The sequence below is a fragment of the Pseudoxanthomonas helianthi genome (assembly GCF_017939625.1).
GTDB classification, from domain to species: Bacteria; Pseudomonadota; Gammaproteobacteria; order Xanthomonadales; family Xanthomonadaceae; genus Pseudoxanthomonas_A; species Pseudoxanthomonas_A helianthi.
The window spans coordinates 1,595,431-1,684,171 of the sequence record NZ_JAGKTC010000001.1 but is presented as its reverse complement, the minus strand read 5'-3'; the positions used below and the strand labels follow the sequence as shown (position 1 = coordinate 1,684,171).

Genomic DNA, 88,741 nt, shown 5'->3' with positions numbered 1-88,741 from the left:
GCCGCATGCTACACGGCCAAAAGCGCCGGGTCATACCAGACGTCCACGTGCCCAGGAGCCAAAAGCACTCGCCAGCCCGGCGCTAGAGCTAGGTAGGGAACGATCGACGGGGCTTGCTCTACAAGGTGATGGACGTGAAGTGGCTGAAAGAAGTCCGGGTGGTCAGATAGCTCTCCACCCCAGACATACCAGCCGCACGTGCCGTTCTCTGCGGGATGTCGCAAGGCATTGAGGGGAACCTGCGAGAGAGTAGAAAGGGCGATGCCCAATTGCTCGTCCTCACCGGGAGGATCAAAGAGCGAGCCGAATTGTTCGCATATTTCCGCCTGAGACGGGATCTGGTTCATGCGGCCTAACTACGATTAGACCCCAAAGTGGGGCGTAGCGCGGATTCTGGGCATGCCCCTGCGAAACCGTCAATCAGACTTTTCCTACAAAAATCCGGAGCTTGGACTGATCCTGACAGGCCTGGATCAATGAAACATTGAGGGCGTTATACGGTATGGAGACCGTCTAATGCCGGAAGTCCGGAATCCTGCAGCCATAAACAAATCGACGGCGGCCGCCCCCAAGCCCAAACTGTTCGACGAAGTTCGCCGCAGATTGCGGCTGAAGCACTACAGCTTGCGGACGGAGCAGGCCTATCTCTACTGGATTCGCCGGTATATCCATTTCAATGATAGGCGGCACCCCAGGGAGTTAGACGGCAAGCACGTCGAGCATTTCCTCAGTGAGTTGGCGCGCCGATACCGGGTGGCGCCCAGTACCCAGAACCAGGCCCTGGCAGCCCTGTTGTTCCTCTACCGGGACGTCCTGGCCATCGACTTGCCCTGGATGGGGAACGTGGTGCGGGCCAAACGGGCACCACGCCTGCCGGTGGTACTTTCGCGCGCCGAGACCTCTGCCCTGTTGAATGCCCTGTCCGGGCGGGAAGCCCTGATGGCCGGATTGCTGTACGGGAGCGGATTGCGGCTGATGGAATGCCTGCGCCTGCGGGTCAAAGACGTGGACCTCGCACGTCACGAAATCACCGTACGCGAGGGCAAGGGGGGCAAGGATCGCAAAACGGTGCTGCCCGGACGCTTGCGGCTCGCGCTGCTGACACAGATAGATTCGGTCAGGGTACTGCATGCGCGTGATCTGGAGGCCGGCTTCGGGGCGACCTCCCTGCCCTATGCGCTGGCGCGCAAGTACTGCAACGCCGAGCGCGATCTGGGTTGGCAGTACGTGTTCCCCGCCGCGCGCCGTGCAGTCGATCCGGCCGATGGCCGGGAGAAGCGCCACCACCTCGACGAAAGCGTGCTGCAGCGCGCCGTCAGGAATGCGGCGCGGGCAGTGGGCATCGTCAAGCCCGTCAGCCCGCACACGTTGCGGCATTGCTTCGCAACTCACCTGCTGGAAAGCGGCTCGGACATTCGCACGGTGCAGGAGTTGCTCGGCCACAAGGACATAACGACCACACAGGTCTACACACACGTCTTGAACCGAGGTGCCGGTGGCGTACTCAGCCCGCTGGATCGCTGAATGATCGCCCATGGCCGAAAGCGAATCCTGCGATAGCTGTCCGTCGGCGCATGCGTGGCGCCTACCCGTCTACATGACCTCCCTCGCACCGCGCAGCGCGACGGCGGTTTCCATAGTGCATAAAAAATGCCCGGCATGACCGGGCAGTCCTGGCGATGGCTGGCCGCTGGCGTACAGCCTCCATCCCGGGGCCAGAGAGAGGGGTTGGCCCGGACCCGGCCACTGTGCGCCGATGCGCATGCGTCTGCTGTGCGCATTCCATTGTTTACGTATGCGCGAAGCCGCGACACGCGTCGCCTCGACGCGTGGAATCGCGCCGACGCGTTCGCGTCGGAAAACGTCATTCGAACGCGTCGTTCGCGCACAACGTCGTTGTAAACGAAACGTTAGCTTCCGGTTTCAGGCGCCAAACCGCTTAGCACGGGCCGATGCCCGCGCGGCGTCCGCTTGCTGCCGTCTGAATCCCGAACCACATCGAGAACGACCATGACCCTTGCAAGGAAATCGAACCCTGTTCGCAAAGCAACGCGGCGCACCCTGCTGAGCCTCGCCCTCGGCGCGTGCTTCGCCGGCGGCGTGCACGCGCAGTCCAATACCTCCGGCTCCATCGTCGGCCATGCCGCGGCCGGCGAGACGATAACCGTCACCAACCCGGCGACCGGCTTCAGCCGCAGCGTCACCGTGGGCAGCGACGGCAGCTACCGCTTCCCCGCGCTGCCGACCGGCCAGTACCAGGTCGCGCGCGACGGCAGCCAGCCGCGCTCGGTCAACGTCAGCGTCGGCACGGCCTCGAACGTGGATTTCACCGCCGCCAGCGGCGGCGCGACCACGCTGGATGCCGTGACCGTGGTCGGCAGCAGCGCGGTCAACCCGATCGACGTTTCCTCGGTGGAATCGACCACGATCCTGACCGAACAGCAGATCGACATGCTGCCGGTAGCGCGCGACGCGACCAACGTCGCCCTCCTCGCGCCAGGCACGGTGCGCGGCGATGGCCGCTTCGGCAACCTCGCTTCGTTCGGCGGCGCCTCGGTCGCCGAGAACGTCTATTACGTCAACGGCTTCAACGTCACCAACATCGTCAAGGGCCTGGCCTTCAGCGAGATCCCGTTCGAAGCGCTGCAGGAACAGCAGGTGAAGACCGGCGGCTACGGTGCCGAGTTCGGCCGCTCGCTGGGCGGCGTAGTCAACATGATCACCAAGCGCGGCACCAACGAATGGAAGTTCGGCGCCAACGCGTTCTGGAGCCCGGATTCGCTCAACACCGGCACGCGCTTCGCCTACGACCCGCAACGCGACGGCAGCTACACCGTCGAGAAGGGCGCGAAGACCGACACCCTGCGCTACAACCTGTACGCCAGCGGCCCGCTGATCAAGGACCGACTGTTCCTCTTCGCCCTGTACCAGGGCGAGAAGGTCGAGACGCGGACGCCGTTCGAAGGCGGCAGCGCCTTCAGCAAGCAGGACACCCCGCAGGGCCTGGTCAAGCTGGACTGGAGCATCACCGACAACCACTCGCTGGAACTGACCGCGTTCAAGGACACCAGCGAAACGCACACGGTGAACTACCAGCGCACGCCCGGCGACCTGGGCATCGGCGGCGGCGAGCAGATCGGCACCGCCGAGACCGAGACCGGCGGCGAGAACTACATCCTCAAGTGGACCGGCTACATCACCGACAACCTCACCTTGTCGGCGCTGTATGGCCGCGGCGAGTACTCGCGCGGTTCGTCCGACACCAACTCGGCCGACTGCCCCATCGTGGTCGACACGCGCGCGACCGCGGTGGTCGGCCCGCTCGGCGTGCAGGGTTGCTGGATCGGCACCGGCCTGGTCGGCGATCCGAATGCCGGCGACGTGCGCAAGGCCTGGCGCTTCGACGGCGAGTGGTCGCTGGGCGACCACCTGATCCGCTTCGGCGTGGACCGCGAGGAATTCTCCACGCTGGACGGCTCGGTCTATTCCGGCACCGCGTACGAACCGGAAACGCCCGGCGGCATCTTCTGGCGCTATTCCAACGCGACCGCGGGCGCGACGCTGCCCAACGGCGCGGTCGTGCCCGACGGCGTGACCGAGGTGGTGCGCCTGCGCTACTTCGAGAACGGCGGCAACTTCCTGACCAAGAACAGCGCCTGGTACATCGAGGACAACTGGAACGTCACCGATACCTTCCTGGCCTACCTCGGCGTGCGCAACGAGTCGTTCCAGAACCTCAACTCGCTGGGCGGCGCCTTCATCGACGTCAAGGACACCTGGGCGCCGCGGTTGGGCTTCTCCTGGGACGTCAACGGCGATTCGACGTTCAAGGTGTTCGGCAACGCCGGCCGCTACTACATCCCGGTGTACGCCAACACCAACGTGCGCCTGGCGGGGTCCGAGCTGGATTACATCGAGTACTACCGCTTCACCGGCATCGATCCGGTGACCGGCGCGCCGACCCTGGGTGCGCAGATCGGCCAACGTTTCTACAACAGCGAAGGCGGCGTGCCCGACCCGCGCGGCGTGGTCGACAACGAAATCAAGCCGATGTACCAGGACGAATACATCGTCGGCGCGCAGATGGCGCTGGGGGACAAATGGTCGCTGGGCATCCGCGCGATCAAGCGCGAGCTGAAGGCCGGCATGGACGATGTCTGCGACGGTTCCGGCGCCGAGGCCTGGGCGCTGCAGAACGGTTACGACGAAGACCAGGCGGCGAACATCCGCGCGGCCATCGACCACTGCTTCCTGACCAATCCCGGCGGCGCGCTGTCGATCAACGCCGACCTCAACGGCGACGGCACCCTGACCCGGGTCGACGTGCCGGCCAGCGCGATGGGATATCCGAAGGCCAGCCGCAAGTACAGCGCGGTCGAGTTCTTCGTCGAACGCGCGTGGGACGACAAGTGGTTCCTGCAGGCCTCGTACACCTACGCCAAGAGCCTCGGCAACACTGAAGGCTACGTGCGTTCGGACAACGGCCAGGACGACGCCGGCATCACCACCTCGTTCGACCTGCCCGGCCTCGTGGAAGGCGGCAACGGCTACCTGCCCAACGACCGCCGCCACAGCCTGAAGGTGTTCGGCGCGTACAAGCTGGCCGACGAATGGACCGTCGGCGCCAACCTGCTGTTGCAGAGCGGCCGCCCGATCAACTGCTTCGGCGTGTACCCGGAAACCGGCACCAATCCTGCAGCCGGCAGCTATGGTGCGGAATCGTTCTACTGCGGCTACTACTACGACGATACCGGTGCCGCCGATACCGGCAACGGCTACCCGTCGTACCTGCACCGCCGCGGCACTTCCGGCCGCGTGCCGTGGGTGCACAACCTCGACCTGCGCCTGTCGTACGAGCCGCGCTGGGCCAAGGGCCTGAAGATGAGCATGGCCGTGCAGAACGTGCTGGACAGCGAGGACTACTACCGCGTGCAGGACGTCGCCGACGACGATACCGGCGCCCCGCTGTCCAACTACCGCCATCCGCTCAGCTTCGCCAGTCCGCGCAGCGTGCAGTTCTCGGTGCAGTACGAGTTCTGATCCGGAATCGCAATCCGACGGAAGCCAGGAACCGCCGCGAACCGGCGGTTCCTCTTTTCTTGGCCCAGTCGCCGGACGAAGCGCGGACGTGCCGTTCGCCACCGCCCGCATGCATTTCATCCCCGCCCGGTTGCCGCATCCCGGGCGCGAAACCAGCATCGGCGCAGGATCAACGGACCGTCCGCGCCCATGCTGGAAACCGTACTCAGCCTTCCGTCCTTCCGCGAAACCTTCGAACCTGCGCCGCCATCCTCGCCGCCGCCACGCGGACCTGTTGCGGTCGCGATACTCGGCCACGGCGAGCTGCGTCGGCCATGCGCGACGCAGGGCATGGCGTTGCAGCTGTTCCGGGGCGAGTCGGGCGCGATGCTGGAAATCCCGAATGGCTGGCTGTCGATCAGCCTGCCCCTTTCGGGCCGGGTGCGGGTCCGTTCGGAGCAGAGCGAATGGCCGCTGGAACCCGGCCGCTGCCTGGTCTGGGACAGATCGCTTTTCCTCGATGCCGCGAGCGGCGGTGCCTGGCTTTGCCTGTGCGGCCCCGAGGAGGCATGGCATCGCGCCTGCCGGAATGCGCGCGCCGCGGCCGAACTGTTTCCGGTCGAGGACGCCTGTCCGCCGGGCGTTGCGGAGCGCCTCGCGCAACTCGCGCGCGAAGCCCGGGGCGGCACGGAAAACGCCGAGCACGCCTCGCACCTGCTGCAGATGGTCTGCCTCGACCTGCACGCTGCGCAGCACGCGCTGAGGCAGCTGCTGCCGCGCTGCCCCGGGCGGACACGGCGGCGCAAGCGATGGGCGATGCTGCGCCTGCTGCGGGTTCGCCACGCGATCGCGTCCGGCCGCGGCGCGCGCCTGCGCATGAACGCGCTCGCCGGCCGCATCAGTTGCTCCAGCGGCCACCTGTCGCGGGTCTACTTGCATGTGTTCGGGGAAACCCCGGCCGACTTCGCCTTCCGCCTGCGCCTGGAACACGCGATGGCGTTGGCGACCCGTACCGACATGGCGTTCTGCGATGTCGCCGAATCGGCGGGCTTCGACAACCAGAGTTCGTTCTGCCGCGCCTTCAAGAAGCGCTACGGCATGACGCCCGGCGCAGCCCGGGCGCTGCGTGCGGCGACTCGTGGGGAAAGCACGGTCGCCACCCTCGCCTCGTAACGCGGTGGGTTACGCAGTAGCCTTGCGAAACAGGCCGGCGCAAACCAACCACACCACGACGAAGAACACGGACAGGCCGACGCCCTCGACCGAACCCTGGATCAACGCGACCACGCCTGCCAGTGCCTGGGCGATCGCGGTGGCCACCAGCGCGCGGGTCATGCCCTGCGGCCTGAAGCGCGCGATGCAGGCACCGATGGCGCCGACCAGCAGCACGCCGAAGAACACCAGGTTGGCGAGATTGTTTTCGCTGCCGATGATGCCCACAGCCAGGTTGATCCAGGTCATCAGGAAACCGGCGACGACCGCGATGCCGAAAGCCGCGAGGTAGGCGCGGTCGCGCGACAGCCATGCGCCCAGTTCGAACGTGCCGCAGGCCAGCAACAGCATTGCGCCGAACACGACGAAGTCGGAGCCGGTCCAATTCACCCCGTTGTTGCCGATCCGCATCGCCACCGCGGGCAACAGCAGCAACGCCGTCGCACCACCCCACATCGCCCAGCGCCAGCGACCGCCGCGCCGTTCGCCCTCGTTCCGCATGTTCGCCGCCATCGCTGCTCTCCCGTTCGCAAGGTTGCCTGGGACACCAGCCTGGGCCGGGCCGGTGAAGACGTTAGGAACCTTGTGTGAAGCGGGCAAGAAGTCCGCGCCGGGCCGTTTTTTGATCGTCACGCCCGCATAACCGCCGCAGGCCTAGTAAGGAACCGTCTCCCGCACGCATGGGGGCGATATGAAGATCCGGCACGTGTTCTGCGCACCCGACCTGGCCACCGCCCAGGCCGCCATCCGGGCCGCACGCCGCGCAGGCGTGGAAAACCGCGACCTGTTGCTGGTCGCCCGCTCGGACATCGAACTGCATTCGATCCGCAATGGGCGCAAGGAAGCCGATACCGACATGTTGCCCGCGGCGATGCGCGGCATCGCCTACGGCGCCGCCACCGGCCTGCTGGTCGGAGGGGTGGCCATGCTCGTGCCGACCCTGGGCATCGGCTGGACCGGTGTCGCCGCCGCGACCATCGCCGGCGCGATCATCGGCGGCTGGGCGTCTGCACTGGTCGGTGCGGCTCTGCCCGACCCGATTCGGCGCAAGTTCAACGCCGAGATCGAAGCCGGCAACATCCTGGTGCTGGTCGATGCCGACCGCGAGCTCCTCGACACGGCAGGCTTCGCCATCGTCCGCGAAGGCGCGCAGCTGTTGCCGTTCGAATCGCACAAGGCGATGGCCTGAGATGTCGGGAGCGCATTGGCGCGGCGCGCCTTACCCGCCCTTGGCGCAAACCGTGGTGCGCAGGACTTCGCTGCCGACGCGGGCGACGAAGTCGTCGGTATCCACCGCGTCGGTATTGGCCAGCACGATCACGGTGAGGTCGCAATCCAGGAAACGGTACAACTGGGTGTTCGCGCCCATGATCCGGCCGGGACGCTTGGCCACGCGATGCGCACGGCCATCGCTCCAGGCTTCGTAGACCCACAGGCCCAGGCCATAGTCGTCGAGCCCGGGGGCGAGCAGCTGCGCCAGCGAGTCCTTGCCCAGTATTTTTCCGCCGAACAGCGCGTTGGCGAATGCGAGCAGGTCGCGCGGCGTGGCGTACATCGCGCCCGACGCGTACCAGTTCTCCGGATACGACGGCAGATCCGGGGTCAGCGGGCCTTTATCGGACCGATGGAAATAGGTTCCGGCCAATCGGGGCACGATCGTGTCCTGCCGCAACATGCCGCTGTCCTGCAGCCTCAGGGGGTGCAACAGGTATTGTCGAAGCGCTTGGTCGAAAGTCTCGCCGCGCAGGCGTTCGACGATCTTGCCCAGCACGATGTAGTCGGCATTGTTGTACTCGAACTTCGTACCCGGCGCGGACACCAGCTTGCCGCCGGCGTAGCGCGCCAGCAGTGAATCGCTATCGTGCGGAAGCTGGTACACCGGCATGCCTTCGCGCATGGCCGACGCGGCATCCGTTATCCCGTCGTAGCTGGGCAGCCCCGACGTATGGTTCAGCAGCTGGCGCACGGTGACCTTGTCGGCGGCCTCGCCCGGATAATCGGGCAGGTAGGTCCGCACGCTCCGGTCCAGGTCGAGCCGGCCCTCATCGCGCAGCTGCAGGATCAGCGCGCTGGTGAACAGCTTGGTGATCGATGCGATCGGATAGCGCGTCCGCGCATCGTTGGGAATCTCGAACGCGATGTCGGCAAGGCCGAAACTGCCCGCGTACCTGATCTTCCCGCCCGCCTGGACCAGCACGCTGCCGCTGAAGGCATGGTCGCGCGCATACGCTTCGATGAAGGCATCGGGCGACGCAGCCCTGGCCGGCGGAGCGGCGGCCAGGCACAGCACGGCGGCGAGCATGAAGGTTTTCATCGGGCGATCCGCTACGCGGGACGGCGCCCCGCTGTCCCCACCGGGATACAGCGAAGGCGAACGCGGTTGCAGGGCCCTTCCCGCTTACGGACTTTTGCAGGCGCCGTGCGATCAGTCGAGCTTGCGCCACACCGAAACGGGGATGCTCCCGTCCGCGCGGGGCGGCACCCGATAGGTCAACGTGCCGCCATCGAGCGCGTACTGGCGCTTTTGCACCGTGCCTTCCCAGTTCGGGAAGGACGAACCTTCGATCGAGAAAACCAGCAGGCCATTCGCATCGTCGACCGTGACGCTGCCGTAATGGGTGCTGCTGCCCATGGCCGCGGACTTGAACTCGTCGGCGCTCCCGTCCGCCTTGCTATCCGTGGCGAAGCGCAAGCGCTCCGACTTGAATATCTGCAGGGAGTAGCGGCCTGCCGCATCCACGATCAACCTGCCTTTCGGCTTCTCGCCGTAATCGCGCACCCTTTCCCCGCCGGACAGGATCTTGTCCGCCGCGACCAGGACCCACGTGCCGCGCAGCGGCGATTCCGCGGCGGGCGCTTCGCGCGCGGCGAGGCCTGCCAGCATCGCGAAGGTCATGCCGATCAACCGATTCATGGGCGTTCCTGTTGGCTACCTGGTGCGGAAACCATAGCCATCTTGATAGATGATGAAAACCAATCTATACAGATATCTGTCATTTACAGAACGAATCTATCCGGCATGCCCGACCAGACCTTGGACATCGCCGCGGTGAAGGCCTTCGTGCTGGCCGCGGACCTGCAGAGCTTCACCCGGGCCGGCGATGCGCTGGGCATCACCCAGTCCGCGGTCAGCCTCAAGCTGCGCCGGCTGGAAGAGCGACTCGGCCGCCGCCTGCTGGAACGGACGCCTCGCCAGGTGCGCCTTTCGGTCGAAGGGGAAGCGTTTCTGGGCGCGGCGCGCGAGCTGATCTCGGCCCACGACGCCGCGACGGCGGCGTTCGAAAAGGAGCAGCGACGACTGGTCGTCGGCATCAACCATCTGCTGGTCGGCGGCGAACTGCCGTCGCTGCTGCGGCGCGTTCGCGACCTCGATCCGGGGCTGCGGGTCGAAATGCGCATCGGCGGCACCCGCGAACTGATGCTGGCGCACGCGCGGGGCGAGATCGACGCCGCCCTGGTGTTGCGGCCGGACGACAGGCGCAAGCAGGGCAAGGCCGTGTTCGTGGAGAATTTCTCCTGGTTCGCCGCGACGGACTGGAAGGCCCAGGCCGGCAAGCCCCTGCCGCTGGCCACGCAGGGAGAGCCCTGCCGGATCCGCGCGGCCGCGATCCGTGCGCTGGACCGGGCCGGGGTTGCGTGGGACGAGGTGTTCATCGGCAAGGGCGCGGCCATCCTCGGTGCCGCCGCTTCAGGCGGGATCGCCGTGGCGGTGCTGGCGAACCGGGCTGCGCCGGCGGGCACGCTGGATGTCGGCGACCTGCTGTCGCTACCGAGGATTCCACCGCAGGACGTCATGCTTTACAGCGCATTGAACGACCGCCGCTCGCGCGAGGCGCTGCGCGTGCTGACGCTGGCGTTCCGCTGAACCGACCCGCCGCGTTCGGCCATCGCGCGACTTGCCGCGTCTACGTGCCTGCCGACAACGCCAGTTCGCGCTCCAGTCCGCCGGCAGAATGGCGACGCAGTGCAGTGCCGAATGCGGCAGCGTCTTCCTGCAGCTTCCGCGCGAGGTCGCGCGCAGCTGCACGCAGTTCGGGCACCGCCGTGATCTCCCACAGATGGCCGCGCAGCAGCGGACCCAGGCAATGCAGTCCGGCAATGGGTTGGCCGTGCCGTCCCAGCACTTGCAGCGACTCGTCGACGCGTACGCCGAGGCCATGCGGATCGGCATCGATCAGGCCCGTTTCGTACAGGTACGACGCCAGCGGATGGCTGGTCCTGACGATATCGGTGTCCAATCCGGTCGCGCGGATGACGTAGTCGTAGTGCTCGAGGCGGGCCTGCTCTTGGCCGCGGTCGCGCAACAACACCTCGGCCGAGCCTTCGCGCAGGCTGGCGCGCAGCAGCCGGGCGGCGCGTACCGTCAGCTGGCCCGAGGCCTGCAATGCTTCCAACTGGTCGGCGACCTTCGGCGCGATGCGATGGCGTGCGACTTCCCAGTGGGAACGGTAGTGGCGCAGGAAGCGTTCGCGCTGCCCTTCGTCCAGTTCCTGCCAGAACCGCTGCGTATGCGGGCGCAGTGCATCGACGGCCGCGCGCCAGTCCGGCACCACGTGCGCCAGCGAGCGCATCGCCTTCAGCAATGCCCGCACGTCGTGGGCGCGCAATGCCTGCTGCACGCTGGGCGGAAGTTCGATCGGCGCCAGCGGCGACGGCGGATGCCGTTGCGGCACCAGGCCGTGGCGGGAGATCGCCACCAGCGGCCCGGAATGCCCTTGCGCCAGCAAGCTGGCGCCGACGTCGGCCATGGTCAGTCCCGTGCCGACGATCAGTACGCGCGCCGTCGGTTCGATCCGCGCCAGCGCGTCGTCCTGCCAGGGCCAGGCGATGTAACGATCGCTGTGGGCCAGGCGGGGTCCGATCCCGGCCAATCGCTGCGGTGGCAACGCGCCCAGCGCCAGTACCACGCGATCGCTGGCGAAATACCGGCCATCGTCCAGATGTATGCGGAAGCCTTCGCCGACGGCATTGATCGCCACCACTTCCTGTTCGACCAGCGACAGGTTCTTCGAGCGTCGCCGTGCTTCGCGAAGACGTTCGGCCAGGTATTCGCCATACGCACGGCGCGGCAGGAACGCATCGCGTTCGTGCTGCTCCAGTTTCAACCAGTCGGCGAAGCCGCCCGGAGCATCCGGGTCGGCGCCGAGCTGCCCCGCGCGCACGTTGAGCAGGTGTTCGGGGCGCGCTTCGCCATAGGCCACGCCTCGCGCGAACGTGTCTCCGATTCCGGCCAGGCAGACCTGCGGCGCGTCGTCCTGCGACGACGCCAGCAAGGTGGCGAGCGTGCTGCCGCTGAATCCTGCTCCCACGATCGTGATGCGCATGACGGTTCTCTCGCTGGCCGGAATTCGCGGTGTTCTAGCAGCAGCGCGCGCGCACCGTGTAAGGAAAGAGTTAGCGACCGCAATACGCGGGAGTGCGATGGTGCCGCGAATGCCGCAAATGCGCTGCGCCCTGGCGTTTCGGCGCAGCGATTCCGTGCTCATTGCTTTGTGGCATGAGCCCGTCATCAGTGCCTGGTCGAGGCGCCGTGCGCAAATGCAGCCGATTCCGCAATGCTGCGGCGCCCCGAAAAGCAAACGTCTCCTCGCAGCCGTGGCCGCGGAGATCAGTGGCGATGCTGCCGCTTCCAATTCCACACATGCGCGCTTGCCAGCATCAGGCTGCCAGCCACGGTGATGGGCGTTTCCCACGCTTCGCCAGGCCACTGCAGCGCACCTGCGAGCAGTCCCGCCAGTCCCGATGCGGCCAGCACACGCAGGGCCACTGGCAGGGACCGCCGCCGATGCGCACGCCATAGCGCGAAACCGGTCAACGGCAACGCGATGGCGACGAAGAGCACATGGACCCACTCTTCTTCCGCCCAGACGCCGAGCAGCGGCAGCGCAGCGGCCAATAGCGGCAACGCCAGGCAATGGATCAGGCATAGCGTGGACAAGAGGATGGCGGAAGCATCGAAAATGGCGTTGTGAGGACGTGACATGGCGATCTCCATGAAGCGGTTCGTGTGCATCGCCTTTTGGCGAAATCAGGAATGCGGCTGCGCATCGAGTTCGTCCCGTGCTCGCTGAAACCACGCGACCACGCGCTGTCGGTGCGACTCTCCCCATCGGCGCACCAACTGCTGGGTGTTGTGGTCGCCGGGATCCTCGAGCGCCGCGATGCGCTGACGCACGTAATCGGCGTCCAGACGCAGCCCGCATTCGACCTCGATGCAATGCCGCCAGGCTTCGTAGTTGTCCGGAACGATGCTGTCTTCCATGACGATGGCCTCGGATCAACGGATCGACGCGGGCACTCGAACCGAGTGCTTGTGGAACATGGCGATTATGATACGTTATAACATATCATATCATCCCACGGTCGCTCCCCGCTCATGCGCAAGGGTCGTGATCGCCCACAAGGATCCGCCGATGCTTTCCTCGCCGCCGCCTGTCTCCCGCCGCAAACGTCTGCCTGTCACGGTCCTGTCCGGCTTCCTCGGCGCCGGCAAGACCACCGTGCTCAACCATGTCTTGCGCAACCGCGAGGGCCGCAAGGTTGCGGTAATCGTCAACGACATGAGCGAGGTCAACATCGATGCCGCATTGGTCCGCGACGGGGGTGCTGCGTTGAGCCGGACCGAAGAAGCGCTGGTCGAGTTCAGCAACGGATGCATCTGCTGCACGCTGCGCGACGACCTGATGCAGGAGGTCCGTCGCCTGGCCGACGCGGGCCGCTTCGATTACCTGCTGATCGAGTCGACCGGTATTTCCGAGCCGATGCCGGTGGCGGCGACGTTCGCCGTACGCGACGAGCGCGGCTTCAGCCTGTCCGACGTGGCGCGGCTGGATACGATGGTGACCGTGGTCGACGGCACGCGGTTCCTGGACGATTTTTCGTCCAGTGAACGCCTCGCCGACCGCGGGCAGCATGTCGGTCCGAACGACGATCGCGGCATCGTCAATCTGCTGGCCGACCAGATCGAGTTCGCCGATGTCATCGTGCTCGGCAAGTGCGACATCGCCGATCCGGACAAGCTGGCCCTGACCCGGGCGATGCTGCGCGGATTGAACCGCGATGCGCGGATCGTCGAATCGCGCAACGGCGAATTGCCGCTGGCGGAAATCCTCGACACGGGCCGCTTCGATTTCGTGCGCGCACAACTGGCACCGGGCTGGATGAAGGAACTGCGCGGCGAACATACGCCCGAAACCGAGCAATACGGCATCTCCAGCTTCGTGTTCCGCGCGCGCCGCCCTTTCCATCCGCTGCGATTCGGCCGCCTGCTCGACCGCGGTATCGACGGCGTGATCCGCGCCAAAGGCTTCTTCTGGCTGGCCAGCCGCATGGACTGGGTCGGAGAGCTGGCCGTGGTCGGCGGATCGACCCGGACGAACGCCGCCGGGTTCTGGTACGCGGCGCGCCATCGGGTCGATGCCGATCAGGTCGGCGTGCCTCCTTCGCCGCTCGAACGCACATGGGCGCCACTGACCGAACAAGGCTGGGCCCGTGCACGGATGGCGCGCTGGTCGGCGCCGTTGCCTCCGCCCCACGCGATGTCCGATCCGCGCGAACACCACGCCCTGCAACGCCTGTGGCATCCGCTCTGGGGCGACCGACGCCAGGAGCTGGCCATCATCGGGATCGGATTGGACGAAGCGCGTGTGCGCGCGGAACTCGACGCCTGCCTGCTGACCGACGAAGAGATGGCTGTGGGACCGGATGGCTGGCTGGACGCGCCCGATCCGTTTCCGGCGTGGCGCCGCTGACGCGACGCCGATCGAGCCCGCTCTATTCGCTGCGCGCCGCGCAAGCCATCCCGGATCCCGACGCATGGAATTCGACCAGCAATCCAAGATCCGCTTGCGTCGGCGCGAGGAAGGCATCGCCCTGCAGGCCGCGGTAGCGCGACATCGTGGCGTCGTAACCGCGTTCGACCCGTCGTTGCGCACGGTCGATGTCCTGCACCTCGATGCTGACGCCCAGCAGTTGCGGGCCGCCCTGGCGCAGGGCTTCCGCGGCGACGCCCGCACCATCCGGCTGCAGTGCGAGCAGGCGCTTTTCGCCGACCGGGATGCAGTAACCCCGTGCGGCGATTTGCGGAAACCGGATCGGCGTGGCGCCGCTGAAGCCCATGCGTTCGAACCGCTTGCGATCGGCATCGGTGTCCGCCGACAGCAACCAGATGCCGCTCAATGCGCGTGCGCCATTGGGATGCTCGTATGCGACACGCGTGTCCACGACGCGCGCCGGCGTCGCTTCCAGTGTTGAATAGTCGATGTAGAACAGATGGCTGGACAGGACCGGCCGTTCGAAGGCGAACAAACGCCAACGCGGCGGCTGGGTGGGCCCGTCGCCATCCGGATCGTCCGGCGAAGCGGTGAAGACCGGCGTCGGCGCGAAGCCCTGCGCCTGCAGCCATGCGTGTGCCTGTTCCAGGATCGACGAGCGCAAGCCGAAGGTACGCGCGCCAGGACCGCCGTGCAGCGAAGCCTGGTCGGCCTGCATGCCCGGATCCATCTTGGCGTCCGCGCGTTCGATGCCGAACAGCTCCAGGTAGCTGCGGTCCTCGAAGCGCACATAGCGATTGGCCACGCCGTCCGGATTGCGTCCCGGCCTGACCTGGAACCCGAGCTTCATCGCCATCACCGAGCTGACCTGGTCGATGCTGCGCCCCCACAGCAGGGCGTGGTCGATCTCGCTGGTCCGTCCGACCCCACCTGCAGCTCGCGACGTATCGGCGGCGCTCGCCGCTGTTGCGGTGGCGCACAGGATCAAGGCACTGCACAGGGTTCGCAGGCGAATGCGTGTCTTGCTTCGTTGCGGTTTCATTGCGGATCTCCGGGGCTTATGTGACTGGCACGCATCCTGTCCGGGGAGCCGGGTCCCCGCGCGCACAAAAGGCCGATACCGCGCTGGAAGGGATGATTTCCGGCACATGCCGCGGTCGGAACGCCGGAGAACAATGCCCGCATGCCCCATCGACCGGCCTGCTATCCGGAGCCTTCGCCCGCAGCCATGGCAGGCGACGCGCACTCCCGCCTGCCGTCGCTGGATACGCTGGTTTCGCCAGTGCCGGAGGGCGTATTCCCCTCGCCGGTCGACGACCGGCACGTGCTGTGCCTGCACCTGGGCGAACCGGTGCCGGTGTCGTATCGCTGGGACAACCACGAACGCCAAGGCGTGCGCCTGCATGGCCAGTTCTGCGTGGTGCCGGCGGGCGCCAGCACGCGCTGGATCGTGTCGCGCCCGGCCACGTCGCTGCTGCTGCGCCTGGCGCCGGCGATGCTGCGCGACGCCGCCGAGGCGATGGGCATGAACGCGCGCGGCGACGTGCTGGCTCCAGCGATCCACATCCGCGACGCGCAGGTCGAACGCATCGGCTGGATGATGCGGGCGGAAGCGCGCGACGGCCATCCTGGCGGACGCCTGTTCGCCGACAGTCTGGCTTCCGCGCTGGCTGCGCGCCTGCTGGCCCTCGAATCGCGCCGGCCCGCACCGACCACGGATTCGCGCAACGCATTGCCGGCGTGGCGCTTGCGCCAGGTGCTGGATTACATCGAAGCGCACCTCGGCGAAAACCTGACGCTGGCGGAACTCGCCGCCACCGCGGGGTTCAGCGTGTCGCACTTCAAGTCGCTGTTCAAACGGACGGTGGGCATGCCCGCGCACCAGTTCGTGCTTCGCCGCCGCGTCGCGCGCGCGCAGGCCCATCTGCGCGAAGGCAGGATGAGCCGCACGCAGATCGCCCTGGAAACCGGCTTCGCCCATCCCAGTCACATGGTCCGTTGCCTGCGGCGATTCGCCGGAGAAGCGATAGGCGACGACCTGGAAACCTCGGGCAACGCGTAAGCGGACGATCCCGTTCGGGGCGGGACGACGCGCAACTGCCGCTGCAACCAATCGGAAACCGATTGCCGGCCAGACTGGAAAACCCGGCCGATGCGGTCCGTCGCGAAACGCACTTGTTTATGGAAGGATGATCACATCCGGAGGCGGCAGCGATGACGGAGGCCGTAATCGGTGCTACAAGAGCCCGAGACTTCGGCCAACACTTACGTTGGCCTGCTGGGGAACAGGGATGGGGGTATCTCGGTAGGCCAATCGGTCTTCGACGCAAAGGTATTCCCGTGAAAAAACGCGATGTCGCCATCACCGGCCTGGGAGTGATCTCCCCGGTCGGGCAATCCGTTCCCGAAGCCATCGAATCCCTGCGCGGAGGGGTTTCCGGCATCCGCCTGCACCATGCCAGCCCGATCGCGCGCGGCCTGCCGGCGGGCATCGTCGAAGGCACGTTCGACCATCTCTTCCCCGAAAAGAACGAGCTCTATTACCTGGACCGCTGCCAGCAGATGGCGATCCTCGCGGCCCGCCAGGCGATCCACCAGGCGGGGTTCGACGATTTTTCCGAATACGGCCAGCGCGCCGGGCTGTACTACGGCAACGTCAACGGCGGCACCGCCAGCGGCCAGGACTGGTTCACCCGCCTGCTGGTCGAACGCCACGACGTGGCCCGGGCGCCGACCGCCCTGAGAATCATGGGCAACGCCGGCGCCGCCCAGATTTCGATCCGCCACAAGATCGGCGGGCCGGTGATTTCCAACCATTCGGCCTGCGCTTCCTCCGGGGTGAGCATCGGTGAGGCGGCGCGCGCCATCGCCGACGGCTACCTCGACGTGGCCGTCGCCGGCGGGGCCGAGGCGCCGCTGACCGCGGTGGTGATGGGCAGTTTCCTCGGGCTGCGCGCCCTGGCGCCCGTGGACCCGGTGGACCCGACCACCAGCTGCCGGCCGTTCTCCAAGTCGCGCTCGGGCCTGGTGATGGGGGAAGGATCGGCATTCCTGATGCTCGAGGAGGGCGAAAGCGCCCGGCGCCGCGGCGCCCGGATTTTCGGCTACCTTACCGGCTACGGCATTTCCTCCGATGCCCACAGCATCGGCATGCCGGCTTCACCTGGCCAGATCGCCGCCCTGCGCGCGGCGCTGGCCGATGCGGGACTGGTCCCCGACCAGATCGGCTATATCAACGCCCACGCGACCGCCACGCGTGGCGGCGACGAAATCGAGGCGGATTCGATCAAGGCGGTCTTCGGCGAGCAAACGCCGCCCGTCAGTTCCACCAAGTCGGTCCACGGCCATCTCCTCGGTGCCACCAGTGCTTTGGAATGTCTGCTGACCGTCCTGGCCCTCAACGAACGCCTGCTGCCCGCGAGCGCACACCTGGGAGAACCTGACGAGGACTGCAGGCTCAACCACGTCGGCGAACGTCCGCGGCAAGTCGACGATCTCCAGCACGTCCTCAGCTTTTCCTGCGGGTTCGGCGGCACCAACGCCGCACTCGTGATCTCGACCCAACCCAAGCACTGACCCAAATCGACCGTCCAGGAGAACCACCATGAACATGCTCGCCCCCCTGTCCGCCGTCCCCTCGGCCTCCCGCGCCCCCAGCCGCGTCAGCGCGCATGTCCGGCAACTCGCCGAGAAGACCCTGTGGGTGATGATGAACCCGAACCCCGAAACCTCGGTGCAGAACTTCACGCCCGACATCGTCGAGGAATTCAGCGCACTGATCGAAACCCTGAAGCATTCGCCGGAAACCTTCGGCGGACTGCCCCCGTCCGCGCCCGCCTACGCCGTCATCCAGTCCAGCCATCCGGCCTACTTCAGCCAGGGCGGCGACCTGTCGTTCTTCTTGGATTGCATCCGCCGGCGCGATGCCAAGCAGCTGTACGACTACTCGATCGGCTGCCTCGACGTGCTGCACGGCTGGTCGACCAAGTTCAAGGACAGCATGACCACGATCGCCCTGGTCGAGGGCCGTGCGCTCGGCGGCGGCTTCGAACTGGCGCTGAGCGCCGACTACCTGGTCGCGACCGAAGGTTCGAGCTTCGGCTTCCCCGAGATCATGTTCGGCCTGTTCCCCTGCACCGGCGCCATGGGCCTGCTGACCCAGCGCGTGTCGCCGCGCGTGGCCGAGCGGATGATGACCAACAAGCGCATCTACACGGCGCGCGAACTGTTCGACATGGGCATCGTCGACGAAATCTGCCAGGACGGCGAAGGCGCGCTGGCGGTCGAACGCTTCGTCGAGAACCACGCCAAGCGCCGCAAGTCCCGCCTCAAGGTCCAGCAGGCCCGCCAGCGTTTCGCCGGCCTCGACTACGAGGAAGGCGTGCAGGTGGTGGAAGATTGGGTCGAAGTCGCGATGCAGCTCAGCCCGGACGAAATCCGCTCGATGGAGATGCTGATCATGATGCAGCAGAGCGAACTGCAGGCCGCCCGCGAGGACCGGCTGGCCGCGTAAGCGCGGCCTCAGTGGTTGGCGACGCGGGCCTGGGCGAATCCGTTGCGGATCTCGTCCAGCGCCGCGAGGCTCCGCGTCGTGGTGTCGGACAGGTCCGCCTTCCAGCGTGAGGGATCGGCGCCGAGTTGATCCTCGGTGATCGACATCAGCCGGTCGGCCAGGGTCGCCAGCCGGATCGCGCCCACGCTGACGGCCACGCCTTTCATCGCGTGGGCCTGGCGGTGGATGGCCGGCGTGTCGACCTTGGCGATCAGTTCCAGCAGCTGGCGGTTGAGGGTGACCAGGTCGCCCATGCCGTCGGTGATCATCGAGTACAGGAACTCGGGGTTGTCCTTGATTTCGCGCAGCGCCTCGATCGCCGCGCCGTCGATGTATTCGACCGGCACCGGGCTCAGGTGCGGTCCGCGCGCCGCCGGCCGGGCCGGTGCCGTGTTGCCATGGACCACGTGGCCGGCGAACAGCCCGGCCAGCGCGCCACGCAGCTTGTCCAGGGTCACCGGCTTGTACAGCACGCCGCTGGAACCCAGGTCTTCGAGCAGCCGGCGCGTGATCGAGGTGGTGTCGGCGGTCAGGAAAAACGTCGGCGCGGTCTTGACCCGTCCGAAGGTGTAGGTCTGGTACACCGTGGCGCCGTCCATGTCGCCCATGTTGTAGTCGAGGAACACCACGTCGAAGTTCTCCGCAGCCAGCTTGCGGATCGCGTCTTCGCCGCGGATCGCGGTGCTGACCACGTGGCCGTCCTTCTCCAGCATCTCCCGGATCAGGTTCAGGTTCAGCGTATTGTCGTCGGCGACCAGGATCTTCTTCGGGCTGACCGTCGGCGCCGCGACCTCGGGGGCGACGACGACCGGCGTCGACGAGGCCTGGTCGATGGTCATCGCCAGCTCGAAGGAGAACACGCTGCCCAGGCCTTCGATGCTTTCCACGGTAATGTCGCCGCCCATCTTGCGGACCAGTTCGCGCGCGATCGCGGCGCCCAGGCCGGTGCCGCCGAACTTGCGCTGGGCCCCGGATTCCACCTGATAGAACGGCTCGAAGATCCTTTCCTGGTGCTCCGGCGCGATGCCGATGCCGGTGTCCGAAATGCCGAAACGGATGCGGTAGGTGGACGGCGTTTCGTCGATCAGCTCCACGCGCAGGCCGATGGTGCCCTCGGCGGTGAACTTGACCGCGTTGCCGGCCAGGTTGATCAGCACGCCGGTCAGTTCCTGGAAATGGCCCTGCACCGGGAACCGGATGCGCTCATCGAAGTCCAGTTGCACGGCCAGCTGCTTGCTGGCGGCGATCGGCTCGATGGCCTTGATCACGTAGTCGGCGGCGTAGTCGACGTTGAATGCCGTCTCCGGCGACAGGTCCTTGCCGGCATCCAGCTTGGACAGGTCCAGAAGCTGGCGGATTTCCGCGTCCAGGGCCTGGGCCAGGTGCAGGATCGAACCGGCCCGGTTGATCGCCGGCGCTTCGCGGGATTCCAGTTCGATCAACTGCGCCGCGGACACGATGCCGGTCAACGGCGTGCGCAGCTCATGGCTGACCTTGGCCAGCAGCTGGGACTTGGCCTTGCTTTCGAACTCGGCCAGCGACTTGGCCGTCTGGATCTTGCGGATCAGGGTCGCGCCGTACAGCGGGACCGCGATCAGCAGGATGACGTGGCTCAAGGCGTACAGCGCGTGTTCGCGCCATTCGGGGGAGCTGACCAGGACCACGCCGAAGCCGACCAGGGACATGACCTGGCACAGGTGCATGGCCACCGCGCCGATCCGCAGCCCGAAGCCGAGGATGGTGAACAGGTAGAAGCCGACGAACAGGACCGAGGTATGCCCCGAGACGAACATCCACGACGACAGCAGCAGCGGGTCGAGCACCGCGGTGATCAGCACCAGGTCCCACGGGCTGAACGGCGCCGAACGCCGGGAGAAGTAGCGGGTCAGGAAGGCGTAGGCGAAATACAGGCCCAGCATGGAGACCACGGCCAGGTTGTGGCCGACCGCCTCGGTGGGGCCGAACAGGTAGACGCCGATGCACACCAGCGCGAGAGGCAGGCCGAATCGCACGCGCAGGTCCGCCTGCGCGATGACGGCGCTCTTCAATTCGTCTGGATGGGTGCTGCGATCCAAGTCGAATACCCTTAACCTATGCGTTCGGGGTTGCAAGAACCTTGCCAAATCATACAGACGGGGCGAAATATGAACGAAAAGGACCGCATTCTCGACCGTCTCAGGACGATGCTGCAAGAACGTTTCGACGCGGATCCGAACCAGGTCACGGAAGAGACCAAGCTGTCCCAGCTGGGGGTGGACTCGATCCTGATGGCCGACATGATGATCGATATCGAGTCGGACCTGGACTTCACCTTCAAGACCCTGGACCTGCCCAAGAACCCTTCGGTGGGCGACGTGGTGCGGTTGATCCAGGAATCCATGCAGCCGGCGGGCTGACGGGATTCGGCTCGGTTCTTTTTTGCCGCTCGACTGAAGCAGTCGGGTTTCGGCTCAAGCCAGTCGTTCGGGGCCGATGACGGTGCGCCCGGGCGGCGCGCGCAACGCGGCTTCGACCAGTGCGTCGGCGATGCGTTCGGCGCGGCTGGGGCGCCATTTCGTTGGCAGCGGGCGCAATGCGTGCGCCAGGGTCAGAGACCCGATTACATCAGCACCAGAGATGAACAAAATGGGGACGGAGGGACCTAAGCACTTAATTCCCTCCGTCCCCTTTAGGTCGCGCGCGCAGATGAGCAAAGGTGGCCTGCACGCCTACGCGTTTGAAATCGTCAGAAACCCTACCGAAGCGTTTTCGACACTGTTGGCATTCGATCCGGATGGCGCGTCTCTTTCTAACGACACGCTGGATGACATCCTTATGGCGATTCACCGAAAGGAAGGTCTGCCAGAGGACAGCACCATAGAAGAGAAATTCGGCATTCGCGTCCGGCGGGTCCGTCATCCCTCTAGCGCACAGCGGGATCAACAGACGCTGCGCAGTGCGATCAGGCAATTCTTCGAGGACTTAACGGCTAGATCGGCGGCCGGATTACCATGATCCTTGGACGCAAAGCCAAGTACTTCTCTCGCACTGACCTGCTACCTCAAAGCTCGAATCAGATGTAAGTCAAGAACTACCACTCCGCCCACCAATCCTCCCCTGTACAATCGTCCGCATAGGCGCTCTTGCTGAAAATCCGATATGCGGGCTCTAGATTCAAATCACTATCTTATGGAAGTCCGCCTAAAGCGAGAAATGATTCCTGCTTCGGACCAGTTTCCATTTTCCCTGCCTCTCGTAAATCGCTTGGACGGGCTGGTATTGCACCCAAAGATCACTTATCTCGTCGGCGAGAACGGTAGCGGGAAGTCAACCCTGCTAGAAGCAATCGCAGTTGCATGGGGATTCAACCCTGAGGGAGGCACAAGAAACTTCGCTTTCCGTACCCATGAATCTCATTCCGTACTACATGAGTACCTGAGATTGCAGAGGGGAATTCGAAAAGCCAAGTCTGGGTTCTTCCTGCGTGCCGAGAGTTTTTACAACCTAGCTACAGAAATCGAGCGGCTGGATGCAGGGCCTGGGGGGCCTCCGATCATAGACTCATATGGAGGAAAATCTCTGCACAAGCAATCGCACGGAGAATCCTTCCTCGCCGTAATGATGCATCGATTTAGCGGTAATGGGCTCTATATCTTAGATGAGCCCGAAGCGGCCCTGTCCCCCAGCCGACAGTTGGCGATGCTCGCAAGAATGCATCAGTTGGTCCAAGCTAATGCGCAATTTATTGTTGCGACGCATTCACCAATCTTGATGGCCTACCCAGACTCGTACATTTATCAAATCGATGACGACGGCTTACATAGAACCGAGTATGAGAAGACCGAACATTACATAGTGACCAAGTCTTTTTTAGGCAACTACAAGCATCAGCTTGTCCATATATTGGAATGAAGAACCAACCCTACGAATGACTCAATCCCTCTGGCTGTAGCTCTGGATGTTTCCTGTAAATAGGATTGGCGATCAAGAGAATAAGTTCGCCTAATACCCGACCTACTGCCATACGAAACTCTTCCATTTCGTCAACAGATCCCTCTTCAGCCACTAGCACAACCGCCTCATTTAAGAGACGGTTGACCTCAAGCACACGTACGCTGATCTTCTCCGCAAGAACCTTGTCAGAAATCATCACTTACCCTCGCATCCGTTTTCGGCCATGCACTTGTTCAAACAATTCCAAAACTTGAATCCATCATTTCTTGAAGGAAGTGAAGACTCAGAGCATCGCGCAATACAGTCGTTTTTTACTTGCTTACAATCAATTCCGTCTTCGCACACTCCATTTAACTGACTACTTATTGCCTGTTCCAATCTATCGATCACCCCAAGTGGGGACATCATATAGATGGATTCCAGCACCTCATCTGCCGTAACTTCAGGCAACTTGGGCAGCTCAACTCGCGGCCAGCCATCATCGTAGTACCTCGGCGGCAAATCGGGGTTTCCTGCGTTCTGGTTCTGTGATCGGTAGGGGTTATAGGCACCCGCGGCACCTGTGGACGTCGTCGACCCTGGGCCTACGACCGTAGAGGATTGCAGCCCAAGAGGGTCGATCATCATCGTTGGGCGGCCAATGCCATAGGCGTAGGTGCTGATTCCCCCACGAATGCCGATTCTGTCGGACTGCGCGTATCGCCCGGATGCTGGGTCGTAATCTCTGAAGATGTTGTAGTTCAGTTTGCTTGTCGTGTCATTCCGCTGACCCGGAAATCTCAGATCAAATGCAAATTGACTACCATCTCCGTCCGGATCCGGATTAGCTGGACTCGCGCCAAAAGCCTCCCCCTTAAATTCCCACGTCCACACCGACACGTTTCGCACTGGGTCGATCACCACACGCGGTGTACCTAAATGATCTGGCTCGACGTAGTGCAACTGGTTGCTGGCGAGCACTCCCACCGGCATATCATCCATCCAGATGACTTGCTGGACTGCTGAACCATCGTCGGCATATTCGCCGAGCCAATGCCCGGCTTCGTCATACAGCGCGTACTTGCTGATCGCGCCGCTCTGGCGCCGCACCTGTTCTCCTTTACCGTTGTAGCCATATTGCTGGGCCAACACTCCTGCGTTCGACACGCTAGACATGCGATTTGCCGCGTTGTACTCGAACCCCTGCGCTCCGATTGCCGTCGTGTTTCCGACCGCATCATAGGTTCTCGCTACAGAGCCAATATGGTTGAGCCGATGGCTGGCGCTCGGATATGTGTATGCTTGCGTTCCAGCGCTATTGATAAAGCTAGTGCGATTACCAGTTTTATCGTAGGTGTAGCTCTCAATCACGACATTGGTAGGCTGATCCCTGAAGGCGGTTAACCGATTCAACCCATCGTAGTCGAAGGTCGCGACCGGAATCGCCGGATTCGCCGCGGGGGTTAGCTGGGTCAAGTTGCCCACGGCATCGAAACCGAAACCCAGATCTAGCCCACCTGCAGCTATGTCCTGGATAGCAACAGGCTGGTAGTTCTGGTTGTATCCGCGGTTCAGTCTGCGGCCGTTGCCATAGGTCCAGCCAGTAACGGGCCCAAACGGCGCATAGCTGACTTGGCTAAGCAGCACCTCGCGCGAGCCGGGGACGCGGGTGACGCCCACATCAGTCACCCGACCTTGTGCGTCGCGTCCGTAGTCGACAACGGTGCCATCTGGATATGTCAAGCCACTGAGCTGACCGGCGGCGCTGTATGTGTAGCGTAGAGTGAAGGTTTGTCCATTCGTGGTCTGAACCTTGCGCACCAAGTAGCCGAAGCGGCTATAGCAATACTGGGTGGTGCCGCTGCCGTCGCTCATCTGCGACAGCTGGCCGATCGCAAAAGTTTCACCCACACCACAGACTGCGGCCGTCGCATCGTATTGGTAGGTCACGTTCAGTGAAGGATCGGCAGCATAAGTGACGCCAGCCAGACGGTTCAGTGCGTCATAGGCGTACTCCGCCGTGACGCCACGAGCATCCGTCTGGGTCTTGCGATTGCCCGCACTGTCATAGGTATACGTTGTATTCCCCGTGTCGGGACTACTTAGCTGCGTAAGATCGCCAAAGCCGTTATAAACGTAGGCGGTATCCAACCCTTTCGGATCGGTAACTTTGGTCAAGTTGTCCAATGCATCGTATTCGAACTTTGTCTCGGCCTCGATGCCACCCACATCCTGCAACGTTCTGATTAACCGATTGAGAGGATCTTGATCATTGTTGGTCACTCGCCCCAAGGCATCGGTAACCGTATCGCTGTTGCCATTGGCGTCGTAGACAAAATCCGTGGGATTGCCTTGAGCATCGGCTAGAGTTTTCAGCCGACCCAACTGGTTGAATACCCGCGACAAGGTGCGCTTCAGGTTGCCCTGAGGATCTTTAGTGTCCTCCCGGATCTGTTTGCCCGCATTGTTCAGGGTGTAATGAATCGTATTGCCGGCGTTATCGGCAATGTCGGTTAGCTGGTCTGCAGTGTTGTAGGCATAGGTGATGTAGGACCCGCCCGGCTGCGTCACCTTCTTCACCAAGCCGTTAGGCCAGTACTCCAGACTTGTAATGGCGTCGTCCGTCTCGACGGCATCATTGGACCCTCGTACCTTGCGCGCAGCCAACCAGCCGCGCGGGTGATACTCGAAATCCGTTACCACGCCGTTTTCGTCTTTTACAGAAAGGACGTGACCTGCCGAGTCATACTTCAGCGTCTCGACAGTTTGGCCCAATGCGTTGGTGACCTTCCATAGATCTCCTTTCCGGTGCGGGCAGGTAGCTGGCGCCGTAGCGCAGCTCGCATCGTTACTGGGGTAATAGGTATAGCTCGTGATGTCCGCCACATCCGTGCGTGGCCCATCAACTTTGATCACCAGGCCCACGCGAGGACAGGTCCCGGCGGTGACCCCCGCCGATTCGCAATAGGTAGTCGTTGTTGTGCGGGAAGTGCTGACCACAGGATCAATCTGTGTCGCGGTCAACTCCTGTCCGCGAGCGTTGTAAGTCCAGGTCTCCTTGGCAGCCAGGGCCCCGGACGCATCAAAAACACGACGCTCCTTAACTTTCCCGAATTTCGTATCGCGGTCAGTCTCGATGCGCCGCTGCTGCGGCGACCCCACGGCTACCGTTCGGCTATTTTCGTACAGCGCGGCATACCCGTAGTTTGTTATCGACCCTCTTGCGTCTGCACGCTTCACGAGCCGGCTATTGGCGTCGTATTCGCCTCCGATCGCTCCGGAACTGTCGACAATGGATAGCGGGTTCCGATTTACGCCACCGGAGAATTCGTAAGTGCGTGTATCCCCGGAAGCCGTCTGTACGACCGTGTGCGTCTCGTCAGGATACTGATACTGAGTGACGTCTATTTCGGATCCCGGATTGCCCGACGACCTGTAGGTGAGCCTTCCCGGCTCGTCATATCCAAAACTTCTGACACGCTGCCCACTTTCGGAAAGAATTCCCGTCAATAGGTTTGAGTCAGCTGCTGCCGCGAGCCCTGGCTCGCCATACAGGAATTTGCGCTGGTAACCAGCACTCCCATTGATTTCAGAGATATTCCCCGAAGCGTCGTATGAGATGGTAGTACTTTGTCCGCTCCCGGAGACGGATATCAGCTGCGACAACGCGTAATTTAGATTGACTACACGCCCACTCGGTGTCTTTAGAGAGACGATCCTTCCATCATCATCTCGGGTTATCTTGGTCAGTACAGATCCGATGGGACCGAATGAGGCGACCAGTCCGTCATAATCAAATCGATATTCGTAGCCGTTGGTCCGGTAGGAGTACGTATCGTCTGCGTTGATCCAGACCAGCTCACCGGGACGCCCATTCACAGCGTATGTCGTGCTGCTCACGCTCGTGAGCGAGACAAATTTCCCAGGAAAGAATTCCAGAACCGGACCGTCAACCGTTTCGTGAATCTTTCTCTCTATGCTCAACGCCCACGAGCGCAATGTAGAAATATAGGTTAGGTCTACGTGGACGCCTTCAACGGAGATCAGGCTCTCACGAACAGACTGAGATCCATCTGCAGAACTGGCGCCTTCACTTTCACATGCGTCGCACGCGTAATTGATTCTTTTATAGATGACATAGTTACCAGGGTCTTCACAAATATTTGGCCAGCCTTCACTCTGAAGATTTAGGCCGTTTACATAATCCATGTTGGCCTTGGTTATTCGTCCGGGCGGGCAACGGTATACATCGTGCTTGTAGAAATGGTCTTCCTCGACATAAATATTCTGGCCATTGTTGTAGTTGGCCGTGTATTTTGCGGTTTTACCCGCCCAAGTGAGCACTCCGTATCTTTCTGTAAGCCCGTCAAGTCCTATCAGAAAGTAGCCCCCGTATTCGATTGCCACATCCCAACTTCCAACAACTTCAATTGGCGCATACGTGGTATCCGGATAGTGATAGTCGTTGGAGTCCATCCAAGGCCCAAAAGCCTGCAGAAATTCCGATTCCGAGCTGCATTTTGACTTCTCGAAAGGATCGCCATACGACGTGCATGGCGTGTTCATTTCCTGGCTTGATTGGCTCTCGAACGCAACATGCCCATATGCCGATGGGAAGAACTCTTCAGGGGGCGTCAGATCCGCAGATTCGTACCAATAGCGAAGCACTGGAACATCGCCTACTCCCGATACGTACTTTGTATCGAAGTCACTTTCCGTCAGAGTTAGCTTGTGGCCATGGGCGGCCAATGTCGCTGCATCAAAAGCTTCCTTGAAGGATGCGAAGCACTGATCCCCAGCATCGCCCTCGTAACAGTACATGTAGGAGCTGGTCGCAGTCGCCGACGTTGATCCCGTCGCCTTCGCGCTGGTGACACCACCGAAGCCAAGATAAAAAGCTGTGATCAACAGCCCAGTCAAAAGGTAGTTCTTGGACTCAAATCCCATGACCCTGCACTCCCTTGCGCAATCGTTTGTTTGTTACCAGGCGGACGGGGCTTGATGCTGCTCCACGTGGCGCCTACCCAAATCCTCTGCTTCATGGATCCGCGCACGAGGAAAGCAGCCGAATGCCCCCTCGCTGCGGCATATGGACCTGTAACTTGATACTGATGGCTGTGCGCTTGCGAAAAGCATCCTGCTTTCATACGCTCCCCGAGTCCATTCAAAGCTCAACGCCCCACTCCGGGCGGAGTCCTTAGCAGATCCTATCGACCTTATAGATCAACGTCATGTGAAATTTATGACCGCTTGACACAAGTGGTAAAAGAGCGCGCTCTCGAGTCCGGAAGCCTCAGCGCGTATCCTCCTGGCTAAGCGTTCCAGCACCTAGGGACTCCAAGGTAGCTGCCCCGCCAATTCCGACAGGTACTAGAATTCTTTTGGAAGAAAGCGGCTCCGCTTGGTCCTCCCGACTAGTGCCTCATGGAAGGTCACATTCTGAGTCAGGCCACAGTCGCTGCACTGACGTTCTGGCTTACGCAAGAATCTTAGACGGTCATTTGATGAGAGTCCCAACGCTCCGTGAGAGGATTCGTGATGCAACCAAAAAGAGGGACGGAGGGAATTAAGCAATTTGATCCCCTCCGTCTCCCTTTTGGCTCACCGATCAGGCCAACCGTTCAGGACCGATGACGGTGCGACCCGGTGGCGCGTGCAATGCGGCTTCGACCAGTGCGTCGGCGATGCGTTCGGCGCGGCTGGGGCGCCATTTCGTTGGCAGCAGCGGGCGCAAGGCGCGCGATAGGGTCAAGGCGAAGGCTTCGCCGGGCCGGTGTTCTTCGCGGTGGCCGTCGATGAGACCCGGTTGCGCCAGCACCAGCGATGGGTAATCGAGCGCGGTGAGCGCTGCTTCCAGTTCGCCTTTGACCTGGCTGTAGAAGATGGATGAGCCTGCGTTTGCGCCGACGGAGGAGTTCAGCGCGTAAATGCGTGCGCCACGGGCGCGGGCGAGTCGGGCGACGTGCAGCGGGTAGTCGTGATCAACGCGGCGGAAGGCGTCTTTGGAACCGGCCTGCTTGATCGTGGTGCCCAGCGTGCAGACCACGGCGTCCACCGACCACCATTCGGCGTCCTCAGGCAACGCGTCGAAGTCCACCACCGGGTTGAGCAGGCGCGGATGGGCGAAACCCAGCACGCGCCGCGTCGGCGCAATGACCTGCGTAACCAGCGGTTGCGCCAGCAGTCGCTGCAGCACCAGTTTGCCGACCAGACCGGTAGAACCGACATGGAGGATTTTCATGCGGCCAGATTACACGCATGCGCCAACCGTCGAGGCGGGTTTCAACCCGCCTTGCACGGATTTCGCTCAGGGCTTGCCGGCATCCTTCCCTGCCCGCAGTTTCCGCGCGGCTTCCACGTACTTGGCGGTCTTCGGATTGTTGGCATTCCAGCGTGGGGCGTTCGGGTCGTTGGCGATGGTCAGCAGAGCCAGCGCCACGGTGCGGTCGATCGCCGCCATGTTGGCGTAGTCGATCTTGTCCCAGGTATCGGCGGCGCCGTGGTAGTCCGGGAACTCGTAGGCGACGCTGATCGTGTGCGCGGGCACACCGAGGTCGGCGAGGGCCTGGTTGTCGCTGAAGGCGAAATAGCGGTCGCTGTTCACGGGATGCTTGGTGATCTTGGTGCCGGTCAGTTCGCCGGCCTCGCGCAGGACGTCGCCCACTTCGGAATAATCGGCGCCGGTGACGGCGGCGGCGCGCACCTGCGGGCCTTCGCTGTCGTCGGTGCGGCCGATCTGTTCGAGGTTGATGTCGGCCACGGTGTCGGCCACCGGCACCAGCGGGTGCGCGCCGTAGTAGCGCGAGCCCACCAGGCCGTGTTCTTCGCCGAACACGGTCATGAACACGATGCTGCGCTTCGGCCGCACTTTCTGAGCGGCGAAGGCGCGCGCCAGTTCGATCACCGACACGGTGCCGCTGCCGTCGTCGTTGGCACCGTTGAAGATCGGGTCGTCGCCCTTGCCTTCGCGGATGCCGATGTGGTCGTAGTGGGCGGTGACCAGCACGTAGGTCTTGCTCAGTTGCGGATCGGAGCCGCGCAGCAGGCCGACCACGTTGCGCACGATGAGGGGTGCCGGCGCGTTGGCGTACTGGGCGCGTTCGCGTTGCGGAGCGATCTGGCGCCAGTCGGCGGTCTGGAAGTAGCCGTCGTCGCCCAGCGGCTCCAGTCCCGCGACGCGGAATTGCGATGCGATGTATTCGGCGGCGACGTCGAGCCCACGCGACGGCGTGCCGCGTCCTTCCAGCGCGTCCGAGGCGAGGAAGGACAGGTGCCCGCGCAGGGAGTCGGCGGAAATGGCGGACAGCAGCTGCGCCTGTTCGGGCGGCAAATCGGGCTCCGCGCCTCGCACGGAGGAGAACACGAACACGCCCGCCACGAATGCAGCGCTCAAAGTCTTGAATCCCGGCATTGCCATTTCCCCTGGGTGGAATTTGCGTCGCAGTCTAGCGTGCCGGCGCGCGATGGCGTGGCGGTAATTCCCTCGCCCGACAATTCCCGTCCATCGCAGGCGGGTCATGACCGCCCTACCCCACTGGCGTCGTCAATGCTCGAGCAGATGCATCGATAGTTGGACATGCCGCCATCGTGGGCGGCGGCGCGGTATCGCGGCGTCGGCGCGCGTCGCGATGGCATATAGAAATTCCCTCGCCCGACGATCCCCGCCCATTGCAGGCGGGTCATGACCCGCCTTACCCGGTAGGGCGGGTTTTAACCCGCCTTACGCGAGTTGCCGGGTAGAGCAGGCTTTAATCCACCTCGCGGGTAATACGAAACGTCGCATCAGTCAATGCATCCCGCCATCGAGTTGAGCTGACAAAAACTAGAGTTTTCCAACATATCAATCCGACCAAGCGTCGCTTCCCTTATTCCCTTCCTTGCCCGTGCAACCCGAGAGACCATTGGCGGAATGATTGAATTCGCAAAAGTAGCAAACTCAATAACGTCTGCAACACAACTTGGTATTCGATAGCCCTTTGAGCAGCTTGAGATAATTACATCTGCATCTCTGAGCTTCGCTACCACAATTGACCTAAATCTATGATCGCTTACAGTCTCTCCAAGTTGAGCTGCGATCTCTCGCTTTAGAGTATAGGTCGATAAAAATTCACCCGGATCGCTCACCGAATGATGGGCCAGCAATGCATCCAGAAATACCACTCTTGCCACTTCATCTTTGTCATGGATGTTTCCTGCCACACGATCTATGTACTCTTCGGCTCGCATTACGCAATAACGTCGAACACTCTCATCATCTTCATTTGAGAACTCGCTTACCGGCAAGTTCCCGTCACTTCTCCCGCTTGGCCACAAGGTCACCGAAATACGTTTTCCCAAAACCGACTTCAATTCTCCGCTTCGAGGAGACGCTTTCTTTTCATCATAAATTCTCGCAAGGCTGCCAGCGTATATGTCGGCAACCTGAAGAAGAACGTGATCTTTGCTGTCCCCGAAATCGAATCTCGTGTCAGAAAAAAAGTCCCCTTTGAACTTACTGCCTAGATAAGACTTGAGCTCATTTCGGAAGGACTCACTCCCGTGCTCATCAATAAGAACATGTATATCCGCCGCACATCTATCAATTCTCTTATACAACGCGGATGCAAAGAACTTAATGAAACTCTTCTTAAACATTAGGCCAGAATTTTTATCCACATCTTCTTTTCGTGCACAGAAACCAAATACGAACGTGTCAAGTTTCGATATGTCTCGAAGCAATTTAAGACGTCGCTCGTCGTTCGATCCGATCAAGCTTGACTTCATTTCTCCAGATTGGAAGTGTTTTTTCCGTATATCTTCTGCAGACGCTTTCGCACTATCTAAAACTCGCTCTCGAACACAAACCGCGGCAACTATATAAGTCGAGGAGACACCATTTTTCGCGACATCCAAATTGGCATCGCCGAACTCGTCAATAAACACATGTAGTCGCTCCATGGCCACCCTCCCTATAAGCAAAAAGGCCGGATCACAAATGCTGTGATACGGCCTTCCGAAGCATCAACATCACTTCTTTCTAAAGAACAATCTACCCGCACTTGCTGTAACCGCAATTCAAGCAAGTCGCACACCCATCCATCAACACCAGCGCCTTGGTATTGCACTTGCTGCACATGCTCGCGCTAGGCGGGAAGCTGGCGCCGTCGCCGGTGACGGAGATGCTTTCGGCGTCGCTGGTGACCGGGCCGGTGACGACCACCGGCTCCGGGATCACGTCAGAGTTTTTTTTTGAACGCTCTTCGTACTGCTTGCGCTTCTCGGCCAGGATCGCGCGCTGGTGCGCGCTCATTTCCGGGTCGTGGATCAGGCCGATCGACTTCATGTGCTCCTCGACGATCGCGCCGAGTTCCGCCACCAGCGACGGCATGTACACGCCGCCGGCCTTGAAGTAACCGCCGCGCGGATCGAACACCGCCTTCATCTCCTCGACCAGGAAGGTCACGTCGCCGCCCTTGCGGAAGACCGCGGACATGATCCGGGTCAGCGCGACGATCCACTGGAAGTGGTCCATCGACTTGGAGTTGATGAAGATCTCGAACGGACGGCGCAGCTCGTGCTCGGTGCCGGCGTTGAGCACGATGTCGTTGATGGTCACGTACATCGCGTGCTCCACCAGCGGCGACTTGATCTTGTAGGTGCTGCCGATCAGCACTTCCGGGCGCTCGATGCGCTCGTGCATCTGGATGATGTCGGCCACCGGCAGTTCCGCCTCGGCCTTGGCCCGGCTGATCGACTCGCCCTGCACGACCGGCGCCGCTTCGCGCGCCTTGTCTTCCGGGGTGAGGACGCTGTAACCCTTGATTTTCTTGTCGATCTTGACGGCCATTGGCTTGAATCTCTGCGTTGCTGTGTTGTTGTTTTGGTTTGGTTTGTCGCGGGAGAGAGGCGGCCCTCACCCCAACCCTCTCCCGCAAGCGGGAGAGGGGGAATGCCGGATCACTTGTCCGACTTGGTCTTCTTCTTGCGCAGGTCGGCGGCGTGGGCGCGCTTGTAGGTCTGGATGTCCTTGAACGTGCCGTCGGCCGCGCGCACCGCGTACAGCTTGGTGCCGCTGCTGGAACGCATCGTGGTGCGCTTGCCGGCCTTCTTCACCGCTTTCTTGGCGGCCTTCTTCGCCGGCGCCTTCTTCGCAACCTTCTTCACCGCCTTCCTGGCTGCCTTCTTTGCTGGCGCCTTCTTCGCGACAGCCTTCTTGGCGACCTTCTTGGTGGCTTTCTTCGCCGCCTTCCGGGCCGGAGCCTTCTTGCCGGCGACCTTCTTCTTCAGCACGGCCACTTCCTTCTTCGCGCTGGCGCTGGCCGCCGCGAGCTTCTTCTTGGCCTTGGCCACCGCCTTCTTCACCGCCTTCTTGGCCGGCGCGGTCTTCTTGGCCACGACCTTCTTCGCCTTGCTCGCCGCCTTGCCGGCCGCCTTCTTCGCCTTCGCCACGGTGGCGCTGGCGGTATTGGCCACTGCGCCGCCGATCTCCGCCGCCTTTTCCTTCACGCTTCCGGCGACATCGGACAGGGTCGCCGTCACACCATTGCCGTTGCTCATATGCCCTCCTGGGGGCGCGGTTTGCGGGGTTGTTGCGGCTTGGATGCTATACCTGTTTCGGGCGGACTGGCAGCAAGGAAAACAAGCGAAAAGCCGGCCCTCACCCCCTCAGCCGCCTGAAGCGGCTTCGAGCTCTCCCGCACGCGGGAGAGGGGGCGCGGCGCGGCTCAGAACTTGCCGTAATAGCCTTCCTTCAGCGCGTCGAACAGGTTGGCGGCGGTGTGCAGTTCGCCGTCGTACTCGATCTGCTCGTTGCCCTTGACCTCGATGGTGCTGCCGTCTTCCAGCTCGAAGCGGTAGGTGGTGTTCTCCAGGTCGGCTTCCTTGACCAGCACGCCCTGGAAGGCGGCCGGGTTGAAGCGGAACGTGGTGCACCCCTTCAGGCCCTGCTGGTGCGCGTAGCGGTAGATGTCCTTGAACTGCTCGTACGGGTAGTCGGTGGGGACGTTGGCGGTCTTGGAGATCGACGAGTCGACCCACTTCTGCGCCGCGGCCTGCACGTCGACGTGCTCCTTCGGGCTGATGTCGTCGGCGCTGATGAAGTAGTCGGGCAGCTTGGCGTCGGGGTCCTCGCTGAACGGCATCGCCTTCGGGTTGACCAGTTCGCGGTAGGCGAGCAGCTCGTAGCTGTACACGTCGACCTTTTCCTTGGTCTTCTTGCCTTCGCGGATCACGTTGCGGCTGTAGTGGTGGGCGAACGACGGCTCGATGCCGTTGGAGGCGTTGTTGGCCAGCGACAGGCTGATGGTGCCGGTCGGGGCGATCGAGCTGTGGTGGGTGAAGCGGCTGCCGATCTCGGCCAGCTCGTCGACCAGGTCGGGGGCCACCGCCGACACCCGCTGCATGTAGCGGCTGTACTTGGCGTGCAGCACCTTGCCCGGGATCTCCTGGCCGACCTTCCAGCCGTCGGCGGCCATCTCCGGACGCTTGCGCAGCATCTCGGCGGTGACGGTGAACAGCTCGGACATGATCGGCGCCGGGCCCTTCTCCTTGGCCAGGTCCAGGCCCATTTCCCAACCGGCCACGGCCATGTCGCGGGCGATGCGCTCGGTGAACTCGCAGGACTCGGCGCTGCCGTACTTCATCTTCAGCATGGTCAGGGTCGAACCCAGGCCGAGGAAGCCCATGCCGTGGCGGCGCTTGCGCATGATCTCGTCGCGCTGCTGCTGCAGCGGCAGGCCGTTCACTTCGACCACGTTGTCGAGCATGCGGGTGAACACGCGCACGACTTCCTTGTATTCCTCCCAGTCGAAGCGGGCCTGTTCGGTGAACGGGTCGCGCACGAAGGTGGTCAGGTTGACCGAGCCCAGCAGGCAGGCGCCGTACGGCGGCAGCGGCTGCTCGCCGCAGGGATTGGTGGCGCGGATCGATTCGCACCACCAGTTGTTGTTCATCTCGTTGACGCGGTCGATCAGGATGAAGCCCGGCTCGGCGTAGTCGTACGTCGAGACCATGATCATGTCCCACAGGTGGCGGGCGCGGATGTGGCCGTAGATCTTGCACGCCACCAGGCCGTCGTCGCGGCTGATGTAGTTCTTGTGGGTCGGCCAGTCGCGCCAGACCACCTTTTCGGCGTCTTCGAGGTCGATGTCGCCCTGTTCCTTGGCGTTGACCGGGAACACCAGCGGCCAGTCGGCGTCGTTCTCCACCGCCTGCATGAAGCCGTCGGTGATCAGCAGCGACAGGTTGAACTGGCGCAGGCGGCCGTCCTCGCGCTTGGCGCGGATGAAATCCTTCACGTCCGGATGCGACACGTCGAAGGTGCCCATCTGCGCGCCGCGGCGGCCGCCGGCCGAGGACACGGTGAAGCACATCTTGTCGTAGATATCCATGAAGGACATCGGGCCGGAGGTGTACGCGCCGGCACCGGCGACGAAGGCGCCCTTCGGCCGCAGCGTGCTGAATTCGTAGCCGATGCCGCAACCGGCCTTCAGGGTCAGGCCGGCCTCGTGGACCTTGTCGAGGATGCCGTCCATCGAATCCTCGATGGTGCCGGACACGGTGCAGTTGATCGTGCTGGTGGCGGGCTTGTGTTCCTGCGCGCCGGCGTTGGAGGTGATGCGGCCGGCGGGGATGGCGCCGCGGCGCAGCGCCCACAGGAAGCGCTCGTACCAGTAGGCGCGCTTGTCTGGAGTGGCCTCGGCCTCGGCTAAGGCACGGGCGACGCGCTGGTAGGTGCCGTCGATGTCGGCATCGATGGCGACGCCGGCCTTGGTCTTGAGCCGGTACTTCTTGTCCCAGATGTCCTGCGAAGCCGGCTGCATGGGGATTTCCCGCGTCGCGATGGTTTTCACTGCCTCCAGGCGCACCGTGCTCATTTCGTGTTGCTCTCCCTGATGTTGCTTGTCGTTATTGGTTTTTTTGGTCGCGGTGCGGCGCCGCCCGTCCTTGCCTGGTCCTGCCCCGGACGTCGCGCCGACGCCGCCCGGTCGCGGGGGTCGGGCCCCCGCCAAAACTGGATGTTCCACATTGTCCGCACGGGCCGCTAAGCCTGTGTATTCCTGCTTCCCCGTTACTTTTCCCCATCTGGCGGCTTGAATGGAAACCCCCATTGCTTGGGTTTGTTTCACGCCAGAAACGCTATATGTAGTGGTCGAAGCCAGGCCCGAACGCTACGCCCGCCGATCCGGGCTGTCAACGGGATTTTGCTTCTGGCCTCATTCCGCGGGCTTCTGCCGACGAACGGGCCGGGCCGCCCTTCGACCCGGCCGGGGACGGCGCGCCGGGCCCAGAACTTCATCGCGGGTTTAGCGGTCGATACGCACACTCGCCGCCCTCCGCCGGGCGCCGAAAACCGCCCGTGGCCCGTATCCTGACCTCATGAACGATCCGACCCGCCGAACCATGCGCCCCCTGCCCACCCTGCTTGCCCTGACCGCCGCCGCCGCGTTCGGTGGCTTCGCCGCCACCGGCCTGCGCGAGACCTTCGACCACCCGGCCCAGGCCGCCCCCGCGCCGGTCGCCGCGGCCGCGCTGCCGGCCGCCGCCGGTTCGCTGCCGGCCGCGGTCAATGGCCAGGCGCTGCCTTCGCTGGCGCCGATGCTGCGCAAGGTCACCCCGGCCGTGGTCAGCGTGTACAGCCGCCAGACCGTGCGCGTGGCCAGCCCGCTGGGGCCGTTCGCCAACGACCCGATCTTCCGCCGCCTGTTCGGCATCCCGGCGATGCCGCGCGAACGGGTCGAACGCGCCCTGGGCTCGGGCGTGATCATCGATGCCCAGCGCGGCCTGGTCCTGACCAACCACCACGTGGTCGAGAACGCCGACGGCGTCTCGGTGACCCTCAGCGACGGGCGCAGCGTCGAGGCCGAATTCCTCGGCTCCGACCCCGACACCGACATCGCGGTGATCCGCATCCCCGCCAACAACCTGACCGCGATCCCGCTGGCCGACAGCGACCAGCTGGCGGTCGGCGATTTTGTCGTCGCGGTCGGCAATCCGTACGGGCTGGGGCAAACGGTGACCTCGGGCATCGTCTCGGCGGTCGGCCGCAGCGGCATTCCGGTGGCCGGCTTCCAGAACTTCATCCAGACCGACGCCAGCATCAACCCGGGCAATTCCGGCGGCCCACTGGTCAACCTGCAGGGCCAGCTGGTCGGCATCAACACCGCCAGCTTCAACCCGCAGGGCAGCATGGCCGGCAACATCGGCCTGGGCTTCGCCATTCCGATCAACCTGGCCCGCAGCATCAAGGACCAGCTGATCGCCAACAACGGCGTGGTCAAGCGCGGCACCCTGGGCCTGGAGAGCCAGGATGTCGATGCGCGCCTGGCCAAGGGCCTGGGCCTGGATGCGCCCAGTGGCGCGGTGGTGACCCGGGTGTTCCCGGGCTCGGCCGCGGCGGCGGCAGGCGTGCAGGCCGGCGATGTGGTGCTCGCGGCCAACGGCCAGCGCATCGGCGACAGCCGCGCGCTGCACAACTTCGAAGGCCTGCAGGGCGTCGGCAGCCGCGTGGTCCTGGACCTGCGCCGCAACGGCAAGCCGCTGCAGCTGACCGCGACGCTGAAGGAACAGGCGCGCAACGCGGTCGGCGCCAGCCTCGACCCGCGCCTGGCCGGGGCCACCTTCAACGAACTGGACGAAGGCACGCGCCAGCAGCTGCGCGGCATGGGCGCCGCCGGCGGCGTGCAGATCGGCACGGTCGAGCGCGGCAGCCGCGCCTGGAACAACGGCCTGCGCCAGGGCGACATCATCTTCGCCAGCAGCAGCGGAGACTTCGGCGACCTGCCCGCGTTCCGCGCCAGCTTCGAGCGGAAACCGGCGCAGCTGGTGCTGGGCGTGCTGCGCGGGGGCGATCGCGGCCAGTTGCTGATGCAGTAGCCAAGATCCTGTGGGAGCGGCCTTGGCCGCGAATGCTTTTCGCCGGATTGGTGGAAAAGCATGAAAAGCATTCGCGGCCAAGGCCGCTCCCACAACAGCCGTTTCCGCAGCGGATTCTCATAACAGGTTGTTCATGGCCTTGCGCTAGATTGGCGGAACCCCGCAGAAGGAGTTCCGCCATGACCGCCAATTCCGCCACCGACGACGTCAAGGCCAGCCTGGGCGAAGCCGGATCGCACCTGAAATCCGCCGCGGCCGCCGCAGGCGAAGCGCTGAAGGGCGCCGCCGGCGCCGCCAGCGACGAACTGCGACTGGGCAAGGCCAACGTGAAGTCCGAACTGGCCGACAGCGCGCTGGCCGGCATCAGCGCCGCCGAATCCGGCGGTGCCGCCGCCAAGGAACAGATGGACGCGTTGATGGACAAGGGCCGCGACCTGATCGACAGCGCCGCCGACCTGATCCGCGAACGCCCGCTGGCTTCGTTCGGCGTGGCCTTCGCCGCCGGCTGGATCATCGCCAAGCTGGCCCGCAGCGGCAGCAAGGACTGAGCCGCGAAGGCGTGAGTCCCTCCGACGATCCGACGTCCGCTGGCGACGACGGCGAGCGCCCCGCGCCGGCTTCGCTGGAAGAAAGCCTGCGCCGGGTCGCCGGCGCCGGACGCGAAAGCCTGTCCGCCGCCTTCGACAGCGGCCGCGCCTGGCGCGGGCTGGTCGCCGCCGATCTCGCCTTGGCCCGCAGCGCGCTGGGCCGCGCACTGGCCTGGGTCGGCGTGGCCATCGCCTTCGGCGCGTCGTCGTGGCTGCTGCTGATGGCGGCGCTGGTGTCGTTGCTGCAACGCTTCGGCATGTCGTGGCTGGCCGCGCTGAGCATCGCCGCGCTGCTGAGCTTGGGCGTGACCGCCTTCGCCGGCTGGCGCGCGATGGCCTATTTCGAACACACCAAGCTCGACGCCACCCGCCGGCAACTGGCGCGGCTCGGCCTGGGCGGCCACGACGGCGACGACGAGGACGCATGAACTTCGAAACCCTGCAGCGCCGCGTGCAACGCCGCGAACGCATGGTCGAAGGCCGCGCGCAGCAACTGGGCGAACGCTGGGCCGCGTTGAAGACCGGCTGGCGCGAAGGCTGGACGCCGTGGCGCATCGTTTCCGCGGGACTGATCGCCGGCTTCCTGACCGGACGGGCCGAACCGCTGCGCGCGCTGACCGGCCCACGCGTGCTGCAGATGATCGGCGCGGTGTCGTCGCTGTTCGCCAGCGTGCAGGCCGCGGCCGCCGGCGAAGCCGCCGAGCAGGCGGCCGAAAGCGTGGCCGAGGCGCCGTTGCCGGAAGAGCCGCTGGTCGACGAAGCCTTCGACGCCGCACCGGCGCCGACCGCACCGCGTCCGGCCGAGGCGGCGACCGAAGTTTCCGAACGCTGAAACGCCGCCGGGCGCCACCGCACCCCGCACGCCCGCGCGCATAATCCGCCTCCCTGCCGACGGATTCCCACCCGTGACCGACGACACCCGCGCCGACGCGATCGCCACCGCAGGCCAGGTTTCCGCCGGCGAGAATCCGCCCATGCGGCGCCGTCCGCGCGCGCCCGCTTCGATGGTGGTGCTGGCGACGCTGGCGGTCGGCTACACGCTGTGGCTGGCCCAGGCGCTGGTGTTGCCGGTGCTGCTGGCCCTGTTCCTGTCGCTGATCGGCGCGCCGATGCTGCGCGTGCTGGACAAGCTGCGCCTGCCGCGCGCGCTGGGCGCGCTGATCCTGCTGCTGGGCGGACTGGCCGGCGGCGTGGCGCTGGTCTCGCAGCTGTGGGAACCGGCGGCCTCGTGGTTCCATGACGCGCCGCGCGAACTGCGCCAGCTGGCGCCGAAGTTGCGCGAGCTGACCAAGCCGATGCAGGACGCCAACCGTGCGGCGGAGAATTTCGCCCGTGCGGCCAGCGGCCAGGACGGCCCCCCGCTGAAGATGGTCGGCACGGCGCAACCCGATCCGTACCGCGCACTGACCACGGCGCCGCGAGCGGCCGCATCGGTACTGGCGGTGGTGCTGCTGACCTACTTCTTCATGGTCTACGGCGGCAACCTGCAACGCGGCACCCTCGGCCTGCTGCCCGATTACCAGCAGAAGCGTTTCACCGTGGACCTGCTGAAATCGATCGAACAGGCGCTGTCGCGCTACGTGCTGACCATCAGCCTGATCAATGCGGTGTTCGGCATGGTGTTCGCCGGCGCGCTGTACCTGATCGGGATGCCGCCTGGCGATGCATTGCTGTGGGGCACTGCTGCCGCGCTGCTGAACTTCGCCCCGTTCGTCGGTCCGCTGATCGGCATGATGCTGATGCTGGGAGTGGGCCTGGTCAGCTTCGACACGCTGTGGCAATCGCTGCTGCCGACCGGCGTGTACCTGGGCCTGCACCTGATCGAAGGCCAGATCGTCACCCCGATCGTGCTGGGCCGGCAGATGCACCTGTCGCCGCTGGTGCTGGTGCTGGCCCTGATGCTGTTCGGCCTGATGTGGGGCTTCACCGGCCTGCTGCTGGCGGTGCCGCTGATGGTCTGCGCTAAACTGGTGCTGCAGCGCATGCAGGGCCTGGAAGGCTGGGCCCGGCTGCTCGAATGAGGGCACGGCGTAGAATGTGCGGGTGAGCTTTCCCATCCGCGCCATCACCCTCGACCTCGACGACACCCTGTGGCCGTTCCCGCCGATCGGCGCGCGCATCGAGCGCGTGCTCGACGACTGGTTCCGCGAACGCAGCCCCCGCACCGCCGAACGTTTCCCGATCCACGCGATGCGCGAATTGCGCGAGCGGGTGTTCGCCGAAAACCCGCACCTGGTCCACGACCTGTCGGCGTTGCGCCGCCTGAGCATCGAGACCGCGCTGCGCGAAAGCGGCGGCGACGTCGCGCTGGCCGACGAGGGCTACCAGCTGTTCTACGCCGCGCGCAACCAGGTCGAGTTCTATCCCGACGCGCTGGACGCCCTGCATCGCATCGCCGCGCGCGTGCCGGTGGCGGCGCTGAGCAACGGCAACGCCGACCTGCACACGATCGGGCTGGCTTCGCTGTTCCATTCGCAGATCCACGCCCGCGAACACGGCGCGGCGAAACCGGAAGCCAGCATCTTCCACGCCGCCTGCGAACGGCTGGGCGTCGCGCCCGGCGAAGTCCTGCACGTCGGCGACCACCCCGAACTCGACGCGCTGGGCGCGATGCGCGCCGGGCTGCGCGCGTGCTGGCTGGATCGCGGCGACCACGCGTGGCCCCACGGCGCGCCGCGCGCCGACCTGGAATTCACCACCCTGACCGCGCTGGCCGATTGGCTGGACGCGCTTCCCCAAGGCCCCGACGCCGAGCCGAACGCATGACCGCGACCCACGCCTACGCCACCGACGCTTCCGCCGCCCTGCCCCTGCACGTGCTGCAGCGCGCGCAGTTCGACGCCTGGCGCGCGACCCAATCGCCCGCGCTGCAGGCGTGGATCGACGCGCAGCGCTTCGTCGCCGCGCCCGGTACTTTGCTGTTGTTGCCGGGCGAGGAAGGCCTCGCCGGTGCGGCGCTCGGCATCGGCGATCCGCTGGACGCGTACGCGTATGCGCACGCGCCGTTCGGCCTGCCGGTCGGCGACTGGCGTCTCGCATCGACGCTGGACGACGCGGCGCGCGCCGCGATGCAACTGGGCTGGGGCCTGGGCGCGTACAAGTTCAGCCGCTACAAGAAGCCGATGCGCGCGGCGGCGCGGCTGGTGCTGGAACAAACCGACGCGGAAGCGCTCGATGTGCTCGACGCCTGCGTGCGCGTGCGCGACTGGGTCAACACGCCGACCGAGCACATGGGTCCGGACGAACTGGAAGCGGCGGCACGCGACATCGCCGCGCAACACGGCGCGCAGTTCGAGGTGATCGCCGGCGACGAACTGCTGGCACGCAACTTTCCCACCATCCACGCGGTCGGCCGCGCCTCGCATCGCGCGCCGCGGCTGATTGCGCTGAGCTGGGGCGACGCTGCGCATCCGCACATCGCCCTGGTCGGCAAGGGCGTGTGCTTCGACAGCGGCGGCCTCGACATCAAGCCGGCCGCCGGCATGCGCAACATGAAGAAGGACATGGGCGGCGCCGCGCACGCGCTGGCGCTGGCCGGGCTGGTGATGGCGCGCAAGCTGCCGCTGCGCATCACCTTGCTGCTCGCCGCGGTGGAGAATTCGATCGGCCCCAACGCGTTCCGCCCCGGCGAAGTGATCGTCACCCGCGCCGGGGTCAGCGTCGAGATCGACAACACCGACGCCGAAGGCCGGCTGGTGTTGTGCGATGCGCTGGCCTATGCCGGCGAACAGAAGCCCGACGCGATCCTCGACTTCGCCACGCTGACCGGCGCCGCGCGCGTCGCGCTCGGCCCCGACCTGCCGGCGTTGTTCGCCAACGACGATGCGCTGGCCAGCGCATGGCTCGACGCGGCCGGCGCCACCCGCGATCCGGTCTGGCGCATGCCGTTGTGGAATCCGTACCTGCGCTACCTGACCAGCGGCATCGCCGACCTGGCCAACGCCGGTTCGACCATGGCCGGCAGCGTCACCGCCGCGCTGTACCTGGAGCGCTTCGTGCCGACGGGCACGCCATGGGCGCACCTCGACACCTATGCATGGAACGACAACGACCGCCCCGGACGTCCCGCCGGCGGCGAGGCGCTCGGCTTGCGTTCGGCCTACGCGATGTTGAAGGCGCGCTGCGGCTGATTCCACCTCGCGAAGCCTGCATGTCCGACGACATCGTCACCCTCCGCGACGCGCGCTTTCCGCAGGACCGCGACTGCGTCGAAGCCCTGTTCCGCGAGTATGCGGACTCGCTCGACGTCGACCTGGGCTTCCAGGGTTTCGAACAAGAAGTCGCGACCCTGCCCGGCGCCTACCAGGCACCGGGCGGCGCGCTGTTCCTCGCCTTTCGCGGCGACGACGCCCTCGGCTGCGTCGCGTTGCGCGCACTGGACGCACCCGACGTGGCCGAACTGAAACGCCTGTACGTGCGCCCGGCAGGACGCGGCCTTGCATTGGGCAGGCGCCTGTCCGAAACGGCGATCGCACGCGCGACCGAGCTGGGTTACGCGCACTTGCGCCTCGATACCCTGCCGAGCATGCAGGCCGCGCAGGCGCTGTATGCCGCGCTGGGCTTCCGCGAAATCGCACCCTACCGCTTCAATCCCGTCGACGGCGTGCGCTACCTGGAGCTGGCGCTGCGCTAGTCCTTTCGCTGCGCGACGCGAACGTTCACAGCCATCCTTTCTGCCGCGCGAGGCGATACGCCTCGATCCGGTTGCCGACGCCGGTTCGACCATGGTCGGCAGCGTCGCCGCCGCGTTGTATATGGAGTGCTTCGTGCACACGGGCATGCCCTGGGCGCTCATCGACGCCTAGGCGTGGAACGACAACGACCGTCCCCGCCATCCCGCGGCGGGGGAGTGCGCGGCCTGCGCTCGGTCCACGCCATGTTGAAGGCGCGCTGCGAGTGATCCAAGATGGAGACTGGATTCGGGACGCGACAATTTGCAGTATGCGGCCCCGATAATTGGACAATTTGACGTCGTGAGCGTGCAGGATGCTGAAGCTCGGTAAGTTTCTGTCCCAGGTCGCAGCCATCGTTTCCGGCCTGGGCCTGTTGCTCTACACCTTGCCTTGGCTGCATTCGCGCCAGAACGCCACGGCGTTGCCGGCGGGCGTCGAAACCGCTTGGCTGGCATGCGCGGCGTGCCTGGGCCTTTCCCTGCTGGCTAGCCGATGGCTGGGCAAACGGCAACAAGCACGGAACCAGGAAGAACTGGAATCCGCGCGACGCGAGCACGTGTTCGTAGCCCAGGGCAGCCCATGGTGGTTTCTGCTGGTGATTCCGCTGACCGTGGGGTTCGGCGCAATGGGTTACGCCGCCGCGCGGAAGGGCCAATGGGGCATGTCCGCACTGGGATTGGGCCTGTTGCTTCTTTTCCTCTTGCTGGGCTACGAACTGGCCCGGCAGTTCCTGCGCCCCGGACCGATGCTGCAGATGGATTCCCGCGGAATACGTCACGCGATATACGGCTCCATTCCTTGGGCGGACGTGGTGGGCCTGCAGCTGCACAGCATGAAGGTGCGCTATTCCACCAGCCACACCTTGTTCCTCTGCGTGCGTGAGCCCTTGCGCTACCTCAACAACGCTCCGCCCTTCTTCCGCTGGATACAGGGAAGACGGTTGCGGAGCAACCCAGGCTACGGTTCTTTGCCGGTGCCGCTGAATATCCTGAACAAGGACCCAGAGCTGATCCACCGATCGGCGCTGGCGCTGCGCCGGAGCCACAATGCGCCGCTGCTGAAGCATTGGCACCATCGTATGGAAGCCGACGAGGTCTCCACGTGGTTGCGCATGCAGGAAATGAACGAAGAAGCCGAACGCATCACCGAGGAGATGCGCGCCACGCCGATCGATCCCAGCCCGGAGCAAATGCGCGCCTTCGAAGCGCGGATGCGCCAGCACGCGGCCTTGAACGATGCACTGCGTCCCCAGCTAGAAGCGACCCTGGAAAAGTCGGCCAAGCGGACGAGAAAAGACCTCCGTACCTTCAGGATAGTGGGATGGACGATTGTCGGCATGTGGTTGCTTTGGCTGGCACTGAAGTTTCTGCGCTAGGTCTTCGGGTGGAAGGCCCGACGTGTTACCTGATTGACTTCCGCATGCCAGCGACACGCGCTCCGCGGCGAAGTTCCGCAAGATCGCGACGGCGTTGGAGTGCCGTCAAGCGCTTCAGAATTTTCAACATTCTGCCTGCGATCTAAAGCCACCCCTTCTGCCGCGCGAGGCGATACGCCTCGATCCGGTTGCCGACGCCGAGCTTGCCGATCGCTTCGGACAGGTAGTTGCGCACCGTGCCCTGCGACAGGCGCAGCTGCGCGGCGATCTCGGCGGCGGACATGCCCTCGCCCGCGAAACGCAGCACCTGGCGTTCGCGGTCGTTGAGCGGATCGGCATCGCTCCACGCATCCAGCGCGAGTTGCGGATCGATCGCGCGGCCGCCGCGATGCACCTTGCGCAGGGCCTCGGCCAGGTCTTCGGCCGGCGCGTCCTTGAGCAGGTAGCCGGAAACGCCCGCTTCCAGCGCGCGCCGCAGGAAACCGGCGCGGGCGAAGGTGGTGACGATCACCACCCGCGTCGGCAGTTCGTGGCGCTGGATGCGTTGCGCCAGTTCCAGCCCGGACAGGCCGGGCATCTCGATGTCGGTGACCAGCACGTCGGGTTTAAGGCGTTGCAGTTCGCGCCAAGCCGCCTCGCCGTCGGCGGCGGCGCCCAGCACTTCGATGTCGGTCTCCAGGTTCAGCAGCGCGGACAGCGCGCCGCGCACCATCGCCTGGTCCTCGGCCAACAGGATCCGGATCATGCGCGCGCTTCCGCGCTGCGCAGCGCCTCGCCGGCAACGTCGACCGCGCGCAGCGACAGCAGCGGATCGCGCCAGGCCAGCGGCACGCGCACCAGCAGGCGGGTGCCGCCGTTGCGCGGCGAATCCACGCTGAGCGTGCCGCCGAGCGCGCGCACCCGGTCGCGCATGCCGGTCAGGCCGTTGCCGTCCGCGTGCACACCGCCGCGGCCGTCGTCGCCGACGCACAGCTGCACGGTCTTCGCCTCGCGCGCGAACTCGATTTTCGCGCAGGTCGCCTGCGCATGCCGGGCGATGTTGGTCGCCGCCTCGCGCAGGACCAGCGCCAGGCCGCGTTCGACTTCCGGCGGCAGGTCGGCCGGCGGCACGTCGTAGTCCAGCCGCACCTGCGAGGATTCCAGCATCAGCTTGGCCGAGGCGAGTTCGGCGGCGAGGTCGGTGGAGCGGATGCCGGTGACCGCGCTGCGCACCTGGGCCAACGCGTCGCGCGCGACGTGCTCGGCTTCCTCCAGTTCGCGCCGCGACGCCGCGGGATCGCGGTCGGCCAGCTTGCGCGCCAGCTCCAGCTTCAGCGTGATCAGCGACAGCGTGTGCCCGAGCAGGTCGTGCAGGTCGCGGCCGATGCGCTCGCGTTCGGCAGTGGCGGCGAGCCGGCGCACTTCGTCGTGCGACAGCGCCAGCGCGGCGTCTTTTTCCTGGCTGGCGTGTTCGACGTTGATGATGATGCCGATCACCAGGGTCATCACCGGCATCCACACCCACATCAGCGGCGGATAGCCGATCCACGCGGCCACCGCCACGTACACCGCGTTCATCGCCAGCAGTTGCAGGATATAGGCGCGCAGGCTCGGCCGCTTCGCACTGGTGCGCAACATCACGCAGCCGAACACGAAGTAGCTCAGCCCCGACGGGTACCAGCGCATCAAGGCCAGGCCGAGCACCGCCATGCCGATGGCATAGCGCCAGCCGTGCCGGCGCGGCGCGAGCAGCACCTTGGCGTACAGCCACAGGAACAGCGGATAGGACAGCAGGGTGAACCCGGCCCACTTCCAGTCGTAGCCGCTGCCGAACAACGGGGTGACGAACACCCAGGCCGACCACAGCAGGTGCACGCCGTCGGTCCACGGCGACTTGCCGCGGCGCTGGGCCTCGGCCACCGCGGAATCCGGGGCCGGAGCCATCCGGCGGCGCAACCAGGCGGGTATGTTCATGCGCGCATCCTACGGCAGCGCCTGCGCATCCGTTCAACCGTTGCGGCGCAGGCGACGCGCGGCCAGCCACAGGCAGGCGACGGTGAAGCCGCACAGCACCAGCGCATGCTGCAGGCCTGAGCCCAGCGACGGCATGCCGACCGCGGACATCGCCAGTTGGTTGAGATGGAAGCTGGGCCAGACCGGCGCAAGCTGCTGCAGGAACTTCGGCATCATCGACAGCGGGAACCACAGGCCGGACAGGAACGCCATCGGCAGGTAGATCATGTTGATCAAGCCGGGCGCGCCCTGGCCCTTGATCAGCGTGCCGAGCAGCAGGCCCAGCGCGCAGAACGGCACCACGCCGGCGACTTCCAGCGCGAACAGGCGCGATGCCTGCGCGGCGGGCAACGGCACGTGGGCGACGAACAGGGCGATCGCCAGCAGCAGCGAGGCGATTGCGGCCGCGACCAGCATCGCCATCGCCATCTTGCCGACCAGGTACGCGGCCGGCGGCATCGGCAGCGCGCGCTTCAGCGTGAGCAACCCGCCGTCGCGTTCCAGCGCCAGCGATACGCCGAAACCGAACAGGCCCGGCGCCATCACCCCGAAGGTGGAATACGCGGCCAGCATGTAACGCGCCTGCTCGCTGCCATGGCCGAGCAGCACGCCGAACATCAGGTAGAACACGGTCGGGAACAGCAGGGTCGGCAACAGGAAACCGGGATTGCGCAGGTAGCGCAGGATCTCGCTGCGGGTTTCCTGCAGGTAGGCGTTGAACACACGTGCGCGGGGCATCGTGTTCGAGGCGTTGTCGAGGATGGCGTTCATCAGGCGGCTTCCTGCAAGGCACGACTGTTATGGGCGATGTCGTCTTCGCGGGTCAGTTCGGTGAAGGCCTCGGCCAGGCCGGCGGCGCGCACCTCCAGCGACGAAAGGTGCAGGTCTTCCGCGAACAGGCGGCGCACCAGCAATTCCGGATATTCGGTGGACAGGCACAGGCGCTCGCCGTCGATGCGCGCCTCGGCCACTTCCGGCCAGGTCGCGACTTCCGCCTGCGACAATTTCGTCGCGCACCACACCCGCTTCAGCGCGATGCGCGCGCGCAACGCTTCCACGCTGCCTTCGCTGATCAGCTTGCCGCGCCCCATTACGCAGACGCGGTCGGCCAGCGCTTCGGCTTCCTCCAGGTAATGCGTGGTCAGCACCACCGCATTGCCTTCGGCGACCAGGTGGCGGATCGCCTGCCACAGCTTCTGTCGGGCCTCGATGTCCATGCCCACGGTGGGTTCGTCGAGGAACAGCAGTTGCGGCCGGCCGCACAGCGCCAGGGCGAACTGCACGCGGCGTTGCTGGCCGCCGGACAGCTTGCCGTATTGGCGCTGCAACAGGTCGGCAACGCCGGCCAGCTCCGCGCTTTCGGCGACACTGCGCGGCGACGGGTAATAACTCGCGGTCAGGCGGATCAGTTCGCCAACGCGCAGGGTCGGCGGCAGTTGCGCGTCCTGCAGCATCACCCCGATGTGGCGGCGCGCCTCGATCCGCTGCGGGTCCATGCCGAACAGCGAGACTTCGCCGGCGTCCGCGCGGATCAGGCCGAGCAGCAGACCGATCGCGGTGGTCTTGCCGGCGCCGTTCGGACCGAGCAGGGCCAGCATTTCGCCGCCGTGCAATTCCAGGTCGATGCCGGCCAGGGCCTGCACCGCGCCGTACGCCTTGGTCGCGCCGCGCAGGCGCGCCAGCGTGCCTTGTTGAATCGCCATCCCGCTGCCTCCGTGTGGAATGGCGGCACGATGCCGCCGCGCGCGCCTCGCCGGCAGTCGCGCGGATCACGCATTCGACATGACAAGCGTCAGATGACGGCCCCGGCCGCCGTCGCTAGCCTGCACGCATGCCCCGAAACCGCGCCAGGATCGCCGCCGTCGCCCGATACCGCTCCGCTATCGACGCGTTGGCGTGCTCAGGCCAGCCGGCCACGTACCCGCGCATCGTCGGCGTAGCGCCACAGCAACAGGGCGACCGCGATGCGCAGCAAGGGGAACATCGTGCCCTGCACGCCGTAGTGGTCCCATGCCGGGGTGACCGCGTACAGCGATGCCATCTGCACCAGCGCGCCGAGCATCGACAACTGGAACATGCCGGCGGACCAGGCCCTGGCCCGCAGCAGGCCGGCGGCGCCGAGCAGGCCGGTGGCGATGGCGAAGCCGGATACCACGTGCGACCAGGCCGGCGTGGCCGATCGGATCTCCTGGTCGGCCAGCGACAAGGCCGCCACCACCGCGGGCGGCAGGGCCAGTTCGCGGACCATCATGGTCAGGCAGGCCAGGTACCAGAGCAGTGCCGCCATGCCGATCAGCATCATGCCCAGCGGTCGCCGCGGATTCGCCATCGTCGTCCCCTCGATTCCCCGATGCCCGGATTATGTGGAAAACCTGCCGTGCGCTTCGGCACCCCGTCACATCGGCATCACCCGGGTGACTTCCGGCAACTTGGCATGCTCCGGCAGGAATGGTCACACTTGCCACCTCGCGACGCCACCCCCTTGAGCGCCCCTGCCGATGAATAGCTCCCCCGACCTGCTGAAGGAACTCCGCATCGACCGCAAAGCCGCGACGCCGCCGCCGTCCCGGCGCGGATTGTGGATCCGCCTGTCCATCGCCGCCGTGGTGCTGCTGGTGCTGGGCATCGGCGCATGGGCAGTGTTCGGCCGCGAGAAACCGATCGAAGTGAAGACCGCGCCGGTGGTGGCGATGGCCAGCGGCGATGCGTCCAGCGCTTCGGTGCTGGACGCGACCGGCTACGTCGTCGCCCGGCGCATGGCCACGGTCTCGGCCAAGATCACCGGCAAGGTCCGCGAGGTGCTGATCGAGGAAGGCCAGCGCGTCGAGGCGGGCCAGGTGATGGCCACGCTGGACCCGATCGACGCCGATGCGCAACGCTCGCTTTCGCGCGCGCAGTACGGCGCGGCGCAGAGCCAGGTCACCGGCGTGCAGGCGCGGCTGAAGCAGGCCGAAGCCGACGCGGCGCGGCTGTCGAAGCTGGTGTCGCAGCAACTGGTCTCGCGTTCGCAGTACGACGAGGCCATCGCCGCGCGCGACGCGCTGCGCGCCGAGCTGCTGACCGCGCAGCGCAACGCCAAGGTCGCCGCCGACGGCCTGCGCATCGCCGACATCGGCGTGGACAACACCGTGGTGCGCGCGCCGTTCGCCGGCGTGGTCACCGCCAAGGCCGCGCAGCCGGGCGAGATCGTCTCGCCGCTGTCGGCCGGCGGCGGCTTCACCCGCACCGGCATCGGCACCATCGTCGACATGGATTCGCTGGAAGTGGAAGTCGACGTCGGCGAGGCCTTCATCGGCCGCGTGCAGCCGAAGATGCCGGTGCAGGCCACGCTGAACGCCTATCCGGACTGGAAGATCCCCGCCGAGGTCATCGCGGTCATCCCCACCGCCGACCGCGGCAAGGCCACGGTCAAGGTGCGCATCGCGCTGAAGTCGAGGGACCCGCGCATCGTGCCGGAGATGGGCGTCAACGTCAGTTTCCTCGAACCGGCCAAGCCGCAGCAGCAGGCAACGCAGCAGCCGCAGGGCGTGCGCGTCCCGGCGGCGGCGATCGCCCAACGCGACGGCCAGGACGTGGCCTTCGTCGTCGGCGAAGAGGACCGCGTCGAACAGCGTTCGCTGAAGACCGGCGCCACGCTGGGCAATGACCGCCTGGTGCTGTCCGGCCTGCAAGGCGGCGATAACGTGGTGCTGGACCCGCCGGCGGAATTGAAGGACGGCGGCAAGGTGAAGCTGGCCGAGGACGCCGCGGAATAGTTTTTTGCTCGTCATTCCCGCGCAGGCGGGAATCGCTCTTGCTTTTCGCTTCCTGCTTCTCCCGGAAACAAGGCAAGGGCATGAGCGATTCCCGCCTGCGCGGGGCTTTTGACCGATGCATGTCGGTCATGACGAATCTTGTTTGTCCGCTGTCGAAAACCCGCATTCCCGTTCGTCGTACCCAAGACCACCCCGGGGCGCCTGCCCCGCAAATCGAGGCAAGACCATGTCGACACTGGTTTCGATCCGCAACCTGACCAAGACCTACCAGCGCGGCCCCGAAAAGGTGCATGTGCTGCACGGCCTGGACCTGGACATCGGCAAGGGCGACTTCGTCGCGCTGATGGGCCCGTCCGGCTCCGGCAAGACCACCCTGCTGAACCTGATCGGCGGACTGGACACGCCGAGCTCGGGCGAGATCGAGATCGACGGCCAGCGCCTCGACCGGATGAGCGCGGGACAGCTGTCGAACTGGCGCAGCGACCACGTGGGCTTCGTGTTCCAGTTCTACAACCTGATGCCGATGCTGACCGCGTTGAAGAACGTCGAACTGCCGCTGCTGCTGACCCGCCTCGGCGCCGGCGACCGCAAGCGCCGCGCCGAAATCGCGCTGCAACTGGTCGGCCTGGGCGACCGGGTCAAGCATCGTCCGAACGAACTGTCCGGCGGCCAGCAGCAGCGCGTGGCCATCGCCCGCGCGATCGTTTCCGACCCGACCCTGCTGATCTGCGACGAGCCGACCGGCGACCTCGACCGGCAGAGCGCCGAGGAGATCCTCGGCCTGCTGCAGACGCTGAACCGCGAGCACGGCAAGACCATCGTGATGGTCACCCACGACCCGAAGGCGGCCGAATACGCCAGCCATACCCTGCACCTCGACAAGGGCACCCTGGTCGAACAGGCCGCGCACGCCTATTGATCTCTGTCGTTCCGAGCGCAACGAAGCATCTGCCGTTCGATTCGCATCGCCGCAAAAGCAGATCCCTCGCTGCGTTCGGGACGACAACCGGAGAAGGAACCGCATCATGAAATACCTGCACCTGATCTGGGCGGAACTGTTCCGCCGCAAGACCCGGACCATCCTGACCCTGGTATCGATCCTGGCCGCGTTCCTGCTGTTCGGCCTGCTCAACGGCGTGCGCGTCAGCTTCGACCAGGCCGGGCAAAGCGCGCAGGGCGCCAAGCGCCTGCAGACCGGCTCCAAGCTGTCGTTCATCGACACCTTGCCGCTGTCGTTGAACGACCGCATCGCCCGCACCGACGGGGTCAAGGCGGTGACCTACGCCAACTGGTTCGGCGGCGCCTACCAGAAGCCGGAGAACCAGGTCTTCAGCTTCGCCGTGGCGCCGAACTACCTGGACCTGTATCCGGAAATCGAAGTCTCCGCGGCGCAGCGCCAGGCCTTCGACGCAACCCGCACCGGCGTGCTGGTCGGCGAAGACCTGATGAAGCGCTTCAAGTGGAAGGTCGGACAGAAGATCCCGCTGATGTCGACCATCTTCCCGAACAGCGACGGCAGCAAGAACTGGGCCTTCGACATCGTCGGCGTGATGAAGCCGAAGGACAAGGCCAGCGGCGGCTGGTACGGCCAGATGATCATCATGCACTGGAAGTATTTCGACGAATCCTGCCCGTACAACCGCGGCCAGGTCGGCTGGTACGTCAGCAGCGTCGCCGACGTGAACCAGGCCGACCGCGTGGCCAAGGCCATCGACGCGCTGTCGGCCAACTCCGACCACGAAACCAAGTCGATGACGGAGTCCGCGGCGGCCGCTAGCTGGATGAAGCAGATGGCCGACATCGGCCTGATCGTCGGTTCGATCATGGGCGCGGTGTTCTTCACCCTGCTGCTGCTGACCGGCAACACCATGGCCCAGGCGGTGCGCGAGCGCATTCCCGAGCTGGCGGTGCTGAAGACGATCGGCTTCAGCAACACCTCGGTGCTGGGACTGGTACTGTCCGAATCGGTGCTGCTGGTGCTGCTCGGCGGCGTGCTCGGCCTGGGCCTGGCCACGGTGATCGGTCCGATCCTTACCCTGGTCAGCGGCGGGGTGATCAACATGCCGCCGATCAACCTGAGCATCTGGTTGCCGGGACTGGGCCTGATGGTCGCCATCGGCGTGCTGGTCGGCTTGTTGCCGGCGATCCGAGCGATGCGTTTGAACATCGTCGATGCACTGGCTGGACGTTAACGGAGAATCACGATGAAATTCCTCAAAGGTTTGTTGTGGTTCCTGGTGACCCTGGTCGGCATCGCGGTATGGCTGGCGGCACCGTGGTTCGTGCTGGCGGTGTTGGCCGCGGGCTTCCTGCTGTGGCTGCTGCTGACCCGGCGCGGCCAGCAGGCCGGCTCGGTGACTCAGGTAGGTCTAAGCACGCTGCGCCAGCGCATCGGCGCTTCGTCGGTGATCGTGATCGGCATCGCCGGCGTGGTCGCGGTGCTGGTGGCGATGCTGGCGATGGCCGAAGGCTACCGCGCCACCCTGCGCGCCAGCGGCAATGAAAGCAGCGCGATCGTATTGCGCGGCGCATCGGCGGCGGAGGTGATGTCCACGCTCGACCACGAAAGCATCAACGTGATCGGCCAGGCGCCCGGCGTGGCCCGCGATGCGCAGAACCGTCCGCTGGTCTCGCCCGAGCTGGTCGTCGCCGCCAACCTGCCGCTGAAGGGCGGCAAGCCCGGCGAAGACGGTAGCGTGCAGCTGCGCGGCATCGGCGATGCGGCGTGGACGGTGCGGCCGAACGTGAAGGTCGTCGCCGGACGCAAGTTCGCCAGCGGCCGCCGCGAAGTGATGGCCGGTACCGGCGCGCAGCGCCAGTTCGCCGGGCTCGAGCCGGGCAAGCAGATCAAGCTCGGCGCGCAGACCTGGACCGTGGCCGGCATCTTCCATTCCGGCGACGCGATGGATTCGGAACTGTGGGCCGACGCCGAAGTCGTGGCCACGACCTATCGCCGCGGCAGCACGCGCACCTCGGTGACCGCGCAGCTGACCGATGCGAAGGCGTTCAAGGGCTTCCAGTCCGCGCTGAAGGGCGACCCGCGCCTGGACGTGGACGTGAAGACCACGCTGGCCTACTTCAGCAAGCAGTCCGAAGGCATGACCACGGTGATCCGCATCATCGGGATCATCGTCGGGGCGATCATGGCGATCGGCGCGGTGTTCGGCGCGCTCAACACCATGTTCGCGACCGTGGCAACGCGCGCGCGCGAAATCGCCACGCTGCGCGCGATCGGCTTCCGCGGCATTCCGGTGGTGGTCGCGGTGATGCTGGAAACGATGCTGCTGGCGCTGCTCGGCGGTTTGATCGGCGGACTGATCGCGTGGCTGGTGTTCAACGGCTTCACCGCTTCGACCATCGCCGGCGGCGTCGGCCAGCTGACCTTCTCGTTCGACGTGTCGCCGTCGGTGCTGTGGACCGGGATCAAGTGGGCGCTGGCGATCGGTTTCGTCGGCGGCCTGTTCCCGGCCCTGCGCGCCGCACAGCAGCCGGTGACCGACGCATTGCGCGGCGCGTAAGCGCCGCTTTCCCAGAGGCCCCCGCATAGGCGGGGGAGCCGGGCTCGTCCCGGCCTGTTTTTGCCTTGTAGAGCCGAGCATGCTCGGCTGCTTCCGAGCGTTGCTTTTGTAGAAGCCGGGCTTGTCCCGGCTTGCTTTTTTGCCTTTCGCGATGAAGTCAAAAGCGTGCCGGGACAAGTCCGGCACCCCCGCCTACGCGGGGGCAGGCTCTACGAAGCAGAAGCGGTCGTTACGCCGAATCCCGGATTTCGCTACACCGCACCGCGCACGGCATCGAACTTGCCGCGCAACCACTGCAATCCGGCCATGTGCTGCTGGTCGTGGCTGCACAGGTAATGGACCAGGCCGCGCACCGTGGTCGGGCCGTAGTCTTCGAAGAACGCCGGGCGCGACCATTGCGTCGCGTCCAAATGGGCCAGCAAGGCGAGCGTCTCGCGGCGAGCCGCACGGAATGCGGCCAGCGCCGCATGCGCGTCCTGTCCGACATAGTTGCGCTCGCGCGCCAGGGCCTCACTGCCCAGGTCGGGCAGGAACGGGTTGGCTTCGTCCAACGCGCGCCGGAAGCGCACGTGGTAGCCGTCGATCTCCACGTCGCGCACGTGGCAGACCTGCTCGTGCGCGGTGAAGCGTTCGCTGGGAATGCCCGACCAGTCCGCCGGCGACCAGTGCACGGCGTCGGCGGGGAACGCGGCGAAATGCGCTTCGAGCGAATCGGGGAATTCCGCCAGCGCGCGCAGCGTCGCCGGATCGATCGGGGACGGTCGCATGTTCAGGGCGCCCCACAGTCGGCCGTGCAGGTTGCCGGCCGCATCGGTGGCGCCGGGCGGCGCGAGCGCACGATGCCGTCCAGCGCGAACACCGCCAGCCCGATCCAGATGCAGGCGAAGCCGATCGCACGAGTCTGGCCGAACGGCTCGCCGAGCACCAGCACGCCGATTAGCAACTGCAGGGTCGGCGCGATGTACTGCATCAGGCCGACGATCGACAGCGGGATGCGGCGCACGCCGTAGGCGAAGCCGATCAGCGGCAACGCGGTGACCGCGCCGCCGACCACCAACAACACGTCGATGCCCCAGCCCCAGCCCTGCACGAAGCCGCCGCCATGACCGGATTCGGCCCAGGCCAGGAAAGCCAGCGCCGGCGCGAACAGGTACAGGCTTTCCACCGCCAGCCCGCCGACCGCATCGACCGCGACCAGCTTGCGCACCAGTCCGTACAGGCCGAACGACACCGCCAGCCCGATCGCGATCCACGGCGGCGCGCCGGCCTGCCAGGTCAACCAGGCCACGCCGAGCGCGGCGAAACCCACCGCGGCCCACTGCACCGGGTTGAGCCGTTCGCGCAGCACCAGCACGCCCAGCACCACGTTGAGCAGCGGATTGATGAAATAGCCGAGGCTGGTTTCGACCACGTGGCCGGCGTTGACCGCCCAGATGTACAGGCCCCAGTTGAACGCGATCAGCGCGCTGCTCAACGCCAGCGTGGCCAGCGCGCGCGGCTTGGCGCGGATTTCGCGCCACCAGCCCAGTCCGTTCTTCAGCGCCAGCCAGCCCAGCACCAGCAGCGCGCTCCATACGATGCGATGGGCGATGATCTGCAGCGACGGCACCACCTTCAGCGCGTGCCAGTACAACGGCACCACGCCCCACAACACGAAGGCGAAGACGGTGGCGGCGACGCCCTTGCGGTCCAGGCCGCTCATGTCCGTTTCTCCGCAACCTGCTTCTTCAGCTTGCCGATGCTGATCACCACCACGCCGGCCACGATCACCGCCATCGCGCCGAATTCCGACGCGGTGAAGCGCTCGTGCGCCAGCCACGCGCCGAGCACCACGGCGATCGCCGGGTTGACGTAGGCGTAGCTGCCGGCCAGCGCCGGACGCACGTGATGCAGCAGCCACACGTAGGCGCTGAAGCCCAGCAGGGAACCGAACACGACCAGGTAGGCGAACGCGGCCAGTCCACTGGCGCTGGGCAAGGCATGCAGGCGCTCGCCCGAAACCAGCCCGACGATCCCCATCGCCACGCCGCCGCACAGCATCTGCGCCGCCGCGGTCATGAACGGCGATGCCAAGTCGCGGCCGCGGCTCCACACCGATCCGAACGACCACGAGATCGCCGCGATCACCAGCGCGATCAGCCCGACCATGCTGGCGTCATGGGCGGCGCCCGCGTTCAACCACAGCACGCCGAGGAAGCCGATCGCGATGCCCAGCCATTCCAGCACGCTGGGCCGTTCGCCGCGCAGCGAAGCGAAGATGCCGAACCACATCGGCGCCGAAGCGACCGCCACCGCGGCGATGCCCGAGGACACGCTCTTCTCGGCGAAGTTGACCAGGCCGTTGCCCAGCACCAGCAACAGCACGCCCATCACCGCGGCGTTGCGCCACTGCGGCAGGGTCGGCGCGGCCACTCCGCGCAGGCGCAGCAGCGCGAACAGGATCGAGCCGGCGACGACGAAGCGGATGCCGCCGAGCAGGAACGGCGGGAAGCCGCCTTCCAATGCGAAACGGATGGCGAGGTAGGTCGAGCCCCAGATCACGTAGACCGCGGCCAGGGCCAGGGGAACGCCCCAGCGGGTCGAAGTCGCGGCGGGCACGGCGGTGGTGGTGTTCATGCGGATACCCTATGCGGGACGCGCGGATGCCGCTTGAAAATTTCTGCGTCCTGACGCAAAAATTTTGCGTGCCCACCGCGCCCCCGCCCTTCGACGAATTCGACCACCGCCTGCTCGCCCTGCTGCAGGCCGACGCGCAACGCACCCTGACCGAACTGGGCGACACGGTCGGCTTGTCGGCCAGCGCGGTGCAGCGACGGATCAAGCGTTACCGCGAAAGCGGATTGATGCGGATGGTCGGCGTGCTCGACATCGCCCAGCTGGCCAACGTGACCCTGGCCACCGTGGTGGTCGCGCTGGAACGCGAATCCGCGCGCCAGCACGCGGCCCTGCATGCGCGCCTGCGCGCGGCACCGGAAGTGCAGCAGTGCTACTCGCTGGCCGGCGACTGGGATTACCTGGTGATCCTGGCGACCACCGGGCTGGCGCATACGCGCGAGGTCGTCGAACGCCTGTTCGACGCCGACAAGAACCTCAAGCGCTACGAGACGCGGCTGGTGTTCGACGTGGTCAAGCGCGGGCTGGACCTGCCGACACGGCGACGTTCGCGGGGAGCGAAGGATGGGGTTCACGGAAAGAAGTGACGGTGGGGGACGACGATCTTAGGGTGGCGAAGCGCTCGCACAATGGCGAAAGGCCGCATCCGTACTTGAAAGTTATCCGGGCATGGCTTGAGCAAGATTCAAATCATCCTGTGGGAGCGGCCTTGGCCGCGAATGCTCTTCCTCGAAACGGCTCGAAAAGCATTCGCGACCAAGGTCGCTCCCACGAACTGGCCTACGAAGCCGCGCGCAGGCCGCGTTCGCGTTCCAGCAACTGCCGTTTCAACGGCAGGCCCCAGCGATAGCCGCCCATCGAACCATCGCCGCGGATCACCCGATGGCACGGCACCACGACGGCGACGTGGTTGCGCGCGCACGCACTGGCGACCGCGCGCACCGCCTTCGGCGCGCCGAGCTGCGCGGCCACTTCGGCATAGCTGCGGGTCTGCCCCGCCGGGATCTTCATCAGCGCGTCCCACACCCGCTTCTGGAACGCAGTGCCGATCAGGTCGACCGGTACCTCGCCGCGTTCGCCCGACAGGCGCGCCGCCACCGCCTGCAGGCGCGGGGCCAGGAATTCGTCGCGGCCGCTGTCGACGCGCTGCAGGTTCGCCTGCGGGAATTCGTCGCGCAGGCGCCGTTCCAGCGCAACCGCGTCGTCGCCCAGTTCGACCGCGCAGATGCCGCGCTCGGTCGCCGCGACCAGGGCGCGACCCAATGCGGTTTCGACCAGGGTCCAGCGGATTTCCACGCCGGCGCCGCCGGCGCGGTAGCGCGCGGGGGTCATGCCCAGCCGGCTGGCGCCCTGTTCGTACACGCGCGACGGCGAACCGTAACCGGCGTCGTACAACGCGGCGCTGACGTCGTGGCCGGAACGCAGGCCGCTCTTCAGCGTGCCGAGCTTGCGCTGGGCGAGGTATTCGGCCGGGCTGAGGCCGTAGCGCGCGGCGAACTTGCGCTGCAGGTGCGACGCGCTCAGGCCGACCGCCGCAGCCAGTTCGGCCAGGGTCGGTTCGCCGCCGTCGAGCAGTTCGCGCACGCGTTCGAGCTTGTCGGTTTTTGCGGTGGTCTTATCCATGGCGGAAAGACTACGGGCGCCGCAAGGCGCCCGCTATCCGATTCTTGCTGTTGATCCTTCTTCCGGTGGGAGAAGGATGAAAACTTCAATCCGCCCAGCTGCGCGGGCCGGTCGATTCCGGCAGCACCTGCGCCGACAGCTTGCGGTCCTGGCCAAGTACGTCGATCGCGTCGGCGAGGATCGCCGCCGATTCGCGCAGCAGCGGGTCGGGGCGCTTGTCGGCCAGCTTGTCGCGAGCGGCGTCCTTGACGATGTCGCGCTCGTTCGAGGACAGGCCGTCGTCGCTCTCGTCGGCCAGCGGATCGAGGTCGAGGCCCATCGCCTTGCGTTCGGCCTGGCGCTGCTTGCGCTTGGCTTCCTGCTTGTCGCGTTCCGCGCGGCGCACCGTTTCGTTCAGCGACACGTACTTCTTCGCCGCCTCGGCGCGGTACTCGGCCACGTCCTGCGCCCACCACTGGAATTCCTTGTCCTTGGCGATGCGCGCGGCGTGCAGCTTCTCCAGCTGCGGCAGCAGTGCGGCGAAGTTGCCGTACTGGGTGTGCGGCACGGCGGCGATGCGGGTCCACGGCAACGCGTTGTCGTAGGTGCTCTCGCCGTATTCGCTGGCGTCGACGCTGGCCGGGAAGGCGATGTCCGGGACCACGCCCTTGAACTGGGTGCTGCCGCCGGCGACGCGGAAGAACTGGGCGATGGTCAGCTTGACCTGGCCGAAGCGCGCGGTTTCGTTGGCCGGCCAGCGGTCGAGGTCGACGATGTTCTGCACCGTGCCCTTGCCGAAGCTGGTTTCGCCGATGACCAGGCCGCGGCCGTAGTCCTGGATGGCGCCGGCGAAGATTTCCGACGCCGAGGCCGAGCCGCGGTTGATCAGCACCGCGAGCGGACCGTCCCAGGCGACGCCGGCCTTGCGGTCGGCGTTGACCGCGACGCGGCCGCCGGATTCGCGCACTTGCACCACCGGGCCCTTGTCGATGAACAGGCCGGTCAGGTCGACCGCCTCGTCGAGCGAACCGCCGCCGTTGTTGCGCAGGTCCAGCACCACGCCATCGATGTTCTGGGTCTTGAACTGGGCCAGCAGGCGGGCCACGTCGCGGGTCGCCGAGTTGTAGTCGTCGGGATTGCGGCGGCGGCCTTCGAAGTCCTGGTAGAACGCCGGCAGCTTGATCACGCCGACGCGGCGCGCCGGCTGGCCGTTGGCGGCGGGCGCGGTGATGATTTCCGACTTCGCCGCCTGCTCTTCCAGCTTGATCTTCTGCCGGGTGATGACCACGCGCGCCGGCTTGGCGTCGACGCCCGCGCTGACCGGCAGGTAGTCGATGCGCACCTGGGTGTCCTTCTTGCCGCGGATCTGCTGGACCACGTCGTCGATGCGCCAGCCGATCACGTCGGTCATCGCGCCCGACTTGCCCTGGCCGACGGCGACGATGCGGTCGCCGACCTGCAACTTGCCCGACAGCGCCGCGGGGCCGCCCGGCACGATCTCGCGGATCGCCACGTAGTCGTCCTGGCGCTGCAGCACCGCGCCGATGCCTTCCAGCGACAGCGACATCTGCTGGTTGAAGGTGTCGGCGGTGCGCGGGGTGAAGTAATCGGTGTGCGGATCGATCGCGCCGGTGTAGCTGTTGAGGAAGCTCTGGAACACGTCCTCGCCCTTCAGCTCGTCGATGCTGCGCTTCATGTTGGCGTAGCGCTTGTCCAGCGTGGCGCGGATGTCGGCCGGCTGCTTGCCGGCCAGCTTCAGCCGCAGCCAGTCGTTCTTCACCGACTTCTTCCAGATCGCGTCCAGCTCCTGCGCGTTGGCCGCCCACGGCGCCTTCTCGCGGTCGTATTCCCAGTGCTCGTCGGTGCTGAAGTCGAAATCCTGCTTGAGCAGCGAACGCGCATAGGCGATGCGGTCGTTCACCCGCTGGCGGTACACGGAGAAGATGTTCCAGGCCGGGGCCAGGTCGCCGCTGCGGATCGCGTCGCCGAGCGAGGCCTTGTACGGCTCGAACTTGGCGATGTCGGCGGCGGTGAAGTACTGCTTGTTGCCGTCCAGCGCCTCGAGGTAGCGCTTGAACACGTCCTGCGACAGCGATGCGTCCAGCGGCCGCGGCCGGTAGGCGTAGCGGCTGTCGGACAGCAGGCCGTAGACCATCTTCGAGGTGGTGGTCTGGTCGACGGTGGGCGCGGCCGGCAGGTTCGTCGTCCGGCTCTTGTCGATCAGGCTCTTGTCGCTGCCCTGGTCGGTCTTGGGCGCGTCTATCTCGATCTTTTCGGGCGCGGCGCTTTGCGCCAGCAACGCCAGTGGCACGGCCAGGGCGAGGGTGAACAGGGCAGCGGAGGTCTTGATCTTCATGGACGGCGGCTTGGCGTGCGGCCCGGGGACGGGCAGAGGTTCGGAAAGAGCTTGCGGGGGGCTTGGACAGTCCGACAGTGCCGGAAGTTGCACGGCTTGTCGACCGCCCTGCCCCGCAGCCTAGCCGTGCGGATGTCGGGAAAGGTTAACGGGGCTCAAGCGCGGATTTCCCGGATGAATTGGGATTGCGCCTGGCTTGACTTGGCTTTTGCTCCGCCCCCTTTTCAAAAGAGGGCCACGGGGGTTTGCTTTCGCTGTTTTGGGGCGAAAAGCACATCCCCCTCGATCCCCCTTCTGCGAAGGGGGAGGAAATCAGCCGGCGACGCCCGCTTCCTTGGCCTGCTGGTCGGCGTGGTAGCTGGAACGCACCAGCGGGCCGGAGGCGACGTGGCTGAAACCCAGTTCCAGGCCGTAGGTTTCCAGCGCCTTGAATTCGTCCGGCGTCCAGTAGCGCAGCACCGGGTGGTGGTGCGCGCTGGGCTGCAGGTACTGGCCGATGGTGACCATGTCGACGTCGTGCGCGCGCAGGTCGCGCAGGGTGGCCTGCACCTGCTCCATGGTCTCGCCGAGGCCGAGCATGATGCCGCTCTTGGTCGGCAGGTGCGGATGCTGCTGCTTGAAGCGCTGCAGCAGGGTCAGCGACCACTGGTAGTCGGCGCCCGGACGCACGTTCGGATACAGGTCCGGCACCGTCTCGATGTTGTGGTTGAACACGTCCGGCGGATTCTGCGCGAGGATTTCCAGCGCGCGGTCCATGCGGCCCTTGCCGCGGAAGTCGGGGGTCAGCGTCTCGATGCGGGTGCCAGGCGAATGCTCGCGGATCGCGGCGATGCAATCGACGAAGTGCTGGGCGCCGCCGTCGCGCAGGTCGTCGCGGTCCACCGAGGTGACCACGACGTACTTCAGGCCCATGTCGGCGACGGTACGGGCCAGGTTCAGCGGTTCGGACGGATCCGGCGGTTTCGGCCGGCCGTGGGCGACGTCGCAGAACGAGCAACGGCGCGTGCACACCTCGCCGAGGATCATGAAAGTCGCGGTGCCGTGGCCGAAGCACTCGTGGATGTTCGGGCAGCTGGCTTCCTCGCACACGGTGACCAGGCGGTTCTCGCGCAGCTTGGCCTTCAGCCGCGCCACCGAGTTGTCCGAGGGGATGCGCACGCGGATCCACGAGGGCTTGCGCAGCACCGGCGCGTCGGCGAACTGCACCGGCGAACGCGCGATCTTGTCGCCGGCGACCTGTTTGGCACCTTCTTGGAGCCGGCCCGCCTGCAGCGGCGCCGGCGCGTCCGCGCCGACCACGGCCAGGGGGATGCTTCGGGGGGAGGAGCTGCTCATGGCGCCATTCTACGCCGTCCCGACCCCTCGACCGACGGTCAACCCTTCCCCAGGCCTGCATGGACGCGGCCGAGGAATTCCCGGGTGAGGCCGACCACCTCGTCCAGGCAGGTTTCCAGCAACCAGTGCCCGCCATCAAGCAGGTGCAGCTCGGCCGCCGGCAGATCGCGCAGATAGGCGCGTGCGGCAGCTTCGGGCATGTAGCCGTCCTGCGGCCCCCAGACGATCAGGGTGGGCGGGGCATGTTCGCGGAGGTAAGCCTGGTAACGGGGAAACCAGGCCAGGTTTTCCTTCAGCCCGGCGATGACCTCGAGCGCGATCCGCTTGCGCTCCGGCGTCATCAGCGACCAATGCAGCTTCCAGAGATCGGGGGGAATCCGCTCCGCGAGATCGTCGCGCACGTCGTTCAGGAATTCGTCCCTGAATCCTTCCTCCGTGATCGCTTCGCCCAGCTTCGCCTTGCGTTCGGGCGTCGGGTCGCGGAAATAGGCCTGCAGCGCCTGGTACTTCGGCCCCAGGGCATCCTCGTAGATGTCGCCGTTCTGGACGATCAGGGCCGCGATCCGCCGCGGGTGCCGCATCGCCAGGCGCAGGCCGATCTGGGAGCCGAAATCGTGCAGGTAGATCGCGAAGCGTTCGATTTCCAGCGCATCGAGGAATCGTTCGAGGAACGCGCGATATCCATCGAAATCGTGCGGAAAATCCGCAGGTGCGCGGGTATAGCCGCTGCCGGGAAAATCCGGGGCCAGCAACCGCCAGCGATCGGCCAGCGCGGGCATGAAATCCCTGAATTCGTACGACGAACACGGATAGCCGTGCGGCAACAGGACTACAGGCGCGTCGGGCGGGCCCGCGTCGCGATAAAAACAATCGACGCCGGCAAGATCCATTCGACGATGCCTTACCCGGGCACTCCCTGCATCCAACGGTTCACCTTCGATCCGCATGCCTCGCGCCGCATGCGATCACGTGCGCCGTTACCGGTCCGTCAATAGCGATGTCGTCTGGAAGGCCTCGGAAGCATGCCATTGCGGGGACATGGAAAACTGCCTGGTCAACTCGCGCACCAGCACCGGCTTCACCGCGTCCAGCGACGCCGGGCCGCCCAGGTCGGCCAGCGCCACCGCCTGCAAGCCGGCGTAGCCGCAGGGATTGATCCGCTGGAACGGTTCCAGGCTCATCGCGATGTTGAAGGCCAAGCCGTGGAAAGTGCGGCCATGGCGCACGCGGATGCCCAGCGCGCCGATCTTGGCGCCGTTGACGTACACGCCCGGCGCGCCTTCCTTGCGCTGCGCGTGGATGTTCCACTCGGCGCAGGTGTCGATGATCGATTGCTCGATCTTGCAGACGTATTCCTTCACCCCGACCTTCAGCCGCGGCAGGTCGAACAGAGGATAGGCGACGATCTGCCCGGGCCCATGGTAGGTCACCTGGCCGCCGCGGTCGACGTGGACCACCGGGATGTCGCCGGGGGCCAGCACGTGCTCGGGCTTGCCGGCCTGGCCGAGGGTGAACACCGGATCGTGTTCGACCAGCCAGATCTCGTCGGCGGTGGCCTCGTCGCGCGCGTCGGTGAAGCGCTGCATGGCCCGCCACACCGGTTCGTACGGCTGGCGACCGAGGTCACGGACGACCGTTACAGCGTCCACTTCACTTCCGGATGGTCGCGCAGCGCCTGGTGCGCGGCGTCGTATTGTTCGCGGCTTTCGGCGCGGAAGCCGATCCGCACCGATACGTAGCGGCCGTTGCTGGAATGCTTCCAGCTGATGCTTTCTTCCAGCACTTCGACGCCGCTGGACGCCAGCAGGCGCGGCAGTTCGGTCTCCAGGCCCTTGTCGGCCGTACCCATCGCGCTGAGCTCGAAGGTGCCGGGGAACTGGAAGCCGTGTTCGGGGTTGTCGGACTTGATTTCCATGCTGCGATTATTGGGCCGGAACGCCGCAAACCCAAGCCGCAAACGAGGAAAGGGCCGCTCTCGCGACCCTTTCCCGATACCCCGGCGCAGCGTGTTACTTCGCCAGCTCGATGAAGTTGCTGGAAATCCAGCCCTTGTTGCCGAGCTCGTCCTCGACTTCCCACATCGCGCCTTCCTTGGTGCCGGTCGGGTACAGCAATGCGCCCGGGTCGAGGTCGCGCAGCGCCTTGCCGCTGCCCTTGGCGTTGGCCAGCAGGCGCGCCGGCTTGGTCACCTGCATCGCCTGGCTGGCATTGGCGGCCGAAGCGTTGGCCGGCAAGCCGCCCAGCTGGCCGATCAGGTCGGAATAGGCCTGCAGGTAGGCCAGGGTGATGACCTGGCCGATCTCGGTGTTGGCGTAACCGCTGGCGCCCGCGCTGCCCCAGTGGCTGCCGGTGAACAGGCTGCCGCCCGCACCCCAGCCCATGTCGGTCTTCTTGGCGCTGCCTTCGGCCATCGCCACCTGCTCGGACGAACGCACGTCGGTCACGGTCAGCACCACGTCGGCGGTCTTCTTCTTGAAGTTCAGGCCACCGACCACCGCGCCGGCGTTGCCGCCGATCAGCCCGCCCAGCAGGCCGCCGATCGCATTGCCGCCCGAGTTGCTGTTCTGCGAGATCAGGTCCGGCACCAACACGTAGTCGGCCGCCTTGATCTGGCCCTTGCCGATGTTGGAACGGTTGCGCAGCTGGCCGTCCGAGGCCAGGTCGCGCTCGCGCATCGCCGCATCCATGCCCGCACCGCGGTCGACCAGGGTGAAGCAGCGCGACTTGTTGACGAACACCTTGATCAGCTTGGACGGCGCCGGCAGCTGCTGGCCGGACCACCAGTTGGTGCCATCCTCGGGTTCGATCACCGAAATCGTGCCCAGCGACTTGGCGCAAACCGGGATCTCGGCCGTTTTCTGCTTGCGCAGCTCCTGCGCGCTCTGCCCTGCCGCAGCCTGCCCCATCGTGGCCAGCAAGACGGCGCCGATGCCGACGGCCAGCGCCATCGACGTGTTGAACTTGAAGCTCATGCGAACATTCCCTATCAGTGATTGATTCCGTCAACGCCGCTTGCGGCGTTCCCCCTGCGCCGCCATGCGGCGCCGGACGATGATATGGCAGGAGGCGCGGCCGGGGCAGCCGCCTCGCAGCGTCCCGGTTTCCCGCAGATACGAAAAAGCCGGCGAAAGCCGGCCTTTTCCTGTTTCATCGTCGCGACCGGATCACTCCGACTCCCACCACATCCAGAACGCGTCCCACAGGCGGCGGAAGAAACGGCCTTCCTCGACCGCGTTCTGCGCGACCAACGGGGCCTGGGCGACGACCTTGCCGTCCAGGGTGACCTTGACCATGCCGATCTTCTGGCCCTTGGCGATCGGCGCGACCAGCTGCTTGGGCACGTCCATGCTCGGCTTGAGCTGGTCGTAGCGGCCGCGCGGCACGCTGACCAGCATCGGCTCGGCCACGCCCAGCTGCACCTGCTTGCTGGTGCCCTTCCACACGCGATGCGTGGCGACGGCCTTCTCCGGGCCGTACAGGCGGTGGGTCTCGTAGAAGCGGAAACCCCAGTTGAGCAGGGCCAGGCTGTCGTCGGCGCGCTGCTTTTCCGAAGTGGAACCCATCACCACCGCGATCAGGCGCTGGTCGCCGCGCTGGGCCGAGCTCATCAGGCAGTAACCGGCGCCGGAATGGTGGCCGGTCTTGATGCCGTCGACGCTGCCATCGCGCCACAGCAGCAGGTTGCGGTTCGGCTGCGGGTTCATCGCGCCGACCTTGAACTCGCGGATCTTGTTGTACGCGTAGGTTTCCGGATAGTCGTGGACGAAGGCGCGGCCGAGCAGGGCCAGGTCGTGCGCGGTGGAATAGTGTTCCGGCGCCGACAGGCCGTGCGCGTTGACGAAGTGCGAGTTCTTCATGCCGATCTTCGCGGCATAGCTGTTCATCAGCGAAGCGAAGGCCTCCTCGCTGCCGGCGACGTGTTCGGCCAGGGCGATCGCGGCGTCGTTGCCCGACTGCACGGCCATGCCGATTTCCATGTCCTTGATCGGCGCGGTCTTGTTCAGTTCGAAGCCGCTGTAGCTGCCGTCGGTGCCGGCACCGCCTTCGCGCCAGGCGCGCTCGCTCATCATCACCTGGTCGGTGGGGCGGACCTTGCCGTTCTTCATCTCCGCGGCGACGACGTACGAAGTCATCACCTTGGTGATGCTGGCCGGCTCGAGGCGCTGGTCGTAGTTCTCGCCGGCGAGGATCTGGCCACTGGCGTAGTCCATGACCAGCCACGCGGTGCCGACCGGCTTGGGTGCGGGCGGAATGGCGACGGAAGCGGCGGCGGCCGGCGCGGCTGGCGGGGCGGGCGTCTGCGCGACGGCCAGGCCGAACGCGGCGGTGGCCAGAGCGGCGAGGATGAAACGGGACTTCACGGGCACGGACTCCGGGGGAATGCGGGAAAACGGGAATTGTAAGGGCTGTGCACTGACGACTGGTTGGAAAACAGCGCCTCGACGGGCTTATTCGCGTACCCGCTGCGGCTGGCCGAAGCCAAGGTTGGCAATGCGGCCTGCCAGGGCATCTGCGCTGGCCGCGTCGGGCGCCCCGACGCGCAGGCGCCACAACGTGCGGCCATTGCTTTCAACATCGCTGAGCCGCGCGCCGGCGACATTGGCCGCGGTCAGCCGGGCCAGCGCGCGCTCGGCGTTGTCGCGGCTGGCGAAGCTGCCCACCTGCAACCACACCTGCCCCGCTGCTGAAACCATTGGCTGCGAACTCGACGCTACGCGCTCCGCGGGCGTCGGCGTCGGCGCAGGCGTGGAATCCACTTTCGTCGCGGACGCAACGGACTTCGTGTCCGATGCAGCGACCGTGGTCGCTTCCGCCACCGGCACGATCTTGCCGCCGACCTCCTGCAGCCCGCGTGATTTCAGCCACGCATCGAAACGGTCGGCGCTGGCCGGACGGCTGGCGTCGGGCACCACCCGGTAGCGATAACCGTCGTCCGGCGCGGACGGCACCTCGGTCGCCAGCGCCGCGTTCGAAACGGGCTTCGTTTCCGCGGGCAGGCGGGTGACCAGCCGATCCATGTCGGAGGTTTTTTCGGCAGGCTTCGTTTCCGCCTTCGCCAGCACCGGCTGCGCGGCGGCTTCCTTCGCGGTCAGCCCGCGCACTTCGACGTTGCCGGTGCCGCGCGCGGTGATGCCCAGCTTCACCGCCGCCGCGTAGCTCAGGTCGATGACCCGGCCATCATGGAACGGACCGCGGTCGTTGACCCGCACCACCACCGACTTGCCGTTGTCGAGGTTGGTGACGCGGGCGAAGCTGGGCAGCGGCAGGGTCTTGTGCGCGGCGGTGTAGGCGTACATGTCGTACACCTCGCGGTTCGAGGTGAGCCGGCCGTGGAATTTGTTGCCGTAGTACGACGCGGTGCCGCGTTCGACGTAACCCTTGGCGCTGTCGAGCACCTTGTACGACCTGCCCAGCACCTTGTACGGCGAACGGTTGCCGATGGACGAATACGCCTCGTCGACGACCGTCGGTTCGGCGATGCAGTCCAGGTCGGGCACGTGGTCGGGCGTGGAATCGGAAACGCCGGGCCGGTACAGGCCGCCGGCGACGTAGTCGCCGCGGGTGGACAGGTCTTCCTGCGCGGGCGCGTAGCGCGAGCAGTCGTGGTCGCCCGCGCCCGGGCGCGTGCTCGCGACCGAACCGGGATGCGCGGGCTTGCCCGAATGGCCGGCGGCGGGAGAGGACTTCTTCGGCGCGGTGCTGCAGGCCGCGAGCGCGATGCACAGCAGCGTCGGCACGAGTCGCTTCATGCCGGGGGCAGTTCCTGGCCGAGGATCGCCTGCGACAACTGGTACACCGCCATCGCGTACATCTTCGAATTGTTGTAGCGGGTGATGGCGTAGTAGTTGCGGAAGCCGAACCAGTACTGCTTGCCGTCGCTGGCCTGCAGGGTTACCGGCGTCGCGGTGAGGCCAGCGGCGACCGGCTGCAGCGGGCGGTAGCCGCGCGCGGCGAGATCTTCCAGCGTGTATACCGGCAGCCAGTCGGTCGGGTTGAATTCCTCATGCCCGGGCAACAGCGCCGCCTGCGCCGCCACCACGCCATCGCGCACCCAGCCGCCCTGCTCGCCGCCCTTCTTCACGAAGTAGTTGGCGATCGAGGAAAAGATGTCGTCGTAATCGTCGAACAGGTCGCGGCGGCCATCGCCGTCGCCGTCCACGGCGAATTCGCGGTAACTGGACGGCATGAACTGGCCCATGCCCATCGCCCCGGCGTAGCTGCCGGTGACCGAGAGGATGTCGAGCTTCTCCTCGCGCGCCAGCGCGAACAGCTGCGCCAGCTCGTCGCGGAAGAACAGTTCGCGGCGCTGCTCGTACGCGGCCTTGGCCGGGTCGCCGCTGCGCGGGTAGTAGAACGCCAGCGTGTACAGCGCATCCAGCACGCGGTGCTTGCCGGTGAAGCCGCCGTAGCTGGTTTCCACGCCGACGATCGCGGTGATGATTTCGCCGGGCACGCCGGTGCGCTGGTACACGCGCTGCAGTTCCGCGCGATGGGTGGCGAAGAATTCGCGGCCGCTGGCGATGCGCGCGTCGGTCAGCATGCGCGCGCGGTATTCGTTCCAGGGCTTGACTCGTTCGGCCGGCTTGGACATCAGCGCGACCACGTCGTCGCGGTACACGGCCTGGGCCAGTACGCGATCGATATAACCGGCATCGATGCCGAAGCGCTTCGCGGTGTCGCGAACGAAATCGGCGCGCGCAACGGCGAACTCCACCGGGGTCAGGTCGACGCTGGCGTCGGCCGGATTGCTTTCGACCGAGGTTTCCGCGAGCGGCGGGGACGATGCGGGCGTTTTCGCGGAGGGTGGTTTGGAGGGCTGGGTCGCGCAGGCGACCAAGGCGAGGAGTGAAGCGGAAAGCAGCGTGTGCAAGGCGCGTCGGATCATCGGCGCGAGGGTAGCACGCGCTCGCGACGCGGCACATGAACGGGAAGGAAGCGGGAGTGAGCGCGGTGGAGTGAGAAGTGAGGAAAGGGTGGCATCGCCTTCAATCCGTTCCTCACTTCTCGCGCCTCTACGCTCGCTTCTCAATATCCATGCACCGGCCGGTGCGCCCTGACCGCCATCACCAGGCCGAGACCCGCGAGCAACGACACCGCCGAGGTGCCGCCGTAACTGAGCAAGGGCATCGGCACGCCGACCACCGGCAACAGGCCGGAAATCATCCCGCCGTTGACGATCACGTAGACGAAGATCGCCAGCCCCATGGTGCCGGCGAGCAGGCGCGAATAGGTATCGCGCGCTTCGATCGCGATCCACAGGCAGCGCCCGATCACGAACAGGTACAGGGCCAGCACCACGGCCACGCCGACCCAGCCGAATTCCTCGCTGAACACCGAGAAGGCGAAGTCGGTGGTGTGCTCGGGCAGGAAGTCGAGGTGCGATTGCGTGCCCTGCCCCCAACCCTTGCCGGTCCAGCCGCCCGAACCGATGGCGATCTTCGACTGGATGATGTTCCAGCCGGTGCCCAGCGGATCGTTTTCCGGATTGAGGAAGGTCAGGATGCGGTCCTTCTGGTACGGCCGCAGGAACCAGAACCACGCCACCGGCGCAGCCGCGGCGACGCTGCCGACGCCGATGCCGACCCACCACCACGGCAGGCCCGCCAGCAGCAGGGCGAACGCGCCGCTGGCCGCCGCCAGCATCGCGGTGCCGAAGTCCGGCTGCAGCATGATCAGGCCGACCGGCACGGCGATCAGCACGCCGGCCACGACCACGGTGCGCAGGCGCGGCGGCAGCGGTTCGCGGTGCAGGTACCAGGCCAGCATCATCGGCAAGGTGATCTTCACCAGCTCGGACGGCTGGAAATAGAAGAACTTCAGGTTGATCCAGTGGTTGCCGTGCTTGCCGCCGCCGATGAACAGCACCAGCACCAGCGGCAGCAGCGAGAACGCGAACACGCCCGGCGTCCACGCGCGCAGGCGCACCGGCGGCACCCGCGACAACGCCCACATCGCGACCACGCCCGCGGCGAAGCGCGCGCCCTGCGCCAGCACCAGGTGCATGCCCTGGGCATCGCCGCCGGCGCTGTACATCACCGCCAGGCCGATGGCCATCAACGCGGCCAGCGCGGCCAGCAGCCACGGGTCCAGCGTGCGCAGCAACTCGCCAAGCAGGTCGAAGCACCAGCGCAGGATGTCCCTCATCGCGTCGGCTCCGTGGTGTCGGGCGCTGCAGGAGTCGGCGCCGGCTTGGGGATATCCGCTGTCGTCCGTGCTGCTGCGGGGTTCGCGGCGGCGCCCGTCGTGCCTGCCGACGCCGGCCCGGTCGTCTGCGCCTTCGCCAGCGTCGGCAGGTCGAGCAGTTCCGCGCCTTCTGGCATCTTGCCCAGCAGGTAGGCGTCGAAGATCTTGCGCACGATCGGCGCGGCCGTGGCGGCGCCGAAGCCGCCGCCTTCCACCGCCACCGCGACCGCGATGGTCGGCTTGTCCGCCGGCGCGTAACCGATGTACAGCGCGCGATGGCGTTTCCACAGCGGCAGCGATTTCGGGTCGACCGCCTGCGCGCTGCGGTTGACCACCTGCGCGGTGCCGGTCTTGCCGGCCGACGCGTAGGCCGAGCCGCGGAATACGCTGGCGGCGGTGCCGATGCTGACCGTCATCTCCATGCCTTCCTGGATCACGCGCACGTGGTCGGGACGATCGCTGATCCGCACCGGCGCCGGCTGCGGCAACGGTTCCCATGGCGCATCGAAGCCGGAACGCGTATCGGCCACCAGGTGCGGGCGCCGCATCAGGCCGCCGTCGGCGATGGTGGCGACGGCGCGCGCCAGTTGCAGCGGCGTCACCTTCCACAGGCCCTGGCCGATGGCCGAGTTCACCAGGTCGCCGGGATACCAGCGCTCCTTGGCGTATTTCATCTTCGACGCCGGCGACGGCACGATGCCTTCGATCTCGCCGGCCAGGTCGATGCCGGTCTTCTGGCCGTAGCCGTACTTCGCCATGTACTCGTCGTAGCGCTGCACGCCCATGTCCAGGGCCAGCTGGTAGTAGTAGGTGTTGACCGATTCGTAGATCGACTTGCGCGCGTCGGTCCAGCCGTGGCCGCCGCGATGCGAATCGCCCCAGCCGCGCCCGCGCATGCCGGGCAGGCGGAACATGCCGGTGGACAGGATCTTGTCCTCGGGCTTGCGCACGCCGCTGTCGAGGCCGGCCAGCGCGGTCAGCGGCTTCACCGTCGAACCGGGCGCGACGCCGCCCAGCACCAGGCGGTTGAACTGCGGCCGCGACGGGTTTTCGTTCAAGGCCTTGTAGTCCGCGTGGGAAATGCCGTTGACGAACAGGTTCGGGTCGTAGCTGGGCAGGCTGACCATGGCGAGGATGCCGCCGGTGCGCGGATCGATGGCCACCGCCGAACCCTCGAGGTCGCCGAACGCGGCGACCATCGCCCGCTGCAGGTCGGCATCCAGGCTCAGGCGCAGGTCCGCGCCGGGCACCGCCGGCACCCGGCCGACGCTGCGCAGCGCGCGGCCTTCGACGTTGGTTTCGACCTTCTCGTAGCCGATGCGGCCGCGCAGGCTTTCCTCGTAGTAGCGCTCCAGCCCGGTCTTGCCGATGTGGGTCAGCGCGGCATTGCCTTCGCCGAGCGTCTGCAGGTCCTTCTCGTCGATGCGGCCGACGTAGCCGATGACGTGGGCGAACAGCGGGCCGTACGGATAGCGGCGGGTCAGGTACGGCACCACTTCGACGCCGGGGAAGCGCCAACGGTCGACCACGAAGCGCGCGATCTCGTCTTCGCTCAGGCCCAGCTTCAACGTGACCGGACGGAAACCGCGGCCGGCCTTGCGCGCCTCCTCGAAGCGCTCGATGTCTTCCGGCGACAGCGCGATCAGCTTGCCGAGTTCGGCGACCAGCCGCTTCGGGTCGCCGGCCTTTTCCGGCAGCACGTCGAGGCGGAAGGCGGGGATGTTCTCGGCCAGCAGCTTGCCGTTGCGGTCGAAGATGCTGCCGCGCCCCGGCACCACCGGTTGCGGCTTGATCCGGTTGGCTTCGGAACGGGTGACGTATTCGTCGTGTTCGAGGACCTGCAGCCTGAAGTACCACACGGCCAAACCGAGCAGGCCCACCGCGACGACGACGAAACCCAGCGCGGCGCGGCGCCGGAACTGCTCGGCCTCGGCGGCCGGGTTCTTGCTCGCCCGGCGGGCCACTAGGACTTGCGGCCTTCGCGCAGGCCGTCGAGCAACAGGAACAGCGGCGCCCACAGCAGCATGCCGATCAACGGCGCCCACCAGTAACTGGCCGGCAACTGCGGCTGCCGCGCGACGAGGTGCACGCCGGCGGCGATGACCCGATCGTTGAGCAACAGGCCGCCCACCGCCAGCGCCTGCTGCGACAACGGAAAGAAGCGCAACTGCGCGCGGAAGCGCTGCAGGATGAAGGCCATCACCACCAGGCGCAGCGACTGTTCCCCGAGCAGGCCGCCGAACACCAGGTCCGCGGCCAGGCCGCAGATGAAGGCCAGGCCCAGGCCGGCGCGTTCCGGCGCTTCGATCACCCAGTAGGCCAGCACCAGCGCCAACCAGTACGGCCGGAATGGCTGCAGCAGGTCCGGCAGCGGCAACAGGCCCAGAACCAGGGCCAGCAGCAGGCTGACCGGCAGCAGCCAGTTGGCGCGCGAACGGCTCATCGACGCGGCTCCTGCGCGGGCACGGCCTGGGGCTTCGTGGCGGCGGGTGGCGTCGCCGCGGATTGCGATGGAGATGTCGTGGCCGCCGGTGCCGTCGCCGCGGGCTTCGCCGCGCCGGCCGTTGTCGCTTGCGCGGAGGCCGGTTGTGCGGCCGCAACGGCAGCGGGCGCCGGCACGGTGGCGGGAACCTGCAGCTTCGGCTGCCCGCTCATCAGCAGCAGCACGTCGCGGCCGCGGTCGAGCTGCGCGGCCGGGGTCACGTCGCCGATCCAGAACGCATGGCTTTCGTCCGGGTGCAGCGCGCGCAGCTTGCCCACCGGAAAACCGGCCGGGAAGCGTCCGCCCAGGCCCGAGCTGACGATCTCGTCGCCGACCTTCACGTCGCTGTTGCGCGGAATGTTGACCAGTTCCAGCCGGTCGCTGCGCCCGCGCCCGTAGGCAACCAGGCGCACGCCGTTGCGCGCGACCATCACCGGCACCGCGTGGTCGGGGTCGGTCAGCAGCAGCACGGTCGAATGCATCGGCCGCACGTCGATGATCTGGCCCATCAGGCCGCCGGCGTCGAGCACGGTCTGGCCGACGCGCACGCCGTCGCGGCTGCCCGCGTCCAGCACCAGGCGCTGGCGGGTCGGGTCCAGGTCGATGTTGAGGATCGGCGCCAGCTGCACCTTCAGTTCGTCGCGCTGCGCCGCGCCGAGCAGCGCGCGCAATTGCTGGTTGTCGGCGGCGGCGGTGGCGAAACGGGTCAGGCGCGCGTTGGCCAGCAGCAGTTCGTTGCGCAGCGCGCGGTTTTCCTTGATCAGCTGGGTGTTGGTCGCCGCGTCGTCGCGCAACGTGTTGCCGACCCGTCCCGGCAGGCCGGCCAGCCACCACAGCGGCTGCACCGCCAGCTCCGCCTGCGCGCGCACGCGTTGCAGCCAGGCGCCGCGCGAGTCGAGGAAGATCAGCGCGATGGCCAGCGCCAGGTAGGCCAGCAGGCGCAACGTGCCGGCCACTTCACCCGGGCGCGAATCGAACGTCGGGCTGGTGTAGGAAGGCACGCTCTAAGGGCCGGGAGACGAGAAGAAGGAGGCGAGAGACAGGGCGCGAAACGAACTCATCTTGCAACGCGCGCGTCTGTTTTTACAGTGGCGACAACAAGGAGACGGGTGCCGGACACGTCGGATTCCACATCTCCCGTTCCCCGCTCCCGTCGCCCGGTCTCATCTCATTCCGGGGTGAAGAACTCGTTGCCGTGCATGTCGACCAGTTCCAGCGCGCGGCCGCCGCCGCGGGCGACGCAGGTCAGGGGGTCGTCGGCGACCTGCACGTGCAGGCCGGTTTCCTCGCTGATCAGGCGGTCCAGGTCGCGCAGCAGGGCGCCGCCGCCGGTCAGCACGATGCCGCGCTCGGCCACGTCCGCGCACAGTTCCGGCGGGGTCTGTTCCAGCGCCAGCTTGACCGCGCTGACGATGCCCGACAGCGGCTCGTGCAGCGCCTCCAGCACCTCGCTGGAGGTGATCTTGATCATCTTCGGCACGCCTTCGGCCAGGTTGCGGCCGGAGACTTCCATCTCCGCGACCTCGGCCTGCGGGTAGGCACAGCCGATTTCCAGCTTGATCCGCTCGGCGGTGGCCTCGCCGATCAGCATGCCGTGGTTGCGGCGCACGTAGTTGATGATGGCGTCGTCGAAGCGGTCGCCGCCGATGCGCACCGACTGCGAGTAGACGATGCCCGACAGCGAGATCACCGCGACCTCGGTGGTGCCGCCGCCGATGTCGATGACCATCGAGCCGCGCGCCTCGGACACCGGCATGCCGGCACCGATCGCCGCGGCCATCGGTTCCTCGACCAGGTACACGTCGCGGGCGCCGGCCTCCTCGGCCGATTCCTTGATCGCGCGGCGCTCGACCTGGGTGCTGCCGGCCGGCACGCACACCAGCACGCGCGGGCTGGGGCGCAGGAAGCGGCTCTTGTGCACCTTGCGGATGAAGTGCTTCAGCATCGCCTCGGTGTAGGTGAAGTCGGCGATGACGCCGTCCTTCATCGGGCGGATGGTGGTGATGTTGCCGGGGGTGCGGCCGAGCATCTGCTTGGCCTCGGCGCCGACCGCGGCGACCGTGCGGTTGCCGCCGATGGCGCGGTCGGTGCGCACCGCCACCACCGAGGGTTCGTTCAAGACGATGCCCTGTCCGCGCACGTAAATCAGGGTGTTGGCCGTGCCCAGGTCGATGGACAGGTCGTTGGAGAACATGCCGCGGAGCTTCTTGAACATTCGGGGGTGGGTCCTGCAAGGGGATGGAACGCGCCGAAAAACCGGGCTCGGGCCCGGTTTTTCAGGCAGAAACGGGGGGCGGCTAGCCTAGCAATCCCCCTGTTCACCGGCAAGGAAATTCCGCGTGAAGACGCGGGTTTTGCGCCGGGTTGCGCACCCTTCCCGCCGCGGCCCCGATGCCGCCCCGATGGCCTTGGCCGGCCCCAACCGTTAACCTTCGCCCCCGCGCGCCGTCGATCGGCCGCATTCCGTCACCGACCGGCCAGGGGGCCGGTCCCCAGCCGAGCCCTTGCCGAATGTCCGCATTGATCTGTGGTTCCCTCGCCTACGACACCATCATGGTGTTCCCGGACCAGTTCAAGAACCACATCCTGCCGGACAAGGTGCACATCCTGAACGTCTCGTTCCTGGTGCCGCGCATGCGCCGCGAATTCGGCGGCTGCGCCGGCAACATCGCCTACAACCTGAAGCTGCTCGGCGGCGACCCGATCCCGATGGGCACGGTCGGCCAGGACTTCGGCCCGTATCGCGAATACTTCGAAGGCCTCGGCATCGACCTGAGCCGGGTCAAGGTGATCACCGAGCTGTTCACCCCGCAGGCATTCATCACCACCGACCACGACAACAACCAGATCACCGCGTTCCATCCCGGCGCGATGATGCGCAGCTACGAGAACCACGTGAAGGACGTGCCCGGCGTGACCATCGGGCTGGTCGGCCCGGACGGGCGCGAAGGCATGATCCAGAACTCGGTCGAGTTCGCCGAGATGGGCGTGCCCTTCATCTTCGATCCGGGCCAGGCGATGCCGCTGTTCAACGGCGAGGAACTGCGCACCTTCATCGAGCAGGCCGATTACGTGGTGGTCAACGACTACGAGTCGAACCTGCTGCAGGAGCGCACCGGCTGGAACGAGAAGGACATCGTGTCGCGGGTGAAGGCCTACATCGTCACCCAGGGCCCCAAGGGCGCGATCATCCACACGCCGGAGAAGAGCTGGAACGTGCCGCCGGCGCACGAACGCCGCGTCACCGACCCGACCGGCTGCGGCGACGCGTTCCGCGCCGGCCTGATCTACGGCATCGAGAAGGGCTACGACTGGCTGACCATCGGCCGCATGGGCAACCTGATGGGCGCGCTGAAAGTCGAACACCCCGGCACCCAGAACCAGCGCTTCGACTTCGAAGAATTCAACGAACAGTTCAAGCAGCAGTTCGGGTATTCGCTCTGAGACCCATCGCGCACTGCGCCGTCGCCGTTCTGTCGGCCGTTGCGGGCTCGGCCTTCGCATACGCAAACCCCCACGTGTCGCCGTCAGATCCGGCGCGGCTGGATCCACGCGTGCAAGCGGCCGTGGCCGAACTCGCCGACATAGTGGCGCGGCACGACCTCCCCGCGCTCAAGCGGCATTTGCCGGATGACGCAAAGATCAGTTTTGGCGGCGACGCAGGACCCGCTGGCCTCGACACGGTTTGGGAACCCGCGCGCGCCGATACGCAATTGTGGAACGCGCTGCGCGAGATTCTTGCACTGGGTGGATCGCAATCAAGGCATGAGACGGCATGGGAGTGGTGCGCGCCGTATCCCGCATGCGCAGATGCCCCCATGGCGTCCCATTTGACCGGCTACGATTACGTCGTCGTTACCGGCACCGCAGTGGCCGTGCGTAGTGCGCCTTCGACGCACGCCCCGTTGCTGGGCCGCGCGAATCATGACGTCCTCGAGCTGGCCGATGCCGACGAAGCGGAATGGTGGCAGGTGAAGTGGCGCGGCACGACCGGTTACGTGCGCCGCGATCTCGCGCGTTCCCCGGTCGATTACCGCATTACCTTGCGCATCCCGCGGCAAGGCGACTGGTCCATCCAGTATTTCGTTGGTGGCGACTGAACCTCGATTTCCAGTTGCCGTCCCCGGCAACCGCACTTGAGGTATCTGCTGTAAACGCACCCGACTGGCGGCTCAGGGTGAATAACCACTCTCGCGCACGATATCGTCCGGCGACGCCATCGCGATCAGGCGGCGCATCGCCTCGCCCTTGTCGCCCTGGCGGGAATACCACACGGCCGCGATGCGCTGCCCAACCCAATAGCCTAGATCGGCCGGACGCCCGTCGGCGGAAGCGCTGTTCCAGAACCAGCGCGTGCCCGCCGCGACAGCCTCTGCGTCCGGCTCCGCGGCATCGAGCGGCCAGTGCGCGCGCATGGTGGCGCGATCGGCCTGGAATTGCCGCCACAACGCCGATTCGCGTTGCATCGCCCAGGCATGGTCGGAAGCGCTGGCGTCCTGCCCCAGTACGGTAGCGGCCAGGAAACTCGCCGCGCCCTCGCGCAATGCCCAAGCCAACAGGTCGCGACGATCCGCATCGGTCGGGTCGGGTTGCCCGGTGTGCACCCACTCGTGCGCCACCAGTCCGCGCAGGCGTTCGCGCAGCGCGGCTTCGTCGTTGGCGCCATCGCAGACTTTCTCCAGCGCCAGCACGACACGTCGCCCCACGACCGTGCCGGTGGAATTACCCGCACCGAACAACAGCACCACCTCGGCCGGCTGTGCCTCCGGCATGAATGCGGCATATCGCGCATCCACCGCCAGGACTTCGTCGCCCATGCGCTCCAGCATCGGCAGGCAATCGCGCGCGGCGGAGACATAGCGCTGCGGGTCGGCGCGGATCGCATCGGCCAGCTTGCCGGCGTCGATGATGTACTCCGGAAGATATTTCTGCAGTGTCGGCGAAGCCTGTTCCAAGTATTGCCGCCGCAGCACGTCCGCGTCCGGCAGACCATCGCCGGCATCGATCAATCGTGCGAAACGCCGCGCGTCCTCCGAGCGGATCGGGTCGGTAGCGGCGCGGACCTGCAGCGGCAGGATCGCCGATGCGAGGGCCAGGCAAACCAGCGCCGCGCGCCGCATCCTCAATTCCAACCCGGCATCCGCTCCTTGTTCACCCCACCCGTCTCGAACACCGCCTTGCGCGTGCCGCCGGCCTTGACCGGGAACTCGATCTCGATCTTCTTCGACTTGCCGGCCAGCCTCCACAACCCCTTGTTGTCCTCGATGAACATCGCGATGGCCTCGTCGGTGTTCGGACGCGTCGCCGCCATCGATTTCGGCGCGCCACCATCGGCGCTGACCTTGACCGTGCAACCGCCCGCGCAGCGGAAATCGCCGGCCTGCAGCACCAGGTAGCTGCTGCGCTTCCATTTGGGATGGTCGCGGAACACCAGTTGCACGGTGCGCGGACCGCTGCTGTCCACGTCGACGCCTTCCTTGCTGTAGATCGACGCCGAACGCTGGGTGCCGCCGGCCGCGGGCACTTCCGCGTAATTCCACAGCGACGACAGGCGATCCTGCTCGCGCTGCGTCTCGGCCTTGGCCTTGGTGTCGTCGAAGGTCTGCTTCACCTGCGCCGCGGCCTTGGTGTTCGGATATTGCGCCAGCAACGCGGCGCCATGAATACGCGCTTTCTCCCAGCGCTGCGCGACCAGTTCCTGGTCGTATTTCTCCGCCAGGTCGGCGGCGGCCTCTTCCTGCTGCTGTGCCAGCGCGGCCGCGGCTTCGCGTTGCGCGGCTTCGCGATCGGTGCAGGCGGCCAGCGCGATGGCGGCGGCGATGATGGCAAATCGGAATTTCATCGTGGCACTCCCTTCTCGATCAGTTGCGTCACCGCATGGGCTGCGTCCGCGGGCTTTTCCATGATCGACATGTGCCCGCAGCCGTCCAGCATCACTTTAGCCGCTTGCGGCATGCGCGCGGCGTAAAGCCCGAGCGCGCTGGGATCGATCACCGCGTCCTGCCGGCACCACAACAGCAATGCGGGCCGGCGGATGCGGGTTGCGGCCTCGCCGGGCAGGAAACGTTCGTCGCTGCGGCCGATCCTGTCCAGCACCCGCTGCTCGAACGGGGCCTGCCGCGCGCGCCAGCGCGCGACCACCGCCGATGCGGGCCACGGGATCACCGGCTTCGCCGATTCGACATGGAACACGGTGTCGATGTAACGCCGCAGCGAAGCCGGATCGTCCACGGCGAACGGATTTTCGCCGGCCAGCACCTGTTCGCCGAAACGGTTGTCGTGGAAGCGCACGCCGGCGGCGTCGAACAGGCCGACGCGGCCGACTTCCTTCGGAAAATCCGCCGCAGTCAGCGCAACGATGCCGCCGCCCATCGAATGTCCCAGCAACACGACCGGACGGTCCGGCGACACCGCGCGGATGAAGGCGGCGACGCGACGGCTTTGCGCGACGAAGCCGTAGTCCTGCCCGGCGATGCGCTGGCTTTCGCCCCACCCCGGCAGGTCCGGCATCACCAGCCGATAGCGATCGCCCAGCGCGTGCGCCAGCGGATACCAGTTTTCCTTGCTGCCGGTGAAGCCATGGATCATCACGATGACAGGTTTTTCAGAAGCACGCGCATCGTCGCGCGCCGCCGTGCGTTCGGCGTACACCCAGCGATGGCCTGCAGCCTCTACCTCATGCCGCTGCAGGCCCGCTGCGCGCGCCGCGCGCAGGTTATCGGCCTGCACCAGCAAGAAGGGGTCGCGCCACAGCGCGGCCCCCGCAACCACCAATACGATGAACAGCGACGCCAGCGCGAACAGGACCGCCTTGCGCCAGCGTCGCCCGGTCATCGCTTACTTGCCGGCTTCCGCCTTGGCGATGGTCTCCTCGACCGTGGCGGTGGTGATCGGGTGGTAGCCCGGCCGCGCCTTGGCGAACACTTCCTTGGCGAAGGCCAGGCCTTCCGGCGTCTTCACCAGTTCCTTGTAGACCGGGATGATCAGCTTGCGCCGGCCGACGCGCTGGATGAACTCGCCCGCTGCCGGCCACGCGTCCTTGTAACCGCTGCGGATCGCCAGCGGGTACCAGCGCATCGCGATCTCGCCGTTCGGCGTGCCGCTGAAGTGGTAGGCGTCGTCGAGCTGCTTCAGCTGTTCCGGCTTCATCGTCTCGCCCATGCCCTCGAGGAAGCGGCTCCACTGCTGGGTGTTCCAGCTCGCGGTGACCTGCGGCAGCGGCAGCGTGCCGCTGCCCGACCAGGCGATGCGCGCGGCGTCGACGGCGCTGAACTTGCCCGACTCCGCCACCGGCGCACCGGCCGGGATGCCCGGCTCGTACAGCCACGCGTCGACGTCGGCCATGGTCACCGTGCCCGGGTGCTTGTCGATCAGGTTGGCCTGCAGGTAATCGCGGAACTGCTTGGTGGTGATGCTCTGGAAGGCGAAGTGGTCGAAGTAGCCCTTCAGGAACGGATCGAAGACCTCGCGACCGAAGCGCTGCTCCAGGAACTGCAGGAACCAGGCGCCCTTGGTGTACACGGTGGCGCTGGAGGAATTGTCCGGGTCGGCCAGGTCGCCGGGCTTCAGCGACAGGCGTTGCAGCTTCGGGTCCAGGGTCTTGAACTCCTCCTTCAGTGCGTCGCGGTCGATCATGTTCTCCATGTCGGCCATGTCCTTGCCGTACAGCGCCTCGGTGATGCGGCCCTGCACGTAGGTGGTGGTGCCTTCGTTCAACCACGCGTCCTTGTCGGTGGCGAAGGTCACCAGGTTGCCGGACCAGCTGTGCGCCAGCTCATGCGCGACCAGCGACACCAGCGACTTGTCGCCGACGATCACCGTGGGCGTGGCGAAGGTCAGGCGCGGGTTCTCCATGCCGCCGTAGGGGAACGACGGCGGCAGCACCAGCAGGTCGTAGCGGCCCCAGCGGTACGGGCCATACAGCGACGAGGCGGTGTCGATCATCTTTTCGGTGTCGGAGAATTCGGCGGTGGCCTTGTCCACCATCGCCGGTTCCGCCCACACGCCGCTGCGCTCGCCGATCTTCTTGAACACCAGGTCGCCGGCGGCGATGGCCAGCAGGTAGGACGGGATCTTCTGCGGCATCTTGAAGCTGTAGTCGCCGTCGCGCACCGCGGCCGGATCGTTGTCCGCGCTCATCAGCACCATCGCGTCCTTCGGCGCGACCACGTGCGCCGAATAGGTGAAGCGGATCTGCGGCGTGTCCTGCAGCGGCACCCACGAACGCGCGTGGATCTGCTGGGACTGGCTGAACATGAAGGGCTGCTTCTTGCCTTCGGTCATCGACGGCTCCAGCCACTGCAGGCCGGAGGCCTCGGGCGAAGTGGCGTAGGTCACGCGCACCTTGGCCGGGCGGGTCGGGGTTTCGATGGTCAGCTTGCTGCCCAGGATCGGATCCTTGCCGGCCAGCGCGAACTTCAGTTCGGTCCACTGACCGTCGGCGCCGAGGCCTTCGGCCTTCTGCACCTTGATGTCGCGGGTATCCAGCAGCAGTTGCGTGGCGTTCTTGTCGAGCCAGTCCAGGCTGTAGGTCGCGGTGCCGCTGATGGTCTTGCTGGCGAAGTCGATGGCCAGGTCCAGCGCCAGGTCGGTGGTCCGGACCTTGTCCGGCTCGGCATAGGAATGTTCGTCCACCACTTTCTCCACGGTGGCCGCCTGCTTGGCCGGAGCGGCGGCGGGTTCGGGGCTCGGGCTGCGCTCGCAACCGGCGAGGGCGAGGCCAAGGCTGGCGGCGATGGCGGTGGACAGGAGCAACTGACGCATGGATTCGGCCTGCTTGCGGAAAACGCCGAGTTTACCGCCGCCCCGGTCGAGCCGCCGCATGCGCGGCCATGGCTTTGGTCCACCCCGCTTGCGGCTCTGCGGCAGGCGAACGGCCTGCGCCATCGTGGCGCTGCCCCGTGCGACCCCTGCCATTGGTCATGCCAACCCGCGGGCTCGTGCGCGCATCACACACGTACAAACCACCGACGCCTCATGGGGAGAGACGCTTGAACATGCTTGTTTCGAAGCCGCACGCACTGATCGCGGCCCTGCTGTTGTGTGCCCCCTTCGCCCAGGCCCAGCAGGCCCCCGTGCCGGCGCAAGCCGCCCATTCGCTTCCCGCCGGGCGCATCCCGCAGTTGCAGGGCGAGATCGCCATCGACGGCAAGCTCGACGATGCCGCCTGGCAGGGCGCGCTGGTGCAGGAAATCGCCTACGACATCCAGCCCGGCGACAACACCCCGGCACCGGTCAAGACCACGGTCCGCGTCGGCTACACCCCGGATGCGCTGTACCTGGCCTTCCACGCGCTGGATCCGGATCCGTCCGCGATCCGTGCCCACCTGCGCGATCGCGATGCGATGTTCAGCGACGACTGGGTGGGCGTGTTCCTCGACACCTTCAACGACAACCGCCGCGGCTACGAGTTGATCGTCAATCCGCTGGGCGTGCAGGCCGACCTGATCCGCGACGAAACCAATACCGAGAACCAGGAAGACGAGAGCTGGGATGGCCTGTGGAGCAGCGCAGGCCAGATCACCGCGGAGGGCTACGACGTCGAGATCCGCATCCCGTTCTCCACCTTGCGTTTCCCGCACACCGCCGACGACCAGCGCTGGGGCATCTCGCTGTTCCGCAACTGGCCGCGCGACAAGCGCCACCAGCTGACCAGCCACAAGGTGCCGCGTGAATCCAACTGCTTCCAGTGCGAGTGGGGCAAGTACGACGGCTTCGCCGGCGCGCAGCAGGGCCGCAACCTGGAAATCGTGCCGACCCTGACCATGAGCAAGGTCCAGACCCGCGATGCCGCGGGCGAGAAATGGCAGGACGGCGACAGTTCGATCGAACCCGGCGTCGACGTGAGCTGGACGCCGTCGCCGGCGATGACCCTGAACGCGACGCTCAACCCGGATTTCTCCCAGGTCGAAACCGACGAGCTGCAACTCGACATCAACAACAGCTTCGCCCTGTTCTACCAGGAGAAGCGCCCGTTCTTCCTGGAAGGCGCGGACTACTTCACCACTCCGTTCAGCGTGCTCTACACCCGCCAGATCGCCGACCCCGACTTTGGCCTGCGCATCACCGGGCGCAGCGGCGGCAGCGCCTACGGCGCGTTCGTGGCGCGCGACGCCACCACCCAGTTGCTGGTGCCGGGCGTGCAGGGCTCCGGCTTCGAGCACCTCGAGCAGAAGGCGGACGTGGTGGTGGGCCGCTACCGCTACGACATCAGCAACGATTTCAGCCTCGGCGCGATCGGCACCTTCCGCAAGGGCGACGACTACGCCAACAACCTGGCAGGCGTGGACGGGCGCTGGCGCAAGGGCGGCCACACGGTCACTGCGCAACTGCTGCACAGCCAGTCCGAATATCCCGACGACATCGCGGAGATCTACGCGGACGAACTGGGCAGCGACCCGAGCCCGGCGGGCAATGCCTGGCGCACGGCGTACAACTTCAGCAACCGCAACTGGAACATCGATGCCTGGCACGAGGACATCGATCCCGGCTTCCGCGCCGACCTCGGCTTCATCGGCATGGTCGGTTACGACAAGTCGCTGGTCGGCGGCCAGCGCATGTGGTACCGCGACGGCAAGTCGTTCGAGCGCATCAGCCTGTACGCCGACTGGGACATCACCCATCGCTTCGACGGCCGCCTGCTGGAACGCGAACTGGAGGCGCAGGTCGGCGTGAACGGGCCGATGCAGAGCTTCATGCGCTTGCACGGCATGACCCGCGTCGCGTACTGGAACGGCAGGATGTTCGACGAGCACTATGCCGACATCAACGCCAACTTCCGCCCGAACGGCAACTGGCAGCTCGGCGCCTACGTGCAGGCCGGTACGCTGATCGACCGCGACGCCGACAAGACCGGCCACCGCACGATGATCGAGCTGTACGGCAACGCCAGCATCGGCCGCGGCATCGCCACCGACTGGGACATCATCCGCCAGCAGATGAAGCGCGATGGCGGCACCGCGTTCACCGCGACCGTGGCCAACATCGGCGGCAGCTGGCAGTTCAACCCGCGCCAGCGCCTGCGCCTGACCCTGCAGGGCAGTTCGGTGAAGCGCGACCTGTCCCTGTACCCGGATCCGGTCGAGGAAAGGGCGCGCGACTGGGCCGCGCAGATGGTCTATTCGTACAAGATCAACCCGCGCACCGCGCTGTACGCCGGCGCGTCCTACGGTGCGTTCATGGACGACGACCACCCGGACATGTTCGGCAGCACGCGCAGCGTGTTCCTCAAGCTCAGTTACGGTTGGCAACCGTAACGCTGCCTCCGCCATGTCTGTCCAGACACGATGAAGCGATTCGTTTCCGCCTGCGTGTACATCCTCGCGCTGGGCGTCGCCGCCTATGCGATCTGGGCCTATGCCTTCCTGCCGCTCGGCAAGCTCATGGGTCCGGAGATGCGCGCCAACTTCCTCGCGCATCGCATCGGCATCTACACGCACGTGTTCGCGGCGACGACGGCGCTCATCCTCGGGCCGTTCCAGTTCTCGGGATGGCTGCGGCGCCGGCATCCCTGGCTGCATCGCATGTCGGGCCGCGTCTATCTGGGTGTGGGCGTCGGGGTCGGCGGGGTGGCGGCGCTGTACATGTCCACGTTCGCCTACGGCGGACCCGTCGCCAAGCTGGGATTCGCCACACTCGCGGCGGCGTGGCTCTACACCGGGTTCCGCGCGTACCGTGCGATCCGCGCCGGCGCCGTCGCGGAACACCGCCGCTGGATCGTGCGCAATTTCGCCCTCAGCCTCGCCGCCGTGACCTTACGCATCTACCTGCCGCTTTCGGGACTGTCGGGCATACCGTTCGCGCTGGCCTACCCGATCGTCGCCTGGCTGTGCTGGGTACCCAACCTGCTGGTCGCGGAGTGGGCGTTCGCGCGGAGGACCGCGCTCGGCGCGCCGGTCGTTGCGAGCAAGGCCCTGGCGCCGGAATGAGATAACCGAGGATCTGCTCTGCAGCCGTCAGGCGGGCTCAGGCAGCGGTAGGGCGGGTCATGACCCGCCATCATCAGCCGCAATCTGCAGAAGCGGCGGGTCATGACCCGCCCTACCCTTACACCTTGTAGCCGGTATGCACCGCGACGATGCCGGCCGACAGATTCGTGTAGCTGGTGCGGGCGAAGCCGGCTTCTTCCATCATCGCCTTCAGTTGTTCCTGCGGCGGATGCTTGCGGATGCTTTCGGCCAGGTACTGGTAGCTGTCGGCGTCGTTGGCGAACAGCTTGCCCAGCTTGGGCAGGATGTTGAACGAGTGGAAGTCGTAGACCGGCTTGAACCACTCGGCCTTCACTTCCGAGAACTCCAGCACCCGCGCCTGTCCGCCGACCTTCAGCACGCGATGCATTTCGCGCAGGGCGGCGTCCTTGTCGGTGACGTTGCGCAGGCCGAAAGCGATCGTGACCAGATCGAAGCTGGCATCGGGGAACGGCAGGGCTTCGGCATTGCATTGCACGTATTCGAAGCCGTTGACCTTGCCCAGGTTGGTCATGCGGTCGCGGCCGACCGAGAGCATGCCGGCGTTGATGTCGCCCAGGACGATTTCGCCCGCGTCGCCGACCCGATCCTTCAGCAGCATGGCGATGTCGCCGGTGCCGCCGGCCAGGTCGAGCACGCGGTCGCCGCGCTTCACCTGGGCGGTGCCGACGAAGTAGCGCTTCCACAGGCGGTGCACGCCCAGCGACATCAGGTCGTTCATCAGGTCGTAGTTGCGCGCGACCGAGGTGAACACCTCGCCGACCAGCTTCTGCTTGTCCTTCGCGGCGACGTCGCGGAAGCCGAAGTGGGTGGTGCCGGTGTCGTAGGGGGACGGTTTTTCGCTGGGGCTCATGCGGCCATTATCGCATCCGCGGCGTTAGGATGGACCCGGCCCTCTTCCCTGCGAATCCGATGATCGCCACGCCCGACTACGCCGCCCTGCTCGACACCGCCATCGCCGAAGCCCGCCGGGGGCTGGCCGAGGGCGGCATTCCCATCGGCGCGGCGCTGTACCACGCCGACGGCCGCCTGCTGGGCTGCGGGCACAACCGCCGGGTGCAGGAAGGGGATCCGTCGGTGCACGGGGAAACCGATGCGTTCCGCAAGGCGGGCCGCCAGCGTTCGTACAAGGACACGATCATGGTCACCACGCTGGCGCCGTGCTGGTACTGCAGCGGGCTGGTGCGGCAGTTCGGCATCGGCACGGTGGTGGTCGGCGAATCGCAGACCTTCCAGGGTGGCATCGACTGGCTGCGCGAGGCCGGGGTGAACGTGATCGACCTGCACAGCCAGGAATGCATCGACCTGCTTGGCGGGTTCATTGCCGAGCATCCAGAGGTGTGGAATGAGGACATTGGCGAGGATTGAGGCTTGCCGAGGATGAGGGTCGATTGACGGCGGATAGAAGGACAAGGCGAAAAGCCATGCAGACAAATATCGAAGACCTCCGGTCAGCGCTTCGCGATTTCGCGGCCGAGCGGGACTGGGACCAGTTCCATTCGCCCAAGAACCTGGCAACGGCGCTCGCGGTCGAGGCTGCCGAGATCCTGGAACACTTCCAATGGCTGACGGAGGAGCAGAGCCGCGCGCTTTCTGGGGCAAAACGGGATGAGGTGGCCGAGGAACTGGCGGATGTACTGCTCTACCTGGTGCGCCTTGCCGACAAGCTGGACATCGACCTGATGGCGGCGGCAAGCGGCAAACTCCTGAAGAATGCCGCAAAGTATCCGGCTGACAAGGCCAGGGGTCGAAGCACCAAGTACACTGAGCTGTAATCGTCAGGCCTGGGGAGCCTTGCGTGATCGTTTACCAAGAGACCAGGACTCGCTTTCTCGAGGACGTGACCGATCGGGTCATCGAGGACATTGTCGCCGCCAAGTACCTCGACCGAACGGGCCGCTATGCGACTCACAGCGAGTATCGGTCGTGGCAGCAATCGCTGGGCCAGATGGCCAACGTACTCAGGGACAACGAGTTGCCGGATGACATGGGCGTCGGTATCGAGTTCGGCATTCCCCAAACCTCCAAGCGAATCGACTTCCTGCTATCGGGGCGTTCCGACGACGACGTACCACACGTCATCATCGTCGAGCTGAAGCAGTGGTCCGATTCCACGCTGAGCGACAAGGACGGCATCATCGTCGCGCATCGCGGCGGGAATGCGGTGGCCGCCGAAGGGCCGCATCCGTCGTACCAGGCGTGGTCCTACGCGGCACTTCTGGAAGGCTTCAACGAAGCCGTTTACGAGAACGGCATCGGCCTCCGGCCTTGCGCCTACCTTCATAACCACCCCACCAAGGGGGCCGTGGACCATGTCCACTATGCCCCCTACATCGAAAAGGCGCCGCTGTTCCTGAAAGGCGAGGAGGAGCGCAAGCGGTTGCGCGCCTTCATCAAGCAGCATGTCCGGAAGGGCGACAAGGGCGACTTGTTGTACCGGATCGAGCAGGGCCGCATCCGCCCATCGAAGATGCTGGCGGACAGCCTCGCGAAGGTGCTCAAGGGCAATCGCGAGTTCGTCCTGGTAGATGACCAAAAGGTGGTACACGAGACCTGCCTGGCCAGAGCCATGCAGGCCAGCGACACGCGCAAGCAGGTGGTCATCGTCAGTGGTGGGCCTGGCACCGGCAAATCGGTGGTGGCGGTGAACTTGCTGGTCGAACTGACCAAGCGCGGTCAGAACGTGCGCTATGTCTCCAAGAACGCGGCGCCACGCGCGGTCTACAAGCAGAAGTTGGCCGGGCACCTCAGGAAGGCCCAGATCGATGTGCTGTTCAATGGTTCGGGCGGCTTCCATACGGCCGAGCCCAACGTCTTCGATACGTTGGTGGTGGACGAAGCGCATCGTCTCAACGAGAAGAGCGGCCTGTACGGGAACCTCGGCGAGAACCAGATCATGGAGCTTATCCGCAGCGCGCGTTGTACGGTCTTCTTTGCCGACGACGATCAGATCGTGACCCTGTCCGACATCGGCCGCACGGAGGAACTGGAACGCTGGGCCCGTAACCTCGGCGCCGAAGTCACCCGTCTGGAGCTGGCTTCGCAGTTCCGCTGCGCGGGCTCCGATGGCTACATCGCCTGGCTGGACAACTTCCTCGGTATTCGGGAATCCGCCAACACCGACTTCGACCGCAACAGTTTCGACTTCCGCATCATCGATTCGCCGGTGGAGTTGCATGAATTGATCCGCGAGAAGAGCGCGATCAATAACAAGGCCCGCGTGGTCGCTGGATATTGCTGGGACTGGAAGAGCAAGAAGGACCCGAAGGCGTGGGACATCGAGCTGCCCGAGTTCGGTTACAAGGCGCAGTGGAACCTGGACAAAGATGGGAGCCTCTGGATCGTCGCTCCGAACTCGGTCGAACAAGTCGGCTGCATCCACACGTGTCAGGGACTGGAGCTGGACTATGTGGGGGTGATTATCGGCCCGGACCTGCAGTGGCGTGACGGCAGGCCCGTCACGGTTCCTGAGGCTCGCTCACGCATGGACCGTTCCGTTCGTGGCTACAAGACATTGTTGAAGCAACATCCGGACGCGACCCGAGAGCGCCTCGACCTGATCATTCGGAATACGTACAAAACACTGATGAGCCGGGGAATGAAGGGCTGCTACATCTACGCTGAGGGGACGTCTTCTTGCTGACTTCTTTCGACCCGAATCGGACGTTGACGGGCGACGAATTGAGACCGCTCTGGGTCCGGTTGTTAGCTAAACCCGGCACCATAAGATCGAGCCGCATCAACACGCTGTGGGCAAGTCGTACAACCGGGACCCTGGGGTCCAGCTATTAGGTAGTTTGGGGCCATGAAGCAAGAGACCGTCCACGCGCTCATAACAGCCAAAACAATTCTTGACGAGGCTCGTCAGCTCATATCGCTAGCTAATCAGCACACGTGCTCTGCTGGGCTTATCTTTCTCCAAGATGCACTAGAGATCGTGTTCTTATCGTGCCTGAAAGAGATTGATGCTGATCAAGACAAAAGCCTCGAATCGCTCTCTTTTGATCAACTAATTGGAGAGCTTGGCTTAAGAGGAATCAAGGTCCCTAAGTCAGGATCCCTGAAAGCACTCAATAAGCAGCGAATCATCGTTAAGCACTACGGACAACTGACCGACCCTGTTTCAACGGCAACCTACCTGAGCGTTGCAAATGATGCAATCTCTTCCACCTTGAGGCAGGTGATTGGAAAAGACATCACAGATGTTTTCTTATCCGATCTACTTCCGGCCAATCACCAGCTCCAGCCGCATCTCCAGCTAGCAGCCAGTCTCATTGCGAACAAGGACTACTTCGGCGCGCTAGTTGAAACAAGAAAGGCGTACTTCCTTGAAATCGAGTCTGAATACTGCGTTTATCAATGGAAAGACATCAGCAATACGACACCAAATTTCTGGATGCAGCTCTTAATCGGCGGATGGAAAGCACCATTCAATACAAGGAACAAAGAATGGATCTCTGCTAATGTTAAAGAACCCGTTGAGTACGTACAGATCGACGCGGAGCGCCTTCGTATTGAGGCGATTGAATGGGGGGTCAGTACATCCGACCTGCACAATATCTCACAGCTCACACCACAAGCTGTGCAACTTGAGAACAATGGGCTCTGGCATACCAAGATCGATCATGGGTATCGCGAGAACATTGCTACGGCACTCAATGCTAGGTATTGCCTGGATCGGATGATCTATGTCGCCTTCAAGAAGCATCAACATCAAGCGGCAAGGCTTTGGAAGCAAAGGGACCTGCCTTCTCCACCAAAACCCATCTATCTGACCCACCCTGTCTTCGAAAGACCCGATCAGAACTCGCAAGTCATACACGTGATCCAAGAAGGATTCACATATTCGGTGAACAACCAGGTGACAGGATTCGATCCAGCCGAAACTTTCCTGAATATCACCGTGCATCCGCCTCGTCCGGATGACACGCCACCTGGAGAGGGCCCGTGGCCATTCCATGGATTCGTCATTGATCATGGCCC

General features: G+C 65.6%; 79 protein-coding genes and 1 pseudogene. 34 read left to right on the top strand and 46 right to left on the bottom strand.

All coding sequences use genetic code 11. The features are described 5' to 3' along the window. Nucleotides 1-8: 8 nt before the first annotated feature. Entirely contained in the window at nt 9-347 is a 339-nt protein-coding gene (locus J5837_RS07655; protein ID WP_210536072.1) for an immunity protein Imm33 domain-containing protein, read from the bottom strand. Nucleotides 348-516: 169 nt separating this feature from the next. Here J5837_RS07655 and J5837_RS07650 point away from each other — a divergent pair, with 169 nt between their 5' ends. The 3 genes from J5837_RS07650 (at nt 517) to J5837_RS07640 (ending at nt 6,192) form a co-directional block, all read left to right on the top strand. Continuing rightward, nucleotides 517-1,524, top strand: coding sequence for an integron integrase (locus J5837_RS07650; protein WP_210536071.1), 1,008 nt, complete (start codon nt 517-519; stop codon nt 1,522-1,524). Nucleotides 1,525-2,010: 486 nt separating this feature from the next. Next, nucleotides 2,011-5,040, top strand: coding sequence for a TonB-dependent receptor (locus J5837_RS07645; protein ID WP_210536070.1), 3,030 nt, complete (start codon nt 2,011-2,013; stop codon nt 5,038-5,040). Nucleotides 5,041-5,229: 189 nt separating this feature from the next. Continuing rightward, nucleotides 5,230-6,192, top strand: a complete 963-nt coding sequence (locus J5837_RS07640) for a helix-turn-helix transcriptional regulator (protein WP_210536069.1) — start codon at nt 5,230-5,232, stop codon at nt 6,190-6,192. Between the two features lie 9 nt (nt 6,193-6,201). On the opposite strand, the gene J5837_RS07635 is transcribed toward J5837_RS07640, so the two are convergent. Continuing rightward, complete coding sequence (locus J5837_RS07635) at nt 6,202-6,744, bottom strand: hypothetical protein (RefSeq protein ID WP_210536068.1); 543 nt, start codon at nt 6,742-6,744, stop codon at nt 6,202-6,204. A 178-nt stretch (nt 6,745-6,922) separates the two neighbouring features. Here J5837_RS07635 and J5837_RS07630 point away from each other — a divergent pair, with 178 nt between their 5' ends. After that, nucleotides 6,923-7,420, top strand: a complete 498-nt coding sequence (locus J5837_RS07630; RefSeq protein ID WP_210536067.1) for a hypothetical protein — start codon at nt 6,923-6,925, stop codon at nt 7,418-7,420. A 30-nt stretch (nt 7,421-7,450) separates the two neighbouring features. Here the strand turns inward: J5837_RS07630 and J5837_RS07625 are convergent, their stop codons facing one another. Both J5837_RS07625 and J5837_RS07620 read right to left on the bottom strand, forming a co-directional pair. After that, a complete protein-coding gene (locus tag J5837_RS07625) occupies nt 7,451-8,545 on the bottom strand; it encodes a serine hydrolase domain-containing protein (RefSeq protein WP_210536066.1) in 1,095 nt (364 codons plus the stop codon). 111 nt (nt 8,546-8,656) lie between these two features. Beyond that, on the bottom strand, nt 8,657-9,145 hold the full coding sequence (locus J5837_RS07620; protein WP_210536065.1) for a lipocalin-like domain-containing protein: 489 nt from the start codon (nt 9,143-9,145) through the stop codon (nt 8,657-8,659). Between the two features lie 105 nt (nt 9,146-9,250). On the opposite strand from J5837_RS07620, the gene J5837_RS07615 reads away from it, so the two are divergent. Next, nucleotides 9,251-10,096: a LysR family transcriptional regulator gene (locus J5837_RS07615; protein WP_210536064.1), complete on the top strand. Its 846-nt coding sequence runs from the start codon at nt 9,251-9,253 to the stop codon at nt 10,094-10,096. Between the two features lie 40 nt (nt 10,097-10,136). On the opposite strand, the gene J5837_RS07610 is transcribed toward J5837_RS07615, so the two are convergent. The 3 genes from J5837_RS07610 to J5837_RS07600 all read right to left on the bottom strand — a co-directional run bounded on the left by J5837_RS07610 (nt 10,137) and on the right by J5837_RS07600 (nt 12,493). Continuing rightward, a complete protein-coding gene (locus tag J5837_RS07610) occupies nt 10,137-11,555 on the bottom strand; it encodes an FAD/NAD(P)-binding protein (RefSeq protein WP_210536063.1) in 1,419 nt (472 codons plus the stop codon). A gap of 284 nt (nt 11,556-11,839) precedes the next feature. Beyond that, entirely contained in the window at nt 11,840-12,214 is a 375-nt protein-coding gene (locus J5837_RS07605; RefSeq protein WP_210536194.1) for a MerC domain-containing protein, read from the bottom strand. Nucleotides 12,215-12,259: 45 nt separating this feature from the next. Then, entirely contained in the window at nt 12,260-12,493 is a 234-nt protein-coding gene (locus J5837_RS07600) for a hypothetical protein (protein WP_210536062.1), read from the bottom strand. A 151-nt stretch (nt 12,494-12,644) separates the two neighbouring features. On the opposite strand from J5837_RS07600, the gene J5837_RS07595 reads away from it, so the two are divergent. Beyond that, a complete protein-coding gene (locus J5837_RS07595; RefSeq protein WP_210536061.1) occupies nt 12,645-13,982 on the top strand; it encodes a GTP-binding protein in 1,338 nt (445 codons plus the stop codon). 22 nt (nt 13,983-14,004) lie between these two features. On the opposite strand, the gene J5837_RS07590 is transcribed toward J5837_RS07595, so the two are convergent. Next, nucleotides 14,005-15,045: a VOC family protein gene (locus J5837_RS07590; protein ID WP_210536060.1), complete on the bottom strand. Its 1,041-nt coding sequence runs from the start codon at nt 15,043-15,045 to the stop codon at nt 14,005-14,007. 141 nt (nt 15,046-15,186) lie between these two features. Between J5837_RS07590 and J5837_RS07585 the strand changes: the two genes are divergently transcribed. From J5837_RS07585 to J5837_RS07575, 3 genes are all read left to right on the top strand, one after another. Next, complete coding sequence (locus J5837_RS07585) at nt 15,187-16,065, top strand: AraC family transcriptional regulator (protein ID WP_210536059.1); 879 nt, start codon at nt 15,187-15,189, stop codon at nt 16,063-16,065. Nucleotides 16,066-16,343: 278 nt separating this feature from the next. Next, nucleotides 16,344-17,579 (top strand): beta-ketoacyl-[acyl-carrier-protein] synthase family protein, encoded by a 1,236-nt coding sequence (locus J5837_RS07580; RefSeq protein ID WP_210536058.1) that lies wholly within the window; start codon nt 16,344-16,346, stop codon nt 17,577-17,579. A gap of 28 nt (nt 17,580-17,607) precedes the next feature. Continuing rightward, nucleotides 17,608-18,516, top strand: a complete 909-nt coding sequence (locus tag J5837_RS07575; RefSeq protein ID WP_210536057.1) for a crotonase/enoyl-CoA hydratase family protein — start codon at nt 17,608-17,610, stop codon at nt 18,514-18,516. An 8-nt stretch (nt 18,517-18,524) separates the two neighbouring features. On the opposite strand, the gene J5837_RS07570 is transcribed toward J5837_RS07575, so the two are convergent. Next, a complete protein-coding gene (locus J5837_RS07570; protein WP_210536056.1) occupies nt 18,525-20,630 on the bottom strand; it encodes an ATP-binding protein in 2,106 nt (701 codons plus the stop codon). 69 nt (nt 20,631-20,699) lie between these two features. Here J5837_RS07570 and J5837_RS07565 point away from each other — a divergent pair, with 69 nt between their 5' ends. Further along, nucleotides 20,700-20,951 carry an acyl carrier protein gene (locus tag J5837_RS07565; protein WP_210536055.1) on the top strand — a complete coding sequence of 84 codons (252 nt, stop codon included), beginning with the start codon at nt 20,700-20,702 and terminating at the stop codon, nt 20,949-20,951. A gap of 54 nt (nt 20,952-21,005) precedes the next feature. Here the strand turns inward: J5837_RS07565 and J5837_RS16490 are convergent, their stop codons facing one another. Next, nucleotides 21,006-21,128: a hypothetical protein gene (locus tag J5837_RS16490; protein WP_280518202.1), complete on the bottom strand. Its 123-nt coding sequence runs from the start codon at nt 21,126-21,128 to the stop codon at nt 21,006-21,008. Nucleotides 21,129-21,240: 112 nt separating this feature from the next. Here J5837_RS16490 and J5837_RS07560 point away from each other — a divergent pair, with 112 nt between their 5' ends. Together J5837_RS07560 and J5837_RS07555 are read left to right on the top strand one after the other, a co-directional pair. Beyond that, complete coding sequence (locus J5837_RS07560) at nt 21,241-21,549, top strand: hypothetical protein (RefSeq protein ID WP_210536054.1); 309 nt, start codon at nt 21,241-21,243, stop codon at nt 21,547-21,549. 198 nt (nt 21,550-21,747) lie between these two features. Then, nucleotides 21,748-22,446, top strand: coding sequence for an AAA family ATPase (locus J5837_RS07555; protein WP_210536053.1), 699 nt, complete (start codon nt 21,748-21,750; stop codon nt 22,444-22,446). A gap of 10 nt (nt 22,447-22,456) precedes the next feature. Here J5837_RS07555 and J5837_RS07550 read toward each other — a convergent pair whose 3' ends face one another. The 8 genes from J5837_RS07550 to J5837_RS07515 all read right to left on the bottom strand — a co-directional run bounded on the left by J5837_RS07550 (nt 22,457) and on the right by J5837_RS07515 (nt 35,321). Continuing rightward, nucleotides 22,457-22,684, bottom strand: a complete 228-nt coding sequence (locus tag J5837_RS07550) for a hypothetical protein (protein ID WP_210536052.1) — start codon at nt 22,682-22,684, stop codon at nt 22,457-22,459. Next, nucleotides 22,684-27,414: an RHS repeat-associated core domain-containing protein gene (locus tag J5837_RS07545; protein ID WP_244755708.1), complete on the bottom strand. Its 4,731-nt coding sequence runs from the start codon at nt 27,412-27,414 to the stop codon at nt 22,684-22,686. The genes J5837_RS07550 and J5837_RS07545 overlap by 1 nt, the downstream gene beginning before the upstream one ends. A 661-nt stretch (nt 27,415-28,075) precedes the next feature. Beyond that, nucleotides 28,076-28,708 carry a Rossmann-fold NAD(P)-binding domain-containing protein gene (locus J5837_RS07540; RefSeq protein ID WP_210536051.1) on the bottom strand — a complete coding sequence of 211 codons (633 nt, stop codon included), beginning with the start codon at nt 28,706-28,708 and terminating at the stop codon, nt 28,076-28,078. Nucleotides 28,709-28,774: 66 nt separating this feature from the next. Beyond that, nucleotides 28,775-29,878: a M28 family peptidase gene (locus J5837_RS07535; RefSeq protein WP_210536050.1), complete on the bottom strand. Its 1,104-nt coding sequence runs from the start codon at nt 29,876-29,878 to the stop codon at nt 28,775-28,777. Nucleotides 29,879-30,249: 371 nt separating this feature from the next. Next, on the bottom strand, nt 30,250-31,404 hold the full coding sequence (locus J5837_RS07530) for a DUF3800 domain-containing protein (protein ID WP_210536049.1): 1,155 nt from the start codon (nt 31,402-31,404) through the stop codon (nt 30,250-30,252). Between the two features lie 91 nt (nt 31,405-31,495). After that, nucleotides 31,496-32,293 (bottom strand): TSCPD domain-containing protein, encoded by a 798-nt coding sequence (locus tag J5837_RS07525; RefSeq protein ID WP_210536048.1) that lies wholly within the window; start codon nt 32,291-32,293, stop codon nt 31,496-31,498. Nucleotides 32,294-32,403: 110 nt separating this feature from the next. Beyond that, nucleotides 32,404-33,003, bottom strand: coding sequence for a hypothetical protein (locus J5837_RS07520; RefSeq protein WP_210536047.1), 600 nt, complete (start codon nt 33,001-33,003; stop codon nt 32,404-32,406). Nucleotides 33,004-33,170: 167 nt separating this feature from the next. Continuing rightward, a complete protein-coding gene (locus tag J5837_RS07515) occupies nt 33,171-35,321 on the bottom strand; it encodes an adenosylcobalamin-dependent ribonucleoside-diphosphate reductase (RefSeq protein ID WP_210536046.1) in 2,151 nt (716 codons plus the stop codon). Nucleotides 35,322-35,847: 526 nt separating this feature from the next. On the opposite strand from J5837_RS07515, the gene J5837_RS07510 reads away from it, so the two are divergent. The 9 genes from J5837_RS07510 (at nt 35,848) to J5837_RS07470 (ending at nt 43,955) form a co-directional block, all read left to right on the top strand. Next, a complete protein-coding gene (locus J5837_RS07510; RefSeq protein ID WP_210536045.1) occupies nt 35,848-37,320 on the top strand; it encodes a Do family serine endopeptidase in 1,473 nt (490 codons plus the stop codon). 179 nt (nt 37,321-37,499) lie between these two features. Next, nucleotides 37,500-37,868, top strand: a complete 369-nt coding sequence (locus J5837_RS07505) for a hypothetical protein (RefSeq protein WP_210536044.1) — start codon at nt 37,500-37,502, stop codon at nt 37,866-37,868. Nucleotides 37,869-37,879: 11 nt separating this feature from the next. Then, nucleotides 37,880-38,335, top strand: a complete 456-nt coding sequence (locus J5837_RS07500; RefSeq protein ID WP_210536043.1) for a phage holin family protein — start codon at nt 37,880-37,882, stop codon at nt 38,333-38,335. Then, nucleotides 38,332-38,739 (top strand): hypothetical protein, encoded by a 408-nt coding sequence (locus J5837_RS07495; RefSeq protein ID WP_210536042.1) that lies wholly within the window; start codon nt 38,332-38,334, stop codon nt 38,737-38,739. Before J5837_RS07500 ends, J5837_RS07495 begins: the two co-directional genes overlap by 4 nt. Before the next feature lie 142 nt (nt 38,740-38,881). Continuing rightward, entirely contained in the window at nt 38,882-39,928 is a 1,047-nt protein-coding gene (locus tag J5837_RS07490; RefSeq protein ID WP_210536192.1) for an AI-2E family transporter, read from the top strand. A gap of 22 nt (nt 39,929-39,950) precedes the next feature. After that, entirely contained in the window at nt 39,951-40,673 is a 723-nt protein-coding gene (locus J5837_RS07485; RefSeq protein ID WP_210536041.1) for an HAD family hydrolase, read from the top strand. Next, nucleotides 40,670-42,037, top strand: a complete 1,368-nt coding sequence (locus J5837_RS07480) for a leucyl aminopeptidase family protein (protein ID WP_210536040.1) — start codon at nt 40,670-40,672, stop codon at nt 42,035-42,037. Before J5837_RS07485 ends, J5837_RS07480 begins: the two co-directional genes overlap by 4 nt. Nucleotides 42,038-42,057: 20 nt before the next feature. Continuing rightward, the gene (locus tag J5837_RS07475) at nt 42,058-42,540 is read left to right on the top strand and encodes a GNAT family N-acetyltransferase (RefSeq protein ID WP_210536039.1); all 483 of its coding nucleotides are present in this window, start codon (nt 42,058-42,060) and stop codon (nt 42,538-42,540) included. A gap of 353 nt (nt 42,541-42,893) precedes the next feature. Beyond that, nucleotides 42,894-43,955, top strand: a complete 1,062-nt coding sequence (locus tag J5837_RS07470; protein WP_210536038.1) for a hypothetical protein — start codon at nt 42,894-42,896, stop codon at nt 43,953-43,955. A 142-nt stretch (nt 43,956-44,097) separates the two neighbouring features. Here J5837_RS07470 and J5837_RS07465 read toward each other — a convergent pair whose 3' ends face one another. The 5 genes from J5837_RS07465 to J5837_RS07445 form a co-directional block, all read right to left on the bottom strand. Then, nucleotides 44,098-44,700 carry a response regulator transcription factor gene (locus tag J5837_RS07465; RefSeq protein WP_210536037.1) on the bottom strand — a complete coding sequence of 201 codons (603 nt, stop codon included), beginning with the start codon at nt 44,698-44,700 and terminating at the stop codon, nt 44,098-44,100. Continuing rightward, a complete protein-coding gene (locus J5837_RS07460; RefSeq protein ID WP_244755706.1) occupies nt 44,697-45,908 on the bottom strand; it encodes a sensor histidine kinase in 1,212 nt (403 codons plus the stop codon). Before J5837_RS07460 ends, J5837_RS07465 begins: the two co-directional genes overlap by 4 nt. 33 nt (nt 45,909-45,941) lie before the next feature. Further along, nucleotides 45,942-46,718, bottom strand: coding sequence for an ABC transporter permease (locus tag J5837_RS07455; RefSeq protein WP_244755703.1), 777 nt, complete (start codon nt 46,716-46,718; stop codon nt 45,942-45,944). Further along, nucleotides 46,718-47,650, bottom strand: a complete 933-nt coding sequence (locus tag J5837_RS07450) for an ABC transporter ATP-binding protein (protein WP_210536036.1) — start codon at nt 47,648-47,650, stop codon at nt 46,718-46,720. Before J5837_RS07450 ends, J5837_RS07455 begins: the two co-directional genes overlap by 1 nt. Before the next feature lie 197 nt (nt 47,651-47,847). Next, the gene (locus J5837_RS07445; protein WP_210536035.1) at nt 47,848-48,276 is read right to left on the bottom strand and encodes a hypothetical protein; all 429 of its coding nucleotides are present in this window, start codon (nt 48,274-48,276) and stop codon (nt 47,848-47,850) included. A gap of 169 nt (nt 48,277-48,445) precedes the next feature. Here J5837_RS07445 and J5837_RS07440 point away from each other — a divergent pair, with 169 nt between their 5' ends. The 4 genes from J5837_RS07440 (at nt 48,446) to J5837_RS07425 (ending at nt 53,220) form a co-directional block, all read left to right on the top strand. Next, nucleotides 48,446-49,702, top strand: a complete 1,257-nt coding sequence (locus J5837_RS07440; RefSeq protein ID WP_210536034.1) for an efflux RND transporter periplasmic adaptor subunit — start codon at nt 48,446-48,448, stop codon at nt 49,700-49,702. A 226-nt stretch (nt 49,703-49,928) separates the two neighbouring features. Then, on the top strand, nt 49,929-50,621 hold the full coding sequence (locus J5837_RS07435) for an ABC transporter ATP-binding protein (RefSeq protein WP_210536033.1): 693 nt from the start codon (nt 49,929-49,931) through the stop codon (nt 50,619-50,621). 106 nt (nt 50,622-50,727) lie between these two features. Further along, on the top strand, nt 50,728-51,894 hold the full coding sequence (locus J5837_RS07430) for an ABC transporter permease (RefSeq protein ID WP_210536032.1): 1,167 nt from the start codon (nt 50,728-50,730) through the stop codon (nt 51,892-51,894). A gap of 12 nt (nt 51,895-51,906) precedes the next feature. Further along, nucleotides 51,907-53,220, top strand: coding sequence for an ABC transporter permease (locus J5837_RS07425; protein WP_210536031.1), 1,314 nt, complete (start codon nt 51,907-51,909; stop codon nt 53,218-53,220). A 251-nt stretch (nt 53,221-53,471) separates the two neighbouring features. Here the strand turns inward: J5837_RS07425 and J5837_RS07420 are convergent, their stop codons facing one another. Genes J5837_RS07420 through yedA form a run of 3 tightly spaced genes read right to left on the bottom strand, consistent with a single transcriptional unit; the run spans nt 53,472 to nt 55,836 of the window. Next, nucleotides 53,472-53,987: a DinB family protein gene (locus J5837_RS07420; protein WP_244755701.1), complete on the bottom strand. Its 516-nt coding sequence runs from the start codon at nt 53,985-53,987 to the stop codon at nt 53,472-53,474. A 2-nt stretch (nt 53,988-53,989) separates the two neighbouring features. Then, nucleotides 53,990-54,922, bottom strand: a complete 933-nt coding sequence (gene rarD, locus J5837_RS07415; RefSeq protein ID WP_210536030.1) for an EamA family transporter RarD — start codon at nt 54,920-54,922, stop codon at nt 53,990-53,992. Further along, nucleotides 54,919-55,836, bottom strand: coding sequence for a drug/metabolite exporter YedA (gene yedA, locus J5837_RS07410; protein WP_210536029.1), 918 nt, complete (start codon nt 55,834-55,836; stop codon nt 54,919-54,921). Before yedA ends, rarD begins: the two co-directional genes overlap by 4 nt. Before the next feature lie 68 nt (nt 55,837-55,904). Here yedA and J5837_RS07405 point away from each other — a divergent pair, with 68 nt between their 5' ends. Beyond that, the gene (locus J5837_RS07405) at nt 55,905-56,420 is read left to right on the top strand and encodes an Lrp/AsnC family transcriptional regulator (protein WP_210536028.1); all 516 of its coding nucleotides are present in this window, start codon (nt 55,905-55,907) and stop codon (nt 56,418-56,420) included. 193 nt (nt 56,421-56,613) lie between these two features. Here the strand turns inward: J5837_RS07405 and J5837_RS07400 are convergent, their stop codons facing one another. From J5837_RS07400 to J5837_RS07330, 15 genes and pseudogenes are all read right to left on the bottom strand, one after another. Continuing rightward, the gene (locus J5837_RS07400) at nt 56,614-57,456 is read right to left on the bottom strand and encodes a methylated-DNA--[protein]-cysteine S-methyltransferase (protein WP_210536027.1); all 843 of its coding nucleotides are present in this window, start codon (nt 57,454-57,456) and stop codon (nt 56,614-56,616) included. Between the two features lie 85 nt (nt 57,457-57,541). Next, nucleotides 57,542-59,791: a carboxy terminal-processing peptidase gene (locus tag J5837_RS07395; protein WP_210536026.1), complete on the bottom strand. Its 2,250-nt coding sequence runs from the start codon at nt 59,789-59,791 to the stop codon at nt 57,542-57,544. Between the two features lie 312 nt (nt 59,792-60,103). Beyond that, the gene (gene lipA / locus J5837_RS07390; protein WP_210536025.1) at nt 60,104-61,126 is read right to left on the bottom strand and encodes a lipoyl synthase; all 1,023 of its coding nucleotides are present in this window, start codon (nt 61,124-61,126) and stop codon (nt 60,104-60,106) included. Nucleotides 61,127-61,164: 38 nt separating this feature from the next. Then, nucleotides 61,165-62,016: an alpha/beta fold hydrolase gene (locus tag J5837_RS07385; RefSeq protein ID WP_210536024.1), complete on the bottom strand. Its 852-nt coding sequence runs from the start codon at nt 62,014-62,016 to the stop codon at nt 61,165-61,167. An 87-nt stretch (nt 62,017-62,103) separates the two neighbouring features. Further along, nucleotides 62,104-62,820, bottom strand: coding sequence for a lipoyl(octanoyl) transferase LipB (lipB, locus tag J5837_RS07380; RefSeq protein WP_210536188.1), 717 nt, complete (start codon nt 62,818-62,820; stop codon nt 62,104-62,106). After that, nucleotides 62,763-63,041 carry a YbeD family protein gene (locus J5837_RS07375; protein ID WP_210536023.1) on the bottom strand — a complete coding sequence of 93 codons (279 nt, stop codon included), beginning with the start codon at nt 63,039-63,041 and terminating at the stop codon, nt 62,763-62,765. Before J5837_RS07375 ends, lipB begins: the two co-directional genes overlap by 58 nt. A gap of 94 nt (nt 63,042-63,135) precedes the next feature. Next, nucleotides 63,136-64,074 carry a CsgG/HfaB family protein gene (locus J5837_RS07370; protein ID WP_210536187.1) on the bottom strand — a complete coding sequence of 313 codons (939 nt, stop codon included), beginning with the start codon at nt 64,072-64,074 and terminating at the stop codon, nt 63,136-63,138. A gap of 216 nt (nt 64,075-64,290) precedes the next feature. Beyond that, a complete protein-coding gene (locus tag J5837_RS07365) occupies nt 64,291-65,487 on the bottom strand; it encodes a D-alanyl-D-alanine carboxypeptidase family protein (RefSeq protein WP_210536022.1) in 1,197 nt (398 codons plus the stop codon). Between the two features lie 87 nt (nt 65,488-65,574). Continuing rightward, a complete protein-coding gene (locus J5837_RS07360) occupies nt 65,575-66,876 on the bottom strand; it encodes a septal ring lytic transglycosylase RlpA family protein (RefSeq protein ID WP_210536021.1) in 1,302 nt (433 codons plus the stop codon). Next, on the bottom strand, nt 66,873-68,012 hold the full coding sequence (gene mltB, locus J5837_RS07355; RefSeq protein ID WP_210536020.1) for a lytic murein transglycosylase B: 1,140 nt from the start codon (nt 68,010-68,012) through the stop codon (nt 66,873-66,875). Before mltB ends, J5837_RS07360 begins: the two co-directional genes overlap by 4 nt. Nucleotides 68,013-68,152: 140 nt before the next feature. After that, nucleotides 68,153-69,271: a rod shape-determining protein RodA gene (gene rodA, locus J5837_RS07350; RefSeq protein ID WP_210536019.1), complete on the bottom strand. Its 1,119-nt coding sequence runs from the start codon at nt 69,269-69,271 to the stop codon at nt 68,153-68,155. Next, entirely contained in the window at nt 69,268-71,274 is a 2,007-nt protein-coding gene (gene mrdA / locus J5837_RS07345) for a penicillin-binding protein 2 (RefSeq protein ID WP_210536018.1), read from the bottom strand. The genes rodA and mrdA overlap by 4 nt, the downstream gene beginning before the upstream one ends. Then, nucleotides 71,274-71,753 carry a rod shape-determining protein MreD gene (gene mreD, locus J5837_RS07340; RefSeq protein WP_210536017.1) on the bottom strand — a complete coding sequence of 160 codons (480 nt, stop codon included), beginning with the start codon at nt 71,751-71,753 and terminating at the stop codon, nt 71,274-71,276. Before mreD ends, mrdA begins: the two co-directional genes overlap by 1 nt. Before the next feature lie 14 nt (nt 71,754-71,767). Next, nucleotides 71,768-72,793, bottom strand: a pseudogene (gene mreC, locus J5837_RS07335) (rod shape-determining protein MreC); the annotation flags it as partial. A gap of 167 nt (nt 72,794-72,960) precedes the next feature. After that, nucleotides 72,961-74,007 (bottom strand): rod shape-determining protein, encoded by a 1,047-nt coding sequence (locus tag J5837_RS07330; RefSeq protein ID WP_210536015.1) that lies wholly within the window; start codon nt 74,005-74,007, stop codon nt 72,961-72,963. A 296-nt stretch (nt 74,008-74,303) separates the two neighbouring features. Between J5837_RS07330 and J5837_RS07325 the strand changes: the two genes are divergently transcribed. Both J5837_RS07325 and J5837_RS07320 read left to right on the top strand, forming a co-directional pair. Further along, nucleotides 74,304-75,236 carry a carbohydrate kinase family protein gene (locus J5837_RS07325; RefSeq protein ID WP_210536014.1) on the top strand — a complete coding sequence of 311 codons (933 nt, stop codon included), beginning with the start codon at nt 74,304-74,306 and terminating at the stop codon, nt 75,234-75,236. 122 nt (nt 75,237-75,358) lie between these two features. After that, nucleotides 75,359-75,892 carry an SH3 domain-containing protein gene (locus J5837_RS07320; RefSeq protein WP_210536013.1) on the top strand — a complete coding sequence of 178 codons (534 nt, stop codon included), beginning with the start codon at nt 75,359-75,361 and terminating at the stop codon, nt 75,890-75,892. 72 nt (nt 75,893-75,964) lie between these two features. On the opposite strand, the gene J5837_RS07315 is transcribed toward J5837_RS07320, so the two are convergent. The 4 genes from J5837_RS07315 to J5837_RS07300 are packed head-to-tail and all read right to left on the bottom strand — an operon-like array spanning nt 75,965 to nt 80,555. Continuing rightward, nucleotides 75,965-76,924, bottom strand: coding sequence for a DUF2268 domain-containing putative Zn-dependent protease (locus J5837_RS07315; RefSeq protein ID WP_210536012.1), 960 nt, complete (start codon nt 76,922-76,924; stop codon nt 75,965-75,967). After that, nucleotides 76,915-77,634 carry a hypothetical protein gene (locus tag J5837_RS07310; protein WP_210536011.1) on the bottom strand — a complete coding sequence of 240 codons (720 nt, stop codon included), beginning with the start codon at nt 77,632-77,634 and terminating at the stop codon, nt 76,915-76,917. Before J5837_RS07310 ends, J5837_RS07315 begins: the two co-directional genes overlap by 10 nt. Continuing rightward, nucleotides 77,631-78,626, bottom strand: coding sequence for an alpha/beta hydrolase (locus J5837_RS07305; RefSeq protein WP_210536010.1), 996 nt, complete (start codon nt 78,624-78,626; stop codon nt 77,631-77,633). The genes J5837_RS07310 and J5837_RS07305 overlap by 4 nt, the downstream gene beginning before the upstream one ends. A gap of 3 nt (nt 78,627-78,629) precedes the next feature. Next, entirely contained in the window at nt 78,630-80,555 is a 1,926-nt protein-coding gene (locus J5837_RS07300; RefSeq protein ID WP_210536009.1) for a M1 family metallopeptidase, read from the bottom strand. A 233-nt stretch (nt 80,556-80,788) separates the two neighbouring features. Here J5837_RS07300 and J5837_RS07295 point away from each other — a divergent pair, with 233 nt between their 5' ends. Further along, nucleotides 80,789-83,047 carry a carbohydrate binding family 9 domain-containing protein gene (locus J5837_RS07295; RefSeq protein WP_210536008.1) on the top strand — a complete coding sequence of 753 codons (2,259 nt, stop codon included), beginning with the start codon at nt 80,789-80,791 and terminating at the stop codon, nt 83,045-83,047. A 30-nt stretch (nt 83,048-83,077) separates the two neighbouring features. Then, nucleotides 83,078-83,719, top strand: a complete 642-nt coding sequence (locus tag J5837_RS07290; RefSeq protein ID WP_210536007.1) for a DUF2306 domain-containing protein — start codon at nt 83,078-83,080, stop codon at nt 83,717-83,719. Nucleotides 83,720-83,837: 118 nt separating this feature from the next. On the opposite strand, the gene ubiE is transcribed toward J5837_RS07290, so the two are convergent. Then, nucleotides 83,838-84,611: a bifunctional demethylmenaquinone methyltransferase/2-methoxy-6-polyprenyl-1,4-benzoquinol methylase UbiE gene (gene ubiE / locus J5837_RS07285; RefSeq protein ID WP_210536006.1), complete on the bottom strand. Its 774-nt coding sequence runs from the start codon at nt 84,609-84,611 to the stop codon at nt 83,838-83,840. 59 nt (nt 84,612-84,670) lie between these two features. On the opposite strand from ubiE, the gene J5837_RS07280 reads away from it, so the two are divergent. The 4 genes from J5837_RS07280 to J5837_RS07265 form a co-directional block, all read left to right on the top strand. Then, nucleotides 84,671-85,126 (top strand): nucleoside deaminase, encoded by a 456-nt coding sequence (locus tag J5837_RS07280; RefSeq protein ID WP_210536186.1) that lies wholly within the window; start codon nt 84,671-84,673, stop codon nt 85,124-85,126. Nucleotides 85,127-85,182: 56 nt separating this feature from the next. After that, nucleotides 85,183-85,533, top strand: coding sequence for a nucleotide pyrophosphohydrolase (locus J5837_RS07275; RefSeq protein WP_210536005.1), 351 nt, complete (start codon nt 85,183-85,185; stop codon nt 85,531-85,533). A 23-nt stretch (nt 85,534-85,556) separates the two neighbouring features. Beyond that, entirely contained in the window at nt 85,557-87,401 is a 1,845-nt protein-coding gene (locus J5837_RS16555) for a DNA/RNA helicase domain-containing protein (protein ID WP_210536004.1), read from the top strand. 162 nt (nt 87,402-87,563) lie between these two features. Continuing rightward, on the top strand, nt 87,564-88,741 hold a 1,178-nt coding region (locus J5837_RS07265; RefSeq protein WP_210536003.1), incomplete at its 3' end, for a hypothetical protein.

Bases quoted from the DNA above. Each gene is read 5' to 3' on its own strand.
- J5837_RS07655 (WP_210536072.1), bottom strand. From the start codon at position 347: ATGAACCAGATCCCGTCTCAGGCGGAAATATGCGAACAATTCGGCTCG.
- J5837_RS07650 (WP_210536071.1), top strand. From the start codon at position 517: ATGCCGGAAGTCCGGAATCCTGCAGCCATAAACAAATCGACGGCGGCC.
- J5837_RS07645 (WP_210536070.1), top strand. From the start codon at position 2,011: ATGACCCTTGCAAGGAAATCGAACCCTGTTCGCAAAGCAACGCGGCGC.
- J5837_RS07640 (WP_210536069.1), top strand. From the start codon at position 5,230: ATGCTGGAAACCGTACTCAGCCTTCCGTCCTTCCGCGAAACCTTCGAA.
- J5837_RS07635 (WP_210536068.1), bottom strand. From the start codon at position 6,744: ATGGCGGCGAACATGCGGAACGAGGGCGAACGGCGCGGCGGTCGCTGG.
- J5837_RS07630 (WP_210536067.1), top strand. From the start codon at position 6,923: ATGAAGATCCGGCACGTGTTCTGCGCACCCGACCTGGCCACCGCCCAG.
- J5837_RS07625 (WP_210536066.1), bottom strand. From the start codon at position 8,545: ATGAAAACCTTCATGCTCGCCGCCGTGCTGTGCCTGGCCGCCGCTCCG.
- J5837_RS07620 (WP_210536065.1), bottom strand. From the start codon at position 9,145: ATGAATCGGTTGATCGGCATGACCTTCGCGATGCTGGCAGGCCTCGCC.
- J5837_RS07615 (WP_210536064.1), top strand. From the start codon at position 9,251: ATGCCCGACCAGACCTTGGACATCGCCGCGGTGAAGGCCTTCGTGCTG.
- J5837_RS07610 (WP_210536063.1), bottom strand. From the start codon at position 11,555: ATGCGCATCACGATCGTGGGAGCAGGATTCAGCGGCAGCACGCTCGCC.
- J5837_RS07605 (WP_210536194.1), bottom strand. From the start codon at position 12,214: ATGTCACGTCCTCACAACGCCATTTTCGATGCTTCCGCCATCCTCTTG.
- J5837_RS07600 (WP_210536062.1), bottom strand. From the start codon at position 12,493: ATGGAAGACAGCATCGTTCCGGACAACTACGAAGCCTGGCGGCATTGC.
- J5837_RS07595 (WP_210536061.1), top strand. From the start codon at position 12,645: ATGCTTTCCTCGCCGCCGCCTGTCTCCCGCCGCAAACGTCTGCCTGTC.
- J5837_RS07590 (WP_210536060.1), bottom strand. From the start codon at position 15,045: ATGAAACCGCAACGAAGCAAGACACGCATTCGCCTGCGAACCCTGTGC.
- J5837_RS07585 (WP_210536059.1), top strand. From the start codon at position 15,187: ATGCCCCATCGACCGGCCTGCTATCCGGAGCCTTCGCCCGCAGCCATG.
- J5837_RS07575 (WP_210536057.1), top strand. From the start codon at position 17,608: ATGAACATGCTCGCCCCCCTGTCCGCCGTCCCCTCGGCCTCCCGCGCC.
- J5837_RS07565 (WP_210536055.1), top strand. From the start codon at position 20,700: ATGAACGAAAAGGACCGCATTCTCGACCGTCTCAGGACGATGCTGCAA.
- J5837_RS07560 (WP_210536054.1), top strand. From the start codon at position 21,241: ATGAGCAAAGGTGGCCTGCACGCCTACGCGTTTGAAATCGTCAGAAAC.
- J5837_RS07555 (WP_210536053.1), top strand. From the start codon at position 21,748: ATGATTCCTGCTTCGGACCAGTTTCCATTTTCCCTGCCTCTCGTAAAT.
- J5837_RS07550 (WP_210536052.1), bottom strand. From the start codon at position 22,684: ATGATTTCTGACAAGGTTCTTGCGGAGAAGATCAGCGTACGTGTGCTT.
- J5837_RS07545 (WP_244755708.1), bottom strand. From the start codon at position 27,414: ATGGGATTTGAGTCCAAGAACTACCTTTTGACTGGGCTGTTGATCACA.
- J5837_RS07540 (WP_210536051.1), bottom strand. From the start codon at position 28,708: ATGAAAATCCTCCATGTCGGTTCTACCGGTCTGGTCGGCAAACTGGTG.
- J5837_RS07535 (WP_210536050.1), bottom strand. From the start codon at position 29,878: ATGCCGGGATTCAAGACTTTGAGCGCTGCATTCGTGGCGGGCGTGTTC.
- J5837_RS07530 (WP_210536049.1), bottom strand. From the start codon at position 31,404: ATGGAGCGACTACATGTGTTTATTGACGAGTTCGGCGATGCCAATTTG.
- J5837_RS07525 (WP_210536048.1), bottom strand. From the start codon at position 32,293: ATGGCCGTCAAGATCGACAAGAAAATCAAGGGTTACAGCGTCCTCACC.
- J5837_RS07520 (WP_210536047.1), bottom strand. From the start codon at position 33,003: ATGAGCAACGGCAATGGTGTGACGGCGACCCTGTCCGATGTCGCCGGA.
- J5837_RS07515 (WP_210536046.1), bottom strand. From the start codon at position 35,321: ATGAGCACGGTGCGCCTGGAGGCAGTGAAAACCATCGCGACGCGGGAA.
- J5837_RS07510 (WP_210536045.1), top strand. From the start codon at position 35,848: ATGCGCCCCCTGCCCACCCTGCTTGCCCTGACCGCCGCCGCCGCGTTC.
- J5837_RS07505 (WP_210536044.1), top strand. From the start codon at position 37,500: ATGACCGCCAATTCCGCCACCGACGACGTCAAGGCCAGCCTGGGCGAA.
- J5837_RS07495 (WP_210536042.1), top strand. From the start codon at position 38,332: ATGAACTTCGAAACCCTGCAGCGCCGCGTGCAACGCCGCGAACGCATG.
- J5837_RS07490 (WP_210536192.1), top strand. From the start codon at position 38,882: ATGCGGCGCCGTCCGCGCGCGCCCGCTTCGATGGTGGTGCTGGCGACG.
- J5837_RS07480 (WP_210536040.1), top strand. From the start codon at position 40,670: ATGACCGCGACCCACGCCTACGCCACCGACGCTTCCGCCGCCCTGCCC.
- J5837_RS07475 (WP_210536039.1), top strand. From the start codon at position 42,058: ATGTCCGACGACATCGTCACCCTCCGCGACGCGCGCTTTCCGCAGGAC.
- J5837_RS07470 (WP_210536038.1), top strand. From the start codon at position 42,894: ATGCTGAAGCTCGGTAAGTTTCTGTCCCAGGTCGCAGCCATCGTTTCC.
- J5837_RS07465 (WP_210536037.1), bottom strand. From the start codon at position 44,700: ATGATCCGGATCCTGTTGGCCGAGGACCAGGCGATGGTGCGCGGCGCG.
- J5837_RS07460 (WP_244755706.1), bottom strand. From the start codon at position 45,908: ATGAACATACCCGCCTGGTTGCGCCGCCGGATGGCTCCGGCCCCGGAT.
- J5837_RS07455 (WP_244755703.1), bottom strand. From the start codon at position 46,718: ATGAACGCCATCCTCGACAACGCCTCGAACACGATGCCCCGCGCACGT.
- J5837_RS07450 (WP_210536036.1), bottom strand. From the start codon at position 47,650: ATGGCGATTCAACAAGGCACGCTGGCGCGCCTGCGCGGCGCGACCAAG.
- J5837_RS07445 (WP_210536035.1), bottom strand. From the start codon at position 48,276: ATGGCGAATCCGCGGCGACCGCTGGGCATGATGCTGATCGGCATGGCG.
- J5837_RS07440 (WP_210536034.1), top strand. From the start codon at position 48,446: ATGAATAGCTCCCCCGACCTGCTGAAGGAACTCCGCATCGACCGCAAA.
- J5837_RS07435 (WP_210536033.1), top strand. From the start codon at position 49,929: ATGTCGACACTGGTTTCGATCCGCAACCTGACCAAGACCTACCAGCGC.
- J5837_RS07430 (WP_210536032.1), top strand. From the start codon at position 50,728: ATGAAATACCTGCACCTGATCTGGGCGGAACTGTTCCGCCGCAAGACC.
- J5837_RS07425 (WP_210536031.1), top strand. From the start codon at position 51,907: ATGAAATTCCTCAAAGGTTTGTTGTGGTTCCTGGTGACCCTGGTCGGC.
- J5837_RS07420 (WP_244755701.1), bottom strand. From the start codon at position 53,987: ATGCGACCGTCCCCGATCGATCCGGCGACGCTGCGCGCGCTGGCGGAA.
- rarD (WP_210536030.1), bottom strand. From the start codon at position 54,922: ATGAGCGGCCTGGACCGCAAGGGCGTCGCCGCCACCGTCTTCGCCTTC.
- yedA (WP_210536029.1), bottom strand. From the start codon at position 55,836: ATGAACACCACCACCGCCGTGCCCGCCGCGACTTCGACCCGCTGGGGC.
- J5837_RS07400 (WP_210536027.1), bottom strand. From the start codon at position 57,456: ATGGATAAGACCACCGCAAAAACCGACAAGCTCGAACGCGTGCGCGAA.
- J5837_RS07395 (WP_210536026.1), bottom strand. From the start codon at position 59,791: ATGAAGATCAAGACCTCCGCTGCCCTGTTCACCCTCGCCCTGGCCGTG.
- lipA (WP_210536025.1), bottom strand. From the start codon at position 61,126: ATGAGCAGCTCCTCCCCCCGAAGCATCCCCCTGGCCGTGGTCGGCGCG.
- J5837_RS07385 (WP_210536024.1), bottom strand. From the start codon at position 62,016: ATGGATCTTGCCGGCGTCGATTGTTTTTATCGCGACGCGGGCCCGCCC.
- J5837_RS07375 (WP_210536023.1), bottom strand. From the start codon at position 63,041: ATGGAAATCAAGTCCGACAACCCCGAACACGGCTTCCAGTTCCCCGGC.
- J5837_RS07370 (WP_210536187.1), bottom strand. From the start codon at position 64,074: ATGGCGCTGGCCGTCGGCATCGGCGCCGTCTTGCTGGCCACGATGGGG.
- J5837_RS07360 (WP_210536021.1), bottom strand. From the start codon at position 66,876: ATGAAGCGACTCGTGCCGACGCTGCTGTGCATCGCGCTCGCGGCCTGC.
- mltB (WP_210536020.1), bottom strand. From the start codon at position 68,012: ATGATCCGACGCGCCTTGCACACGCTGCTTTCCGCTTCACTCCTCGCC.
- rodA (WP_210536019.1), bottom strand. From the start codon at position 69,271: ATGAGGGACATCCTGCGCTGGTGCTTCGACCTGCTTGGCGAGTTGCTG.
- mreD (WP_210536017.1), bottom strand. From the start codon at position 71,753: ATGAGCCGTTCGCGCGCCAACTGGCTGCTGCCGGTCAGCCTGCTGCTG.
- J5837_RS07330 (WP_210536015.1), bottom strand. From the start codon at position 74,007: ATGTTCAAGAAGCTCCGCGGCATGTTCTCCAACGACCTGTCCATCGAC.
- J5837_RS07325 (WP_210536014.1), top strand. From the start codon at position 74,304: ATGTCCGCATTGATCTGTGGTTCCCTCGCCTACGACACCATCATGGTG.
- J5837_RS07310 (WP_210536011.1), bottom strand. From the start codon at position 77,634: ATGAAATTCCGATTTGCCATCATCGCCGCCGCCATCGCGCTGGCCGCC.
- J5837_RS07305 (WP_210536010.1), bottom strand. From the start codon at position 78,626: ATGACCGGGCGACGCTGGCGCAAGGCGGTCCTGTTCGCGCTGGCGTCG.
- J5837_RS07300 (WP_210536009.1), bottom strand. From the start codon at position 80,555: ATGCGTCAGTTGCTCCTGTCCACCGCCATCGCCGCCAGCCTTGGCCTC.
- J5837_RS07295 (WP_210536008.1), top strand. From the start codon at position 80,789: ATGCTTGTTTCGAAGCCGCACGCACTGATCGCGGCCCTGCTGTTGTGT.
- J5837_RS07290 (WP_210536007.1), top strand. From the start codon at position 83,078: ATGAAGCGATTCGTTTCCGCCTGCGTGTACATCCTCGCGCTGGGCGTC.
- ubiE (WP_210536006.1), bottom strand. From the start codon at position 84,611: ATGAGCCCCAGCGAAAAACCGTCCCCCTACGACACCGGCACCACCCAC.
- J5837_RS07280 (WP_210536186.1), top strand. From the start codon at position 84,671: ATGATCGCCACGCCCGACTACGCCGCCCTGCTCGACACCGCCATCGCC.
- J5837_RS07275 (WP_210536005.1), top strand. From the start codon at position 85,183: ATGCAGACAAATATCGAAGACCTCCGGTCAGCGCTTCGCGATTTCGCG.